Below are 112,722 nucleotides of genomic sequence, written 5' to 3' on the forward strand. Positions count from 1 at the left end.
CTACGTCCTCGACGGAGCACTCATGCCAGGCAACACCGCCGCATGCAACCCCTCGATGACCATCGCCGCCATCGCCGAACGCGCACTCGACAACATCGTCACCCACGACATCGACACCCTGATCTGACTCGCGCAATTCCGTCGACGGAGAGGTGATAATTGTGAAGCCTTCTGCAATGGCTCCTGAGAGTTCTGTCCTTGTAGTCTCCCGCAAGCGAATTCGGCGGCGTGCTCGTCGTCGCGGGGCAGCGTTGGCCGCCGCCCTCGTACTCGCGGCCGGCTCTGCCGCGGTCGTGGGCCCGGGAGATACCGCGGTGGCTCGGGCGCAGCCTTCCGGGTGCGGCGGGGAACATTTCGTGGCGTCGTGGACGGCGAGCCCGACCGATTCGGTGACTCCCGTCGATGCGGCCGGAGGGCCGATTCCACTCGCGGTCGACGACCAGACTTTTCGGATGGTCATCACTCCGCATCTGGGTGGGTCGCGACTGCGCCTGCATCTGACCAACCGGTTCGGGCTGACGCCGGTCACATTCGCACAGGTGAGCATCGCCAACCAATTATCGGGCGCGGCGGTGGCGGATGCGGCGCCGGTGCTGTTCGGCGGGCAGGCAGCCGTCACCCTGCCCGCCGGAGCCGATGTCGTCAGCGATCCGGTGCCGTTCACTGTCGCCGCATTCGCCCCGGTGGCGGTCAGTATTCACGTTCCCGATCCGGCGGGGCCGCCGACCAAACACTGGAATGCCAACGCCACCTCGTTCTACTCTCCTGCCGGTAGCGGTGATCTCACCGGGCAGCCAGGCGCCGACGGATTCTCCTCCACGACCGGTTCCTGGTTGTATGTCACCGCTCTGGACGTGCTCGCACCCGCCGAAACCCGTGCGGTGGTGGCGTTCGGGGACTCCATCACCGATGGTTTCGTGGGCGCCAACGCGTTGAGCGTGCCGGTCGATCGTGGCGTCGCCGACACCAATGGACGCTATCCCGACGTTCTGCAGCGGCGGCTGGACAACGCGGGCATTCCGGTCTCGGTGGTCAACGCCGGAATCGGCAGCAATCGCGTGCTCACCAGTGGCGAGCCGCTTCTTCTCGGTCCGAGCGGGCTGTCGCGCTTCGAACGCGACGCACTCGGACAAGCCGGTGTCGGTGGAGTTCTGGTGCAGGAGGGAATCAACGATCTCGGACTTCCGCCGCCCGCCGATGCCGCGTCGATGATTGCGGGATACGAGAAACTCATCACCACAGCGCACCGGCACGGCAAGAAGATCTGGCTGGGAACACTGCTTCCCGCCTCCGACGCCCTCGTCGACGGCGAACTCCTGGCGCCCCGCAGCGAGACCGCCCGGCAGCAGATCAACGCCTGGATACGCAACCAGAACCTCGCCGACGGCATCGTCGACTTCGATGCCGCCCTGCGCGATCCTGCCGACCCGTCCGTGCTCCGAGCGGTCTATTCGAGCCCGGATCGCCTGCACCCCAGCCTCGCGGGATACCGGGCGATGGCCGAGACGATCGACCTCGCCCTGCTCGGCGCCTCCCCATCACCCGCCTGCTGACGATCCCCGCAGTGCCGGCGGGACGCGCGGTTGTCAGTCGTCGCGAGGGGCGAATTCGAGTTCGGCGGGCAACGATTCGGCACCCGGGTCCGGCTGCAGATCGGCGCTGTTGAACACCATGGCCAGGCACAGATAGGAGCCGGTGACGAACATGAGCTCCATGAGCTGCCGGGTATCGAGGTGCGCGCCGAGTTCGGTCCAGGTGTCGCCGTCGATGCGGTGCCGGTCCATCAGCTGGTCGGCGGCGGTCAGTAACAGCCGTTCCAGCCGCGTCCAGAGATCGGCGCTCGGGTCTTGCCGGACCGCGGCGATCTGCGCGGGGGACAGGCCCGCTCGCAGACCGATGCGCACGTGCTGTTCCCATTCGTAGCGCGAGCCGCTGCGCCAAGCCACGCGCAGGATGACCAGTTCACGACACCGTGGGTCCAGGGTCGCGCGCTCGAGGAGCAGGCCGTTGTAGGTGAGCCACGCGGCGGCGAGCTCGGGATGGTGTCCGAGCAGTCCCAGCACATTGGGCAGGGGAGGGGCGTCGGGTTCGCCGGACAGGTAACGGTCGGCCATGGTCAGCCGTCCGCGCAGCATCTCACGCGCCTGCTCGTCCCACTGGTCGATCGGCAGCGGTGGTAACCGCGGCTCGGACTCCGTCATATCGTCGGCCCCTACCGGCAGAGGCGAACGATCGTAATGCTGTGCACCCGCACAGAATAGGCTTGTTCGCAGTTCGCGACCAAGGTCAGGATCGGCCGCGCCCCGCGGCGCGGACCCTTCCGGGGCTGCGTTCGCCTTCCACGCTGCGCAGGAATTCTTCGATCAAAGCGATCGTCTCGGTGTGGCCGGTATCGATGTCGAAGGACTCCTCCATGCGCAGGAAACGCGAGATGCTGGACATCAGCATGACGACGGTGGTCGGTGTCCACATGGCCGCGACGGCCGGGTAACCGCGAAGGATATTCCCGACGGCCTCGAGTTGCAGGAGGCGGAATCGTCGTGAGGACTGGGCGATCTCGGCCCTGATCGTCTTGCGGTGGTTGGCCATGGAGACGAATTCCATGGTGAGCGCGGTTTGCGACTGGTCGTGGATGGCCTCCCACAGCGCCCACAGCGGCTGCGCGGCTTCGAGGGCCTCGCGCTGGCGCTGGTAGCTGCGCTCGGCGCCGCGGCGGAAAAGCTCGACGAACAGGTTGTCCATGGTGTCGTAGTAGTAGTACACCAGCCCGGGGTTGACCCCTGCCCTGGCCGCGAGGCGCCGTGAGCTGACGGCGGCGTAGCCCTCTTCGAGCATGATCTGCTCGGCCGCGTCCAGCAGTGCGACGCGGGTGGCCGCACTGTGGGCACGGCTCGCCCGTTCCACCTTCATCGCCTGCCGCCTCCCTCCGCTTTCGCTGCCCGGCACCACGGATGAGTGCCCGGTCCGCGGCCCGGCTCGCGCCGCCGCTCGATCATAGGGCTGCCATGGCCGTTTCCGGGCTCACGGTCGCGGGCCCATGGTCGAAGGGACGCGCTTTCCACTCTGTCAAGCCTTGACATTGTGCTCCGACCAGCCCTATAACCTTAACCAGTCGATCAAATTAACCACTTGATCAAACTTCTCGGGCCGGCCCTTCCGGCGAACCGAATGGAGAGCGCGGTGCCGATTCCAGCGGAGGAAGCCACGCTCCGGCGTGGCACCCGGACGCACGCGGTGCGCGTGGCCGAGGTGCGCGCCGAGACCGCCGATGCCCGCTCGTTCGTCCTCGACATCCCACCGCGACTCGCGGCCGAGTACACGTATCGGGCGGGGCAGTTCCTCACGCTGCGGGTGCGGATCGGTGCGGAGGTCCATCACCGGTCCTACTCGATGTCCTCCTCACCGGTGACCGATCCGCACCCGCAGATCACCGTCAAGCGAATACCGCAGGGGCTGGTGTCGACCTGGCTCACCGAACAGGTGCGTCCCGGCGACACCGTGGAAGTCACTGTCCCGATGGGCACGTTCGTCTTGCCCGACTCCGAGCGCGACATCGTCACCTTCGCGGCGGGAAGCGGTGTCACTCCGGTGTTCTCGATCGTCAAGACGGCGCTGGCCACCACCACGCGCCGGGTGCGCCTGTGCTACGCCAACCGCGACCGCGACTCGATCATCTTCGGAACCGGCCTGGCCGAACTCGCCGCGCGTCACCCCCGTCGGCTGACCGTCGTGCACCACATCGACGCCGAATCCGGTCTGCTGACCGCCGAACGGATCAGCGAAATATTCCCTGGCACCGGCGACCACGAGCACTTCCTGTGCGGCCCGGCGCCTTTTATGGACGTCGTGCGCGCGGGCCTGTCGGAGGGCGGTGTTCCGGACGAGCGCGTGCACGTCGAACGCTTCACCACCGGCGAAGCAGATGCTCCCGAGGAGCCTGCCGACGGCGAGCCCGCGCAGGTCACCATCCGCTGCGGACGCCGGACCGCCACCGGCGAGCACCGCGGCGGCACCACCGTCCTGCAGGTGGCGCGAGCCCTGGGCCTGCGCCCGCCCTCCTCCTGCGAGACGGGCAACTGCGCGACCTGCATCGCACGCGTGGTCGAAGGCAGTGCGGTGATGCGCAACAACGAGGTGCTCACCGCGGAGGAAATCGCCGACGGCTGGGTGCTCACCTGCCAGGCCGTCCCGACCGGCCCGCTGCTGCGGGTCGACTACGACTAGGAGCGCCACCGATGTCACTGCCGCACACCTCCGAGCGACCGGCCGGGCGGACCGCCGTCGTCACCGGCGGAGCCTCCGGTATGGGACTGGCCATCTGCCGGCGCCTCGCCGAACGTGGCGACCGGGTGGCAATCCTGGATCTCGACGGCGACGGCGCCGAGCGGGCCGCCGCGGAGATCCGCGACGGCGGCGCCGCCGCAGCGGGTTTCGCGGTCGACGTCACCGACCGCGCGGCCGTCGACGATGCGCTGGCCGCGACCCGCGCGGCCTACGGTCCGGTGGACATCCTGGTCACCAGCGCCGGGCTGGTCGCGTTCGAGCCGTTCACCGACATCTCCCTGGAATCATGGAATCGCGTCGTGGAGGTCAATCTCACCGGCACGTTCCAGTGCGTGCAGGCCGTCGTGCCCGACATGCTGGCCCGGCAGTGGGGCCGGATCGTCACCATCTCCTCGTCGAGCGCGCAGCGCGGCTCGCCGGGGATGGTGCACTACACGGCCTCCAAAGGCGCAGTGATCGCGATGACCAAGGGGCTCGCCCGCGAGTACGCCTCCCGCGGCATCACGGTGAACACGATCCCGCCGTCGGGTATCGACACCCCGATGTCGCGTGGTTCGCAGGCGGCCGGACATCTGCCGGACAACGCGACCATGGCGAACGCGATCCCGGTCGGTTTCCTCGGCACCGGTGACGACATCGCCGCCGCCTGCGCGTTCTTGTGCTCCGAGGACGCCCGATACATCACCGGACAGGTGGTCGGCGTCAACGGCGGCACCGTCATCTGACCCGTCCCTCACCGCAGAAGTGGAGTACCACGATGACCGACTGGCTCAAGCCGACCGCGGGTAGCTGGACCCAGCACTACCCCGACCTGGGCACCGGACCGATCTCGTTCGAGGATTCGGTGTCTCCGGAGTTCTTCGAGTTGGAGCGGGAGGCGATTTTCAAGCGTGCCTGGCTGAATGTGGGCCGGGTCGAGCAGGTTCCGAAGGTGGGTAGTTATTTCACGAAAGAGATCGATGCCGCGCGTACCTCGGTGATCGTGGTGCGTGACCGGGAGCGGCAGGTGCGGGCGTTTCACAATATCTGCCGTCATCGGGGCAACAAACTGGTCTGGAACGATTTTCCGAAGGAAGAGACCTCCGGGACGTGTCGGCAGTTCACGTGTAAGTATCACGGCTGGCGCTATGGGCTCGATGGTGCGTTGTCGTTCGTGCAGCAGGAGAGTGAGTTCTTCGATCTCGACAAGGATCAGTACGGGCTGGCTCCGGTGCACTGCGAGGTGTGGGCGGGATTCATCTTCGTCAACCTCGCCGCCCAGCCACCACAAACACTGCGAGAATTCCTCGGCCCCATGGTCACCGCCCTGGAAGGCTACCCCTTCGACCGCATGACGGAGTGGTACGAGTTCCGGGCCGAGAACCAGAGCAACTGGAAACTCTTCGCCGATGCCTTCCAGGAGTACTACCACGTGCCGGGTCTGCACTCGCAGCAGGTTCCCGGCGCGGTGCGCAAGCCGGATGCCGGCTTCACCTGCGCGCATTTCCAGCTCGATGGTCCGCACCGCATGGTCAGCACCGGTGGCGCTCGGCGCTGGACGCTGCCCGCCGAGTACATGTACCCGATCGAGCGGGTCACCCACAGCGGGCTGGTGGGCCCGTGGGAGTCCCCGGACATCGGTGAGCTGCCGGCGGGGATCAATCCCGGCCGGGTGGAGCCCTGGGGGATCGACAACTTCCAGATCTTCCCCAATATCGAGATCCTGTTCTACCGCGGCTGGTACCTGCTCTATCGCTACTGGCCCACCTCGTACAACACCCACCTGTTCGAGGGCATGCTGTGCTTCCAGCCGGCCGACACCGTGCGCAAACGCGTCGAGCACGAGGTGGCCTCGGTCGTGTTCAAGGAGTTCGCGTTGCAGGACGCGGGCATGCTGACCGGTACCCAGACCGCGCTGGAGCAGGCATACCGCACCGCGAACGTCACCGACTACCCGGTCAACGACCAGGAGATCCTGGTGCGGCACTTCCACAAGGTCGTGGCCGACTGGGTGAACGACTACCGCGGCGAGCGCGTGGGGGCCCGGTGATGAGCGGACCCATGCTGCCACCGGCCTTCGCCGAGTTCGAGAAGTTCGCGCCCACCTGGTGCCTGGAGTCCGAGACGGCCCGATGGGCCCAGCGGCAGGCCAGCACGATGGAGGAGCTCAACGCCTTCTACGACGCGTTCTTCCCCCGCTTGGACGAGGCCATCGTCTATTGCGACAAGTTCCCCCTCGACGAACTGCCCGACGACGCCCTCAATCTGCTCCACCTCATCTACTCGCTGGTCATGGTGGCGATGGCGGTGGAGATCTTCCAGCAGCCCGCACCGGTCGACAGCGCCGACGCCTGGCTGGAGCGGGTCGGCGAGCCCACGCCCTGACCGGGCCGAATCCGAAGGACACGATCATGACAACACTCACCGTGGAGAAGCTGGGCCACGACGTCGGCGCCGAGATCGTCGGCCTCACACCCGACCGGCTCGTGGGAGACCCCGCCGTGCCCGGCGCGATCAAGCAGGCACTCGAGGACAACGGCGTCCTCGTCTTCCGGGGCCTGCACCTGGACCCCGAAACCCAGGTCGCGTTCTGCCGCACCCTCGGACCGATCGACACCTCCCCGGGCCACCACCCGGTCGAGGGAATCTACCGGGTCAGTCTCGACACCTCGAAGAACTCCTCGGCGAGCTACCTGCGCGCCACCTTCGACTGGCACATCGACGGGTGCACACCGGAGGACGACGCCTACCCGCAGATGGCCACGATGCTGTCCGCGAAGGCCGTGGCCGCCACGGGCGGGGAGACCGAATTCGCCAGCACCTACAAGGCTTACGACGATCTGAGCGAGACCGAGCAGAACTATCTGGCGGGGCTGCGGGTGGTGCACTCGCTGGAGGCGTCGCAGCGGCGGATCACGCCGAACCCGACGCCCGAGCAGCTCGCGGCGTGGCGGCGGCGGCCGGTCCGCGAACACCCGATCGTGTGGACGCACCGGTCCGGACGCCGCTCGCTGGTGCTGGGCGCCTCCGCCGGGGAGGTGGTGGGCCTGGATGCCGATCGGAGCCGGGCCCTGCTCGACGACCTGCTCGCCCGCAGCACCGCACCGGAGCGGGTGTACCGGCACGAGTGGTCCGTCGGCGACACCGTGATCTGGGACAACCGCGGCGTGATCCACCGCGCCGCTCCCTATGAGCCCGATTCGCCGCGAGAAATGCTGCGCACCACCGTGCTCGGCGACGAACCGATCCAGTGACCCTGCCCGACCACAGCACAGGAGAACGACCATGCCTCGTTGGCCCAAACCCCCCGAAGGCAGTTGGACCCAGCACTACCCGGACTTGGGCACTGCCCCGGTGTCCTATGAGGACTCCATCTCTCCGGAGTTCTTCGAGTTGGAGCGGGAGGCGATTTTCAAGCGTGCCTGGCTGAATGTGGGCCGGGTCGAACAGCTTCCGAAGGTGGGCAGCTATTTCACGAAAGAGATCGATGCCGCGCGTACCTCGGTGATCGTGGTGCGTGACCGGGAGCGGCAGGTGCGGGCGTTTCACAATATCTGCCGTCATCGGGGCAACAAACTGGTCTGGAACGATTTTCCGAAGGAAGAGACCTCCGGGACGTGTCGGCAGTTCACGTGTAAGTATCACGGCTGGCGCTATGGGCTCGATGGTGCGTTGTCGTTCGTGCAGCAGGAGAGTGAGTTCTTCGATCTCGACAAGGATCAGTACGGGCTGGCTCCGGTGCACTGCGAGGTGTGGGCGGGATTCATCTTCGTCAACCTCGCCGCCCAGCCACCACAAACACTGCGAGAATTCCTCGGCCCCATGGTCACCGCGCTGGAGGGCTACCCCTTCGACCGCATGACCGACCGCTACTACTATCGGGCCGAGGTCGGCGCCAACTGGAAGCTGTACATGGACGCCTTCCAGGAGTTCTACCATGCGCCGGTGCTGCACGCGAAGCAGACGCCGGACAACTACTCCACCGCCGCCCAGCAGGCCGGATTCGAAGCGCCGCACTATCAGCTCGACGGCCCGCACCGGCTGGTCAGCACCTCCGGTGTGGTCGCATGGGAACTCGACCCCACCATGCGCAAGCCCATGGAGGACATCACCCGCAGCGGGTTGTTCGGGCCATGGGAGAAGCCCGAACTGGGCCCGATGCCGCCGGGGCTGAACCCGGCGAAATGTGACCCGTGGGGGCTGGACTCCTTCCAGCTGTGGCCCAACTTCGTGATCCTCATCTGGTCCGGCGGCTGGTACCTGACCTACCACTACTGGCCGACCAGCCACAATCGTCACATCTTCGAGGGCAACCTGTACTTCGTGCCCGCGCGCACCCCCCGCGAACGAGTCGCCCACGAGATGGCGGCGGTCACCTTCAAGGAGTACGCCCTGCAGGACGGCAACACCCTCGAAGCCACGCAGACCATGCTCGAATCGCGCGCGGTCACCACGTTCCCGCTCAACGACCAGGAGATCCTGCTGCGTCACCTGCACAAGGTCGCCGGCGAGTGGGTCCAGTCCTACCAGGACGAGCACACCGAGGTGGGCACCCGATGAGCGCCCTGCTGCCGGCGGAATTCGCCGACCTGGAACCCTTCGCCGAAATCTGGTGCCTGGAAACCGAACCCGAACGCTACGCCCGGCGTCTGGCCAGCTCGATGGAGGACATGCAGCGCTTCTACGACGCGATCACCCCACGCGCCGAAGCGGCGCTGAAATACCTCGACGAGTTCGCGCTCGACGAGCTGCCCGACGACGCCCGGCGCCTGCTGTGGCTGCTGCACTCGATGGTGATGGTCTCGTTCCCGGTGGAGGTGTGGAGCCAGCCTCGCGTCCCCGACTCCGGCGCGGCGACGCTCGACTGCCTGATCGAACCACGGCCATGAGCACCGAGACCATCGTGCTGCGGGCCGCCCGCTGGGTCGACGTGGCGACCGGCGAGGTACACACGCCCGCCGTGATCGTGGTGCGCGGCGAATACATCGAGGCGGTGGACCTCACCGTGGAACCCGCCGACGCCACGGTGCTCGACCTGGGCGACACCACCTTGCTGCCCGGTCTGATGGACATGGAGATCAACCTGCTCATCGGCGGCCCGGAGAATCCTTCCGGGTTGCCCAGCCCGATGCACGGGGTGCAGGACGATCCCGTCTATCGCACGCTGCGTGCCACGATCAATGCCCGCACGACACTGCTGGCCGGTTTCACCACCGTCCGCAACCTCGGGCTGATGGTGAAGACCGGCGGATACCTGCTCGATGTCGACCTGCACCGCGCGATCGAGCAGGGCTGGTTTCCCGGCCCGCGGATCGTGTCGGCGGGCCATGCCATCACCCCGACCGGGGGGCATCTGGATCCCACCATGTTCCAGCGCTTGGCCCCGCACATCATGCCGCTGTCGGTGGAGGAGGGCTTGGCCAACGGCGTCGACCAGGTGCGGCACGCGGTGCGGTATCAGATCAAGTACGGCGCGGGAGTCATCAAGATCTCGGCGTCGGGCGGGGTCATGTCGCACAGCACCGCTCCGGGCACCCAGCAGTACTCCGACGAAGAACTGCGCGCCATCGTCGACGAAGCCCATCGCGCCGGGCTGAAGGTGGCCGCCCACGCGCACGGCGACGCCGGCATCCGCGCCTGCATCCAGGCCGGCGTCGATTGCATCGAACACGGTTCGCTGGCCACCGACGACACCATCGCCATGATGGTGGAACACGGCACCTTCCTGGTCCCGACCAGTTATCTGTCCGAGGGCCTGGACGTGTCCAAGGCGCCGCCCGCCCTGCGGGAAAAGGCCGCGACCGTGTTCCCCAAGGCGCGGCGCATGCTCGGCAAGGCCATCGAGGCCGGAGTCAAGATCGCCTGCGGCACCGACGCTCCCGCCGTTCCGCACGGCGACAACGCCAAGGAGCTGTGGGCGATGGTCGACCGCGGGATGACCCCCGCCCAAGCGCTGCGCGCCGCCACCGTCACCAGCGCCGAACTCGTCGGCGCCGAGGACCGGGGCAGGCTCGCCCCCGGCCTGCTCGCCGACATCATCGCCGTTCCCGGCGATCCCACCCGCGACATCACCGTCACCGAACACGTGCGGTTCGTGATGAAAGGCGGTGTCGTGCACAAGAACACGACCGCCGACATCGCCGCCGCCGTGCCCGTCCGATAATCCCTCACCGCCAGGAGAAGGCAGATGCCCACCGGAATTCTCTTCGTCGAATCGCGCCCGAACTCCGCCGAGGAGGCCGCCGCCTACCACGACTGGTACGAGAACACCCACCTCGCCGAGATGTGCAAGCTCGACGGCGTCGTCGCCGCCCGCCGCCTCGCCACCGTCGACGGCGACCCCAGCTACATCGCCCTCTACGAGATCGAGGCCGACGACCTCGAGGCCGTGCGCGCGGCACTGGGACAGAAGTCCCGTTCCGGGGAGATGTCCGCGCCGGTGGGCTTGCAAGTGGATCCGCCACCGGTCGTGCGGTTGCTGCGCGACATCGCCGCCTACCGGCCCTGACCCCGGACGTCCGATGCGCGAACACACCAGCCTGTTCATCGGCGGCGAATGGCGGGCGCCCAGCACCGACCGCACCCTCGAGGTGATCTCACCGCACACCGAAACGGTGATCGCGCGGCTCGCGGCGCCGGACGTCCGCGATGTCGACCTTGCCGTGGCCGCGGCCAGGGAAGCCTTCGACCACGGTCCGTGGCGGGGCTTCGGCGCTGAGGAGCGCATCGGCATCGTCCGCGGCCTCGTCGACCGCTACACCCAGCGCGAGGACGAACTCGCGCGGCTGATCACCGCGGAAATGGGCGCACCGCTCCAATTCTCGCGCTCCGCGCACGCCCGGCTCCCCGGCGTCATGATGCGCTCGCTCGTCGATATCGCGGCGAACTATCCGTGGGAGGAGACCCGGCCCGGATACTTCGGCGCCGACATCCTGGTCTGTCACGAGCCCGTCGGCGTTGTCGCGGCGATCGTGCCGTGGAACATGCCGATGTTCCTCACGGTCGCCAAGCTGATCCCGGCGCTGCTGGCCGGATGCACCGTGGTGCTGAAACCCTCCCCGGAAACACCCCTGGACGCCTACCTCATGGCCGATTTGTTGCGGCACAGCGGTATCCCGCCGGGAGTTGTCAGCATCCTGCCCGGCGACCGCGCCATCGGTGCTCATCTCGTCGCCCATTCCGGTGTGGACAAAGTGTCGTTCACCGGCTCCACCGCCGCGGGCCGCCAGGTCGCCGCCGCGTGTGCGCCCGCGCTGCGCCGGGTGAGCCTCGAACTGGGCGGCAAATCGGCGGCGGTGGTGCTCGACGACGCCGACCCGGACCATGTCGCCGAGGGGATGAAGGAGGCCGCGCTCATGAACGGTGGGCAGGCCTGCGTCGTGCAGACCCGGATACTGCTGCCCCGCAGCCGGTATCACGAGTATGTCGAGGCACTGAGCGAGATGGTGTGGGCGCTGCGCGTGGGTGACCCCTTCGACGAGACGACCGACATCGGTCCGCTGGTGTCCCGAAGCCAGCAGGCCCGGGTGCGTGGCTACATCGACACCGGAATCCGCGAGGGCGCGCATCCGGCTGTCGGCGGCGCCGACATGCCGACCGGCTGTGACCGGGGATGGTACGTCCGCCCCACCCTCTTCACCGATGTCGACCCCCGGATGCGCATCGCCCGCGAGGAGATCTTCGGGCCTGTCCTGACCGCCATCCCCTACGCCGATGACGAGGAGGCGATCGCGATCGCCGACGACACCGACTACGGGTTGTCGGGCTCGGTCTGGTCGAGTGAACCGGCCCGGGCCCTCGCGGTCGCGCGCCGAATCCGCAGCGGAAGCTTCGGCATCAATCAGGCCTACAGCATGGACCCCGTCGCGCCCTTCGGCGGAGTCAAGGCCAGCGGCATCGGCCGCGAGTTCGGCCGCGAGGGGCTGGCCGGATACCTGACCACCAAATCCGTGTCCGGCATCTGATCGTCATGAGTGCTTCGATGACATCGCCACGCAGGTGGGTCAGGACGGCTGTGTCTTCGTGGTGCTGCCCGGCATAGACCCGTTCGAGCGTGGATGTTCACGTGCGAGTTCGACCGGCCGGCGTGGTCTTCGACTGCACGGCCACCGCTGCGGCCGTGCGCAACTTGATCCATGGTTGATGGCAAAAGCATTGGTGCACAATTGGATTGGAACGTTCCACCATAGACGGCTGTCAGTTGCGGCCACGCCTGCCACGCTGACGCCTGTCCCTCGGCCCGTGACCAGCGACACCAGGGTGACAGCACTGCATCCGAATAGCGAGGCCTTGCCAAGCCGATGGAAGCTTCGCCGCTGAAGCATGTCGCAACAGGGAGGCCGGCCCGCCTCGCTGCGGGCCCGAGACCTGCCCGGTGGAGCGGCGGCGGAAAGTCGTGCGCTCGCCGGTCTCGGGCGGCAGCGACGTCGCGGGAGCCCATTGACGGACCCAACTATAACGGCGACACTGTAACCATTATGGGTGGACGAGCTGCTGCTGGTGAACAGATCGACCCGGGCTCAGTCCTTCGTGGCCGGCCCCGCGACGGGATTACGAGCACGTCGCTGCCGCAGACCTCCGATCGATCGAGCGCGCGGGCGCGCAGTGCCCTTCGGACACGCGCGGCACTGATGCGTTCGGGACGGTGGGCGCTGGGTAGCGATCCAGCCGGAAGGATCGGCATCGCCGATCTGGCACGGGATGCCGGCGTCGCCACCGGGTCCTTCTACAACCACTTCGGTAGCAAAGACGAATTCTTCGACACCGTCATCATCGAGGTGATCGAGGACCTCGGGTGGATCCTCGACAGCGCCACTGCGGGTATCGATGACCCTGTCGGCATTGTCGTCGCGCACTTGCGTGCGCTCGGCGCGATCGGCGTCGGCCACCCTGATATCGGCGCAATTGTCCTTGCGATGGGGTACCGAATCCTGGAACAACCCCGCATCAGATCGCGCCTGGCCGCTGGCATTCGTGCCGGTATGTCGGCGGAGTGCTTCCACGTCAACGACCTGAGCGCCGCTCTCGATCTGGTCAACGGAGTCGTCCTGGCGATTCTGCGAACATCACAGCGCGATCCGGCCACAGTGACAGTGGCGTGGGTGGATACCCTCACCCAGCAGGCTCTCACCGTGCTGGGGCACCGTTGAGGCGGCGCAGCGAGCAGTGTGCGTCGGTATGCCGAATCAGGTGGAATCCGAATCGGTCGCCGCGGCATGCAGCGGTGCGAGGCCTGCGACGAGGAGGCCGAGTCCGAAGTGGAATTCGCTTTCCAGGGTTTGTGCGGGTAGGCAGTCGGCGACGGTGATGGTGGCGGGGAAGTGTGCCGGGTCGAGTTGGCGGAACAGGGTGGTGATCGAGGTGGGGTCGATATTGATCTCGGTGTCGTGGCCTTGTAGTTGCGCGGCGAAGCCGACGACGTAGCGAGCCAGGGTGGCGTAGATCATGGCTGCGGATTGCGGGGGGAATCCGTTGGCGAGCAGCATCGCCAGAACTTGCTCGCGCAGGCGCAGTGCGTTGGGGCCGGTGGGTACCTGTTCGATGAGCAGGGGAGCGACACCCCGGTGACGGTGCAGGGCGGCGAAGATGGCTTCCGCGGCGGCGATGCACGTGCGTTGCCAGTCGCCGTCGGTGGCGTCGTCATCGATCTCGACCTCACCCAGAACCCAGTCGACGACGTGCCCGATGAGTTCGGCGCGGTTGGCCACGGCCCGGTAGAGCACCGCGGTACCGGTTTCGAGGCGTTGGGCCAGAGTGCGCATCGACAGCGCCGCGGCGCCTTCCTCGTCGACCAGGCGTAGCGCGGTGGTCACGATCCGGTCGAAAGGAACGCGAGGGCGGCCGGGGGAGCGCCGGCCGGTGGTCTCGGCGTCGTCGGAGTCGGCGGTGGGCACGCTCGTATTCTCGCGGATCGGCGGGCCGGACATGTGATCAGCATATAACGGTCACGACGTCGCCTTTTTGGTTTGACCATACGGCAAATATTCGGCAACAGTGGGCGGGCGAGCCTCGGCGACGAGCGTCAGGGACAGTACGGTCGCCGTCGGCGTGGTCACGGGAGACGCGCGGGCGGCCCTGACATTCGCCCGGGAGTCGACAGCAAAGCGATCGGCGTGCACTGACAAGGTTGCCCGCCGTTCTTGCCCGCATTTGCTGCCGTACCTCTCAATGCGTGGAGCGCCGACGGTGTTCGGCCAGGCTGTCGAGCCCGAAATCCGAGCGCGGGTTGCGCCAGACCGAGTGGGCATGGTTGGCGTGACGCTGCGTGTTGTCGTATTCGATGAGCAGGTCGGGGCCCTGGATCCGGTAGTAGTGCGGTTCGCCGGACTCGAGGCCGCCTGCCCATCCGAAGTAGACCTCGTCGAGTACGTGGTCGGCTTCGTAGTGCGCAGCGTGGGCATCGGCGAGTGCTCTCGGCGCACGACCGGTGTACAGGCTGATCAGCTGGCGTAATACGTGCCGTTGCTCTGGGTCGAGGTCGCGCGCGGCCAAACCTTTGGGGGGAAAGGAAATCGCCATGGCGGCGTGGTCGGCTGCGGTGTATCCGCTACCGCTTTCGGCGCGCAGGTCGATATCGTCGACCAGCTTTCGCAGCGCCGGATCGGTGAACTTGCCGCGCCAGAGATCCTGCATGTGCATCATCGCGTCGCCGTGGGCGATGGTCGGCCGGTTGCCGGAGACGATGTCGGATATGGCACCGGTGTGCAGTAATGCTGTTCGATATCGGTCTGAGTCCAGCGACCGGGTCAGGTGCCGCGCCGCCTCTTCCGGCCCGCCCAGCGGCCGTAGTGTTCCACCGAGCAAGGCGGCACTGGCTGGATCGGCTCCGATGAAGCACGGTGTCGTCGCGACGACGTGTCCGCCGACGATGAGGTTGTTCAGCGAGATGTGGTGGCCGCCGAAGCGCCATGCCCAGACCGCGTCGCCCGGTCGGCCGAACAACCTCAGCCAGTACAGGCCGGGGTCGCGGCCCCGTTGCCGTCCCCAGTGGACGCGCCATCCTTCGACCTGATCGAGGACGTTCTCCAGGCCCATTACGGTTGCGACGGTCGTGTATCCGGCCTCGGACAGTCCCGATGCGACCAGTCGCATCGCCAAGCCCTGCTGGCGTGCGGTCTGGTCGCGAAGGGCAAGTCCACCGTGGTCGGTCGGGGTGTAGAACCAGCGCAGCCGCTCGGCCTCCGCGTCAGGAGCCAAAGGGGAGTCGAACTGCGCCTGCGCCAGTTGATTCGGGGCGAGTGATTCCAGCCATGCTGCCGCGCTGTCAGCCATGACGGTGGCGACCAGTGCGCGGCCCGGAGCAAGCGTGGCCTCATCCGGTGACATCGAGCATGACCTTGATCGCGTTGTCTCGCCGTTCGGCGTAGGTGTCGAATGCCTCGGCGATGTCTTCGAGCGCGAAATGATGGGTCACCAGGGCGCTGGTGTGCAGTCGTCCCCGCGATGCCAGCGACAGGGCCCTCGCTACCGAGCGTGTGCCTTCGCCGCGGACGGTGTTGATCGAGATCCCATTCATGACAGCGTGATTGAGGTCAGCCGTCACCGGGTGTTCGAAGAACCCCGCCAAAACGATTCTGCCGCCGCGCCTGACCATGTGGATCGCGTCGTCGACGGCACCGGCGGCGCCGGAGCACTCCACGACGATGTCGGGGCCGAGTCCGCCGGTGATCTCCCGGACCGCGGCGACGGTGTCCTCCTCACGGGAGTTCAGCAGGTAGTCGGCGTCGAATTGCTTCCCGATCTCCAGTCGGCTGTTGCGCGTGCCGACGAGCATCACCGGGTCGGCTCCGAGCTCGCGGGCGACCTGGACGGCCATCAATCCGATGGGGCCGGGACCGATCACTGCGACGCCGGCGCCGACCAGCAGCGAGTCGAGCACGTCGAACGCGTGCATCACGGTGCCGACGGTGGTCAGCACGACGGCCGAGTCGAAGTCGATGTCATCGGGAAGCCGGTACAGCGTGGAGACGTGGTTGACGACATACTCGGCGAAGCCGCCGTTGACCGTCATTCCCTGTACCCGATGGCCTTTGGCCTGGTTGCCGTAGTTCAAGCAATCCGTGTAGGAGCCGGACAGGCAGTTGAGGCATCGCATGCAGCCCCGATGCGCCTCGGTGACGACGCGATCGCCGGCGGCGAACTCGTCGACGGCGCTGCCGACCGCGACCACGACGCCCGCGTACTCGTGGCCGGGGATGAAGGTGTCCGGCACCGGGCCGGCTCCGTGGAAGAAGCGACGGCTGCGGACCTTGAGGTCGGTGCCGCACAGCGACGCCCGGTGAACCCGCACGAGAACATCGTCCGGGCCCGGACGGGGCACCGGCATTGTTTTGGTCTTGATAATTCCCGGTTCGCCGATTACCGCCGCGAGCATTGTTTCCGGCAAGGACATCGAATTGCCTTTCATTGTCCCTTTATGGTCACCAGGAGGCTATGTGAGGGAATTCTTTGCTGTCCAACGACACGAGGAAGGTCAGGGTCGGAGAACGCACGCCGATCGTCCGCTGTACTGGGCGTATAAGTTCAGCCTATAGGGTCCGGTGAATATTGGTATTGGGCACACTCGTCGGCGCGCTGTTACGGTGCGAAATATCTGGAAAATGCCGGCTTTATCGGCGTTCGGTCGAGGAGTGGACTTGGATCTCGAGATTGCCGGTCGAACCGCCCTGGTTCTCGGCGCGGGCGGCGGCCTCGGTGGCGCCATCGCGGAAAAATTGGCGGCCGAGGGCGCCGAGGTGGCGGTCGCCGATATCCATCGCGAAGCCGCCCGATCACGCAGCGACGCGATCGTCGCGGCCGGCGGCCGGGCCATACCGGTGGCATGGGACATCGCCGACCTCGACGCCATCGAAGGCAATGTCGCTCTGATCGAACAGACTCTCGGACCGGTCGACATTCTGGTCAACAACACCGGCGGGCCGCCGCCCTCGCCGATCCTGGGCCGGCCTTGCGCGGTATGGCTCGATCATTTCCGTTCCATGGTGCTTTCGGTGATCGCCATCAGCGACGAACTCGTTCCGGGTATGCGGACGCGCGGATGGGGCCGCGTCATCACCAGCGCCAGCTCTGGGGTCGTGGCTCCGATTCCCAACCTGGGCCTGTCGAACAGTCTTCGCGCCGCATTGCTCGGTTGGTCCAAGACGCTGGCGCGGGAAGTCGCCTCGGACGGCGTCACGTGCAACATCGTCGTGCCGGGCCGGATCAGCACCCGTCGCGTCGAGCGTCTCGACCGGATCAAAGCCGAAGCCGAGGGCCGAACCGTCGAACAAGTTGTGGCCGACAGCGTCGCCACCATCCCCGTCGGCCGCTACGGCGACCCCAGCGAATACGCGGCGACAGTGGCGTTCCTGGCGAGCGTTCCGGCGTCGTACATCACCGGCACGGTGGTGCGCGTCGACGGTGGGCTCATCTCCAGCCTCTGACACCCACAGCGACGAAGGATCCAACCATGGCCGTGCTCACCCGTGAGGCGAAGGGCGTCTTCGCCATCGCGCCCACACCCTTCGACGAGGAAGGAGCGGTGGACTTCGACTCTCTGCACCGTTTGGTCGATTTCTACGAATCGGTCGGCGTCACCGGGATCACCTTGCTCGGCCAGATGGGCGAGGCGCCCAAACTGTCCCACGACGAGGCGACACGAATCGTGCTTCACGTGTTGCGCAGGACTCGACTTCCGGTCGTCGTGGGAGTCTCCGCTCCCGGCTACGCGGCGATGCGCGCACTCACCTGTGAGGTCATGTCGGCGGGAGCGGCAGGCGTCATGGTCGCACCGCCCAACACCTTGCGCACCGACGACCAGATCGTGAGCTATTACGAGGGCGTCGCGGGCGTGCTCGGCGACTCGGTTCCCCTCGTGGTGCAGGACTATCCCTTGTCGTTCTCGGTTGTCATGAGCGCCTCGGTCATCGCGCGCATCGCCCGCGCCGTACCCAGCTGCGTCATGCTCAAGCACGAGGACTGGCCGGGGCTGGAGAAGATCAGCGCACTTCGGGGCCTCGAAGCCGAGGACGGAATGCCACGGCTGTCGATCCTGTGCGGCAACGGCGGGCTCTTCCTCGATTTCGAGACCGCGCGGGGAGCCGACGGCGCGATGACCGGATACTGCTTTCCCGAAATGCTGGTCGATGTGGTCGGTCACACCGCAGCGGGCCGCTCGGAGGAAAGCCACGACATCTTCGATGCGCATCTGCCGCTGCTGCGATACGAACAGCAGCCCGGTGCGGGCCTGGCCGTACGCAAGTACGTCATGCGGCGGCGCGGCCTGCTCGCCTCCGATACCCAGCGCACACCCCGAAGCGTGCTGTCGAACCGAGCGCGATCGGAAGTCGACTATTTGCTCGCCCGGCTCGCTCGCCGAGACCGGCGAGCGAACTGGGTCGAGTGACTCGCTCGTTCTACGTCTGCGGCCGACGGGGACGGCGGTAACTTCATCCGATGCGACTGCGCCAGCTGGAGTACTTTCTCGCCGTCTGGGAAAGCGGGTCGTTCAGCGCCGCCGCGGCACGGCTGTATGTCTCGCAGCCGTCGCTGTCGCAGCAGATGCGTTCGCTGGAGAAGGAACTCGGCGCGCAACTGCTCGAACGCGGCCGCCACGGCCTCGCCCTCACGCCCGCGGGACGGATCTTCCTGCCCCACGCCGAGCGTGTGTTGCGGGCTGTCGGAGAAGCTGCGGACGCAGTGCACCAAGTGGTCGAGGGGCGAAGCGGCGACGTGCACGTGCTGACCGTCCGGTCGATTGCCTCCGGCATCCTGCCTCCGAGCGCCGTCCGGTGGCACTCCCTGTTCCCGACCGCTGTCCTTCGGGTGCACGACTTCTCGCACCGCCGTGCTCTCGAGGAGGCGGTTCGCAACGGACAGGGCGACATCGCGGTCGGACCCCGGCCCGAATTGTGGGAGGGACCCGTCGTGTCACTCGGTTACGAGGAGATGGTGCTGGTCGGCCCGTCGGGGCGGGACACGGGTCCCACGGTGGAACATGCCGAACTTGCCGCAGCCGACTGGATCCTCTACGAGCCCGAGCAAGGCATGAGCGAGATAGTGGACCGGACGGCCACCGCCCTCGGATTCACTCCGCACGCCGTCGCGCGTACCGGGCAGGTGGCCGCCGCACTGCTTTTCGCCATGGAGGGCTTGGGAGTAGCCCTGGTGCCCAACAACGCCGTACCCGGCGGCTGGATACGACACGCCAGAAGGATCGGCCCCGGGGTCTACCGCGAGATCGTCGCCTACAGCCGCAGCACGCCGACGCAGCTGGCGCAGCGGTACCGAGACTTGCTCACCTCCCTCGAACTGCCGCTCACCTCGGTGACGGAGCTTCCGCCAGGGGCGTTGCGCTGCTAGTTGGGCCCCGTCATGGGTCATGTCGGCCGTGTCGGTGCCAGTGGTTCCGGGCCGGCTCGGCCGATCCGCGGTGGGGATGCGAGCGCTGGGAGATCGGGTGGCCGAGGATTGTTCGCCGAGCGCAGTGACGAGGTCGCGGTGCTGACATCTGCCGGGTAGCTGGTGCGCACACGGTTCGCTGTCCCATCAGGGCCTCGATACAGCCGAAGCATGATCGAAGCTTGCTGATCTACCTTGTACGCCAACCTTGCGGGCCGCGATCACGGTCCGAGGAATAGTCGTTCGCATGGTAGGCGGGGCAACGTCCGGCGATCATCGACGGGGTCGCGGGTCAGTTCGATTGTGCACCAATGCTTTCGACGCCAGTCGTGGACGAGATTGCGCACCGCTGCTGCGGTGGCCGTGTAGTCGAAGACCGTGTCGGCCAGCCAGATCCGAAGGTGCACATCGCCTTCGGGTGGGAACAATGCCTCGGCGATCACCTCGTCGCCTGCTCGGGCGTCGTAAGCGGCGATGGTCGTCCGGTCACGCTGTGGGGCGAATGTTCTGCGCGGATGTGTCGGGGATGCCGGGCCCGCTCGGAGTCATCGCTTCGATGGCGGCGCGAATGTCGTCGATGTCGTTGACGGTGATGTGACCTATATAGCCGTCGGGGCGCATGAGCAGCAGCGCATCTCTGGTCAGGCCGTACGTGCGGGCGAAGGCACCTGCCGGATCGGTCAATGCGTCGCAGGAGCGGAGTTCTGCGGTGTCGCCGGGGGCGATGACGAGGCGTTGGAGCTGCGCGCCGGTTGTCGGCCACCGCAGGCGGTCGAGTTCGGCTGCGGCCCACGCGCCGTAGGCGATGGCGGTGAAATGCGGTCCTCGGAAGATGTCGAACAGCCGCCGGCGAGTGCCTTCTGCGGAGAGGAGTTCGGCGTCGGGGGCGCGATCGCCCACGCGCAGGGTGGCCGTGCGTTCCTTCTCCGTGGCGGCCAGGGGGCCGCCGTGGTATGTCAGGGAGAGTTGTTTCTCGTCTTTGCCGCGCCGGATGCTCTCGGGGTCCAGCTTGCCGAGTCCTTCGTACTTTCGGGTGGACAGCCCCAGGACACCGGCGGCGATAGGCTGCCGTTCGGCTTCGTAGGTGTCCAGCAGCCGGTCGTCTGCGCCTGCGAGAACCTGGGCGAGCTTCCACCCGAGGTTGTAGGCGTCACCGATGCCGGTGTTGAGTCCTTGCGCGCCTGCGGGTGTGTGCACGTGGGCGGCGTCGCCGGCCAAGAATACCGGTCCCCGGCGGTAGCTCTCGGCGAGACGAATGTTGGGACGAAACTGCGACAGCCACCGAATGTTTCCCAGAGTGATGCGCTTGTCGTGGGTGTGTGAGCGGATCCTGTCGCTGATCTCGTCATGGGATTGCGGCGGTTGTTCGCCGGGGGCGAGCCGGATCATCCACTGGAACAGATCGGAGTGGGGTAGCGGACAGGCGCCGATGAACTGTCGCCGCAGCCCGGGCCACACGTGCCAGTACTTGCGCGACAAGCCGGTCACTGCGGCGTCGATGATGAGCATCCGGTCGGCTTCGTCGGTCGAGCCGCTGAACTCGATATCGAGGTGTTTGCGGACGCGGCTGCTGCCCCCGTCGGCGCCGACCAGGTACCGGGCCGTGACGGTCTCGACCCCGTCTGGCGTAGCCAGGTGGGCGGTGACCAGACCGGATTCGACGGTGAAATCGGTCAATTCCGTGCCGAGTTCGACGCGCCCACCCAGCGTTTCCAGTCGCGCGTGCAGCGCTCGCACGGTGCTGTACTGCGGTATCAGCCATGTGTCCGGGTACGGGACCGCGGCGGTGCGCTCGCCCTTGGCCATCATGCGCCACGGTATCGCCACGGCGCCGAGATGGATTCCCATCGGAGGATACGGACTGCCCTGCTCGAGGATGGCGGGCAGGGCGCCGAGGTCGTCGAGGATTTCCAGGGTCCGAGGCTGTACTCCCTTGGCCCGTGATCCGTCGAAGGAGTGAAGCGCCTTGTCGATGAGCCGAACGGCCACTCCGCGCCGGGCCAGATCGATCGCCAAGGCGGTGCCGGTGGGGCCGGCGCCCGCGATCAGCACGTCGGTTGTCGGCGTGATTGTCATGGCTTGTGCCGCCCTTCGTGAGATGCCAGAAACGACGCCACCGAGTCGGCGACGAGAGTGGGGGCTTCGAAAGGAGCCATGTGTCCGCAGTCCTCGATGACATCGCACCGCGCGGGTTCGAGGAGGTTGACGACCGTGTCGAGATTGCGGATGGGGGTGACGTCGTCATCGCGGCCCCACAGCAGGTTGACAGGCACGCCCAAGGTGCCGGTGTGCGCGTAGAGCGGCCCACGGTCGAAGAGTGGGAAGTGTTGCAACGTGTCGAAGAAGGCATACATCGAGCCCTCGTACCGAAACGCGTCGAGAACGATCGCGGCCAGCTCGCTAGCGCGTGCGGGGTCCCGTACGTTGTGACCGAGGTGCTGGTGCAGGATCCGCCGCCCGAAGTATTTCGCGATCGGACCGGCGCTCCAGTCCTTGCTCAGCGCAAGTCGTTGAATCGCCGGTTGGCGACCGAGGCCGGCCGGACCGACCAACGTCAGCGTGGCAGCGGAGGCGTGGTGGTGCCTGAGGTAGGCCATGGTGACCAGCGCGCCCATCGATGTGCCGACCAAGTGGTGAGGCTTGGGCAGGTGGAGTTGGGTGATGAGTTCGCCGAGTTGCCGCACGAACAGCGCTTCGTCGTAGGGGCCTTGGACGCGGTCGGAGTAGCCGCGTCCGTAACCGCTGTAGGCCAGGGTCCGCAATCCTTGGGCGTGCAGTGCCGCGGCCATCGCGTCCCAATAGAACAACGGGATCATCAGTCCGCCGGTGAGGACCACGATGTCACCGCCCTCAGGGCCGGTCAGTTCGTAGTGTGCGATGCCGTCGGACAACTGGATATAACTGCCGCGCAAACTCCGGCGCGCTGCGGCGTCGAGCCGACGGTCTTCTGTGGCAGCGGAAAAGTACTTCATCGGCTCACCCCGCTCTGCGGCAGGGAAGTCAGGTACTCGCGGATCGCCTCGGCGACCCACTGGGGGTCTTCCTCCGGGAGCAGGTGACCGCCCTCCGGATGAACCTTCTCGATACTGCCTGCGATATCGCGGGTGAAATGCTGCCCGTCCATACCCGCGCTACGCAACACCAACGTCGGCACCGCGATGGCGGGAATCTCGCCGCTGCGGTCGGGCTGGTCGGTGTTGACGAAGTCCACAAACGCTGAACGGTTGCCGCGTCTGTTCCAGAGCCGGTGGGCGCGATCGACCATCGCCTCGTCGACGATCCCGGAATGCGGGCCGACAGCCTGGCGCAGGCTGCGCTCGACCGCGCGGCGCGGCATGACTCGCCGCAGCAGTTGTCCCACGACCGGATTGCGCGCCAGTCGCATCCCTGACGGCAGCTCCTTTTCCGGATAGCCGGTGGCATTGATCAACACCAAGGCGGTGACTCTGTCGGGCCGATCCAGCGCCATATTCCACGCGATGTTCCCCCCGAGGGAGTTTCCGGCCACCGCGCAGCGAGGGACACCGACCGCATCGAGGAACCGCGCGAGCGTGGTGGCGTAAATCCCCACCCGGTAGTCGCGGTCGGGCCGTGGTCCGGTGACGCCGAACCCGGGTAGGTCCGGGCGGATGACATCGAAGGCGTCCTGCAGCCGAAGTGCCACGGCCTCCACTCCGTGCAGGGAGGACGCGCTGCCGTGCAGTAGAAGCACGGTCGGACCTGTTCCGGTGCGCTTGTAGTGCACCTGCATGCCGTCCACCACGACGAATTGCGAGTCGGGCTGGATGTCGCGGTCGAGTTGGTCGCTCATAATGGTTACAGCGTTGCCGATATGTGGATGGGTGTCAAGGGCGACCGGGCAGGCTGCTTGACGCCGCGATGAAATATCGGTCACACTGTATCCGTATTGTTAGCTTGATCGCTCGACCTTCGAGCGTGGGATGGTTCGCCCTTCGCCGGTTGCCGACCCGTGCAGGCCCGAGGCGCGAGCACCTGGTCGAGCCACGAAGGGGGCGTACCGGTGTCTGCGCTGGACGCATCCCGGTTCGGGCTGTCCGCTGATTTGCCCTCGCGGGTGACGGGAGAAACGAATGAGCCGCACACTGTTGCGTGGTGCGCAGGTGATCACCATGGCGCCGGATCGTCCCGACGCCGAGAAGGTCGACATCCTCATCGAGGGCGACCGGATCATCGAGATCGGTGATCGGCTCGATCCTGTGGGTGCTGACGTCGCCGACTTCGCGGGCCGGATCGTCATTCCTGGGCTTGTCAACGCTCACCTGCACTCGTGGCAGACGGCGATGCGCTTCGCGGGCGCGGACTGGTCTCTGCCGGAATATCTTGTCCACGCTCACGGAGTTGCTGCGCGACACTATCGCCCGCAGGACATATATATCGGGACGTTCGCCGGGGCCCTCAACCAGATCGACGGTGGTGTGACGACCATCGGCGATTGGTCCCACAATTGCGTGACACCGGACCACGCGGACGCGGCGATCGACGCGTTGCAGCAAGCGGGCATCCGAGCGGTGTTGCTGCATGGCACTCCGCACGGTCTGCGCGATCGGGTGCACGACACCAGGGAGATCGACCGCCTTCTCGGCGGAGCGATCGCCACGAGCGAGTTGCTCTCACTGGGGATGGCCGTGGAGGGCCCGCAATTGTCGAAACCCGAAGTGGCGGTGACGGATCTACGTGCGGCCGCCGACCGTGGATTGTTGGCGTCGATGCACCAGAGTGCCGGTCCGCCCGGTCCGGGCTGGCAGGCCGTCAGCGCCGCCGGCTTGTGGGGGCCCTTGACCAACATCGTGCATGGCACGGGTTTGACCACTGCTTGGGTGAAGCTGTTGATCGAGGCCGGGGTCAGTTTCACAACGACGCCGGAAAACGAACTGGGCCAGGGTCATTGCGCGCGAGTGACCGATCAGCTGCTGGGCATGGGCGCGGCACCGTCGCTGGGTACCGACACCGAAATCGTCGCGCCGGGGGAAATGTTGGTCGCCGCGCGGCTGGTGTTGGCACGCCAGCGCGGCCTCGCGCATGAGCAGGCGCACGCACAGACCGGCCTGGGTGCGCCGGTGGTCTCGCTCGGTGTGAAGCAGGCGCTGGCGTGGGCGACCGTTGAGGGTGCGCGCGCGCTGGGCATGGCCGACCGGATCGGCCGCATCGAGGTGGGCATGCAGGCCGATCTCGTTGTGATCGACGCACGTGCGCTCAACCTGTGGCCGCTCCACGATCCGATTGCCGCGGCGCTGCATGCCAACGTCGGCAACATCGAAGCGGTCATGATCGCAGGACGCTGGCGCAAACGCCGCCACCAGCTCGTGGACTGTCCTGTGGACGAAATCATGGAGGCATTGCAACGGTCGGGTGAGCGTTTCGTCGACCGGATCAACGCGACGGGCCGTGTCGCGCGCATTCGACGGCGCGTAGTGGGGCACGTGGTGCGTCGGCAGTTGCAGCAGCAAGCGCGTGGATTGGCGCACGATGCGCTGACATCGCAGGAAAGCCCGTCACAGGACCGTTGAGGCTACCTGTCGACCTGGGCGCGTCGAATACCGCGGGGCCGGTGTTCAGTAGCGGGGAACGGCACTGCGCCGCAACAGCTCCACCGCGTCGACGCGTTTCCTTCGATCCATATCCGAGTGCAAGGGTCGAGGTCGCGACGCGTCTATTTCGTCAGTCCGAGCAGTGCGGCGGTGAGACCGTAGTCAGGACCGAAATCCTGCATGTTTCCGGTACGGCAGCCGTCGGCTTTCATCTGGATTCGCTCGCAGAACAGGCTGACTATTTCACCGTTGAGGGCGGTGAAGAGCATCATTTTTACACGGGCATGTCCGTGCTGTCGGTCGATCACGTTGTCGATGTTCTGAAACACCATGGGTGTCAGGTCGACAACCTCGGTGAGGCCGTGGGCATTGGCGCGGAGCTGGTCGGTCACGTTCGTCAGTCCGGCCAAGGTATCCGCCAGCTGGTGCTGGTACTGCCCGAACGTGCCTGAGGTGTTGGCAAGGAAGGCGCTGAGCTGGTCCAGCGTAGCCTGCAGACCGGGTGCCTGCTCGGCGAGCACCCCGTTCATCTGGGTCACTTTGTCACTGAAATCCCGCACCGCGCGGTCGTTTTCCGCGAGCATCGAGGTGAGTTCGTTCAGTCTGATGATGATATTCGAGACCGCGTCCTTGTTGTCGGTGCCGACCTTCAGCGCGCTCGACAGCGCCTGGAGAGTGTCGCGGATCTTCGTGCCGTTTCCCTCGAGGAGCGGGTGCAGCACTCGGCCCGACAGCGGGCCGGACCCTTCCATCTCGTCGTGCGGCTTCAGCGCGGCGGTGAACTGATCAATGGTTTGGATGAGCGTGTCGAGCTCGACAGGAGTCTTGGTCCGCGACTTCGGCAGGTGGGCACCGTCGGCGAGCGTCTCGCCATGGGAATAGACGGGCGAGAGCTCGATGTGGCGGTCGGTGACGATGGACGGCGAGATCAACACAGCCATCGCGTCTTTCGGGATCTTCACTTCGGACTTGATCGACAGATACACCTCGATGAGGGTGCTCTTCACTACGATTCTCTCGACCCTGCCGACCTCGAGCCCCAGCACCGTAACGGGATTGCCTACATAGACGCCGGCGATATTGTCGAAGTCGGCAGTGATGCGCGTTGGTTCATCACCCACGTGCGGCAGCAGCGAGCAGCCGCTCACCGTGAGCGCGGCGACGCCGACGGCGAATGCCTTGACCGCGTTGCACTTTGTCCGGGCAGCGAATGTCAGCATGGATATCCCCTGTGGTCTCGCATGATGCGCGACCTCTCTGTCAGACGAATAACGTGGTTTACGATCGTGGGCTGGGCGGGGTTCGGTTGCGACTCCCGGAAACTGGTCGTCGATACCTATCGCCATGCCGGCCACCCACGGCAACTCATCGCGTCTCAGCGGGCTGCACGACGCTTGGACGGCGCGGGAATCAGACGCGCGTAGGACAACGACTCCATCGGAGACCTTCCTTGCATTGTCGCCACCAGTAGGCGCCGGAAGCCCGGCCGCGCCTACGAACCGTCGGCCGGCGCGGCATTGGCGAAGACGCCGGCCTATCTGGGTGTCGTACGTGCCACTGTACAAGTTTCCGGCAACGATGTGTCCGAAATACGTGAACTGGGTGACAATGCTCGCGTCCCCGATAGACGCGCCGGTCGCGGCGCAGCTCAGAACCCCCGCTCGATCCAGTGAGCCAGTTGGGGTGCTTCGGTGCCTATGGTGGTGCCGTCGCCGTGACCGGTGTACACCTGGGTGTCTTCCGGTAGGGCCAACAGTCGCTGCTGTATCGAACCGATGATGGTGGGGAAATCGGAGAAGGAGCGGCCGGTCGCGCCTGGCCCGCCTGAGAAAAGTGTGTCTCCGGAGAACAGGGCTTTGGCCTCGGGCAGGTGCAGGCAGATGGAGCCTGGTGAGTGTCCGGGAGTGTGGATTACCTCGACGGTGGTCCCAGCGATCGCGATACGTAGCGAGTCGGTGGCAGCCCAGTAGCGCTGTCCCGGGTGGCTCATGTCCCAGAGGGTTTGGTCTGCGGGATGTAACAGCACTGGTGTGTAGAGTTTTTCGCCGAGCTGGGGGGCGAAGGTGATGTGATCGTTGTGGCCGTGGGTGCAGATGACCGCGACGACGTTGCGGTTGCCGACTGTTTGGATGATCGCTTCGGCATCGTGGGCGGCGTCGACGACGATGACCTCTTCGTTGTCGCCGATCACCCACACGTTGTTGTCGACTTCCCACACACCGCCGTCGAGTTCGAAGGTGCCGCTGGTCACCACGCGGTCGATGCGGAGCCCCCCGCTCACAGGATGACCACTGAGCGGAGCACGTCACCGGTGTGCATCCTCTGGAAGGCCGCCTCGACCCGGTCGATCTTGATGCGCTCGGTGACGAACTTTTCCAACGGTAGCCTGCCTTGCTGGTAGAGGTCTACCAGGACCGGAAAGTCTCGTTCGGGTAGGCAGTCGCCGTACCAGGACGACTTCAACGCGCCACCGTGGGAGAACAAGTCCAGCAGCGGCATATCGAGCCGCATGTCGGGGCTCGGTACACCGACGAGTACCACGGTGCCGGCCAAGTCGCGGGCATAGAATGCCTGCTTCCACGTGTCGGGGCGACCGACCGCATCGATGACGACATCGGTGCCGTACCCGTCGGTGAGTTCCTGCACGGCGGCGACTACGTCGACGTGGGAAGCGTCAACGGTGTGTGTGGCGCCCAGATCCCTGGCCCAGGCGAGCTTTTGTCGATCGCGGTCCACGGCGATGATCTTCGATGCGCCGGCCAGACGTGAACCCATGATCGCGGCGTCGCCGACACCGCCGCAACCGATGACTGTGACGGAATCGCCACGGCCTACGTTGCCCGTGTTCACCGCGGCACCCAATCCCGCCATCACGCCGCAACCGAGCAGTCCGACGACGGCAGGTTCGGCGGTGGGGTCGACTTTCGTACATTGCCCGGCGTGTACCAGCGTCTTCTGCGCGAACGCCCCGATACCGAGCGCCGGCGTGAGCTTCGTGCCGTCCTCGAGTGTCATGGGCTGGCTGGCGTTGAATGCGCTGAAGCAGTATTGGGGACGGCCGCGTTTGCAGGCGCGGCATCGACCGCACACTGCCCGCCAGTTCAAGATGACGAAGTCGCCGGGTTTCACCGAATCCACGTCAGCACCGACGGTTTCGACGGTGCCGGCGGCTTCGTGTCCGAGCAGGAACGGGAACTCATCGTTGATCCCGCCCTCCCGGTAGCTCAGATCTGTATGGCACACCCCGCACGCGGCGATCACGACGACGACCTCGTCGGCGCCCGGGTCGGGAATGATGATGTCGGTGAGCTCGACAGGAGCTCCTTTCGCACGAGCGATTACGCCGCGCACCTTCTGGGGCATTTGGTTCCTTTTCTTCACGGAGCTGGTAAGCATGCGCCGGTCGACGAGCCACCGGGACTCATCCGGCACTCATCGGGTGGCGCCGGACAGTGTCATCAGATACGCGAGGACGAGCAGAGCTGTGATGACGGGCGCCCCCGACCCACCGGAAGGCGCTGAGAGACAACCCGGCGTGCGAGGCCAGCTCATGCTGCCCTTCCTGGATGCGCTGCCGCAGGGCTATACGCAGCCGGCCATCTTCCTCAATGCGGCGACGGATTTCCGGATCCCGTAGGCGACAACCGTCGGCCGCCTGTCGGCCTGTTTCCAGGTGAGCAGAGCGGCTCCGTCCGCGATGCTGCCCTCTACACTGGTCGGTTCGCCGACGAGTGGCAGCGGCCCAACGATTTTGATAGAAACCCCCAGGATTTCGGTCCAGAAGTAGTCGTCGGTGGCGTACGTGGAAGCTGCGAGCCCGAGGGCCGAGGCGGCGGCGACCTTGCCTTGTGCGACAGCGTTGGACCAGAACGGGGCCCGTAGGCCGTCGCGGATCGAGTAGGCGACGTCGCCGGCCGCGTAGACCCCGGCGATTGCTGTCGCACACAAGTGATCGATACCGATGCCGCGTTCGTCGGCTACGCCGGAACCATCGAGCCACGACGTATTCGGTACCTCCCCGGCGCAGGTGACCACGAGGTCGGCGGTCGATTCCGATCCATCGCCGAGAATGACACCGCAGACCGGATCGCCTGTGAGCGTGACCAACCGGGGAGTCTGCACTATCCGCACGCCGTGTTGTTCGGCCCGTGCGCATACGGCGTCGGAGAGGAAAGGTCCGAGGATGCGCCGCAACGGAGGGGCGACATCGATCACGGTGACCGCGATGCCGCGAGCGACGCAAGCGCTGGCGACCTCCATTCCCAGGAATCCCGCGCCGACCACGATCGCCGAGGTGGCGGTCGAGAGCCTGGCTCGCAACGTCCGCGCGTCCTCGAGTGTCCGAAGGACCAGTTCGCCGGTCTGTCCACCGGTGGCCAGCCGCCGTGCGTCGGCGCCGGTTGCGGCGATGAGCGCGTCAAATGCGAGGGTGCGGCCGGTTGCTGTGGTGATTGTGCGGGAGTCGAAATCGGTGGTGACGGCGGCTTCGCGGAGGAGATCTACCTTTAGGTCGTCAAGCCGATACGGCAGAGAGCCCTCCGAATCCGGGTCGTGCAGAACCGCCTTCGACAATGGTGGTCGCGAGTAGCCGCCGAGTTCGTCGGCGCCGATGATGGTCAGTCGACCGGTGTGTCCCAGGGTGCGCAATTCACGCGCCGCGGTGACCCCGGCGATGGACTCGCCGACGACGACGATCGAACGGGGGGAGGTCATGACTGCTCTCGCAGGATCGCTACCGGGCAGGAACTGATGGCTGAGCGCGCGGCGGTGACGTGCTCCTCGGGGACGTCCCCGCCCTCGAATCGGTAAGTCAATTCGCCTGCGTCATCGAGCTCGAACACTGCGGGGGCCTGCTCGGCGCACATGCCATGGCCTTCGCAGCGAAGGTAGTCGACGGAGATCTTCATTGCGATTCGTCCTTCAGGCGGGAATGAGTTGCAGGGGAAGGTTTTCGAAGCGGTGGATGATGTTGTTCATCGCCCACTGCGGTCGTCCGGTGATCTCGATGCGTTCCACGCGTTCGAGCAGTGCGGCGAGGATGGCCTGGGTTTCCAGCCGGGCCAGGCCCTGGCCTGCGCAGCCGTGGGTGCCGTGTCCGAAGCCCAGTTGGCGGGATGCGTCGCGGCGGATGTCGAAAGTGTCGGGAGAATCCCACTCGAGTGGATCCCGATTCGCGGAGGAATACATCACCACCACCCGTGCGCCCTCCGGAATGGTGACGCCCGCCAGTGCGACGTCACGAATTGTCCTGCGAGAGAACGCGCGCAGCGGTGATTCGTAACGCACCACTTCATTGACCGCATTGGCGATCATCGTGGGGTCGGACCGCAGTAGCTGCCACTGGTGCGGATGGGCGGCGAACAGGTACAGGGCGCTGGAGATCGCGCTGATCGTGGTGTCCAGTGAGGGTGCGAGAAAGTCGATCATCATGGCCGGGCACTCGTTGTGCGCGATCTTGCCTTCATCGGCGGCTTGGAGGATCTCCGCACCCGCGCTGCCGGGCAGCAGCTGCCGGTCGCGAGCAAGGCGGCGGGTAAACCGCATCATCTCCATGCCGGCCGGAGCGGTTCGGATCGATTGGTTGTTGATCGGCCCGAGGGAGTCGAAAGTGGCTCCAGCCCAACGCAACAAGTTCTCGCGGCCGTGCTGTGGCCATCCGATCAAATCGGGTACGACCGACATCGGCAGCGTGGTAGCCAATTCGACGCCGTCGATCTGGCCACGTGCTACAGCAGCTTCGACGGCCGTGACCGCTTGCCGGTCGACCGTCTCGCGCATCGAGCGCAATGCCTTGGGTGTCAACCGTCGACCCAGTAACGCACGCCGCCGACTGTGGTCTTCGCCATCGCTGTTGAGGGTGGTGCCACGCGAAAGGCGGTTGGCGACAGGATTCAGTCCGACGCCCTCGCCGGAGATGAACGTGTCGTCATCGAGTAGGACAGCCTTGCACTCGGCATAGCGCGGTAGCGCGTACGCCCGCTGCCTTGCCAACCACACGACCGGACCCAACTCGCGCATCCGGGCGTAGTGCGGATACGGGTCCGTGATCGCCTGCCGCGAGTACAGGTCCGGCTGGTAAACGGGGACACCAGCAGTCTTACGCATCGCAACTCCTCAACACCAACGTTCGTCCGTCGTTGGCTCATCACCGGATCGCCCCGGCCGAATGCCGCCTCGAACTGGATTCGAGCTACTGGATCGTCGGGCCGATCTGTGGCCTGCATCTCAGGCTAGCCATTTGATTGACTATGTGTCAATGACATGGGATCAACTTGTATTTACCACGGTGGCGGCCCAGTATCGGAGTAGGCGATCGGCAGGCGACAGGAGGGACACCGATGACCGCGACAACCGGGAAGGGACGGACGACCATGCGTGCTGCGCAGGCCGCCGAGACCCGCCAGCGCCTCATCGACGCCGCAGTCGCAGTGTTCTCCGAACACAGCTACGACGAGGTGGCCGTGGCTGACATCGCAAAAGCCGCCGGGGTGGCCCATGGGCTGCTGTTCCATTACTTCGGCAACAAGCGTGGCATCTATCTGGCGGCCTTGCGGGATGCCTCCGACCGGATCGTGCGAGTTCAGGGGCTCAATCCCGAGCTTCCGGTCGTCCAGCAGATCCGCGCGGGGTTCCGCGCTCACCTCAGCTATCTCGCCGCACACCGTGGGCTGGCGCTGCGGTTGGTTCTTGGCGGAAGAAGCGCTGATGCCGAGGCGTTCGAGGCTTTCGAAGCGGGCCGATGGCAGACGATCCAGGGGTGGACCACCCTGCTGGGACTCGACCCTCAGGTCCCCGCCTTGCGCATGATGATGCGGTCGGCCGCGGGTGCGATCGATGAGGCGACCCTCTACTGGCTGCAGAACGGAGAACCGTTCGATGTCGAATCCATGATCGACGCCCTGATCCCGATGGTGGTCGCCGGGTTGCGTGCCGCCGCCCAACTCGATCCTGCCCTCGATGTGGACACCGCCACGCGAGCATTGCTGGATAGTCGCAGGCGGTGAAGGTGCACCAGTGCGGTGCAGAACCCTTCGTCGGGTATACGGGTTCACGGCGTTTGCGGATTCCTCGGTGACACCTCGGCTACCTATCTCGCCGCTACGCAGAGCCAGCGTTGATACCGTGCGGATTTCCCTGGTGAGATCGATCTGATCGGTGTCGGCCCAGGCCGCTGCCACCCCGAAGCGGCCCCCAACCCATGACGGTTCAGATAACGGCGTCGAGCGTCATTGGGGATGGGCCTTTGCGTGCGTGGTTGTGAGCCTGATCAGAGGATGTCGAGAGCGGCGCGCACAATGCTGTCGGTATCGATGCGGCGATGGTCACTTTGGTGTCGTCGTGATGGATCAGCGGGTACCCTCCCGCGACGACCTGTCGGCGGCAGCGTTCACGCGCTGCGGGGTCGGCCGGAACCGCGGCCAATGTCTGATCGACGGGCCGGGTCGACAGCCGCAGGTAGGCCGACGTGCCGCCGGGACGGCCGAGTCGGCTGAGGCAGGCGAGCAGAGTCCATTCGACATCGAGGGAGAATGCCGGTTCGTAGCTGATACAGCCGGGTTGTTCGAGACCGATCGACGGTGTCTTGATTGATTGGTGGGCTCCGCCTTCGGCAGCCAGAGTGACATCAATGGCGTCAAGCGCACCAACACCGCCCTGGTGATGCGCGAACTTGTCGACTACCGCATCCAACCGCTGGTCGCCGCGCACGAAAACGGCGAAGACGAAAGCCTCGCCCGTCAGCTACGTGGAGACTCTCGGCGAGCAGATTGACGGAATCGTCATAAGCGAGCTTATGTGCACTGATACGTTCGGGGCGGTGTCACATCGGTGGACACCTCGAGGCGATCGCGTGCCGGTTAGCTCGGGGTCGGTCGCCGATCGCGGAGGTAGGTGAGGAGTGGAGATGGGTGTTTCGGGTGGTAACACCGGTCACGTGCGCTTTTTCATCGACAACGTTCTGCCGTCATGACCGCAGAACGTGACAGTGCACCGGCTGGTTGGATCCGGGGCCTTACTCCCCGAGACCCGGCGGTTCTGAATCGCTCGATGCTGCCGTCGGCCAAGGTGCAGGATTTGTGCGGTCGAGTTGGGCCGGGGCCGACGGGATGGGCGGTCGAACTGGGCCAGGCCATGTCACGGCGGATCATCGTGGAGGTTCCCGAACTGGGGATCGACGGAATCACCGAGATGGTGCGTGCGGGATGCGAAGCCGTGGCCCTGGAGGCCGTCGCCGCATTCGCCGACGCACAGGACTTCACCGTTGCAGCTGCCCCGGAAGCCCTGATCGGTCCGGGCGAGGTGGTCAGCCGAGGCGTTGGCGTCGAGCACATGCTGCGCAGCATCCAGGTCGGGCACTCCTTCGCTGCTCAGCAGGCATTCGACGCCGTCGAAAGTTTGGTTCCCGCACGTGACCGAACCGCCGAGATGCGGCGCATCTATGAGTTACTGTTCGCGCTGTCCGATCGCCTCGCCACCGCGATGGCCCGCGAGTACGGCAACGCCCGCGAGGTGTGGTTGGCAAGTTCGGCCGCGATCCGAATGGAGATCGTCCAGGAGATTTTGCACGGCGACCCGGTGCCGGTCGAACGCGCTGTTCGTTTGCTGAGCTACGACCTCACCCGGCACCATCTGGCACTGATCGTATGGACAGACGACTACACCTCGATCGCCACCCAGCGGCTCGAGCAGACGGCCGCCGACGTGCTGCAGGACTGCGGATGCACATCAAGTCTGGTCATGCCGGTCGGCATGCGCCGCGTGTGGGCCTGGGGCTCAACTGTCCGTCGCTCGCCCGCACTACCGGAGGCGACAGGGGCGAGGATCGAACCCGGCATCCATGTAGCCATGGGTCTGCCGGGAAACGGCGTCGCCGGATTCATCAGCAGCCACCGACAGGCGCTCGACGCCGCCCGTGTCGGCACGATCTCGCCGAGTAAGCGGTCGCTTGCCGAATACGGCGAGCTCGACCTGGTCGCGATGCTCAGCTCCGATCTGGACCAGGCAAGAGAGTTCGTCCAACGTGAACTCGGCGCCCTCGTCGATCCTGCGGACGCCACGGCCACCATCCGCACCACTCTCAAGTGCTACCTCGATGTCGAACGCAGCCTCAGCGCGGCTGCCGCACAGCTGCATGTGGCCCGCAATACCGTCGCCTATCGGGTCCAACGTGCCGAACAGCTGCGCGGCCGAAAGATCCAGGATCGACGCATGCAGCTGCAGGCCGCACTCGCACTTGCCGAGGAACTCGGTGCTGTAGTGCTGGACCCGCCGACCTCCTGAACGGCTGCCCCACCCGCGGAGCCAACGGTGAATTGGATTCCGGTCCAAAACCCGGGCGAGCGTTTGGACCGCAGACCAAGCACCGTGCCCGGCACCGGACATTCAATGACAGCGTTCGCATTCAAACCCCCGACGCCGTAGCAGCGGCATCGCGGTAATCGCTGGGAGACACCGATGTCTGCACACCCGTCACCTGTGCCGCCCGAGGTCCTGGAACGCATCGAGCAGCGCGTTCCCTGGCCGGCGGTGGCCCTGATCGACCATGCCGACACCATGCGAGAAGACACCTCCGGTGTGAAGTCGGCGGGCACCAGGCGCCTGGCGCATCGATCCTGACCGCGTTGTGGTTTCGGCAGTTGCGGCCGCAGAACCGGGTTCGGTCGAACCCCATGCGCCGCCTGTTCTGCACGCAATCAACTACCTGCTCGGCGAACTCGACGTCGCCTGCCTCACCACCCTGCGCGCGTTCGGCGGGTTACAGAGCTACTCCGGCCGAATCAAGGAGCCCGACCCGGTGGACCACTCGACCGGGTCGGTCGATATCGCGGCGACCGCACCGATCTGGGGCGCGTCGGCGCGCCGCTGCGTCGATGATGACGCGATCGCCGGCGCGGCACTCGACCTCGTCGACTGAGCGCGTCCGTACAGCTACCAGCAAACCATTCGGAAGGCGACCATCATGGTCACTTATCTAGCTCGCTTCCGCGCCGACAGCGACATCCAGTGGGGAGTCGTCACCGGCGCGGCAATCACCCCGCTGCAGGGGACCTACCGGACAACCGGCGAGCTCATCGAGCACGGCAGACTGGATTGGCAGGCTGCGCGCGAACGGCCGCCCGTTTACCCCGTGGAGAGCGTGGAGCTGCTGTCACCGGTCACCACACCGTGCCGCGTGATCTGTCAAGGCGCCAACTACCGCCAGCATGCCATCGAGTCGGGCATGGATCCAGACGCCCGCGCGTTCAATCTGTTCTTCGACAAAACCGATGCTTCGATCACCGGCCCGCACAACTCGGTCGTGCGCCCCGCACATGTGCAACTGCTCGACTTCGAGATCGAACTCGCCCTCGTCATCGGTAGCAGCATCGAAAAACCGACGACGGTCACCGACGAGAACTTGGACAAGCATGTCTTCGCCATCACGATCGCCAATGATCTGTCCGCCCGTGACGTCCAGCTGCCACAGGGCCAATATTTCAAGGGCAAGAGCTACCGCGGCTTCTGCCCGCTGGGCCCTTTCCTGGCGGTTCCCGGCCTTGCGGATTGGTCCTTGCTCGACAACCTTGACCTGCGGCTGGAGGTCAACGGTCAGCTGCGCCAATACGACAACACGAGCAATATGCTCTACCGGCCGGCCGAGACGCTCACCGAACTCACCGAGTTCTGCAACCTCAGACCTGGCGACGTATTGCTGACCGGAACACCGCATGGCTGCACCGCCACAACTCCGCCGCCACTGCTACGCCGGCTGGCGACCGCGCTGCTGCCGGAGGATCGGCTGTGGGAACTGTTCATTCGCCAGAACCGGCGAAAGCCCTATCTCGCACCGGGCGACGTCGTCACCGCCTCCATCCGCAACAGCTCCGGATCCATCGACCTGGGCACCCAGCGCACAACCATCACCGCACCCCGCACCCATGGAGAGCGCAATGGCATCTGACACCGCACCGACCTCATCCGACGCCGACGCTATCGCACCCGAGCTCCTCGCCCACTGGGTTGTGAAGACAGCGCGCAGCAAGCAGATGATCGCCTGGTACAGCAACGTCTTCGGCGCCCACGTTGTGCACGAGGACCGACGGATCGCGTTCCTGACCTGGGACGCCGAAAGCCACCGCCTCGCGCTGCTCAAAGTCCCCCGGCTATTTCGATACCTACTGCCCTTGGCCAAGTTCCGCCGAAAGTTCTACGGCATCGACCACCTCGCCCTCACATTCGGCACCCTCGAACGGCTACTGACCAGCTACGAGCGGCTGAAGAAGCTCGGTATCACACCCGTGTGGTCGATCAACCACGGCCCGACCACCTCCCTGTACTACGAAGACCCCGACGGCATACGGCTGGAATTCCAGACCGAGAACTTCCCCACCGCGGCGCAGACTTCCGACTACCTGCGCGGCATCGCCTTCGCCACCAACCCGATCGGCGTCGAGATCGACCCTGATTATCTGCTCGAACGACTACGCAACGGCGACGACCCCGCCGCTCTACTCGAACAAGGCGCAGGCACCCGACCTGGTACGACCGCACGCACCAACAAACGCACTATCACCTGGAAGACGCTGTAGCGCATGACTTTACGACCGAACGTGATCGTCGGAGCCGGGGCCACCGGATGCACGCTCGCCCTGCTCTCAGCCACCCTCGGAGTGCCCACCACTGTCATCCAGCGGCGCGCCGAGTCTCAACTCCACCCCGCGGCAAACTCATCGCAACCCAGGCGGAACCGGCGAATCGACCGATGACACCACACGCCACTACGCCATTTGCAGCCCGCCGGTCACCAACCAGGAGGTCAGGCGATGAACACAGGAAACCATCCCGTGTCCCTGTTGGCGGCCTTGTCATCAGCCGACGACCCCGCTCAACTGAGACGCGCCTTCGGATGCTTCCCCAGTGGTGTGGCCGCAGTCTGCGCCGACATAGACCCCCAGCCGACGGGGATACTCGTGAGCTCTTTGACCTCGGTATCACTGGCGCCCCCGCTGTTATCGATATGCATCCAGCATGGCTCCCGGACGTGGGGGAGTCTGCGCACCGCTGATCATCTCGGGATCAGTATTCTCGGCGATACCCACGAAGCGCTGTGCCGGCAGTTCTCGGCTCCCGCGCCGGACCGTTTGGCAGGTGTCGAATTCGCCCGCACGGCCCGCGGCGCGGTGCTGCTCCCAGAAGCCACCGCCTGGTTCGTGTGCTCACCCTACGACGAACTCCCCGCAGGTGACCACACGATCGTGCTCTTGCGCATCGAAAAGCTCCTCGTACAACCAGCTTTCACGCCACTGATCTTTCACGGGTCCCGATTCCACCGATTGACCGCATGACGAGTCCCGCTCACTCGATCACTAGCCCAGGAGAAAAGATGACATCACTGCAGACCGCACCCGCTGATACCGCAGAAGGGGTACTCGCCCGGGTTCGGGGCCTATTGCCGTTGATCAAGGAACACTCGGCGAACAACGAAACTGAGCGGCGCGTCGCGCCCGAGGTCATCGACGCGCTCAAACAAGCAGGGGCGTTCCGCATCGCGTCACCGCGCAGGCATGGGGGTCTGGAAGCCGGCCTGCGGACGATGCTCGACCTGTCGGCGACAATCGCCGAGGCCGATGGTGGAACCTCTTGGGTCACCACGCTGTCCAATATCAACGCGTGGTCGACGTGTCTTTATCCCAGGCGGGTCGCCGACGAGATCTTTGCCAACGGGCCGGATGCCATCCTCAGTGGCGTGACCTCACCTACCGGTACTGCTCGCAAGGTCGCTGGGGGTTATCACATCAGTGGGCGATGGCCTTACGCATCGGCGAGTTTGCATGCCGAGTGGTGTGCGGGTGGTGTGTGGGTCCTCGACGAGGACGGCGAGGAGGAGGACCAGGCGATGGTCATGATGCCCATGTCCGACATCGAGATCGAAGACACCTGGTACGTTGCGGGATTGCGGGCTTCGGGTAGCAATACGGTCGTCGCCGAGGATGTGTTTGTGCCCGATCACCGTCTGATGTCGATGTTGCCTGTTACGTCCGGGACCTACATGGCGGAACACCCCGACTCCTCTTTCTACCGCTCTGCCTTCGGTCCGATGCTGATACTGGTATTGGTCGGGCCTCAACTCGGTTTCGGACGGGCCGCACTGGATCTGACGATCGCCAAAGCTGCCGGTAAGGCGCTCGCCTATACCAACATTGAACGCCAAGCCGAGTCAGTTGCGTTCCAGTTGCTGCTCGCCGACGCCGCGACCAAAATCGACACCGCGCACTTGCACGCCTATCGCGCCGCCGACGACGTGCAACGTTATGCCGAACTAGGCGTGATGCCGGACTTCGAAGCGAGAGCCAGGATGCGCGCCGACTCAGCGGTCGCCCTGCGCAGCGTCAACGAGGCGATCAACGCACTGCTCAACGCCTTCGGGGCCGGAAGCTTCGCCGACATCAACCCTATGCAGCGCATTTGGCGTGACTCCAATGTCGGAGCCCGCCACGCGGTGATGTTGCCTCAGGTCTCGATGGAGACTTACGGTAAGGCGCTTCTGGGGCAGCGCGATCACATCACAGCAATCCTCTGACCCACCGCGTCATCGGATACTGCGTCACAGTCTTCGAGTCGAGGCCTCCCAGGCGCGGCCTCACATCAAATAGGTACAACCGCACTCGCATATGTCCGATTTGTCGGCCGAATAACTGCAGGAAGCTTATCATGCCGGAAATTACCACCGCACTGGACATCGACGCGACCCAGGAGAAAGTGTGGGCCGTCATTTCCGATCTCAGTCGATTCGAGGACTGGAACACGCTGCATACTCGTTGGGAAGACGGCCCGCCGACCGCACTGGAGCAGGGAGTGCGAATCACCGAAGTCGTCACGATCAAGGGCATTGTCGACACCATCGAGTTCAACACCACGGACTTTCGACCGCCACGGTCGATCTCACTGTCAGGCTTGGGAAGCACGGGATCCACAGTGAGTCTCGACTTCTGCGTGGATCCCCGCGGACAGGAGGGCTGCACCGTCACTTTGCATATCGAATTCACCAGTTCGATGCTGTTCGGGCCGATGGGCAAATTGATCGGGCGAGCCTTCCGCAAGCAACTCGACGCGTCCTTGGTCAAGCTTGCCGCGCTGACCAGCTGACCTTCGCCCAGCCCCTGCCCAACCGTGAAATGCGCTCGAGTTCCATTAGGGTGGTTTAATCGTGGAATGAAGTTCCCCCGCTATCTCGGAGGACTTCATACTGCCCCTGTTCTACAGGTTTGGTTTGCTTGACATCCTGGTCATAACGCGCGTTGTGGCGGTCGGCGGGCTGTTCGAAGCGCTCGCCCGGGTGATGACGGCTCGCGCGGAGGGCCTGCGTGGCGTCGACGAGGTGAGCGTGGCCAAACTGCTGGTCCGTGAATTCATCTACTTCTCAGCGGAGCATCCGCAGCTGAATCACATCATCAACCAGGAATGCAAATTCGAGGGCCACGCATGGACCGGCTGGTCGAACGCTTACTACATCCTCACCGGGGGCGGGTCGACAATGTTCGTCCTGGCACCCGAGTGCCGCCGCCTCGCGGTGTCGACCCACCGGCACGCGAGGTGGTCGAGGCCCACGCAGACACCATGATCACGCTCCTTTTCGGGCGCCGACCCCAGACACCGAGCCAGGATTCGCCATGATCGCAACAACCGTCCTCGCAGCATTGCTGGCAATCATTTTCCTAGCGTCCGGCGCAACCATGACCCTGGCCACCAGCTTCCAACGCGGCAATGCCGCACACCTGGGATTCAGCATCGACGCCTTCCGCCGGATCGGCGTCCTGGCGCTACTCGGCGCGATCGGAGTACTCCTCGGGCTGACGATTCCCCTCGTCGGCGTCCTCGCGGCGACCGGCCTGGTGGCACTGATGGTTGGTGCCGTCGTCTGCCATCTGCGCGTCCGCGACCGATTCGGCCAGCTGATCCCACCGATCGCGGTTGCCACCGTCGGCGTCGCGTATCTGATCCTGATTGGGCAGCAGGCAGTTTCGTGAAACGCAACGGGCAACCGTCGAGGACAAGCTGACTTCGAGACCCGTTCTCGGCGGACAGTTGCCTACGCCGTGCGCCGAGTAACGAAGTCGAATTCGAGGTATTGCTCTGCGGCGGAGGGGATATGAGTGAGCGTGAGGTCGGCGAGGTTGCCCTGGTCGGTCTGCACGCAGAGATGACTGCCGGGACGCAGGTGATAGACATCGTCGAGAGTCTGCGTCCAGGCTACCGGCGGGATTTTGGTGCAGCGATCGGGTCCGATGTCCTCGCGTGGCACCGCGAAGCGGGCACGGCCGTGGGTCATCGCGTTGAGCGAGTCGCCGGTCTTCGACGGGCTCATGTCGATGCCGGGTTCGTTCTGATCGCGCACCTGCCCGTTGTCCAAGTCGATGCCCTCGACGTTGATGAGTCTGCCGTGTCCCTGGGCGAGAGGGGCAGCGGTGTTCGGTAACTCGGTCGACGAAGTCGGGCCAGTGGTCGGCACCGGCGGTATGCCCGACGGTTCGGAAGCGGAGTTCGGTCCCGAGCACTGGGTGACGCCGAAGACAACGAGTGCGACCACGACGCTCACTACGCCCGCCGAGCTACCGACCACGGTCCAGAAGTGCGTCGAGCCATACCTGTTGCCCCTGACGGGTGCCGGTGTTGGGTCGTTCTGGGTCATCTGCTGCTTCCCCCTGTTGCCCGGATGCTGTCGAAACCTGGCACAGGCGAACCGCAACCCGCACCGCAGAAGTTGTCCCACGCATCGGGGAGACACGAAAGACTCTACATAGCAACCGCTATCTCGATGCGCGTTCGGCGGACCACACTTTGGCAAACCGCTTCGTTCGGCGGTCCCGCGCTGGTAGGCGTTTGTCGGCGAACTCAGGCTGGCTCCGGGTCACCGCTAGGTCGCCGCATCCGGCTTCGGCGGCGGAGCGACGTCCCGTCTGTTTCGATGGGTTCCACAATCAAATCGAGAGCTGGTTCGTAACCCTCGGGGGGTGACACCCTCTACGGCACATGTGGCGCCGACTCCTACCCCCGATAGGCAGGCGGTACTGGTAAGGGCTCGTATTCGAGTGGCCTGTATTCCCCTGGCGCATCTCGGTGACTCGTGTCCGATGTCCCGGGCGGAGTAGGTTTCTCCAGCTCCCGCCGGCCTCGGCCCGGGCCGGGTCAGATGTGGTGGGCGGAGAATCCGAGAGTGTCGGCGACGACGGCGGCTCGGGCCTGTAGGACGAGCCGGCGAAGGGTCGCCGACTTTGCGGCTTGGGATGGCTGGCCGAGGTCGGTGCGGAGGTGTCCGAGCAGAGTGCTGACGTGCACCGGCTGCCCAGCGCGGCGGCCGCGGAACAGCCAGTGGCTGTCCGGGTTGACGGTTTTCAGGTTCTGGCGGTTGTCGATGAGCTCTACCGTGCGGTCCGGTCCGTCGAGGTCAGAATGCCGACCGGCATTCTGCGAGTTGGACCAGGCCATTCCCGATCCGGTACGTATCTGCTACGACTTGTCAGCGGACAACGACGATCTCTGGATCTGTCAGCTGCTGGTCGATCGGGGTATCGGTGCGGTTGCGCAGGAATTGGTCGAACATGGCCGCCACGTACTTGCGGGTCAGGGTTGTAGCGCGGTCCGCGGCGATGGGTCCGATGTATCTCTCGGCGGCTGGTCGCGCGATCGTGGGCACCAGCGAGGGGAAATCGGTGTAGTCGTAGTGCGCCGAATCCTTCATTGTCAGTTGACGTTTCCAGCCGGTGCCGTGTTGCCAGAACGCGTTCAACGATGGTTTGGCGTCACCGACCTCCTCGCTCCGCTGGCTGGTCATCACCAGCACCGGCCGGTCGACACCCTCGGTCGCCGCCCGCCCGAAGTCTTCGTCGACACCGATCTGCCCGTCGAGATCGACGCTGGCGTCAATGCGACGGTCGTCGTGCATCGATTCGACTGCGGTGTATCCACCGGAGGAGTGTCCCACCATGCCGACGTGTTCGAGGTCGAGGGCGCGGCCGAGCCCGGCAGGCAGGGCGCGATGGTCGGCGTCTGGGTTCTCACCGCGCGTCAGGCGGGCGAGCGAGTCGAGGACAAACCGGACATCGGACAGCCGGGCCGCGATGTATTTCTTCCGGATCTTGGTGTCGAAGCCGTCCGGAGCGGGGGCGGGCGGGACGATTCTGCCGCCGGGGAATTCCACAACGGCCTCGTAGGTGGGGTCAACGGTGACCACCACATAGCCACGACTGGCCAGATCCTCGGCCAAGCCGGTGCCGTACACGCGGGTGTCTCCTGCCCCGGATGAGTAGAGGACCACCGGGAAGGCCGCCCCCGCCAATGCGGGTGCGTCGGTGTAGGAGTTGGTCAACAGACCCGGCAGTCCGACACCCGAGCGCTTCTCCAGATCCGGGATCAGCGTCTTCGATATGTAGTGGGCCCGCGGATATTTGACGACGTCAGTGGTCGGATAGAACACCGACACCATCAGCTCACGCTGGCGGTCGGCATAGAACGGGTCCTGCCTCGACGCATCGACCAAGTGCAGAACGGTTTCACCCACCAGGTACTGACCACCCGGCCGGGGAAGAACGGTCACACCGACAGGCGATGCGTCGGCCACCGTCGCGCTCCCCGCTACCAGCGCGAAAGCAGACAGGCATACCACAGTCATCCGCCGGATCAACGTTCCCCCAAAAAAGTGACTCAACTGACATTCACATGCCGCGCAGACGCTATCAAATGAAACCGCTGCCCCACAACGGAACTCATCGCAGCGATCATTCTGCGCCGGAGATCTGGGCTACGACCATTGTCGATGCTGCACACAGCGGGCCGGGCCGGCGGAGACGAAGCGACCACACGGAGCGGGCTGAGGACTCAGCAGTGATTCTGCAATTCGATGCGCCCGATGTCGTCGAATACCTCTGGGCGGAACGTCGCGTGGAACTCCCAGGGGTATTGTTGGTCCGAGTCGGGCAGATTGATCACGAATCTGGTGTTGTCATCGACCGGTCGCTGCTCGCCTGCGACGAGGTGACCCAAGTGTCGGCCGTTTCCGCTCACCAAGCGTGCGTGCATGAGCCACGCGTCGTTGTCGTCGCCGCTGGTGACCCTCGCGGTGAAATGCGCTGTGCCATCGTACTTCAGCACCCAGTGTGCACCGGCGAACATTGTGCAGTCCCCGGCGTGCATGTCGCGATCCCACCAGAACACCTTGGGCGGCTTGGGGTCTTGTTGGGCGGCGGCGCTGCCGGTGACGGCGGTAACGGCCAGCAGAATGCCGGCCGCGAGTGTGAAAATTCTGCGATGAGTCTGTGTGACCATCGTTTCCCCCTGATCGCAAGAGTTGGTGAGCACGCCATGCTCGTAGAAAGTATCGCAGGCGAATGCTCAGCCGTTGGCGCGATTTCGCGCACTGCTCCTCGACGGACTACGACCCGCGAACCAACAGTCTCCAGTGTGGCTCAGGGCGTCCAGGTGATCCAGCCGCCGCAGAAGTCGCGAGCTTTGCCGTACGGCAGTCAGGTGAGTAGATGGCGTCGTCGTCGGTAGTCGGATAGGGCGGGATTGGTGTTGGCGTCTGCTTCCCCAGTTCGACCAGGCCCATACGGGTCGGGTGCAGCGAGCACTGCCCAGGCTCGGAGCGGTGGTTAGGCACCGGCCCTCTGGAGGCGTGAAGTGCGTGGGCGACTTGGGGACAGTTGCGTGGTGGGTACGGTCACAAGCCCGATTTGCAAGTTCAGCTAGCTGTCCGACCTGGCAGCGCCTTCTCGGCTGGGAGAGTCGGCGAACTCGCGCAGCAGCCGGGTGCCCTCGCTCGGCCCGGGACTGAAGATATTGGTGCCGACACCGCCGATGGCCACCAGCTTGTCGACCCGGGCCGGATGCGCGAGGGCGAACATGGCGCCGACGACGCCGACCATCGAATTGCCCACGAGCGCAGTAGATTCGAGGTCGAGCTCGTCGATACACCGCTGTACCGAATCGACCGCAGCGAGCACCGGGTGCGCTCCCGGTACCGGATCACTCGCCCCGAATCCGGGGAACTCGAGGATGTAGCAGTGGTAGTCGTCCGCGAAGTCCCCCAGATTCTCACCGAAGTTGCGCCAGCCGTTGACGCCGATCCCCGAGCCGTGCAACAGAGGCCACCCGGCATCATCGTCGAATCTCGAGGACGACCCCCGCGCGTTCGGAGGTGTCGAGATAGCTGAAGCCGGTGCGATCCTCGCGCCGGCCCGACATCATGACCGGAATCCCGGCGGCGCGGGCGGTTTCGGCCGAGGCGTCGATATCGTCGACCGCGAAACCGACGTGGAAGACACCGCCGCCTGTGCGCTCGAGAAATCGCCGCTGTGGGGTGTCGCCGGGGCCGGGCTCGACCAATTGGACTGCAGTCCGGCGACGGCATCGGTGTAGACATCGCGCAGCGCGAGAAACGCCTGTCGGTCGGGTACATCGAGTTCATCGTTGTCGTATTGCGAAAGGTCCGGATAGTTCTGCCAGTCGCCTATTCCGAGGCTCTCGTAGTAGGCGATCGCGGCGTCGACATCGGCGACCCCGACACAGATGTGGTGCGCACGGCCGAACAATTCGTTCATCGGTGAAGTCCTCTGATTGCGCAGCATTGCTCATCTCGGAAAGTACTGCCGGAGCAGATCATTCGTGTTCTCGTTCGTGCCGCGTTGCCATGGTGAGTGCGGGTCGCAGAAGTAGATGTCCAGGCCGGTTGCCGCAATGATCCGGAGGTGGTTGGCCATCTCTCGGCCTTTGTCCCATGCCAACGTCCGATGCAGGGGCTGCGGCAGGGTGGACATCGCCGTGGTTATCGCTTCCTGGACGTCGAGGGCCGTGTGGGGGTTCGGTGAGTGCAGCAAGATGACGAATCCGGTCGCTCGTTCGACGAGCGTTCCGATGGCGGAGCCGTTCCCGGCACCGGCGATGAGATCGCCCTCCCAGTGCCCCGGCACTGTCCGGTCCTCGACTTCGACGGGCCGTTGGCTGATCGAGACCGTGCGCTCGATCCAGGCGGGATGAACGGGTTCGACTCGCGTGCGGTCGATATAGGTGCGGCCAGGGCAGATCGGACAGTGACCATGATGTGGTGTGACCAAGGCGTCAGTGGTCGGCAACGAGTCTGCGGCCGGGGCGGGTACGCAGGATCGATGCGCCGGGCATATCCCGCAGTTCCCGGAACACCGCCCCACACGGTGGATTCGGGAAGATAGCCCGCGGCCAGGGACAGGGACCGGCCACCGAACTCGACGACGGGCACACCACGCGCGACCTGGCCGCCTACCGCCGACGCCACGCCAATGCCTGCAACACCGCCGGCACGGTCCACCGCCGCGGGGATCGGGGCCACTGCGTCGACGAACCCGCGCCGGCTGCCGCCAGCGGTAGGCAGTTCCGCGCGCACGTCGAGGTAGGGGCCGACCCACGAGGCGAACTGCTGGGCCAGTGCCACGCTCACCTCTCTTTATCAGTGGCTCCGTGGCCCGCCTACCGCTTGGCGTAGTCGGCGAAGCCCTGCCAGTCGAGCATGACGCAGGGTTCGTCTCCCATGGTCCACGCGTCGTGGCCGGGTGGGATGATCATGAAGTCGCCGGGCCCGTATTCCTGTTGCTCGCCGTTGTCCATGGCGACCACCATCCGGCCGGAGATGCAGTAGCCGGTGTGGGCCGACTGACAACTGTCGGTCTGGGCTATCGGCTTGACATGAAGCGACCACCGCCAACCGGGTTCGAAGATCGCCCGGCCCACCGGGCCATGGTCCAGGTTGACGAGATCAACCCTGCCTTTGTCCTGTTCGAAAGGCCTGCTTTCCTCCGGAGATTCGAAACTCTGGCGTACCAGATCAGGCATGACTGTTCTCCTTTGCAATCTATCCGCCGATGAGTAGTAGGTTGCAGACCCAGAACGGTGATCCTTCGCTGCGGCACCGCGTCCATTTTCAGGACCGCCTGGCTGGCTCATCGTTTGTGGGAGGCTCCGCAAACTGTCGTGGCTGCCCGAGCGGGTGATGGCCGGTTCGGATCGTCAGCAATCAGCGATTGCGGCTACCCCGGATGCCACCGGAGGGATAGCGCAGCGCGTTCATCATCTGCCCACCGACTCGAGGATCACTGGGCCCGTCTCTTGTCGCCGCCAGCTACCGGGTAGCACTCGCGGACGACGGCAAACATCACATTCGCACATACCAGCAGGAGCACGTCGGTTTCAGGCACCTCACTCCTCTCAGCGGTGCCCGGGAAGCGGAGCCGATGACTTCTTCGGACACCTCGACCGCAAGTTGACCAGCACCCTGGCAAGTTCCTGGCAACGAAGAGATTACCTCCATAGATCTCGGATCGCCGCTGGCTTGGCGGAAGCGCCCGATTTCTCACCCGGCGGCACGCCGATTCATCGCGAACGCGGTATGACCACTGGCGGCTATGCCACCTGGGACCTTCGCCACCCACGGCCTTACCCGCAAGATCGTGCAAACCTTTGCCGTCGGTGAGGGTGGGGGATCGTTGCCCGACCCAAGCAAGTCGGGGGTGGCCCATCGTACCGACCATGCTCTTGCGTGCGTGCAGCATCGACTCGAGTCTGTGCAACAACACGCCAAGACTCGACACGGAATTCTACATCGCGACGTCGCCGAACAAGCCGAGCTGCTCGCTGCCGGTGAGCGGCAGGCGGTTACGCGGGCGCCACCGAGCAGCGCGCGGATCCGGTCGCGGTCGGGTGCCTGCTGCCCGAGGCGGGCGGCGACGACCGCGGGTGGGAGGCCTTCGCGCAGCATGCGTTGTTCGGTGGGGCGGCGGTCAGTGCGGGAGTGCGGGCGCGGCGTCACCACCGGGTTGCCCGGCCGGGCTGGGGTTCGGGCTGGTGGTCGGTGGTGTCGGTCATCGGTTCAGGCTCGCTGTCCGGTCGATACGGACAGATGTCCTGACAGGAAGCGCCGCGAGTTCGACGCCATACAACGCGACGGGTCCGCTACCGTGAGCGAAAACGCATGTCGTGGACGGTTTCTCACTCATCCGAGTCGGGTCGAGTCGGGGAGGGAGACATTGCCGGTGGCCGAGGGCGTAACCGAGCAACGAGATTCTGAAGCTGGCCTCCAGTTCTTCGCGCGGGAGTTCGACCAGCGACGTCGCTGATCGTCGGTTTCATCGACGAATATCGCCAGGTCTACGGCGTCGAGTCGATCTGACGTGCGTTATCCGCGCACAGGGTGCAGATCGCGCCCAGGACCTACCGCAAAGCCCGGCACCGGCCACCGGCGGCCCGCGACATCGCCCGACGCCCACCTGGGCCCTGCGCGATCTGCAGGACAAGCCCGAAGCCGATGTACGGGCGCCGGGAGATGACCCGTTACCTGCGCCGCCACGGCCACGATGTCGCGTTCTGCACCGTCGACCGCCTCATGCGGGAGCTGGGCCTGAACCGCGCCGTGCGAGGCCGCAAGCAGCGCACCACGATTCCCGTCAAGGACGGCGTGCGCACCGCGGACAAGTTCAACCGTGACTTCACCGCGACCGAACCGAACCTGGTGTGGGTGGCCGACTTCACCTACGTGTCGATGTGGACCGGTCGCGGTCGGGCTGATGAAGATCTACCTCGATTACACGTCACCGGATTCCACTGCCGACCTCGACCCTGTCGACGAAGTATCCGAAAGCGGTCGCGAAAATCGTCGACGATCTCGACGTGCTGCTCGAATTCTACGAATACCCGGCCGGGCACTGGATCCACCTGCGCACGACGACCCGATCGAATCCACTTTCGCCACAGTCAGGTTGAGGACGAAAGTCACCAAGAGGCCGGGCGCACGCTCGGCGGGAGCCGCCCAGGCCCGCTGGTACAAGGTCAACGCACCCGAACTGGTCGCGCTCGTCCGCAACGGCGCCCTGTTCCACAAGGGCAAATTCCTCGAACGCCCCCACGACATCACACCCGACCATCAACCGACCCGGCCGAAGGCACCGGAGCGGAGGTCGCCTGAAACTCGGGATCCACGTAGTCGACAATTACGGGCACAAGAACCGACAGACAAACGAACAAAGAGTGAGCCGTTATGCTTTACACCTGGGTCGAGTCCGCCGGAGGCCCCCTGCTGATCGCCCCCGAATCAGAACTTGGTCACTGGGGCGGTGCAACCGACTCGGAAGGACCTCTGGAGACCTGGGGGGACTACGGCCGAGCCTGCTCGGTTGAGGGATACATCGGCCTGGTCATGATCGGCTCTCAGCAGGCATTGGTCCTTGGAGACGAACCCGCTCGCACGACATATCTCCCAGCCGAGCGGGTGTTCCTGCGATGGGCAGCGGCAGACTCCGAAGAAGAACTCGTCACCGCAGCGCGGCAAGCATTACAAGAACACATCACATGGGATCAAGACGAAGACCTCATCTGGGAAATACGAGAGCCCATGATGCTTTTCGACTCGGCCTGGCCGGGAGCTGAGATCGAACTCGACAACCAGCTCCGCATCGCCCTTGATCCAGGGCGTTACCGAGTCCGGGCAACCTACATCAAGGCCCCGGACAACTGGATGATCCTCGTTCAGCTCCAGCCAAGCGCCGACAAGCACCTCAACGACACCACCCCGACGGAGGTCGCCTGAAACTCACCGATCCACAGGTGCCCGTACCTCCGTACCGCTGCCGCTGCTTTCGAGCGGGCATCTGCGCAAATTTGCAGATCGATGGGGATCGGCTCGCCGACTCGGCCGACCCTGTGTGCACGCCTTGAACGCATCACCGGGACGGTCGGTGCAGACATCGAGAATCCACAGATCTCGGTGTCCCTTCAACCGGCTTTGTACGCGCACGATGCACTACGCGCGGGGGGGTCAGTGAGCCACGCGGGACAGCGGCGAATCCCTTGCGCGCGTTCCGCTTGCTGCCGTTGATCATGTCGTAGAACCTGTCTGCGGCCCATGCCGCGCGCAGCCCGAAACGCCCCATGATCATCGGGACCGCACGGCCGAACCTCGGTTCATCGACCCAGACGGTGCGCAGATCGTCCGGGGCGATGCCGGTAGCGATCCGATCCGCGATGAGGGACCCGATATACGTGGCCTGGGCGAGCCCGTGGCCGTTGCACGGCAGGGAGTAGTAGACGTCGTCGCCGATCGTCCCGGCCACCGGCAGCCAGGTCGAGGTGATCCCGATCCAGCCGCCCCACGCGCGGTCGATCGCCACGTCCGCCAGCGGCGGGAAGCGCCGCGCGAACGCACACGCGAGGTCGGCGACCACCGCGGGGTCGGGACTGCGCTCGGGAAGCGGGTAGCTCGCGGCACGCTCGATCTGCCGGACACCGAACACGATGGTGTTGCGCGACGTGAGCCGGTAGTTCTCCATGATGTTGTGCTGCGTGATGAGCCCGGATCGGCTGGTCCAACCGAGAGAGGCGAGACGCTCCGGGGCGATCGGCTCGGTCTCGACCTCGGTCACCCACATCGGCGACGACAGGCGTTTCGGCGTGATGTCCCACTCGCCCGCATAGGCGTTCGTGGCCAGCACCACTTTCTCCGCCCGAACCACGCCGCGGGGCGTCTCGACGGTGATGCCGCTGTTGCCGCGGACGATATCGACGACCTTCGACTGCTCGAAGACCCGCACGGTCGAGGCGAGCACCGCGCTCCGCAGGCCGCGCAGGAGCTTCCCGGGGTTCATGATTCCGCCCTGGATCTCGCGCATGCCGCCGAGGAAGCCGTGCGGGATGCCCAGTTCGCGAGCCGTGCCCTCCTCGACGTGGGCACCGGCACGGCGGAGGATCTTCGCGATGCGACGCGTCCGTCCCAGCTGGCCGCGCGAGACGGCGGCGAAGACGTTGCCGGTGGCTTCGTAGTCGCAGTCGATGCCGAGCGTCTCGATCAGGCTCTCGACGTGGTCGGCGGCGTTCTCGGTGAGGCGGATGATCGCCGGCATGCGCTTGTGGTAGAGCAGGTTCAGCAGCTGAATGTCGCCGCCGGGCGCGCTCGCCAGTTGGCCGGCGTTGCGGGAGCCCGAGCCGTGACCGCAGAACTCCGACTCCAGCAGGACGGCGTCGACGCCGTGCTCCGCAAGGCGGAGCGCGGTCGCCATGCCCGCGAGTCCGCCGCCGATGACCGCGACGGAGCAGGTGAGGTTCTCCGTCAGCGGCGGTCGGATGTCGGCAGGTGGATCGACCCACCCGGTGAAGGTGGTGTAGGTCGTGTTCGCGGTGGCGCTCATGCGATTTCAACTCCTTGGATGGGGGAGGCGGCGACCGGATCGAGGCCTGCGTCGACCCGCTTGTTGTGGGCGGCGAAGGCCGCATACGTCCGGTAGATGACGAGCATCGCCAGGCCCCAGGTGAACAGCGCGAGGGTGTAGAAAAGGGTGTGGTCGGCGTCGTCGCCGGGAATTCGCCAGAAGTCGTAGATCGACGCCACGACCACGTTCAGCGCGGTGGCGGCGGCCACCCATCCGGCATGGGCGCGCTCTCCGATCTCCCAGAGGCGCCACGCGAAGTAGCACAGGAAGCCGGAGGTCGCGAGCGCAGTGATCAGGAAGAACACTTTGCCGGGGGTGCCGATCTCCTCCGCGAACTCCGACAGGAGGAACCCGAGAATCGCGGCAACGGCGAAGGCGCCCACCTCGACTCGGGTCGTGGGCTTGTACCCGTGGGTGACGACCAGCAACCCGAGGACCAGGATCAGCGTGAACCCGATCGAGCGCGAGAACGCGTCCAGGAAGTAGGCGATGTGGTACATCGGGGAATCGGGGCCGGCCTTGGTCACCCCGTAGATCAGGAAATTGGTCCCCGATACGGCCATGATGATCCATTCGAGGCCGATCAAATAGTTGTGCTGGCCTCGAATGAACTTCACGCCGCAGATGAGTCCGATGGCGATCATCCAAATGTCCGCCGCGGCGAAGAGTACGTCGCGCATGGCCGCTCCTCCTTGAGTGTGGCCGTGATCTCGTGTGGCTTCTACGGTGGCGTGCTTGCGAGGACGCCCGCTACGTCGACGTGCAACCACGTGTCGCGACGGCCGCAACACACTGCACCACCACGCCGTGTGATCGGCGTCGCAATAGCTCGGGCAGTGCACTGTGCACCACATCACTCCGAAGGACGGGGCACCGCGGCGTAGAGTGCGGGCCGCCGTGGCGGGCACCGTGGAATCACACACCGACGTGATCACCACCGAAAGGCCCCACGATGAACGCACCGAAGCAGCGACCCGAGGAATTCGACATCGTCATCATCGGTGCCGGCATCTCCGGCATCGGCGCCGCGCGCTACATCGTCGAGGCGTTCCCCGGCAAACGTGTCGTCGTGCTCGAAGGGCGCGACAATATCGGCGGCACCTGGGACCTGTTCAAATATCCCGGCATCCGCTCCGATTCCGACCTGCATACCTTCGGCTACGAGTTCAAGCCCTGGAAGGACCGCGCCGCCATCGCGGAAGCCCCCAAGATCCTGAACTACCTGCGCGAGACGATCGAGGAGAACAATCTGGGCGGGCTCATCCGCCTCGGGCACAGCGTGCAGCGCGCCGAATGGTCGAGCGCCGACGCGCGCTGGACGATCGACGTGCACACCGCCGACGGCGACAAGACCGTCACCGCCAACTGGATCTTCGCGGGCACCGGTTACTACCGCTACGACGAGGGCTACACCCCGCACTTCGAGGGCCACGAGGACTTCGCCGGCGACATCATCCACCCGCAGCATTGGCCCCAGGGCTACGACTACGCGGACAAGAAGGTCGTCGTGATCGGGAGCGGCGCGACCGCGGTGACGCTGATCCCGTCGATGCTGACCGGTGAGGGCGCCGCCGCCCACGTGACCATGCTCCAGCGCACCCCCACCTACGTGATGCCCTGGCCGAAGGTCGATTCCCTCGCGCTCCTGCTCACCCGGCTCTTCGGCGAACGCCGCGGCTACGCGATGACCCGGTTCAACAACATCTGGATCGATCGGGGCGTGGTCAAGTCGCTACGCACGTTCCCCCGCCTGGGTCGCGCGCTCATCCGGCGCATCAACAAGAAGTCGCTGCCCGAGGGCTACGACGTGGACACCCACTTCAACCCGCCCTACGACCCGTGGGATCAGCGCCTCTGCCTTTCCCCCGACGGCGACTTCTTCGCCGCACTGCGCGACGGCAGCGCCTCGATCGTCACCGACCGGATCACGCGTTTCACCGAGTCGGGGATCCAGCTCGAGTCTGGCGAGCACCTCGACGCCGACCTGATCGTCACCGCGACCGGCCTCAACGTGCGCCTGCTCGGCGGCATCGACCTCATGGTCGACGGTGTCCCGGTGAACCTCGCCGACTCCGTCGTCTACCGCGGCACCCTGCTCTCGGGGATCCCCAACCTCGCCATCGCCATCGGCTACACGACCTCGTCGTGGACGCTGAAAGTCGGCATCCTGTGCCGCTACTTCTGCAACCTGGTGAAGCACATGGACGCCTTCGGCTACGACAGCGTCGTCGTCGAGGCCGATCCCGCCATGGAGACGCGGCCGGTCATGGACCTCAGCTCGGGCTACGCGCAACGGGCCCGCGAAACCACCCCGAAGCAGGGCACCGGCATGTGGCAGATGTCGATGTCGTACCCGCAGGACGCCAAGTTGCTCCGCGGCCCGCTGCTGGACGACGCGCTGAAGTTCGGCTCCACCACCGACGAAAGCGCACCCTCGACAGCACGGGAGGCGATCCGTGCCTAACGACACCGAGGACCGCTTCTGCACCCTTCCGGGCGGCACGCGTGTCTGCTACCGAATCGACGGCGAGTCCGGCGCCCCGCCGGTCCTGCTCATCGCCGGCCTCGCGGAGGACTTGACGACGTGGTCCGAGCGGTTCGTCTCCGCCCTCGCCGCGACCGGCTTCCAGGTGATCCGGATGGACAACCGGGACTGCGGCCGCTCCATCTACGCGACAACTCCACCACCCAGCACGCTACGGCAACTGCTCGCCCGGCCCCGTCGGGACGCGTACACGCTGGCCGACATGGCGGCCGATGTCGCGCAGCTGATCGAGCACCTCGGTCTGGGACCGGCGCACCTCGTCGGGCGCTCGTTGGGCGGGATGATCGCGCAGACCGTCGCAGCGCGGTACCCCGAACTCACCGCGTCGCTGACCTCTTTGTATTCGACCACGGGCGATCCGAAGGTCGGGCAGCCGGCCGCGTCGACCATGGCGCTGCTCGCCGCCCCGCCGCCGCGGAACCGAGTGCAGGCCGTGCGCGCGCACCTTCGCATGACGGCGCATCTCGCAGGCACCGGGTTCCCGATCGACGAGGTCGAAGAAGCGGGCCACGCCGTGCAGACGTGGAACCGCACGGCCGGCGACGGTGCGGCGGGAACTGCCCGGCAGGTCCAGGCCATCCATGCCTCGGGCGACCGGACGGCGGAGATCGCCCGCATCACGGCTCCCACCCTGGTGATCAACGGCGATCGCGATCTCATCGTCGCGCCGTCCGGGGGCGACGCCACCGCGGCCGCGATTCCGGATGCGCGGCACGTGGTGATTCCCGGGATGGGGCACCACCTCCCCGACGCGCTCGCGCTCCTCGTCGCCGACCACGTCGTCGGACACCTCGAAAGGGCATCAGCATGACCGAGCTACGCACCGCGGACGTCGTCGTCATCGGCGCCGGGGTCTCCGGATTGACCGCGGCGCGGCGGCTGGCACAGGCCGGGCGGTCGGTCGTGGTGACCGAGGCCGGTGACCGGGTCGGCGGCCGCACGATGAACCTCGACGTCGCCGACGGCGTGATCACCGAAGGCGGCGGCCAGTGGGTAGGACCAGGCCAGGACCGGGTCCTCTCGCTGCTGGACGAGCTGGGGCTGGACACCTTCAAGACCCACGTCGACGGCAAGTCGATCTACCACCGGCGCGGCCGCTCGAAGCGGTACGACGGCCTCATTCCGCCGCTGAGCCCGCTCGCTCTCGCCGACTTCGCCCAGTTGCAGCTGCGGCTGGAGCGGATGGCGAGAACCGTGCCGCTCGCCGCCCCGTGGACCGCGCGCCGCGCCCGCTCCTGGGACGCCACGACCTTGGGGCACTGGCTCGATGCGAACGCGACGACCGCGGAGGCCAGGGAGATGTTCACGGTCGGCTTCTCGGTGACCAACGCCGAGGGTCTGCACTCCACGTCGCTGCTGGTGCAGCTGGCGCGGATCCGGGGTTCCGGGGGGATCGACCATGCCCTCAACATCACCGACGGGGCGCAGGAGTCGCGGGTGGTCGGTGGCACGGTCCGGATCGCGGAGCGCCTGGCCGAGGATCTGGGGGACGCCGTGGTGCTCGACTCGCCCGTCATCGAGATCGCGCAGGACGCCGACGGAGTCTCGGTCCGGTCGGCGCGGGTCGACGTCCGCGCGGACCGGGTGATCGTCGCGATGTCGCCGGCCGACGCCGCCCGGATCCGCGTCACGCCCGGCCTGCCCACCCGCCGCGCGATGCTGCAGCGTCGCTGGAGCAGCGGCGCGGAGAGCAAGCTCTTCGCGGTCTACGACCGCCCGTTCTGGCGGGAGCAGGGCCTGAGCGGCCAGGCGGTCACGGACCTGCCGGTGGCCCAGTACGTCGTCGACAACTCTCCGCCGGACGGCAGCGTCGGGATTCTGCTGACCTTCCTCGGCACCGCCGGGGCCGGGAGCGGCCAGCACTGGTCCGACGCGATCCTCGACGACCCCGCGGCGCGGCGCTCCGCCTTCCTGCGCGATCTGACCGTGCTGTTCGGGGCGCAGGCGGCGAACCCGACCGCGTACCTCGAGAAAGACTGGACGCACGAGCCGTGGATCAGCGGCTGCGTCGGCTCCCGCGCCCCGGGCTCGCTGACCCAGTACACGGATGCGGATCGCCGGCCGGTCGGGCGGATCCACTGGGCCGGCACGGAGACCGCGACGGTCAATCAGGGCTACCTCGACGGCGCGGTCCGCGCTGCGGAGCGCGCCGCCCAGGAGGTGCTGAGCTTCGGTCTCGTCAGGGTTCCCAGTCGACCCGCGGGATTGCCGTGACGTCGACTACGCGGACATCGTCCGCCGAGACCTCGCGGCCGTCGCGACGCGCGCGCACCGCCGCAAGGCCGATCCCGACGAATCCGTGAGGAGAGCCGTCGTCTGCGGGCCGGTACCACTCGCTCACGTTCGAGCACATCGACAAGAGCGCGATCCGTGTCAGTCGCTGGTCCGCGATGCGGAACGTTCCGTCGTCCACCCCGTCCCGCAGGGTGTCGCGCCAGTGCGCTTCGTACCTGTCGCGCAGGCCGACGATCTCGGTGTGACGGCGGCTCCCCGGCGCGAGGGCGCGGACTCGCCGTCGGAAACCAGGCCCGTAGAGACACCGGCATCCTCGGAGATTTCTCGATCCCGGTCGCCGCGTACCCCTGGCGGGCGCAGCGCGACGGCGGCCGACCTGATCCGGTCTCGGTGTCCGTAACCGTCCAAGTTACTGATCGTTCGTTTTTGTTCTCAAAGAATTCGCAGGTAGCTACCTTCCGTTCCCTGGATTGCATACCGAACGGTCGGTAAGTGCCGGTGATTCAGGTCGCGGAGCGCCGCGGAATGGAGTGATTGTCATGAGTCAGCAGCGCGAAGAACGCGCTGAGGAGGTCCCGACCGGCCTGGACCGGACACTCGGCGTCCCGCAGATCGTCTTCATGGTCGTGGCGATGGCCGCGCCCCTGACGGTGTTCGCCGGACTCATCCCGTTGATGCTCGGCTCGGGGAACGGCATCGGGACGCCGATCGACTTCGTGATCGTCGGAGTCGTGCTCGTGCTGTTCACCGTCGGGTACTCGGCGATGACCCCCGGGGTACGCAACGCGGGTGCCTTCTACTCCTACGTCCAACGCGGCCTCGGCACCGGCACTGGGCTGGGCGCCGCAACGCTCGCCCTGGTCACGTACTCACTCCTCATGGTCGCCGTCTCGGCCTACCTCGGCGCCGCCGCGCGCAATGTGATCGAGACCTTCTCCGGCGTCTCGGTGCCATGGTGGTGCCTCGCGGCCGCCGGGCTCGGGGCCATCGGTTACCTGGGATACCGCAACGTCGAGGTCAGCGCGCGGGTGCTCGGCGCGCTGCTCATCGCGGAGGTCGGGATCGTCGCCCTCCTCGACCTCGCCATCGTGCTGCGCGGCGGCGACCACGGCCTCTCCGCGCACCCGCTCGTGCTCGATGACGCCGACCTCGACGTGACCGCCGACGGGATCCTCACCGGCATGACGAACCTGAACGGCCAGTGGTGCGAGGGACCGGGAAAGGTACTGGCACCGCACCGGCTGGTGCGGCCACTGCGGGAAGCCCTCGACGAGCGCATCGCGCGGTTACGGATCGGGCACTCGCTCGACGAGGAGTCCGACATCGGCCCGATCTCCAACGAGCCGCACTACCGGAACCTGATCGAGCGGATCGAGGGCCTGCGCGGGCTCGGTGCCGAGATCGACCAGCCCGGGGAGCTGCCCGGCCTGACGGGCTTCTTCCTGTCCCCGACGATCGCCACCGGGTCCGACCCGGATCGCACGACGGCCGAGCTGTTCGGGCCGATCGTCTCCTTGCACGGCGTGGACTCGGACGAGGACGCGCTGCGCGCCGCCAACGCGCACCCGTCGGGCCTGGACGCCTATGTGTTCGGTACCGACACCGACCGCGCGATCGCGATCGGTGCCCGGGTCATGTCCGGCGAGGTGCGAATCAACGGCGCGAAGCTCGCCGATCTCGGCGACAACTCCGCCCAGAGTTTCTGGGGCCCGTCCGGCATCGGCGGGCACGGGCCGGCGGAATCGGTGCGGGTGTTCTGCGGAGATCGGGTCGTCGGGGTCGACTCGCCGGATCTGCCGTTGTGATCGGCGCGGGAGGGAGACCAGATCTATGACGGGCGCCGCCAGAGCCGCCGGAGGTGCTGGGCTTCAGTCCCGCAACTGCACGAGCATGAGCGCTGCGACGACGCTCGCGGCGTTGTCGGCGAGCGGCACCGGCAGCAGTTGATCGGCGCGGGCCAGCCGTCGCTCGATGGTGTTGCGGTGCGTGAACATTCGCTCCGCGGCGGCCGAGCCGTTGAACCGTTCTCGGACATAGGTCAGCACCGTCTGCCGCAGCACCGGCTCGGCAGTCGCGAGGTCGCCCAGAGTGTCGGTGACGAACTGATCGGCCTGCGCCATGTCGGCCGTGAGCACCGACACCAACGCGACGTCCTCGTACCGGACGACGGAGCGCGCCGAGCCCATCCGCGCCAGTAACCGCTGCGCGGCGAAGGCGTCCAGGTGGCTACGGCGAAAACCGTCGAGATCCCGCCCGGAACGTCCGAACGCAACATGGATCCCCGGGAGGGCGGCCAGGGCGGCCTCCGCCGCCTCGGCCGACGGGACCGTGGCCGCCGGGACCCACACCCACAGCGCGGTTGCGCTCGCGTTCAGGGTGAACCGGCGCGGGGCTCCGCATATCCGCATCACCGCCTCGGCGGCCGCGTCGAGACCCGCGGCCTCGTCGGCGGAGTCGCTCCAGATGATCGCGGCGACGTGGCTGCCCGTCAGCGCGTACCCGAGACGCGATTCGGCCAGCGCCCGGCCGATCGGCGCACCTTCGAGCAAGAGTTGGACGGTGGCGTGCCGCTCAGCGCTGGCACCCCGCGCGAGGTCCGCCCGTTCCTGTTCGACGTACTCGTCGAGCGCCGCGATCGAATCGTCGATGAAGGTCGCCATCGACCGCTCGGACACCTTCATCAAGTCGCGGAGTTCGTCGACGACGGCGGTCGCCGCGAAACAGGCGTCGACCCACAACTCCCATGCGCCATGCTGGGCACCCCGCCACGAACCGAGGTCGTGCATGTCCAAACCTCGTCGCACCAGGTCGCGTGCGAACTGCAGGACCTCCGGGTCGACGCAAGGCGCGACTCGCGCCCCGGGGTTCTGCAGAGTGGCCGACAGCCAGTGCCGGAAGTAGGCCTTGCTCATGTGACGGTCGGCCGCCGCGAGTTGCGGGTCATCCAGCAGTGCGCGGTACTCGGCGCCCTGGTGGGCAGCGGCCACCACCTCGTCGACCGCCGCGCTCGTCGAGGCCAGAAGGCGCTCGGCGATGTCCCGCATCAGCTCAGCGGTGCGTCGGCTCGGTCGCGGCCATCGTGAGTCCACTGTCGCACTGTAGCGCCACAGGACACACCGCCTATCCAGCTCGGTCAGCACGACCACGCCGGCCTTCGACGGTGCCTACCGGGGGTCTCCTGTTGCCACTGCTCGCCATCCGCACGCAGCCCGGTGAGGAACAGGTATGAGCTTCTCCTCCCCGTGGAAAGAGGGACAGTTCCGGTGCAGCGCTCTCACCGCGAGAATCCGGTTGTAGCGCACCGACCCCACGGAGCCGCAGACGGCAAGCCTCCGCAGCACGCGCTCCAGACAGCGTCGCCAACGTCCTGGCCTCTTACACCTAAGCTCGTCCTATGGCCCTGATGGTGCATCTGACGCCGGAGAAGAACGCGCGGCGAATCCGCCGTGCGGGCATCGCGGCGAACGGCTTCCGTCGCGGGGTGTTCTGTATGCCGGTGATGCCGTCCTACGTGCTGTCGCATCAATGGTTGCGTGAATTGCGCCGCGGCGGACAGCGGCTGATCGTCGCGGTGGACTTCCGGATTCCCGACAACGAGCCGGTACTCGTCGGACACTACGGCGCAGCGCAGACAGAATTGACTGCTGCTGAGGCTGTTTCAGTCATTCTTCAGGCCGGGGATGCGCGGGGGTATGAGATCCTGGTGCCTCGCGCGATCGCACCTGTCGAACTACGTCGGATCCGGCCTGTGCGTCAGGTAACGGGGTGGCGGTATCACCCGAACGCTCATGGTCAGCGCCCCTGCGCGTGTCCGGCGTGTTTGAGGCGCGGTGAATTCAAGGCCGCTGACCTTCGTCGGCGGTTCGCCACAGACGAGTCGGAGCTGACCAAACCGCAACTGCTGGCCCGATTGCGTGAGGCGGACAACGACGATGATCTGATCGACGCCCTCTACGGGCTGGCCCGAAGGAGTCGCGGCGACGTCGTTGACGTCGCACACCTCATCGATCACCCCAACCCGGAAGTCCGTTGCGCTCTCGCATCGGCCTTACGCCGGTACCGCGGCAGCCAGGCGCGCGGACTGCTGGCGCGGTTGGCCGCAGACCCTGATTCCGAAGTACGCGACGCGGCGACACAGTGACGGCTGCCACCGGCGGACTTGTTCCCTGCCGCAGGATCAGCGAATCGGCAACGGCCGCGCCGCGCCCCTGCGCGACAGCCCACTGCCGAGCACGGCTCACTCACGGGGCTTGTGTTCGCACGGAGTCGGAGAACCACGCGATCTGGTCATAGAAGGAGTGGGCGGTGTTGTCGTCGTCGAAGAATGTTCGGGGGACGGTGTTGAGTTCGGCGGGTGGCCACAGCCCGGTCGAGACGAAGGCTTCGTAGAGAAGATCGCCGACCCGGTCGAGGTTGAAGTCACCGAAGACCAGCAGATCAGCGTTCCAGTCGGATTTGCGGTCGGTCCATGAGCGCATCCGTTGCGCTCCGGCAGCCGTTGCGCCGGATCGTCTCCCGACTCCTCCCTGGCCCTACCGGACCATGCTCAGAGCCCTCCCAGGAAACGGGAGAACCGCAAACTGCGCACGGACGAATACGACGCATGCCCAGTGCATGGATCCACCATGCCCGACACCGACGCCTTCAACCCTGCCGCGTTGCAGCGCCACTGGGACCGACTGCTTCCCCAACTCGATCAAACCCTGGCCGGCCCGGCAGCTGGATCCCGGATCACCACTCCGACGTCGCCTGGACGTCGTCAGTGGGCAGGTGGGCACTGATGTGCCCCAGGCGCATCACCTCACCAGTGCTGTCGTACAGGGCGATGGCGGTGACATCTATTCCGTCCCTGGAAGCTTGCTGGCGGTTGAGTACGACCTTGGCGCCGCCGTCGAGGGCGATGGTCGTGTTGGGCGCCGGCGTCGTGGGCTGTGCCTGGCCATTGATCTGAAGCTCTTGAAATGTCAGGCGCACAGCAGGGGTGACAGTGCCGCCGTGGGCTGCGGTGACGGTGACGTCGAGGTCCATGGCGGTGGCCGCGACCACCAGCGGGGCATTGGTTCCGGCCTGTGCGGTCGCCGCGGTGAGTGTCCCGTGCACGGTGCGGTTGTCGCCGCTGACGGTGCCGGAAAGTTCGCTTGCGCCACTCGATATCTGAACAGACTGATCATGCCCATTGATCAGCTCGCCATGGGCAGCGGTGGTGTGTTGCGAGACCGCGACGGCCGATCGACCGATGTCGGAGGAGACGAGTTCGTGCGGCGCCGTGACCTGCGGCAGGTCTGCCACCGCCGCATGCCCGGACATCACCGGCACCTGTTGAACCAGCGCCAGACTGTGATGCGGTGCGATAGAGACGGCGGTGACACGTTTGCCGCCGGTCTTGGCCACCAGCCTGGAGCCTCGGCCCGCAGCGACGAGATGACCGCCGGCGGTCAGCGCCATGCTCGACCCGTCTCCTGCGGCAATGGCCACAATACGCTTGCCCTTGGTGTTGGTCACGATGCCGGAAACCTCACCGCCCTCGTCTCGGCCCGCGGCGATGACGTCGCCATCGGCCGTCAACGCCAGGCTGTGGTCCGTTCCCGCGGCGATGGCGACGATCCGCTTGCCCTCGGTCTTGGCCACGATGCCGGAAACCTGCTTGTAGTCGTCCTTGCCTGCGGCCACCACCTGGCCGTCGGCGGTCAGCGCCAAATTGGTGATCGGGCCGGCGGCGATGGCGACGATCCGCTTGCCGGCGGTCTTGGCCACGATTCCGGATACATCCTTGTAATAGTCGTCTCCGACTGCGATGACGCTGCCTTCGGCGGTCAGCGCCACGCTTTTTTCGTCTCCCGCGGCGATGGCGACGATGCGCTTGCCTTCGGTCTCGGCCACGATGCCGGAAACTTGCTTGCTCTGGTCGTCGCCAGCGCCGACGACCAGACCGTCGGCGGTCAGCGCCAGATCGTGGCGAAATCCCGCAGAGATGGCGACAATGCGCCTGCCGGCGGTCTTGGTCAGGATTTCGGACACCCTCTTGTCGCCCGCCGCGATGATCTGGCCGTCGGCGGTCAGCGCCAGATCGTGGTCAGTTCCCCCAGCGGAGATGGCGACGACGTCAGCGCCGTCGGTCTTGGTCTCCAATCTGGAACCTGAATCGTCGTTGTAGTCGTCTGATCTGACAACCCGGCCGATGACAGATGTAACCGACTGGTCTTCGCGGTTGTGGGTCGAGTCAGACATCCGAGATGCCCCCTCCGTCGACGGGTTCGTGCGCGAGCACGCTGCGCTGGCGAGCATTTGGCTGATCGCCTTTCAGGCTACGCGGCGCCTCCGGTGCCCGCGGCGATATCGGCGGTCGGCACGATCAGGTTTGCCGTCTCCGACAGGCCAACGCACGGTTGGCATTTCGGTGTGCGCGGGGACGGAAGCGCAACTGCCGGAGCGGGCGCAGGAGTCGTCGGCGCGGCGTCGGACAGCGTGCTGATCGGGCCGCCGCCCGATGCGGTTACGCGTCCCAGGTGACCGGGAGGCTCTTCACCCCGTAGATGTCCGCGGTTTCCGGACGAAGGGCAACCTCTTCGGCCGGTACGGCCAGGCGCAGCGTGGGGAATCGGGTGAGCAGCGCGGGGAACGCGACGCGCATTTCGACGCGGGCGAGTTGGGCGCCCAGGCACAGGTGGGCGCCGTGACCGAAGGCCAGATGCCCGTCGGCGCGCCGGCGGATATCGAGCGTGTGGGGATCGGCGAAGCGCTCGGGGTCGCGATTGGCGGTGTGGTAGGACGCGATGACTACCTGTCCGGCCTTGATCGTCTGGCCGGCGATCTCGACGTCTTCCAGCGCTGTTCTCATGAACGTCTTTGCCACGCTCAGATAGCGCAGCAACTCCTCTACGGCTTGGTCGGTGAGACCGGGGTCGGCGCGCAGCGCGGCGAGCTGATCCGGGTGGCGCAGGAGCGCGAAGGTGCCCAGCGCCAGCATGTTCGCGGTGGTGTCGAAGCCGGCCGCCAGCAGGACCAGGGCCATCCCCCGCAGTTCCTCATCGGTCAGATCGGTGTCGGTGAGGTCGCTGAGCACGTCGTCGGTGGGGTTCGCGCGCTTGTCGGCAACCAACGCCGTGAGGTAGTCGTAGGTCGCGGTCACTGCCGCTATCAGGTCTTCGTCGCTGGTCTCGCCGTTCATGAACGATTCCACGTTTTCCTGGAAGGAGCCCCGGTCCGCGTAGGGCACGCCCAGCAGTTCACAGATCATGATGGCGGGGATGGGCCTGGCGAAAGCCGTCACCAAATCCGTTGGCGGTCCGGCCTTCTCCATCGCGTCGAGATGGTCGGAGGTGACCTGCTCGACGCGCTCGGTGAGCAGCCGCATGCGCCGCGCGGTGAATCTGCTCGCCAGCGGCTTCCGGTAGCGGCCGTGCTGCGGCTCGTCCATGAGAAGGAACTCGCCGGGCGGCGCGGGCGGGATCTCGACGCCCGGGTAGTCGATGGTGGGGTGAAGCAGGAGCTCTTTGCGCGAGCTGAACCGCTTGTCGGCCAGGATCGATTTGGTCAGGTCATATCCGGTGATCAGCCAGCCGGGTTTGCCGCCGGGGAAGGTGTAATGGCTGATCGGGCCGTGTCGGCGGGCCTCGATCAGCTCGGCCGGTGGGTCGAACGGACACCCGGGTTGGCGCTCCGTCGGTAGCGTCGTGACGGTATGGAGGGATTCACTCATAACCATTTCCCTTGCGGTAGTAGGTGTTCGGAGCAGTGCGCCCGCTGCGGTGACCTTTATGATCATATGTATACGTATACAGGATGACAAGAGCTTGCCTCGGATCACCGGAGGCCGAGTTCGGTTGGCGTCGCGGACCGCCGAAGTCGGTACCCCACGAAGGGCACTCCCTAGGTTCATTAGCGCTAATGTATTCTCGGCCTGTGATCGTGAGACCCGCGCCCGGACTCGGTGAACTCTTGCGCTACGTCGGCGAATTGGTCGACAGAGGCGCCGGAGAGGTCTATGACTCGCTGGGGATGTCGTATCGGCCCCGGTACACCCCGGTCTTGCGGGCGATGAGTCTCGGCGCGAAGACAGTTACGGAGATCACCGCGTTCAGCAATGTCACGCAGGGGGCTATCAGTCAGACAATCGGGCTGATGGTGGCCGACGGGCTGGTGGTGCGCGTGCAACTCCCGGACGCCCGCAAGAGTGGCATACAGCTGACCACCGGTGGCCGCGAGCTGGTGGAACAGCTGAAGCCGCACTGGGAGAACACTTTTGCCGCAATAACCGAACTGGAGTCCGAAATCGGATTCCCGCTGCGGCAGGTCCTCGGGGACGCTGCGGCCGCGCTCGAACGCACAGGTTTCGCGGCCAGGCTCGAGCGGGCGCGGCGGCGGCGCACCGAGCGGGACGATCCGCTCTCGACGGGTGCGACGCCGGGACGGAATTGGTTCGATCGTGACGGCCGGGCCTACGCGCAGTTTCGCCCCGAGTACCCCGCTCGGCTGTCGATGTTTCTCGCCTCGCTGGCGCCGTCCACGGCTCTCGCCGTCGACGTCGGTTGCGGCAGTGGACAATTGACCTCGCAGCTTGCCCCCTACTTCGCCACCACGATCGGGGTCGACCCCAGCGCCGAACAAATCGAGCACGCGCCTTCGCGGGAACGAGTTCGCTATCTCCACGCCTCCGCAGAGCGCCTACCGATCCCCGGTCGCAGCGCGTCCCTGGTCACCGCAGCCCAAGCGGCGCACTGGTTCGACCGGCCGACGTTCTACGCCGAAGTCCGGCGCATCGCGGTCGAAGGTGCGGTGATCGCGTTGATCAGCTACGGGGTGGTGCGGCTCGAGCCCGAGCTCGAGGAACGGTTCACGCGCTTCTACCACAAGGAGATCGGGCCGTTCTGGCCACCGGAACGCGCACTCGTCGACAGCGGGTACGCCGATATCGACTTCCCCTTCGACGAGTATCCCGCGCCGGCCGTGCGGATCGAAAAGCATTGGACCCTCGATGAGTTCATGGGCTACCTGTCGACCTGGTCGGCGGTCCGCCGGGCCCAGGACGCCGATAGATCCGAAGTCCTGCACACGTTCGCGGCCGATCTGGCCGAGCTGTGGGGCGAACCCACGACAACACGACGAATCACCTGGCCGCTCAACATCCGAGTAGGAATTCTATGACAACATCACAGCGGCAACCTTGTTCGCAGCCTGGGCTGACCCACCGCGAAAGCATGGTCGTCACCGCACAGCACACCGTCCCCGGCGTAGCGCCCGACTGGCCCGGCTTCGCCGACATGCCACCGGTTTTCGCGCAGCGGTCACCCTGATAGGGATCTCCGGCCGAAGCCCCAGCTTCGAGGTGTCCTGTCATAACGAATCGGCCGTCGAGGACCGAACAGCGCTGGTGCAGAGAAAGCTGTCGTTGTGCCGACTGCCCGCTGCGATCGCCACCATCGGTTGTTTTGTAAACCTTGTGCCGGGCTTCGGGTCTGTGGTGAGGTCGACGTGAGTTCCAGTGCGGCCCTGCGGTTTTCGAAAGGAAGTGTCCGATCATGTCCGTTCCGACCGTCGTCCAGCAGAGCCTGACGATCAGCGAGGTTGCGGCGGCCGTGAACCTGCCTACTTCGACCCTGCGGTTCTACGAGCGGGAAGGACTGATCGAGCCCTCGGCCCGCAGCGGTGGGAAGCGGGTCTATGCCGCCGATATCCTTGCCCGGCTGGCCCTGATCGACATGGCGAAGCAGGCGGGGTTCACCATTACCGAAGTGGCCGCCTTGTTGGACAGCGGCACAGGGACGCCTCGTCCGGAGTGGCGAGAACTGGCCGAACCGAAAATGGCCGAACTCGACGAGCAGATCGCCTTCGCCGAGCGAGCCAAAGAGATCATTCAGCATGGGTTGCAATGCCCCAGGCCCTCGTTCGTGGACTGCCCGGTCTTCGATGAGCTGATTCAACGCCATATCGAGGCCATGGTCGCGCGGACACCGCGAGCCAGGGCGGCGAGACGGGCCGAACGGCGAATGCGCCGGGCACGATGAGGTTGACTTGAAGTTGGGTTCAACCGCAATGCTCGGTTCATGAACGACATCAGCGCCGAAGCAGTGGCAGGCACTTTGGGAAAGCTGCTCGACCCGGCCAATCGGCACGACCCCTACCCGCTCTACGCCAGCATCCAGCAGTCTGGGCCGGCCTGGCTGGAGCCCTTGTCCGCCTTCGTTGTCGCCGGTTTCTCTGATTGCGAGGCGTTGCTGCGTGATCCGCGGCTGAGCGCCGAGCGTGAAGGCGACGACAGGAAGCGATGGGAACAGCTGCTGGCGCCGGACGTGCCGTCGTCGGTATTGCAGCCCTGGTTCCTGTCTCTGGACCCACCGGATCACACGCGCCTGCGCCGGCTGGTCGCCAAATCCTTCACAGCGAGGTCGGTGGCCCGGCTCGAGTCCTATGTTTTCGAGCTCGCCGACAACCTGCTCGACGCTGTAGCCGAGCGGGGCACGACGAGCATGGACGTGGTGGCCGAGTTGGCCCGACCGCTGCCGACCACGGTGATCTGTCACATGCTAGGTGTCCCTCTCGCCGACGAGCCGCTGTTCCGCGGTTGGTCCGACCGCTTGATCGTGCTCGTCGACGGGTTCGACATGGAGCCGCCCCCAGCAGACCGCCTGCCGGACTGGTTGTCCGCCCTCACCGAATTGCATCGCTATATCGATGACTTGATCACGACGCGACGCCGCAGCTCAGGCGACGACTTGATCTCCGACCTCTTGGCAGCCGAGGAGGAGGGCGATGTGCTCGGCCATGATGAGCTCATCTCCACCGTGGTGCTGCTGCTGGTAGCCGGGCACGAGACCACGGTAAACCTTATTGCCAATGGAATTCTCGCCGTGCTGCGGCAACCCGAGCTGCTCAACGATCTGCGTGAGCGTCCCGAACTTGCCCCTGCCGTTGTGGAGGAGACCCTGCGCCACGATCCTCCAGTGCAGTTGACAGCTCGGTTGTTGAAGGAGGACACCGAACTTTGTGGCCACACAGTCCCTCGAGGCGCCATGGTCAACCTGCTACTGGCCGCGGCCCAGCGTGATCCGGCGGTGTTCATCGAACCGAACCTTTTCGATCCCGGACGCCCGGATTCGCGCCACCTGGCTTTCGGCAGCGGTCCACACTTTTGCCTTGGCGCGCCACTGGCGCGCTTGGAAGGGGCCGCGGCGTTCCAGCGCTTCGCCGAGCGAGTCGTGAACCCGATCCTGGTCCAAGACCCACCGCCCTACCGTCCCCACGTAAACCTGCGCGGCCCGGAAGCGCTCGTCGTCCGTTTCACCAAGATTTTGCCTCGGCTCGCCACCCGCGGTTACTGACGCAGGAGGGGCGCGGATTACGGGCCCTGGACTAGTAGTGCCTTGTTGGATGTGGGGAGGCCGGTGGCGCTGAGATTTCAGCGGTCGGCAGGTCAGGAGGCGAGGCAGGCAGGGATCTCTTGGTCAGGTGGCGCCCGCCGCACGCGGGTTGTTGAAAGCGCCCGAGGCTGCGGCGAGTGCGGCAGTGACGGCCGCGTGGTCGGGTAGGTCTGGGTCGGGTGGCGTGCGTAGCAGCACTAAGTGGTGGTAAACCGGTGCGGTAGCGGCGATCAGCAGGGCGCGTGCGTCGACATCGGGCGGTAGTTCGCCGCGCTGGATCGCTCGTTGAATGATGATCTCCGACTGCGTGTATCGGTCCTCCCACAATCGTCGAAGGGCTCGGGCAGCTTCGTCGGATCGGAACGAGACCGCGATCAGCGCCCTCGCGATCGAGGACTCCTCGCTCAGCGAATCCTGGATCTCGTGGTTGAGCGCCGCCAAATCCCCACGCAGGCAGCCGGTGTCGCGGGGTTGCCACGGCTGCTGGCTCGCCGCGTCGAAGACGTCGGCGAGCAACCCGCCGACGTCGTGCCAGCGGCGATACACCGTGGCGCGGTGCACGCCCGAGCGGGTGGCGACGGCTTCGATGCTCAGCGCGTCGTAACCGTGTTCGGTCAGCTCCGCGCTGACCGCTTCGAGCACCTGGGCTCGGATGCGGGCGGTTCGCCCACCCGGGCGACGGGCTCCCGGTGCGGGCTCGGAAGCCGGAGGAGGTGCGGAACTCATGGTGGGTCGTCCGATTGCTTGACGGGATGGAGTCGCCACGATACCTTAGTGCGACAGTCGTCGTATTAATTGAGGTGCCGATGTTCTTCCGAAGCGTTCCCCCGGCCCTGCGGTCCCCGCTGACCGCGTCGTCCTCGAATGCTTCGGAGTGTGCATATGCCAACCCAGATCACCGCGCTCGCGGTCAGCAAGTCCTTCGACGGCAAACCGGTTCTCGATGAGGTGACGTGTTCGCTCGCCGCGGGTGAGTGCACCGGGATCATCGGCGAGAACGGATCCGGCAAGTCCACCCTGCTGCGCCTGTTCGCCGGGCGAGAGCAGCCCGATCATGGCGAAATCGTCGTCCAAGCCGACGGCGACATCGGTTACCTCGCTCAGGACGAGCAACTCGCGCCACACCTGACTGCGCAGGAGATCATCGACCGGGCCCTGACCGAACTACGGGCGATCGAACAGCGGATGCGCCGCCTCGAGGTCGCGATGACTGACGGCGACGAGTCCGGGATGGCCGAATACGATGATCTGACAACCATTTTCGAGCTCCGCGGCGGATACGACGCCGACGCTCGGGTGGAACGGGCTCTGCACGGCCTCGGTTTGAGCCTGGTGGACCGCGACCGCGCGGTTGCCGGGCTGTCCGGCGGCGAGCAGGTCCGGCTGCGCCTGGCCGCGGTGCTGGCAGCGGGCACCGAGGTGCTGTTGCTGGACGAGCCGACCGATCATCTCGATGAGGCCGCCCTGACCTGGCTGGAAGATCATCTGCGTACCCGCCGCGGCACGACGGTGACGGTCTCACACGACCGGGCATTCCTCGAGCGGGTCGCGACCAGCCTGCTGGAGGTCGACGCGGACCGGCGGCGGGTCATCCGCTACGGCAACGGCTACTCGGGGTTTCTGGCCGAGAAGGCGGCAGCGCGACAGCGGTGGACGCAGGCGCACGCGCACTGGCAGAGCGACACCGTCCGGCTCCGCGAGGTAGCCGCCACCAGTGCCCGCCACGTCGCACCGGGCCGGGCGATGAAGGACAACAACAAAATGGCCTACGACCGGGCTGGCGGGCGGGTACAGCAGTCATCGGCCAGCCGGATTCGCAATGCCGAGGAACGGCTGCGCCGCCTACTCGCGGACCCGGTGCCACCGCCGCCGCAACCGTTGCGTTTCGTTCCCACCCTGCTGGCCGGCGGTGTGCAAGGCACCGTGCTCGACGCCACCGACATCGCTGTCTCGGGCAGGCTCGACCGGACCAGCGTCACGGTCCATGCGGGTGACCGGCTGCTGATCACCGGACCGAACGGTGCGGGCAAGACCACCCTGCTGCGGGTACTGGCAGGTCGCCTCGCGCCGGACAACGGCACTGCCACACGCTACGGCAGGGTCGGCTACCTCGCCCAGGAGCCGCCTCCCGCCGAGCCCGGGCAAACGCTGCTGGCAGCCTTCGCTCGCGGTCGCCCCGGAGAAACCGACGAGCACGCCGAACGATTGCTGTCACTCGGCCTGTTCCACCGTGCCCAGCTCACGTCGCGCGTCGAGAATCTGTCCACCGGGCAGCGGCAGCGCCTCGCCTTGGCGCGGCTGGTCACCGAGTCCGTCGATGTGCTGCTGCCGACGAGCCCACCAACCATCTGTCACCGGGTCTGGTCGAAGAGTTGGAAACCGCTCTGGCCGAGTACCGTGGCGCGCTCGTGATCGTCAGCCACGACCGCCGGCTGCGCGCCCGCTGGCGCGGTGCTCATCTCCACCTGCGCCCGTCGGCATCCGTCTGACCTCGCCGTCACCCGATCGCCCACGCACCGAAGGGGTTTCGCCGTGCCCGACAGTCCCGATCCAATTCCCGCCGACCCGACCGTGCTGCACCCCATGCCGGGACAGCCGCGAGTGGTGCTGCTGAAGTCGCTGGTCGCCTCGCCTCTGATCGAGGTCGGGGAGTTCTCCTACTACGACGATCCGGACGATCCGACCGCGTTCGAAACCCGCAACGTGCTCTACCACTACGGGCCGGAGAAGCTGATCATCGGGAAGTTCTGCGCCCTGGGCACCGGAGCGCGGTTCATCATGAACGGCGCCAACCACCGCATGGACGGCCCCTCCACCTTCCCCTTCCCCATCATGGGTGGCTCGTGGTCGAACCACTTCGACCTGCTCGCCGGCTTACCGAGCCGAGGGGACACCGTCGTCGGCAACGACGCCTGGCTCGGCAACGGCGCGACAGTGATGCCCGGCGTGCGGATCGGGCACGGCGCGATCATCAGCACCGGCTCCGTGGTGACCAACGACGTACCCGACTACGGCATCGTCGGCGGCAACCCCGCCCGCCTCATCCGAACCCGCTACAACGACGAGGACATCGCCCGGCTGCTGGCGGTGGCGTGGTGGGACTGGCCCGTGGAACACATCACCGAACACGTGCGGACGATCATGTCGGGCAGCATCGCCGACCTCGAAGCCGCCGCCGGCGATCTGAAATGAGTGAAATGCCCTCTCGCCCTGCCCATATCGCGATGGTCGGCGTCCCCATCGTCAGCCATGTGCTGCCGAGCCTGGGGATCATCCGTGAGCTGGTGGCTCGTGGCCATCGCGTGACCTATGCCAATGACCCTGCCGTAGCCGACCTGATCACCGACACCGGCGCCGACCTGATCCCGTGCACCTCCACCCTGCCGGTCGCCGACAACAACTGGCCCGACGATCCCATCACCGCGATGGACCTGTTCCTCGACAACGCCGTTCAAGCGCTCCCGCAACTGCGCGCGGCCTACGAGCACGACCCCGCGGATCTCTACCTCTACGACATCGGCGCCTACGCCGCAAGGGCCCTCGCCGAGGCGCAGAGCCGCCCGCTGGTTCAACTGTCGCCCACGTTCGTGGCATGGAAAGGCTACGAAAGAGATGTGGCAGCACAACTCCGGCAACTGCCGGGCGCCGACGCCTACCGGGCGAAGTTCGCGCAGTGGCTTGCCGACTGCGGCGCGGCCACCACCGATGTCGATGTCTTCTCCGGCTTGCCCGACCGTGCCCTTGCGTTGATACCCCGGGCGATGCAACCGCAGGCCGACCGAGTCGACACCGGCACAGTGACATTCGTCGGCCCCTGCTTCGACACCCGTAAGGAAGACGAGACTTGGATCCGCCCCGCCGATGCGGAGAAGGTTCTGCTGATCTCCCTGGGCTCGGCCTACACCCGCCAGCCGGAGTTCTATCGCCAGTGCCTGCGGGCCTACGGCAACCTGCCCGGCTGGCACGTTGTACTGCAAATCGGGAAGCACACCGACTTACAGGAACTCGGCGTCATCCCCTCCAATATCGAAGTGCACTCCTGGGTCCCCCAGCGTGCGATCCTGGAGCAGGCGGATGCCTTCGTCACCCACGCCGGTATGGGCGGGTGCGGGGAAGGACTGTTGACCGGTGTCCCGATGATCGCCGTGCCGCAGGCCGCCGAGCAGTTCATGAACGCGGACCGGCTCGTCGAACTGGGTGTGGCCCGCCGCATCGACACCCAGGAAGCCACCGCCCAGAACCTACGGGAGGCTCTGAACGACCTGGTCACCGATCCGGAAGTGGCGCGCCGCTCAGCGCAGCTGCGCGCCGCCGCCAGAGCCGAAGGTGGCACCATGAGGGCCGCCGACCTCATCGAATACATCTCGGTTTTCCGGTCGAGTACTGGGGATTCCCCGGCACGGCAGCGTTTTCCGCGAGGGTCCTGTTCAGAATCGGCCATCGGCCTGGATAGCCTGACAGGCGTGCAACTCGGTGTGAATGTTCCCAACTTCGGTCCAGGCGTGACCCCCGACCGGCTGCTCGCGTGGGCTCGTACGGTCGAAGGTCTCGGCTACGACCTGCTGTTGACGTCGGATCATGTCACAATCACGCCCGACGTGGCTGCGCAGTACCCGGCGCCGTTCTACGAACCGTTCACGATGCTCAGCTGGCTGGCCGGCCAGACCGGCACGATCAAGCTCGGTACCACCGTGCTGATCGCACCGTACCGGCATCCGCTGCTGGTCGCCCGGATGGCGGCCAACCTGCACCAGCTCAGCAGGGGACGGTTCGTGCTCGGCGTCGGGGTCGGCTGGGCGCAGCAGGAGTTCGATGCCCTTGGGCTGGACTTCCGCCGCCGCGGTAAACAGACCGACGAGCTGCTGGACGTCCTCACCGCCGCCTGGCAGAACACCGACGATTACGGGGCCTGCGACATCCCGATCTGGGTCGGCGGCCTCACCGATGCCGCCCAGCGCCGCGCGATCCGGTACGGTGCAGCCTGGCACCCCCTGCGTCAGTCGATGCCGTGGATGCGCGACGCCGTCGAGCGCCTCCGGCGGACCGCCGACGAGCAGGGCCGACCGGTCCCGGACTTCGTGCCGCGGATCCTGCTCCGGTGCACCCGTGAGCCGCTGCCGGACGAGACCCGCCACGCCGGCGAAGGATCGATCGACCAGATCCTCGCCGACCTCGCCGAGCTGCGCCTACTCGGCGCGCACACCATCGTGCTCGACCCGTTCGCGGGCGACCCGGCCGAGACCGAACACCCCGAGATCGCCTGGCATGCGCTGGCCGCGGTCAGGGCAGAAATGGAGAATTGAGCGATCGGCGGCGATGACGGTCGTCGCTCTTGATGTGGATCAGCAGCGACTGGGCAGGGGAGGCGGCGAGCACCTCGTCGGCTGCGATTCTCACCGTAGGTGGGAGCGTGGGTTCGCGCGGAGCCGGAGAGACGGATTCGAAAGTCCGCTGGCTCGTTGCGCTGGCAGGTTCCGGCCAAGGAACCCCTATCGCGTGACAGGGATCCTTGGCCGATTACTGCCTCAGGGCTGGCGAGGGCGGGTTCCGGTGGTGGGGCTTGTGCGGTTGTCTCTGCGGCGAGCGAGTCCGGCGAGGCCGGCGAGGCCGAGGAGACCGAGTAGGCCCCACAGGCCGGTCTTGTCACTGTGGTCGTCGTCGACGCGGGTTTCTTGGGCTGTCTGTGTGGTCGCAGCAGCAGGGGTCGCTTCGACTATTCCGACTCCGCCGAATGTGAGGATCAGGGCTGTCAAGGGGATCGCGATGGTCTTGCGCATATGCATCACTCCCTTTCGCTCGTTGACCCCCCGGCGGTACCCGGCGGGAAAGATCGGAAACACGACATGATCGTTTCCGGGGCAGGCATGGAACAACAGGCCGATGAGTGCGCGGCGGAACTGCTGATGCCTGAACCGTCACGGGTTCGGGACCGGCTTCGGTTTCAGACCCGCGCCGGTCGGCGTGGTGGTTGCCGAGCGTAGTAGGCGCTCTCGTAGATGTGTATCGACTGCCGGCATCGGAATGATGAATCAGCCTGGGCTCGATCGGGTGCCCGTGACGATGGCGTCGCCAGACCGCCATGTTGAGCGCCTTGGATACCAGCGCGGTCGTGGTCGAACCGGACGCGGTCCAGCCCACGATCGCCCTGGAGTAGGCGTCGAATACAAATACCACATATGCCCATCCCGACCAGGTCGACACATACGAGAAGTCCGCGACCCAGACCCGATCCGGGGCGTCTGCGGTGAAATCCCGGTCAAGCTTGTGACCGGCCCGCACACCGTCCTTGCTGGGGATTGTGGTGCGACGTCTTCGACCTCGCACAGCGCGGTTCATGCTCCAACTCGCACGTGACCCGGTCAACCGTGCAGAACGCCACCTCGTGGCCTTGCCAGCGCAGATATCGGGTCATCTTCCGGCGGCCATACATTTCTTCCGGCTTGCCTTGCAGATCACGCAGCGAGTTCTCCAGGCAGGCGTCGGCGATATCGCGGCCCGATGGTGGCCGCCCCTGGGCCTTGCGATTGCTCCGTGGCGCGATCTGCACCCCCATGCGCGGCCAGCGCACGGCAGACGACTCGACGCCATAGACCTTGCGATACTCATCGATGAACCCGAAGATCAACGGTGTCGCGGGTCGAGTTCCCGCGCGAAGAAAGCCGATGCCAACTTCAAAACCTCGTTGGCCTGCTTCAGATCTCGATTCTCCTACGCAGCTGATCCAGTTCTGCCCGCTCCGCCGTCGACGATCCTTCCGCAGTGGTCGGCTGGCGCCAGCCCGGCTCAGCCTGCGCCTTGACGATCCACACCCGCAGCGTCTCAGGATGCCCGTCGGCCATCGGGCCGATCGCCTGAGCCGCGGCATACATCGCCTGAGCCGCGGCATACGTGGACGGATACTCATCGAGGTAATCGAGAGCCAGACGCAGGAACTTCTCCCGTACCTCGGGCGGGTAACGCTTCGGCATGATGACCATCTTCCTCAAGAAAGGAAGCGGCGCCCCACCCGTGACGGTTCATTTTGAGGCCATCACGTTTGTGACACCGGCGCGGCGCGGTCGTCAGTCGGCATGCAGGACGAAGAACAGGAAGCACAAGAACCTCATGCCGGTGGTCTCGTCGAATACTTCGGGGGGCCAGATCTTGGGCGGAGGGCAGGGCAGGTGCTTCGCTGATGACGCTGATGCGGAAACCGGCCGCGGTGAAGGCGTCGATCATCGCGTGCAAGGGCCGGTCCCAGAAGCTGAGCCGGGCGGTCTGCCCACCCATGGTCCATTCCGCGATGCGGTGACGGGTCTGGAAATAGTTGGTCTCCTCCCTGGTCAAGCGCTGATGGAGGAAGGTGGCGAAGGGATGCTCGACCGAGGCGATGAGTCGGCCGCCGGGGGCCAGCCCCCGTCGCAGTTCGGCCAGTGTCGGTCCCCAGTCCTGTAAGTAATGCAGCACCAGGGACGCGACGACGTCATCGAACGTGTCGTCGGCAAAGGGCAGCGTGTCGGCCAGATCGGCGACCTGCAGGTCCGCGTCGTCGCCGAGGCGCAGCCGGGCTTGGTCCAGCATTCCGGCGCTCGCGTCGATCCCGGTCACGACCGCGCCGCGATCTCGTAGGTCGGCGAATAGTGGGCCTGAGCCGCATTCGGCGTCGTGGATCCGCCGCCCGGTCACGTCTCCAGCGAGTTCGAGCATCGCGGGCCGCTCGTAGTGGGCCTTGAGCAGGCTGGTCTCGTTTTCTGCGGTGTATCCCTCGGCGATGCTGTCGTAGGCGTTTGCCCGGTCCGGATCAGCCGGGAGTACACGACCTCGGTTCTCTTCGAAAACGAGTAGCTGGGTACTCGCGCCAACCGGGAAAGGCCCAAGAACGCTAGTGGGCGACTGCATAGCCCCACATGAAAGGAAGACAGTGATGGTTCAGGTCAACACCATATTCGTCGTCCACACAACGAAGAACGAACGGACCGCTGACACGGACGCGAACTTCGACCTCCAAATCGAACGGCCGGGGGAAGATCTCGTCCTACGCTTCCCCGAGCTCCCACACGACGAGAGAGCACGAGGCCGAACCGACAGCTACAGGTTCGACGTATCCGGAGCGAACATTGACCACGCGAATCTGCGCATCCACATGAAGATGATCGACACCTCGGATGGTTGGCTTCCCGAGTCCATATTTGTCATCGGCATAACACCGTCTGCCGCGCACGTTCTTCTCGGGTCTCATCCGAACTGGCCGGCCACGGGCTGGTTCGATCGAGGGGACAATCCCGCGGGTCCGTCCAAACACCTCATCAGCGGATTCAGCGGCGCACGCTGATACCGCATCGCTCATCACCTCGGGCAAATCCCCGCCCCAGACCTATATAACGCTACTGCGCCGATATGCGCACCCGCCGACTGCACGGCCCCGAGGACTACATCGACATCGACCCGGTGGGCGCAACCACCACGGCACCGGGCGGTGTTCGTCTATCACCCAAGCGACTACGTGTGGTGATGGAGGCCATTACGCGGCGAGGGCCTGTTCCAGTGCGCGCGCCGACGGGTTCGGCGAGGCGGGCATTCCGCCCCACGGGGCCGACGACTTCCGCGCCAGCCGGCGCAGCGTGTCGATCTGGTGGACGGGGTTCTGGTCGGCGGTCGAGGCCCGGCCCGTAGCCGATCAACCAATGTCGCAAATTGCCGCAGCTCAGACATTTTCGAGGTCTATTTCCGGCACGGGTTCAGGCATTCGCCTCCTGGCGCTTCCCGGACAGGCCTACCGGTGTCGGCAAACGTTTGCTGACAACGACGAATGTGCCGACATTGCAATGGAATCAGATTCGAATCAGGTCCGCAGCTAACGAGGTACACACAGGCGAAGACTTCTACCGGCGGACACAACCAAATGCCGGGGGCATGAGCCGATACGTCCACACGCACCTGCTGCGCGATGGGCGATCGAGCTACCACATAGGAGAGGACATTGGCTGTACCTGGCCGATTGTGCCCGACCCCGCCTATATGAACCGGGTTCTGGACAGTTGAATACGCGATCTCACCAGTCCGGAATCCCAAAGAATCGAAGCGGCACGGTGCACAAGCCGACTCGCACTGTGCCACTTCGATTCACGCCACCTGTCTAGAGGGAACTTACGTTGTTCACTTGGTTCGGGGTCATGGTGCCGCCGGCGTTGTAGTGGATGGTCATGTCTGGATTCCAGGTGATCATTGTCGACGCGCCGGACTCGGCCCATCGAAGGCGCACGACCTCCGCGTCCTCGTACTGGTCGCTGGTGGCGCCGGGGGCCAATACGAACTGTTCCATGACCGTCCAAGAGTCGTTTCGGCGGACGACCGAGACGTGGTCATCGGTGTCGTTGTAAAGCTTGTACCAACCGGACCAGCTGCGTCCATCTGCCTTCTGGGTCATTGCAGACGAAGGCTTGGTCTCCTGCTTGGTCTGCATGGTCTTGCCGCTCATGTGACTCCTTCAGTCGGTGCGTTCGGCGTGCAGAGGATCGACGGTTCAGTTCGTCGAATCGATGACCACACCAGGCTCCCAACCGCAGGCCAGTCGTCGATTCACTCGTTTCGGATGATCTTTTCTCGGAACCCACGGACCGCGTCGGGCTCGCCGACGGGTGGAAGCGACCCGTCGGCGGCCAGTCACCCCCCGGGACCAGTTCGGGCACGTCTTGTAGATCGCGACACTGCCGGTAACCAAGCGACCGAGGAAACGATTTCCTCCGGCCGGGTGAGGATGGCGCGGACCTGCCGGATCTGTTCCGGTCGATGCTGCTGCCCAACTGGGTACGCCCTAACCAGACATGGGCGATGGCGGGGTCCGGCGGGATCCCGCGCCGGGTGGCGGGTAGCCGCGTCGTGCTGGCCGGTGACATCTGGGACTTCAACTGGACACGGCCTTCGTCTCATCGGAGGTAGGCGTCGGTTCCGTGGGGGACCGGGGGTGAGGGCTGCGCACTACCGAACAAGGCGTAGATGGTGACCGCGGCGACCTATCACCAGGTGTGGTGGCCACGGTTCGACGCCGAGAACGAGGTGTACTCCGGCGAGACGATGCCGGTGTGGGATCACGCGGTCGGCAACAAACTTCCCGCGAAGGGAACAGCAGCAGTGAAAGCGCCCCTTCCCCGGGAAGGGTCATCGATGATCGGTTCGGTCGCGCGTGGACGCTTCGCGTGACGGCGTCTGGCGGGGTTCGGATTCTTCTCGCGTGTCGCGTGTCTGGGAGTCCGGGTCGATCTTGTCCGCGCGTTCGAACTCCTGCTCCAGCTCGTCGCGGGAGGTGACGGCTTCGCCGCGATGAGCCGCTGCTTGTTCTTGCAGGCCCGCCGCCTGCGCTGCCCTGACATCGGCCTCGGCCCGAGCTGCTCGGGCCTTGGCCGCGCTCTCGTCGGCGAGCGCTTCACGCTGGCCGACCTCGTGGGACTGTTCGGTTGCCTTCTCGCGGATGCCCGCGGCTTCGACGCGGCGGTGTTCCTTACGTTTGTTCAAGACCAGCCAGGTGAGCGCTGCGACGATCAGAATTGCCGCAATCACGACAACAACGATGACGACGATCGCGGTGGTGGTCATGTCGGTCTCCTCAAAGGTTGAGCGTGGTCCCATGTGGTTGGCACCGGTGCCGGGAATGAGGTCGGTCGATCGCGACCGCGTGCCCGGGCACCGATGTTGTCAGCGGCTGGGTTGGGGCACATGGCAGTTGGTCACCTTGGGATCGACCCCGGCTTAGTTCAGTGGCCCCGCCAACACGGTCACCACGATGGTCCCGACCCCCGCGCAGTTCTGTTCGGCGTGGGAGATGTATCCACGTTGCCGCGGCGGCGATCGCGCCGATGATCAGCCATACCAGCACCAGCAGTGTCAGCCACCGCATCACTCGCCTCCTGGAGTCGGCGGATGAACCAAGACCGGGCGTCAGAAGTAGTGGCGTCGCCCGCCGACGGCGCGGCCCATCGACCCCAAGGCCAGGAGCACCAGACCGATGATGAGGACCACGATCCCAATGACCCAGAGGATCTGGATTTTCAGCAAGAAACCGACGACGAGAAGAATGATTCCGAGAATGATCATGGTCGATACCTGGTTTCGGTGGGAGAGTGACGGGGGCGCGGGGCTGTGCGGTGAGCCACCCCGTTGGTTGCGTGGGAATCAGTGTTTGAAGGCGTCCTTCATCTTTGCTCCGGCCTGCTTGGTATCGCCCTTGGCCTGACCGATACGACCCTCGGTCCGCAGGCGAGTGTTGCCGGTGCCCCGGCCGACCAGTTTCTTGGCGACGCCCTTGGCGGCTTCGGCCTTGTGCGCGATCTTCTTACTTATGCTCATGATGGTGGTCCCTTTCGCGTGTGCTGTTGTCGCGGATGCGGCGAACATCTATTCCGGGTGGCGTCAGCCGCGCCCCGAGTGCGGGTTGCCGGCGGCGTGGCGGTCCCTGGATCGGTTGCGTAATCCGGAAAGGTGGACTCGGTCGCGACGCGCAGCACCGTCGGCTCCGGTATTTCGGGTATCTCGAGTGTCGTCGGGGGCGGGGGATGCAGTGGCGCGCCGCCGTTGCTCGTCTAGGTGGCGCTGCCGGTCGGCGAGGTCGGCGGTCCCGGCTCACCGCGGTGGTCTCGCGGCGCGATACCTCGAGTTGGCCGCGCGCGGTGCGGTCGCGGCGAGCGGTGCGCCGAGCACCCGCCAACAGCAAACTCAGCCCGACCAGTCCGACCGCGATGCCGTAGAGAAACAACAGGCCGGTCGAGCCGGTCACGTGGTGGCCGAACACGGCGAAATTGTCGGTCGATGCGTAGTTGACACTCCCGTTGGCCAACACCCCCGCGAACCCGACCATGACGGCCGCGACCAGAACGACCAATCCGATGATGACGACCATTGCGCTACCCACCAGATCCACGCTGTATTACTCACTCAACCACCGCACACCCACTGAGTCAACAAACGTAGAGCTACACTTTATGGTCGCCCGATTCGCACCGACGTGAGCGCCAACTCCGCACCGAAGCAGGGATGCACTGGACACGACTTCGAGGAATCACCGAAGGCGGCTTCGAAAGCTGACACATCCCCGAACTGGGAAAATGAGCGATCAGACACCCGAGCCGACCCGGCCCCGTATCTACCGCCAGCAGGGAAGGCGGGGCTAGGATGACAGCACGGCACAGCCGCGCAACGGACACCTTTCGGACCCTTCGACAACCCCCGCCATCGGGTGGGTTCTCGGGATAACGGCCCCGGCCCGACAGTAGCCAGCCTCGGGACCGTGCTGCGCACCCCCGGCGGAGCTTTTCACCACCACGGATACGGGGCGAGCACCATGCCTGACAACAATCCGTCCTCAACGTCGGCCGGCGCATCGCCGTCGGCATCGTCTGGCAACTCGTCCTCGATAGCGGGCCGAGTGGCCCAGAACAGCATCTTCGAACGCTTCGCCCGCGCCGGCTTCGTTGTCAGTGGCATCGTGCACCTGATCATCGGCTACATCGCCATCCGGATCGCCCTCGGCGGCGCAACCGGCACCGCCGACCAATCCGGAGCCATGACCGAACTCGCCTCCAAGCCCGGCGGCGTCCTCGCCCTGTGGGTGGGCGTCGTCACGTTCGTACTGATGGCGCTGTGGCGGCTCGCCGAAGCCGCACTCGGCAGCGCGTCCAAACCCCAAGCCGATAACAAGAAATCCGAAATGATCGATCGCGTCAAGGCGTTCTCACTGGCAGTGGTCTACTTCGCATTCGCATTCTCCGCGTTCGGATTTGCCCGCGGCAGCGGCAAGTCCAGCAGCGGCCAGAGCGCAGGAATCACCGCCCGCATGATGCAAACCACCGCCGGCACGATCGCCCTCATCGCAGGCGCGCTGATCATCATCGCGATCGGCGGCTACCACATCTACAAAGGAGCCAGCCAGAACTTCCTCCGAGACCTCAAAGGCACCACCAGTGACCTGGTACGACGGCTGGGCACGGTCGGATACATCGCGAAGGGGCTGGCCATCGCCGCCATCGGATTGCTGGTAATACTCGCCGTCAACCAATCCGAGCCCGACAAAGCCGCAGGCCTCGACGGCGCCTTCAAGACTCTCGGGGCCCAACCCTACGGAGCAGCGCTCCTCATCGCGGCCGGCCTGGGCATCATCACCTACGGCCTCTACAGCTTCGCCATGGCCCGATACACCAAGATGTAGTCCCGGAGCAATCTTGCGAAAAACAACGACAATGGCTTGACCAGTGGTGACTCCCGCCGGGTTTGGTGCTCACCTTCTTCGTTGGGAATCGCCCTCGAGCAGGCGGTTGATGAACAGCGAAATAATCTTTTCCGAGTGCTGGCCCGGACCGAAGTTGTTGCTGGAGCGAGTGATACACACCGGGACACCGAAGGTGCGGAAGTACGACATCGCTACCAGGTCCGACGCCGCCTTCGACGCGGCATAGGGGACTGTCGGCTGCAGCGGGTACTGCTCGCTCGTGGCACCGGAGGCCAGCGGCCCGTACACCTCATCGGTGGAGACGTGCACGAACTTGCCGATCTCGTGCCGCATCGCGGCCTCCAGCAGCACCTGCGTGCCCGACACGTTGGTGGTCAGGAAGTTGCCTGCTTGATAGAAGCTGTGTCGTCATCACGGCACCTTCCCGCTGACCATCCAGTCAGCGAATCAGGCCGGAAACACCCTTAAATCCACAGTCCCGTACTGACCGAGATCGGTCCGGTCGAGATCGAAGTGCCCAGGGACACGAACTCGTCGTTCGACCCGCAGATCCTCGAAGGCCCATGTAACGCAGGGTTGTCATGGTTCGTCAGGCGTCGTGGATTATCGAGCCGGAGAACTGCATGGTGATCGAGGTGGCGTTTGTTAGGTCGATTGTTGACGGGTCGATCATGATGTTCCATCCGGCGAATGGGGTTGGTTCGAAGTAGGCGTAGCTCACTTCGTGGTCGAGAGCGCCGTCGACTTCGACGTAGCCGTAGGCGCCGTCGTCGAAGGTCCAGTCGGGCGGTCCGTTTTTCTTGGGAGACACCCGGTATTCGAAGTCGAGGTCCAGCGGTTTGGAGGTGAACTGGTAGGTATTTCGCCGGTAGCGGTCGAGGTAGTTGCCCTGGGTGCTGATCTGCAGGTTGACCGAGGCGCCGTTGCGCGGTGTCGCGTTTTCCACCCATACGCGCACGCGGTTGAGCCGGACTCGGCCGAAACCGGCGAACTCGTCGGTGTCCAGCGGTACCACGAAGCGGGCGGTCCCTGATTTCTTGAATTGGGTGAGAACGTCGGGGGCGTTTGTGCTGTCGATGGTGTATCTCTTGTCGGCCAGGATCTGCGGCGGCGGCGAGAAGTGTTCCAGGGCCGTCGCGGAGTCCATGGTGATGCTTGTCAGGTTCGTCAGTCCGGCGTCGAGTTCGCCGATGTTGTCGAGGATGCGTGGGCGCACTACCGAGGGTGCCAGTGCCCAGTAGAAGTACGACGCGCGGTAGCCCTGTAGGGCGGTGAACAGCGAGCTCTTGGTGTCGAGGTAGCGCAGGTACAGCTGCTGCATCAGCGCTGCGAGGGGCGCCTTGCCGTGGACCAGGGAGTCCAAGTACTGCTGCAGTTGCTGCTGTTCCTGTTCGGCCAATTGTTTTTGCAGGCTGACCGCGGCGTACTGCTGACCGGCCGCGACCGCGGCCGCTTGAGCGGCGGCCAATTCCTGCCCGTGGATGGCGACGGCGTCGACGGCTAGTTTGAGCTCGCGTGCGTAGCGGATGCCTTTCTGGATCGGGTCGGCGAGCATGGCGTCGGTGTTCTGCTGGTAGATCCGCCACTGGTAGGTCGCGGTGAGATCCGCCCCGCCGGTGTCGAGGTTCATGTCTTTCAGCTTGGCGGCGTATTCCTCGGCGTTGTGGAAGTTCTCGACGGCGTCGATGATCTCCTTCGACAGGTCGTATACCTTTTTCAGTGCCTCCGCGATCTTTTTGAGCTGGTCCATGCAGTTTTTGAGGCTCGCGGCCAGGTTCGCGATGTCACTGCCGGCCTGGGCGGCGGCTTCCACCGCCTCCGCTCCCTTGATCGCGCTGCCCGCGGCGGCGGCGCCTGCGGCGGGGTCACCGACGAACATGGCGCCGATACCGACGCCGAAGGTGATGACCGCGGTGCTGAGGTCGATGATCGCCTTGCGGATCTGTTGATTCTTCCATTCGGGTACGCCGATCTGCTCGAAGTCGATCTGGGTCTCCTGGGCAGTGTCTTGGGCCGCCGTCAGCCGTTGCTGTGCGGCGGTGACCGCGGCGCTGGCGTTGTCGAAGTTGTTTTTCGCCTGGGCCAGTAGTTGAGTGGTGTACTGCGTTTCGTAGGTCTTGTTCGCCAGCAGGTTCTTGGCGAGCTGGATGAAGTTGTCGGTGACGACCGTCTGGGTGCTGAGGGCCTGGTAGTCGGCCTCGTACTGTTTGGCTTCGGCGACGAAAGCCTTCGCGAGCTCGGTGTAGACCTGCCGGCTCAGATACGGGACGAAGACCGTTCCATCGGATTCGGCGTTCATCTGCGCGGTGAGCAGCGTCAGCAGCGACGAGCTGCGCAGGAGCACGCCCAGTAGCTCGACGTTATAGCCCGACCAGTTCTTCAGCCATGTCAGTTGGCGTAGCGCCAGGTCCGGATGGGTGTCGTAGAGCAGTGAGGCGAACAGGAACTCGGTGCGCAGCGCCTGTTGGAAGTAGTCCGGGGCTGACAGGGCCGCGACCCCCTGGGCCCGGTCCAGAGGGCTTTGGACCGGGCCACTGCCCTCGACATACTTGATCAGCACGCCGCCGGACGGCGGTGGAGCGTCGATGACGGGTAGAGCGATCGTCTGCTGAGGGGCGAGCACGGCCTGACCCTGCACGCTGCCTGCCAGCTCGTCGCAGAAAAGCACGAATCGAGCACCGTGGTCGTTTCGGTAGTCGAGGGTCACGGTGAACGGCTCGTCGCTCTGCAGCCGTCGCGCCTGGATCCACAGAACAGTTTCCTGGAGCCGCCATGAGATCCCGGCGGGCACGTTCACGACGTCGGCTACCAGCGTCACCAGCACAGGATCGAAACCCGAGTTGTGCAACGTGGTCTGTACCTCGCCCAGGTCGAGGTACATGGCCCGGAACACCGCGTGGGTGGCGTCGATCACGGTGGCCGAGGCGCAGGGCACGTTGCCCTGCTGTTCGATCTCACCGTAGAGCGTGCGCCAATCGTAGGACTGTGCCGCAATGACTTTCATGGCGCGGTCCTACACGCCCGCGAGGACGCAGTTCGGCGTGAGGAGGGTGTCCAGCCGCCATGCCTCCACCGTCCACTGATCCAAACTGGTGCGCTGCTGTTCGGTGACGTAGGCGTTCATGCGATAGCTGTCGGCCTCGTTGGCCACGGCGGCCCACTTACGGATGGCCGCGTCGACGCCCATATCCATGATGATCGGCGGGACCTGCTCGATGTTCGTGTCGATCATCGTCCGGATCGTCTCGAGGTCGTCGGAGATGGCCCCCCACACGCCTTCGATCTTCTGGATTACCGGGAGCACCGCGGTGAGGTCCTGCCCGATCGTCGTGGAGCTGTCCTTAGCGGATTCGACGGCGTGCATCAGGTTCGCGTAGGCGGCGTACTTGGCCTCCAGCGAATTGATCAGTTCCTTGGCGGCGTTGATCCTGTGGAGGGCCTCGATGGCGCGACTGCCGTAGACGCCGGCCACGACTGATGCGGCGATGAAGCCGGGCAGTCCCAGCCACGCGTACGTCGGCGTTGTCGCGGCCACCACGACATCGTGGTTGTACTCGTCGTTCGCCGCCTTCAGCACGGCCTTCGCATCGGCGATCTGCTTCGTGACATCAGCGACATCCTTGCTGGATTCACCGTACTTCTCGTTGTAGTACGCAACGAGGCCACCGTCACCGCCGGTCCCCACCATCGTCGTCTTGTCCGTTTCGGTGTCCTTCGCGAACTGATGGATTTGTGCGGTGACTGCGGTCGCTTTCTGCACCCGCGTGTCGGCGTCTTTCTTCAACACGTCCAGAATCGCTTTGAGCTTGTCTTTCGCCTGCTGGTCGTTCGGGTTGTCCGTCAGCCGTTGCGCCAGGTCCTTGATGGGCGGGTAATAGATGGGCGCTTTGTTCGAACCGTAATCGTTGATGTCGCTGGCCAGGCTGATCGTGGCAGGATAGATCGTCTCGCGCCACGTCGTGCCGTGCTTGTTGATCTCCTGGTAGGCATCGATCAGCTTGGTGAAGTCCGACAGGTCACTCGGCGCGCCCGAACCCAAGTTGTTCCGGAACTGAGCCTCGGTTGTCGGGAGGACAAGGGCCTCCTGAACGTAGGCCTGGATTCTGATCCACTCGGCCCGGCTCAAGGTAAACGCCGGCCCGCCCTGCTCGCCCGGTTCTGCCAGTTCCCGGGGCCCGATATTCAACTCGGTCATCGGAGAATCTCCTTCCAGGTGGATGCAGTGACAGTCACCGGACGGCGCCTGTGAGGACGCGGTTCGGCGTGATGAGGGTCGCCAGCCGCCATCCCTCCACGGTCCACTGCTCCGAACCGTAGGATTGCTCGCTGACGTGGGCGTTCGTGAGGAAGTTGTCGGCCTCCTTGGCCACGGCGGCCCACTTGGCGATGGCCGCGTCGACGCCCAGGTCCATGATGATCGGTGGGACCTGCGCGATGTTGTGGTCGATCAAGTCGAGGATGTACCCGAGGTCGTCGAACAAAGCCCCCCAGATGCCCTCGACCTTCTGGATCACCGGGAGGGCTGCTGTGATGTCCTGCGTGATCGTTGAGGAGCTCTGCTGAGCGGAGCGAGCGGCGTTCATCAGATTCGCGTCGGCGGCCAACTCGGCTTCCAGCTTGTTGATTTGTGCCTTGGCGGCATTCACTCGTTTCAGGGCCTCGACAGCACGAGCGCCGTATTCACCGGCCACGACTGCTCCGGCGATGAACCCGGGCAATCCCAGCCACGCGTAGGCCGGCGTTGTCGAAGCCACCACCACATCGTGGTTGTACTCGTCGTTCGCCGCCTTCAGTACAGTCTTCTCGTCGGCGATCTGCTTCGTGACCTCGGCGACGGCCTGGCTTGCTTGACCGTATTTCTTGTCGTAGTACGCAACCAGGCCACCATTGCCATCCGTCCCCGCCAACGTCGTTTTGTCGGTCTCGATGTCATACGCGAACTGGAAGGTCGTTGCCGAGACCAAGCGCGCCCACTGCACCTGCTTGTCGGCCTCGCCCCGCAACGTCTTGAGAATCGACTTCAAGTCATTCTTGGCCTGCTGATCGTTCGGATTGTTCGTCAGCCGTTGCGCCAGGTCCTTGATGGGCGGGTAGTAGACCGGGACCTTATCCCTGCCGTACTGGAGAATGTTGCTTGCCAGGCTGATCGTCTTGGGATAGATCGAGTCACGCCAATTCTTGCCGTCATCATTGATCAGCCGATAGACATTGATCAGCTTGGTGAAGTCGGACAGGTCACTGGGCGCGCCCGGGCCCAAGGAGTTCCGGAACTCGGTCTGCGTCGTCGGAAGGACGAGCGCGTCCTGGACGAAGACCTGGATCTTGATCCACTCAGCCCGGCTGAGCAGGAAACCCGGCCCGCCCTGCTCGCCGGGCTCGGACAACTCTCGGGGGCCGATATCCAAGCGAGTCATCAGGGACCTCCTTATTGTCGGAAAACGGCCGGATCGCACAGGGGAAGCGCTGTCGCGCTGGGGGCCTCAGTCGCACTGCTGCTATCGAGATAGCGGCAAATACACACCAGACAGCAGATGAACAGCTCCTTTCGGCCGACAGCACTGATTCGGAGACGAGCAGGGTCTAGGCTTTCGTAGCCTCACCAGGTTTGTCAGTCGCAAATCTCAGCACCGCTATGTGCGGGTGCGTCGGTACGCGAATGGTCTGCCGATTCGCCCCGTGCCACGTACTGAAGGAGAAATGCGATTCGCGTTACTTCGTATCCGGTCGAAGATCTCGCTGGGATGTCTCCGCACCCCCTGAATCTCTGATTGCGGATGAGTTCAGTATGCGTCGAAACTGCACATATTTCGCATGATCAGTACTAACAAATCAGCTACCGTTTCCCGGTCCGAACTTGCTTCGATACCCAACTCGCGGTCTACTCTGCGGAAACTTTCGAATAATTCGTTTCTTTCACCGACAAGATTGACGAAACCTATCCCTGTACGGCTGCCGAGATGCTTCCCCCGGCAGGTTTCATGCCCCAAGGAGTGCGATGCAAGTGCAGATGCACCACCAACGGGCAGCACATGCGGCGGCTAATCATCAGCGGTGTGCCGCCAAGGCCGACAGCCCGTTCGATCGCCCCGCACCGTCATAGCGGGGGCCGCGGCGCGCTGGATGAAGCCGCAGCTGGCGGGAATCGTCGGGTATCGAAAGTTCGTCGGCGCGGTGCGGCATCCGAGCCTCGCCCGCGCTGTCCGGCCTGATCGGTGAGCTGCCCTGTATCGAGCCAGCGGAGTCGACGCCGCGTTGGCTGCAACGGCAGCCCCACGCGGTGCTGCAGGCACTCGCCCACCACGGCGCGGAGCTGACCCTAGGGATGGATTGCCGCACCGCGGCACGGCCGACTCGTGCGGGTGCTCCTGGTGCAGGCGGGGTCCCCTGCCTACACGCAATGAACCGCTCATCCGCGTCGAGGCATGGCTGCGTACGACCAAGCTGTTCGGTGAAGGCTTCGGCGGGTGTCTTCCAGCCGAGGGTCTTGAGGGGCCTGTGATGGGAAAGGAGTTCGCGATGTCGAAGTCCAGCGGGAAAGGTCACGGCGGCAAGATGACCACCGCGGCGGCGTCCCGAGTCCAGTCGGCGGCCGCCAGGAACCCGGGCAGCAGCTCGGCGAGGTCCGGATTCGCTTCCCGTGGTCGGGCAACTTGACGTTGTTGTACATCGATGAGTCGGCGAGCCAGGGGAACTGGGCGAGGCTCAATTGCACGGCGTGCTGGATCTCGTCGGCATCGGTGACCAGCGTGGCGCGGCCCCGCATTTGCAACGAGCGGGTCAGGCGGCGCCCGGCGTATCCGTCATCCGGCAAATCGCTACGACGTAGCTGACGTTCGGATTGGCCTGCAGATAGGCGTGCTTGCGGTTGTACTGGAATGTGTGAATGTAGGCAATGGGCGATGCGCAAGGCCGCTGCCGACGGGAAGCCGTCGGCAGCGATCGTGGCCAGGGTTGTGAGCTCCTCTGTACGCAGCAGCTCGGCGATCGTGTCCCGGATCTGTTCGAGGGTGGGTTCGGCTTTCATGCGACGCGAACCTCCGTCGCGGCGGGACCGATCAACCGGGTTCTCGGGTCGAAGTCATGCAGCGCGATCATCCAGGTCTCCTCTTCGAAGGGGTGACTAATTCCGCCCACCGTAGAAATTCCTTCCTCGATATCGGTAACCACGTCCTGATATTCAAGAGTCGCGAAGTTCGAGCTGGCGTGAGATCGCCGCGGCCGCGTCTTTCACTGCCGACTGGACATCGCGGAGCCGGGTGCGGGGCACGCGGGCGGCGAGGGCGGCGACGCTGACCGCGGCGCAGACCGAACCGGCGGAATTTCGTACTGGTGCGGCCACGCCGAGGATGTGGGGGTCGAGTTCGCCCTGCGACACCGCGATTCCGGCTTCGCGGATGCGAGACAATCGTGTGCGCAATGCTGCGGGGTCGGTGAGAGTCTTGGCGGTAAAACGTTCGAGCGGGGCTTGTTCCAGTACCGAGGTGACCTCGTCGGGGTCGGCCCAGGCCAGCAGGACTTCGGCCGCCGCGCCCGCGTTGATCGGCAGGACCTGGCCGCGCTCATAGGAGAGTCGAACCGCGTGCTGGGCTTCGACGAGATCGAGGCAGACCACCGAGCGACCGGAGCGGCGGGTCAGTAGCACCGTTTCGTCGACGTGTGCGGCCAGCGTCCGCATCACCGGCAACGCGGCCTCGGATAGCCCGAGGCCGGCACGGGCGAGGCGAGCGAGTTGAAAGATCCTGGGCCCGAGGCGAAATCCGCCGGGGGTTTCCTCTACGAACCCATTGCTGGACAGGCTCTGCAGGTACCGATAGCCGGTCGAGCGGGCGACGCCGAGTCCGGCGGCGACTTCGGCGCCAGTCCATACCGGCTTTTCGGCCGAGAACAGGAGCAGGATGTCGAGCGCGCGATCGGCCGTGGAATTGCGTTCCCGGTAGGTGCTCGGTGCGGCGTTTCGTTCGGTCATGTACACACGCTAGTCACCCGAATGGTGTCCTGTAAAGCAGGATGCATGTGCCGCTATGTAGGATGTCGAACCTACGGTGGGTTGTGTAGCAGCAGCGATAGATCTCCCATACGCTCGGCATGGTCGAAGGAGGCCCATGGAAGACCCTAGGTACGCGGTGGTCCAAGCCAGTCACGCGTTGGCCGCCGCGGGGCTCGGCGACATGGTCTGGGGGCATGCCTCGGTGCGTGACCCAGGCGGTGACGGGGTGTGGATGAAGGCATCCGGGTGGGGGTTCGAGGAGATCGATCTCGATACGGTCGTCCTGGTCTCGCCGACCGGTGAGGTGCTGGCGGGGGCGGGGCGGCGGCATCTGGAGTTCCCGATCCATACCGAGATCATGGCTGCCCGGTCAGATGTCGGCGCGGTGGTGCACACGCACGCACCCGCACTTGCGGCCTTCGCTTCTTTGGGGTGTGAGCTGTTGCCGATTTCGCACGACGCGGTGCCCTTCGCGTGCCCGCAGGTGCCCCGATTCGAGGAAACCGGGGCGCTGATCGCGACGACGGAGTTGGGGCGCGCACTTGCTCGCGGGCTGTCCGGTGCCAACGCGATCCTGATACCCAACCACGGCGCGGTGACGGTGGGTTCCGACATCGGTACCGCCGTCATGTACGCCGTGCTGCTCGAACGCGCCTGCCGGACACAGCTTCTCGCCGTGTCGGCGGGTGGTCCGGCGGCGTGGTCCGACCAAGCGGAGACGGAGTTCAAACGCGAGCAGGTCTGGAACCATGCTCAACTCGATGCTGGATGGCGATACCTGATCAGGCGGAGCAAGGCGGGGCGGCCGGATTCAGGGCTGTGAGCCGAGCGCTTCGGCGAGCGCGCGCAGGTCCGGCAGTGCCGCCGCGATGCGGGCGCGGGACTGCTCGCTCAGCGTCGCCAGCGCATCGGAGACCCCGGCGTCGAGACGATCGGCGAGTTCGGTGCTCGCGGCTCGCATCTTGGCGGTGGGATGGAGTTGAATCACCCGGCCGTCCGCAGGGTCGGCGCGGCGGTCGAGGAATCCGTCCTTGGTCAGGTTCGAGACCAGTGTGCTGACATTATTGGCCTGCATGCGCAGTGCCTCGGCGATCTCGCGGACGGTGATGCCGGGGCGGCTATCGACCAGTTTGAGGACCTCTACCTGGGCGAGCGGTCGTGGATTTTCACCGCGGGGCGTTCCCTGACTCTGTCGGAGTGCTCGATGCAGCGTCCAGCTCGTTCGGGTGATCTCGGCCGGCAGGTCGCCGTGGTCAGCGGGAGGCACACCCCAGTTTACCTCTAGTGGTAGATCATTCCTCCTCTTTGATGTGTCCTGCGTTACAGGATGCTACTTTTGTTATGCAGGACACCATCGTAGCGTGGCGTTCATGCCGATAGATTCCATTGCCGCTGTCGCCCGTGCAGCAGCGGACAATTTCTGCCGGGAGACCGTCCTCGTCGAGGACCCCGGTCCCGGTGAGGTGCTGCTCCGCCTGGTCGCCACCGGGGTCTGTCACACCGATCTGTCGGTCCTGGCGGGCCGGCTGCCGACGCCCCTGCCCGCCGTTCTCGGACACGAGGGCGCCGGTGTGGTCGAAGCAGTGGAAGCTTGCCGATGCCGCCATGGAGGTCGACGGCACCATCCCCAAGCTGCGATACAACGCCGCCCTCGCCCTGACCGACAGCGGCCGGGCCGCGCAGCTGGCGCCGGGGATCTTCGGGCCCGTAGCGACTTTCGAGATCTTCGATACCGAGCTCGACGCGATCGAGCGCGCCAACGCCACCCGATACGGGCTGGGCCGCCTCGATCTGGACTCGGGATGTCGATCGCCCGATGCGGGTCGGACGCCGGATCGACGCGGGCACCGTGTGGACCAATACCTGGGGCGTCATCCACGACCAGATGGAGGAAGGCGGCTTCAAGCACAGCGGTGTCGGCAGGCTCAACGGCCACCGAGCGATCGAGGAGTTCCAAGAGATCAAGCACATTGTCCACCAGGGCAACTGAGAACCGTTCAAGCGAGGATCAATGCTCAATCCAGATCACGACGTGGTGATCGTCGGCGCGGGACCGGTCGGGCTGGCCACCGCGCGAATGCTCGCGCTCCGCGGCCATGATGTCGTCATCGTGGAACGCTGGCCGCAGCCATATCCGCTGCCACGCGCAGTGCATTTCGATGACGAGATCGGCCGGGTATTCGGATCAATGGACCTGACCCAACAGGTCCAGGCCATCTCGGACCCAGTTCCCGACCATTACGAATGGCGAAACGCAAACGGCGAGGCGCTGCTACGCATCGACTGGTCGGGCATCGGGCCCAACGGCTGGCCCACAGCCAACTTCTTCTCTCAGCCGCAACTCGAACAGGTACTGGCCGACGCTGTCGAGACTATGCCCAACGTCACGCTGATTCGGGGCGCTGAGGTCCTCACCGTCGACGAGCATCCCGGCCGGGTCGTCGTCGGTGTCGCCGACACCGTGCCGGCCTCGGAACATCCCGTGCCCAGGTCGACCATCTCCCGGACACTGACTGCTCGCTATGTCGTCGGCTGCGACGGAGCCAATAGTTTGGTGCGCAAGCGTATGGGCGCGACAATGCACGATCAGGGCTTCTTCTTCGATTGGCTGATCGTTGACACGATCCCGACCGACGACATCGTCTGGTCGCCGCAGAACTGGCAACTGTGCGATCCGGCACGCCCGACCACGATAGTTTCCGGTGGGCAGGGTCGGCGCCGCTGGGAATTCATGCGGTTACCCGGCGAGGATCCCGCCGAACTCGGCACCGTCGATCGGGCCTGGGAGCTGTTGTCTTCGTGGGGCCGGACTCCGGCCAACACTCGACTGGAACGGCACGCGATCTACACCTTCGCCGCCCGCTGGGCCGATCGCTGGCGCAACGGACGAATGATGATCGCCGGCGATGCAGCCCACCAGATGCCACCGTTTGCCGGCCAAGGCATGTGCTCGGGGCTGCGCGACGCAGCCAACTTGGCGTGGAAACTGGATCGAGTCCTGCGCCGGGTATCGCCGCCGGATCTGCTCGACACCTACACCAGTGAACGAAGCGTGCATCTGCAGCACGCGATCGCGATGTCGGTGGAGCTCGGAAAAGTGATCTGCGTGCTCGATCCGGAACAGGCGGCGCAGCGCGACGCCCGCATGATCGCCGGAAACGCCGATCCCGCAGTGGTATTACCCGTCACGGCTCGTCCCGTGCTCGGGGCGGGAGCGGTACGAGCGAGCGGGGAACTCTCGGGGACGATGACCCCACAGTTCCCCGTCGCTGTCGACGACGCCGCGGTCCTGCTGGATGCTGCCACCGGCTACGGCGCGCTGTTGATCCTCGCCGCAGAACGACCAGCCGCCGACCTGCTCGACGAGCCACTGCGCGCTTCGCTGGCCACGGCAGAGGTGACCGCACTATCACTGGCAGCCAGCGGCAACCCCGACCTGCGCGATTGCGACGGAGTCTGGACGGCATGGCTGGCTGACAATTCCATTGCCGCCGTTTTGATCAGGCCTGACCACTACGTGTTCGGCACGGCCGAGGCCATCGAGGGGGCCGCAACCCTGGCGGCCGACTACATCGCCTGCCTGACGACCAGCGTCTCCTGACGCACAAACATCACACAGAGGAGAACAACTGTCATGCGTATTGCGAACTTGCGGGGCCGCGGAGCCCTTGTCCACGGCGAGCGGGGCCAGGAGCGCACCGTGGAGATCGCCGCGGCGTCGGGTGGTCGGTTCAGTGGCGACTTCGCTGAGCTGTATGCCAACTGGGACACCGTGCGGGAATGGGCGGCTGCTCTGACATCCGAAGAGATCGACGGCCACTCGGTCGCGCTGGACCGCTCCGAGTTGGGCGCACCATCACCTGCCCCGCGGCAGGTCTTCGCGGTCGGACTGAACTACCGGGCACACGCGGCGGAATCCGGATTCGATGCGCCCGAGCATCTGCCGCCGGTCTTCACCAAATACGTTTCCAGCTTCAGCGGCCCCGACACCACGGTGACCATCCCCGAAGAGGGAAGTGTGGACTGGGAAGTCGAACTCGTGGTGGTCATCGGACAGACACTGCGGTGCGTCGAGCCGTCGCAGGTGTGGGCTGCGGTAGCAGGGTTGACTGTCGGTCAGGATATCTCCGAGCGGACTTCCCAGTTGCGCGGTCCGGCTCCGCAGTTCGGGCTTGCCAAGTCCTTTCCCGGGTTCTCGCCCCAAGGTCCGTGGCTGGTGACACCGGATGAGTTCGCCGATCCCGACGATCTCGAGCTCGGGTGCTCCATCGATGGTGAAGAAGTGCAGAAGGGCCGCACCAGGGACCTGATCTTCCCGATCCCGTCCCTGATCGCTGCCTTGTCACAGACGGTCACGTTGTTCCCCGGCGATGTGATCTTCACCGGCACACCGGCCGGAGTTGGTGTCGGCCGCGAGCCGAAACGGTTTCTGCAGCCTGGTGAACGTCTCGATTCCTGGATCGAAGGAATCGGTGCATTGCAGCAAACCTTCGTCGCGACGCGGTAGGAGCCGACATGGCACTGCACGGACTGGGCAAAGTCACCATCGGAGTCCCCAACCCTGCCGACACCATCAGCTACTACACCGATTTCGGGCTCGATCATCTCGGTGAGGGACGATTCGCAACCCGCGACGGCGGTGAACAACTCGAGGTAGTACACGCACCGCTGCGTAAGCTGCTCGACCTCACCGTCGCCGCCGACGACAGCGATGACATCGCCTCGGTGGCCGGCAAGCTCGCTGCGATCGGGGTCTCGAGCGACAGCAATCCGCTGTCGGTGCGTGCCGTCGAACCGGTCACCGGCACCGTGGTGCGCGTGCTGGTGCGACCGCGAATCATCACCGAGCCAGCCGTAGCGCCGACACCGTACAACGGCCCCGGCCGCATCGACCGGTGGGGCCGGGCACCGTTTCTGTCGCGAACCGAGCCGGTCCGGCCCCGGAAGCTCGGGCACGCGGTGCTGGGGAGCACCGACCTCGCCACGACCATGCGCTTTTTCGTCGACGGACTGGGTTTCAAGGTCAGCGACTACATGGGCGACAAAGCCGCGTTCTTGCGTTGCTCGGTCGAGCACCACAATGTGCTGGTGCTGGCCGCGCCGGTCAACTTCATGCATCACACGAGTTGGCAGGTCGACGACATCGACGAGGTGGGCCGGGGCGCGCAGTCGATGCTCGAAGGCCATCCCGAACGTCACATCTGGGGTCTGGGCCGCCATTTCGCCGGCGCCAACTTCTTCTGGTATCTCAAGGACCCGGCGGGCAACTTCTCGGAGTACTACTCCGATATGGACACAGTGCCCGAGGACGAGCTCTGGAGCCCTGCGGTACTCGAAGGTTTGCAAGGCCTGTACGCCTGGGGTCCACCGCCCCCACCGTCGTTCCTGGAACCTGACGACCTGGCCGCACTGATGAGCGGCGCGCACTCCACCCGAGGGTGACATCCAGTGAATCTGGGCCATTGCCAATGGATCTGAGCCATGGTCAGCGATGCGGGACCGGACGCGCGTCCAACACATGACGAGCGGCTGGCCTACTGACACGGCGTCCGTCGCGACATGTCGATGTGACCCCTACGGCTTTGCCGACGAGGTGGTCGGCGGTCCGACCGGGACCGCGGAGCCCGGTACCTCTGCGTGGTCGGGCAACTCGATACCGTTGATCGCGCGTTCGATCAGCAGCCCGTCGCCATTGGGCGACCGGGTTTCGAGGTAGAGGTCGGGGGTGTCGTTCAGGCGGGCGAGGATTGCGCAGGGCCGACCGGCCAATTCCGCCATCCGCTCGCTGTCCGAGGGAGTGCGGGCCGAGTGCGGGACCTCCTCGAACAGGGGCCGGAGGCGGCATCGACTCTCCCTGACCTGCCCGCCCGGCAACTCGGACGGGCAGGTATCAGGTCGGCGTGCTCTTCGCCGGGCGGCCACCGCGCCACCGATACCGACGCGCTGGCTGAACGCGCCGAGGACCGCTTGGTCGCGCGGGGTGAACGACTCCGCGACCTGCTCGACTGCGGCGGGCTGACCAGGTCGGTGGCCGCGGTCATCGGGGTCGCCCTCGCGGTGAGAGTCCGCGGCAGCAGCGCGACAGTGGCTGATGCCGCGACCGCAGGGACGGTGAACGCGATGAATCCTGCGCGAGGCGAGGCGAACACTGCTGCCACGACGGACAGGTAGCTGGGCCCGGCCATCGCGTGGTCGCCGTTGACCTGTGTCCGCCGCTGATATACGTCGCCGAGCCCTTCGAAGTGACGGGCTCGGCGACGGGTCAAGAAGCTGGGGTCGTGGAGGGCGGGCCGCCCGCCGCTGGGATCGACCAGCCGATGAAAAAGACCATGCTCACCACGATGCCGATCGGGCCCAACGAGGTGACCACAGCGAGCGTGCCCGCCCCGATCGCGTTGATCGCGAGCAGGCTGAACAGCCACAGCAGCCCGCAGTGCGGCAGATCCAGATCGACCACGAACACGCTCGCGGCCAGAACCGCGGTCGCTGCCGGTACCGAAGCGACCGCCAAGGTGAGGCATTTGGCCGAGTAGGTGCCTACGCGGGTGATCCGGCGCGGCGGCAACATGCGCCGCTTGGGTCCCATCTCGGTCGGGCCGAAGCCCAGTTTGGCATCGACGAGGCCGTTGACCACAGTGGCGCCGAGGAAACCGACCATCATCAGGAGCAGGGCATAGACGAGCTTGGCGGAGTAGTCCTCGGGAAGGATGATCGCCGCGAACAGCTGGTTGTCCGCGATCGCCGTGGTGGCTGCTTCGACGGAGTCGAATTGCTGCCAACGCACCGCCTCACTCGGCTGCTGTGGCTGGATCACGATGCCAGCCACCACTTGCTCGCCGATGTTCATCGGGCCGTCGGGGACGCCTTTGTCCAGTTTGACCACGCCCGATCGGTGCGTGGTGCAGATCGGCCGTCGGGTTGGCGACGCTACCGGTGAAGATCACGGTGGACGAACAAGGCGGTGGTGAGGACGACGCTGGGAATCAGCCAGTTCTTGGGGTGGCGGAAGTAGCTCAGCACCGACATCGGGGGCGCGTGGCCAGGGGGACTCGAGACACCATTTAAGTCTAACACTATAGCTATAATGTTAGAGTGTTATCGCCAGTGTGAGGTGGCTCGCGCACAAGCGGACCAGGCCAGAAGTGTCCTGTTTTACAGGACCGATCTTTTGTAATGCAGGACACCATGCATAGGGTTGGCCATCGAGTTCGTCCGACAGCGGGAGAAGGTGAGGTGATGGCGCCGGTGAAGTCGCCAGACGAAACCGAGGTGGTGATCTGCGGTGCCGGTCCGGTCGGTCTGACGGCTGCGGCCCTGCTCGCCGCACGGGGCGTCGACGTGGTCGTGGTCGAACAGAATCAATCGACCAGCGACGAGCCCAAGGCGATCAGCATCGACGACGAGTCTCTGCGGGTGTACCAGCGCGCGGGCATCGTCGAGCAGGTGCTGCCGATCGTGGTTCCGGGCACGGGCACTCGCTACTACGACCGCCACGGGATGCCGCTGTTTCAAGCGCGCGGTCCTCGACCGTTCCGTTTGGGGTACCCGTTCAAAAACCCCTTTGCTCAACCCGATCTCGAGCGCGTATTGGTCAAAGCGCTGGCACAGATGCCCAATGTGTCGTTGCGATTCGGTGTCGAAGTGACCGGATTCGACCAGCTGGCCGACTCGGTGCGAGTCCACGCTCGCTCCGACAGCGGCCCGGTGACCCTCGACGCTGCCTACGTCCTCGGCTGTGACGGCGGTCGATCGGTGACCCGGCTCAGCCAGGGCATCGAGATGACCGGGCGTAGTTACCCTGATGTGTGGTTGGTCGCCGACACCCTCGACGATCCGCACACCGAACGCTTCGCGATGCATCACGGAGATCCGGCCCGGCCGCACGTCATCGTGCCCGGGCTAGACGGCCGCTGCCGTTACGAATTCCGGCTCTTCGACGGTGAGGGGACACCCGCCGAGGCGCCGTCATTCGAGCTGATCCGCGCGTTGGTCGCGCCCTATCGTGACTTGACACCGACGCAGATCGAACGCGCGGTGAACTACCGGTTCAACGCGGTCATCGCCGACGAGTGGATGGTCGGGCGTTCCTTCCTGCTCGGCGACGCGGCGCACATGATGCCGCCTTTCGCCGGACAGGGACTCAACTCCGGCATTCGTGACGCGGCAAACCTGACCTGGAAGATCGCTGACGTGCTCGCCGGCAGACTTGCCCCGTCGGTGCTGGCCAGCTACCAGAGCGAACGCGCTGCCCATGTACAGGCAACGGTGCGGATGTCGGAGCGCATGGGGCGTGTCGTGATGACCACATCGGCACGATTCGCAGACCGGCGCGACGCATTGATCGAGCAAGCACTGGGTACCGAGGAAGGCCGCGCCTACCTCGAGGAGATGCGGTACCGACCCTCGCAGCGCTTCACCGAAGGTTTGGTCCTCGGCGCCGATCGACATGCCGGTGTCGGTGTCGCGGTGGGGCAACCCCTGGTCTTCGACACCGCCGACCACAGTGTCGCCCGGCTCGACGACGTGCTCGGCATGGATTGGGCGCTGATCGGCGTCGACGTCGACGAGCAGGATTGGGCAGCGGTCGAGCCGGTAGTCCGTCAGCTCGGAACGACTACGGCGCTGCTTGCGCTGGGGGAGTACCTCCCACGGACCCGACGTCGGGTCCTGATCGATGTCGACGGGGCAGCCGCCCGCGAATTCGAACCTTATTCCCATCAATTCGTGCTTCTCCGACCAGACCGGGTGGTCGCGGCCGCCTGGCATCCCGCCCGGACCACCGACACGGTGACCGCCATCTCGACCTGGACAGAAAGGGCTTTGAGCCATGGATAAACCACAACGGATCGTCTTACAGGAACGCGAGGCAGCAGGCACTCTGACCCGTACCACCGTGTCCCACATCGGATTCCGCGTGCCCGATGTCGCGACGTCGGCAGCGTTCTACGGCCGGGTGCTCGGATTGCAGGTGCACGAGCAGCTGCCTGAGGGTGGACTTCGCTTGGGCTGGGGCGCCGGACATCACGTCATCGATCTCATCGAAGGCGAGAAGGGGCTGCACCACTACGGTTTCGAGGTCCGCGACCTCGACGGCGTCGAGGGCATCGCCAAGCGGCTGGCCGCCGCCGGGCACACCGTCTCTCCACTGGACCCGACCTATCTCGACGCGGGACTGGGCGAGGCCACCGGCGTCGTGATCACCGACCCCCACGGCACACCCGTCCACTTCCACACCGCGGTGGCACGCGAGGGCGAGAATGCCGCCGACACCGGTCGCCGACCGATCAAATACCAGCACATCACCCTGGCCACCGACGATGTGGTGCCGATGGTGGAATTCTTTGTCGACACCGTCGGATTCCGCATCTCCGATCAGCTCGAGGACGGCCGATTCGCATGGCTGCGCAGTGACCGCGACCACCACACCCTGGCTGTGGTCAACGTCGGTGCAGGCGGCGACATCGACCACTACTCCTTCGACCTGGCCGAATGGGAGGACTTCAAGGCGTGGTGTGACCGGCTGACAGACGAGAACGTCGATGTCAGCTGGGGTCCCGGTCGCCACGGCCCGGGCAACAATCTGTTCATCTTCTTCGACGACCCGGCGGGCAACCACATCGAACTGTCCGCCGAGATGGAGAAGTTCCACGACGACCGCGTGACCTATGTGCCGCGCCGGTGGAAGCCGATCCCCAATTCCGTGAACCTGTGGGGCGGCCAGCTCGCCTCCTGGCGCAAGACCAGCGAAGGACACTGATATGGCGTACGTAACCTACGAATATCGCGGCGAACGCCGCGTCGGCGAAGTGCAGGGTTCGGCCCTGGTCCCGTTGGACGGCCTCACCGAGATCGGCTCCGAGACCACCTCGGAAGCGCTGGCCGACGCCGAACGTGATACGCGTGGCCGAGTCGAGATCGATGCGGTCCGGCTGCTGCCGGTGGTGCCCAACCCGTCGAAGGTGTTCTGCGTCGGGCTGAACTATCGCGAGCACGTCACCGAGACCAAACGTGAACTGCCGACCTATCCGGTGCTGTTCCCCAAATTCGCCGACAGTCTCATCGGTGCCTACGACGACATCGTGCTGCCGCCGGAGTCGACCCAGGTGGACTACGAGGGTGAACTGGCGGTCATCATCGGCAGGCCCGGCCGTCGCATCGCCGAAGCCGACGCAGCCGAGCATGTTCTCGGGTACAGCACGGCCAACGACATCACCATGCGTGACTTCCAGTACAAGACCCACCAGTGGATGCAGGGGAAGGCTTGGCAGGCGAGCACGCCGCTGGGCCCCTCGTTGGTGACGCCGGCCGAGGTCGACCTGTCGACGGCGGGTATCCGCACCGTGCTCAACGGTGAAAAGGTCCAGGAGTCGGATCTGTCGATGCTGATCTTCTCCATCCCCCGGCTCATCGCCGAGATCTCGACCTTCACCACCCTCGCCTCCGGCGACGTGATCTTGACCGGCACCCCCGGGGGCGTCGGCTATCGCCGCGACCCGCAGTTGTTCCTGCGCGACGGTGACCAGGTCAGTGTCGAGATCGACGGCGTCGGATCGGTCCGGAACCTGGTTCGCAGCGAGGCGGTTCCGGCATGAGCACTCGGCCCGCCGAACCCCGGATCGACCGATCGCTGCGACTGCAACTGCAAGGTGATTGGGGTAATGCCAATCTGCACCGGGTCTGTGGCTGGATCTCTCAGGAACTGACCGACCGGGCAGGCCCACATACTCGGGTCGGCATCTGGAACGGCCGCGGATTTTCCGACAACGTGCGTGCGGTAGGGCGCGGTGAAGTCGACATCGCACTGACCACACCTGCCGCGTTCACCGCTGTCGCGCTCGACGGCCGCGGCACCTACCGTGACGAGCACTATCCCGATTTGCGCGCGCTCGGCGTTGTGCCCCAACGTGATCGACTGGTCTTTGCCGTGCACGGCGATCTCGGGGTCACCTCGTTCGCCGAGCTGCGCGAGCTGAAACCGGCGCTGCGAGTGGCGACCTCTGTCAACGACGGGGTCAACGCCGTGGGCCTGGCGGCACACGAACTGCTGGTCCGGTCGGGCGTCGATGTCGAAGGCTGGGGCGGGCAGTTCCTCGGCGACGAACGGCCCTTCGAATCACTCGATCATGTCCTTGCCGGCCGCGCCAACGCGATCGTGCACGAAGCCGTCATGTTGCCGCACTGGCAGCAGTTCGGCGCCGACTACCGCTTCCTCGAAGTCGAACCCGAGGTACTCGCCTCATTCGACCGGGACTTCGGGTGGCCCTCCGCCACGGTCGCCGACGAATTCTTCCCCGGCCGCAGCGCGTTCCAGACCTTGGACTTCTCCGATTTCCTGGTCGTGACCCGCGCGGATATGGCCGAGGACCTCGCCTATGCCGTCGCGTGGATTCTGGGTGAGACCCGCCACCTCATCGAGGCGCAGTACCGGCACCTACCGCCCGAGCGCAGCCCTATCACCTACCCGCTCGACCCACCGACCATGGGCATCACCCCGATTCCGCTGCACCCCGGCGCGGCGGTCTACTACCAGGCACTGCCTGTCGCCGAAGTCGTTTCCTGACGAGACAAAGAGGTCTTTTCATGAGTGTTGTCATCGAAGACATCGTGACCATGACGTCCGGAGTTCCCCTGCGCAGCATCGACCGCGACGAACGGAACTTGCTCTCCCCACCGCACGTGGGCAAGATGCCTTTAAAGCTGTGGCGCGATCATCCGCCGCTGACGGTCGTCCACTTCCCCCAGCAATACCAGGCACAGCCGTTCGCCCCACCGCGCGGGGTCTACGAGAACGACCAGATCCGCATCGAGTGGCAGACGATGGACAATCGCCAGCCCTTTTATCACCGCAATTGCGATGTCGACGAGATCTCCTACCAGATCGACGGCGAACGTACCCTGATGACCGAGCTCGGCACCATCGAACACCGACCCGGCGAGTTCTCCCGCATCCCCCGCGGTGTCGCCCACGACAACTACGGACGCACCGAAAGCCATCTGCTGTTCTACATTCCGGCACCGGTCACCGAAACAGGCAGTGCCGTGCGCACATCGACGGCAGCGCTGCCACCGTTTCCCGGATGGCAGCCAGGACCGCTCAACGAGGCCGTCACCCAGTGCATGGGATCACTGGGCCACGACATCACCGTTTTTCCCATCGACGAGCACGCGCTGCTCGACCGCGTCAACGACGAACACAACCGGATGTCGGTATTCGCTGTCGGCCCGGGGTCGAATCCACTCTTCGCGACCGACCAATTCAAATTAGGCACAGAAACGTTCACGTCCGAGCAAGGCAACGTGCGGCGCTACAAACGTACCCTCGACGCCGACGAGATCCAGTACCAGATCAGCGGTGTACGCACACTGGTGACCCAACGCGGGATCATCGAACTCGGTCCGGGCGACTTCGTCCGAATCCCGCTCGGCATCGCCCACACCAGCGTCGGTCATGAAGACGGCGCCTACCTCAGCGTGCTCTCCCATCGCGAACTACCCCAAGTTGCCGAGACCTCGCGCACCGCACAGCCCTGCACACCCGAATACCTCGACGCCCTCGCCGGGGAAAGTAGCTCGCGATGACCATGCTCGCCGCACGTGCCACCCAAGGCGCGCACACCCTGACCCTCGAACAGATCCCGATTCCCCAGCCGGGACCACTCGACGTCGTAGTCAAGGTCGTCTCGGCCGGGCTGGCGCCTGGCATGATCGCCCTGCTGAAAATGGGCGCGTTCAAACACCTTCCGACGACTCTGGGCCACGAAGCGGCCGGCACAGTAGCCGCGGTGGGCGAGCATGTCACCGAAATCACGGTCGGCGATCGAGTACGGGTGCACCCCAACCTCAACTGCCGCAGCTGCGACTACTGCCGCACCGACCGCGACATGATGTGCCCGCAACAGGCGATGATCGGGCACGCGGGCTTCGGCGCGGTGCCGATGCCGCTCTATGAGCGCTACCACGACGGTGGCCTCGCCGAATACGTCCGAGTACCTCACTGGCTGATCGACCAGCTCCCGAGCAATGTGAGCTTCGACGTGGCCGCCAAGGTGCACGATCTGGCAAATGTCGTGCGGATTTTGAAGTGCGCGCAGTTGCCGCTGGGTTCGACGGTTGTCACCACCGCCGCCACCGGGACGATGGGCACCGCGACGATCAAACTGGCCGAGCATTTCGGCATCGCCCGGTTGCTGCTGGTCGGCCGCTCCGCCGAACGGCTCGCCGCGGTCACGCCGCTGGCGGGCAACGTCGAGGTCGACTCCATCGCCCTGGATGAGTTGCCGACCGATTGGGAGAGTACCGGCGGTCTCACCCGCCGACTGCGCGAGCTGGCCCCGGCCGGTGTGCACGCCGTCGCCGACTACATCCCGGCAGGCGCGGCCACCAGCCAGGCGATGGCTGCCCTGCGCACCGGCGGCACCATCGCCCACATGGGTGGCAACACCACGCCGTTGTCGCTGCCGCCCCTGGCATTGATGGTGAACTGCTGGCGCTTCGTCGGCACCCGCGCCTGCACGCGGTCCGACGCCGAACAGGTCCTCGCCCTCCTCGGATCCGGCGCACTGAACGTGGACGAACTGATCACCCAGCGCTTCCCCCTATCCGATGCCGACACAGCGGTCGAAGCGATGGTGAACCGCAAAGAGCCGATGTGGATGACCGTGGTCAACCCCTGAAAACCAAGTCTCCTACGGAAGGCGAAAAGCTATGAATATCACCCACTTCGGGCATGCCTGCGTTCTCGTGGAGATCCCGCGCGCGGCCGCCTCGACGCGAATCCTGTTCGATCCGGGTACTTATTCGCAGGATTTCGAGGACTTGGCCGACCTCGACCTGATCCTGATCACCCACGCTCACCCCGACCACCTCGACGTACCCCGGCTCGCGGCGCTGCTGGCGGCCAACCCTGCCGCCCAGTTGATCGTCGGCGAGGACACACTCGCGGTACTGGACAACCCGGACTATCCCGAACACATGCGTCGGCCCGCGCACGTGGCGCAGCCCGGCCAGAAGCTATCGGTGCTCGGCCATGACATCGTGGTCACCGGTGGTGAGCACGCCTGCGTCCATTCGGCGTTGCCCACATCGGAGAACGTCGGCTATCTGATCGACGACGCCGTCTTCCACCCGGGTGACGCTTTCGACGAGATCCCTGTCGCGGTCGATGTGCTGTTGCTGCCGATCGGCGGGCCGTGGATGAAGATCGGCGAGGGTATCGACTATCTGCGGTCGATCGCTCCGCGCGTCGTAGTGCCGATTCACCAGGCCGGTTTGGCGACCGCACATCAGAACATGCATTGCCAGCTGCTGAAAAATCTCGCGCCCGAGACCACCGAAGTACGGGTTCTCGACCACGCGACCTCGCATCCGATCTCGCCCTAGCGGTGCCCTGACTTGCGGTCGGCTCGCCAACATCGACGCCGGCCGCGAGCCGAAGCCAGGCCCCTCTCGAGTTAGCGACCGTGTTGCGGTCCCCGCCCGGCGGCAGCGGCTGCGTGACGAAAGCTCGGGCCTGGCTCGGCCGTCGGCGAGTTGTTGACCCTCCTCGCTTGGCCGCCGACCTTCCATGACCGCGGCCGGTCATGGAAGGTCATCCGGCCATGCCTTCTCATCAGGAGGGGTTCGTGCCTCGTAGCCTGGCTTGCCCATGCTCTCGAACGGGTCGGACCCCGGCGAGGGCAGATGCAACCGGTAGGCCTCGTTGTTCAGTGTCATTCCGGGCCCGCCGTGACGCAGAACGTCGAGCGTCGTTTCGTCGAAGCCGTCATTACCCATCGCGTTCATGAGCAGCTTCCGGATCGCCTCGATGTTCTCCGGGGACGCCGGCGGGGTCGGCTCGGCGCATTCGGCCTGCTGTTTGGCTTCGATGTGCTCACCGAGGCGCAGTTGCCAACCGATTTGATGAACACGACCGATGATGTCCCGCAGGCCTTGCTCGTCCACCTCGTCGGAGGGCGACACGATCACGCCTTCCTCGACATCGACGTAGAAACCTTTCTGCTTCACCACGTTCTGGTTCTTCGACCATTCTTCGATAGTTCCGAGGATCGCAAGGTTGGCATCAGGGTCGGGAGGTGCGACATCGAACCAGTAGTCCTCCTGGACCAGGAGCCTGTGCACGCGGCGCAACTTCTCCTCGCGCCGTCCCCACAACTGTCGAAGAGGCTGGTTCACGAAGGGTGTGCCCTCCGGTTCGTAGGCCATTTCGACGCGCCGCTGGTGTATCGCGATCGCCTTACCGGACTCCTCCAGGGCGAGAATGGCCAGCGATCGGGCCAAACCAGCGTTGCCCAGCTCGAGCACGGCGATGGCCGAGTTCAGTAGGTTGTCGGCGTTCCGCAGCAGGGCATCCTGCACCTGCACCACCTGCGTGGGAGTGAGGTCCGATAGACGGGGCGTGGGCATCGGACCAGTGTGAGGCCACGCACCGACCACGTCATCCGGTTTCCGTACCGCTGGCCGACCACCGTGATCCCGCCTCGGACGGGGTGTCACAACCGGTCGCCGACCGGCATTCACCAGATGTTCGCTTGGCCACTGATTCCATATCTGTCAATATCGATGCATGTCTAAGTCTCAGTTGCCGTTGACGCCGGTCCAGGCGTGCACTGCCGCGCCGTTGGTGCGAGAGCCACTGACCGCGCAGGCCGCCGCCGATCTGGCGGGCGTGTTCAAGGCGCTGTCGGATCCGGTGCGGCTGCGGCTGCTGAGCGTGGTCGCTTCCCGCGCCAACCAGGAAGCCTGCGTGTGTGACCTGTCCGAAGGCATCGATGTTTCTCAGCCGACAATCTCCCATCACTTGAAAGTGCTGCGTGAGGCCGGGCTGTTGACCAGCGAGCGCCGGGCCTCATGGGTGTACTACCGCGTGGTTCCCGAAGCGTTGCAGCGCCTTTCGCATGTGCTGCTGGTCAACAGCGGCGGCGCGTTGGCGGTGGGCGCGTGAGCGTGCGGACCGAACCCGAGACTGCTGTCGTCGGCAAGCTGTCGACCCTGGATCGGTTCCTGCCGGTGTGGATCGGTGTCGCCATGGCCGCTGGCCTGCTGCTCGGCCGGGTCGTTCCCGGTCTCGGGGATGCGGTGAGCGCGGTGGAGATCGACGGCATCTCGCTGCCGATCGCGATCGGCTTGTTGATCATGATGTATCCGGTGCTGGCGAAGGTCCGCTACGACCGCCTCGACTCCGTCACCGGCGACCGCGGCCTGCTGCTCGGCTCCCTCGTCCTGAACTGGGTGCTGGGCCCGGCGTTGATGTTCGCGCTGGCGTGGTTGCTGCTGCCGGATCTGCCGGAGTACCGCACCGGGTTGATCATCGTCGGGTTGGCGCGCTGCATCGCGATGGTCATCATCTGGAACGATCTGGCCTGCGGAGACCGTGAGGCCGCCGCCGTGCTGGTGGCACTGAATTCGGTGTTCCAGGTGCTCATGTTCGCGGTGTTGGGCTGGTTCTATCTGTCGGTGCTGCCCGGCTGGCTCGGTCTGGAGCAGACCACGATCGATACCTCGCCGTGGCAGATCGCGAAGTCGGTGCTGATCTTCCTCGGTATCCCGCTGCTGGCGGGCTATTTAACCCGCCGCCTCGGCGAACGCGCCAAGGGCCGCGACTGGTATGAATCCACGCTGCTGCCGCGGATCGGGCCGTGGGCGCTGTACGGGCTGCTGTTCACCATCGTGATCCTGTTCGCGCTGCAGGGTAAGCAGATCACCTCTCAGCCGCTGGATGTGGTGCGGATCGCGGTCCCGTTGCTGGTCTACTTCGCGATCATGTGGGGCGGCGGCTACCTCCTGGGCGCGGCCCTCGGCCTCGGCTACGCCCGCACCACCACCCTCGCTTTCACCGCCGCGGGCAACAACTTCGAACTCGCCATCGCCGTCGCCATCGCCACCTACGGCGCCACCTCCGGCCAAGCACTCGCCGGAGTCGTCGGCCCCCTCATCGAAGTCCCCGTCCTCGTGGGCCTGGTGTACGTCTCACTGGCGCTGCGCACACGCTTCCGCACCACCAGCCCCGCCACGCCGACACCGGCCGACCAAGCGACGGAAAAGGCGCTGGAGCGGTGAGCACGAGACCTGCGGTGCTGTTCGTGTGCGTCAAGAACGGCGGTGAGTCCCAGATGGCCGCCGGACTGATGCGCCACGCCGCCGAAGGACGCATCGAGGTGTACTCCGCGGGCACCGCCCCCGGCAACAGCCTCAACGCGTTATCGGTGCAGTCGCTGCTGGAGGTCGGCGTCGACATCCGCGAGGAAACCCCGAAACCGATCGACCCGCGACTGCTGCGCGCGGTCGACCTCGTCGTCACCTTGGGCCGCGAAGCGCACGTCGATCCCGTCGACGGGGTACCGATCGTGAACTGGGACACCGACGAACCCTCCGAACGCGGCATCGACGGCCTCGAACGCATGCGCCTGATCCGTGACGACATCGACACCCGTGTGCAGCACCTGCTCACCGAGCTCCAGCCCTCCGTCTGACCCTGTCAAACCACTCAGCATCGGAACACCGCTATGAGCGACAGCCCCCTCGCCCACGCCACCTACGTTCGTGACGACCTGACCATCGACCAGCAACTCGCCCTCAAAACCGCCGCCTCCCGCCTGCAGCGAGAATTCGACGGCACCTTCGGCGTCGAGACCATCGAACGGTTCCTGCACTCCTCCTACGACCAATTCGCCGGCCGCGCCACCGTCATGAACTTCCTACCGCTACTGGCCGAACGCTTCGCCCGCCAACGCCTCAACGCCCTCGCCAAGGTCGAAGGCAAAGCCCACACCGGCAAACCCACCGTGCTGTTCCTGTGCACCCACAACGCCGGACGCTCGCAGATGGCGCTGGGATTCTTCACCCACCTCGCCGCAGACAACGCCGTCGCCTGGTCCGGCGGCAGCGAACCCGGCGAGCAGATCAACCCCGCCGCTGTCGAAGCCATGGCCGAGGTCGGCATCGACATCACCACCGAATTCCCGAAGCCATGGACCGAGGAAATCTTGCAGGCAGCCGACGTGATCATCACCATGGGCTGCGGGGATGCCTGCCCCCTCTACCCGGGCCGCCGGTATGAGGAATGGGACCTCGACGACCCCGCCGGACTCGACGTCGCCGCCATCCGCCCCATCCGCGAGGAAATCGAAACCCGCGTCCGCCACCTGCTTGCCGAACTCGACATCTCCACCAGCTGAAAGGCCAACTCGCTCATGGCATCCAAGCCCAGCGTCTTGTTCGTCTGCGTCCACAACGCCGGACGCTCCCAGATGGCCGCCGGATTCCTCACCCACCTCGCCGGAGACGCCATCGAAGTCCGCTCCGCAGGCAGCGCGCCCGCCGAGTCCATCAACGCCGCCGCGGTCGAAGCCATGCGCGAGGTCGGCATCGACATCTCCGACCAGTCACCCAAAATCCTCACCTTCGACGCCGTCGAAGCCTCCGACGTCGTCATCACCATGGGCTGCGGCGACACCTGCCCAGTCTTCCCCGGAGTCAGCTACCGCGACTGGGTACTCGAGGACCCCGCAGGCAAAGGCGTCGAGTCGGTGCGCCCGATACGCGACGAGATCAAGGTCCGTGTCGAGGAACTCGTCGCCGAACTGCTGCCTGCGCGCGCTTGAACTGAGGACATCGACACGATCAGTGCATCTGGCGTCTACGAGAGCGCGCCCGAGGCAACGGCGGCGGAGCCGTCGTTCCGGTAACCTGGGTGCGGGAGAATCGGCGGACAGGTCGTCAGGAGACTGTCATGTCCGTTCCTGGTTCATCGCTTCCCTCGCGCGTGCTGCCGAGCTGGTGTTATTTCTTTCCGACCAAGCGAGTTCCGAGTACGACCATGGGGTCACGGGCGGCGGTTTACCGAATCGCAAGCCTTCCTAGGTTCAAGAGGTCAACGCAACACCCTTCATGACGTGGGGGTTCATGTTGGGACGTCCCGCGATATCGGTCGAGGTTCAGCGTTCGTTCTGGGCATGGATCCGTGAGGGCGAGATCATCGACACCGCGGCCGCGTCGGTTGGTGTGTCGAAGACGGTCGGCTGGCGGTGGTTCCGCGAGGCTGGCGGAGTGATGCCGCCACAATGGTGTGAGCAATCGACTCGCCCGGCCCGACTGTCGTTCGCCGAGCGGCCGGCGAGAGCGTGCGAGCGATCGCCAGGTCCATCGGAAGGTCTGCCTCGACCGTCAGCCGCGAGCTCGCCCGTGGCACTCGACGACCGAAGACCGGTTACCGGGCGACTGTTGCTCAGGCACTCGCCGACAAGCGCGCCCGCCGTCCCAAGGTCGCGTTGCTTCGCCGCGATTCTCTGCTGGGTGCCTATGTCGAGCGGCAGTTGCTGTTGAAGCACAGCCCCGAGCAGATCAGCCGTCGACTGCTGATCGATTTCCCCGACGATCCACGTATGCGGGTGTCCCACGAGACGATCTATCAGTCGCTCTACGTTCGGAAACGTGAGGCGCTCCAACGTGAACTGGCACAGTGCTTGCGAACCGGACGTGCGCTGCGCAGGCCGCACCGGAAGCCCGACGAGCGTCGAAGTCGGCATGCAGGCGCGGTCTCGATCAGTCAACGGCCCGCCGAAGTCGAGGACCGGACAGTGCCGGGGCACTGGGAGGGCGATCTCATTACCGGGGCCGGGAACGGCTCCGCCATCGGCACGCTCGTCGAGCGCGCGACCGGATTCGTCGTGTTGTTGCATTTACCGAACACCCACAAGGCCCTCGACGTCCAGGAAGCGATAACGACGACGATGTCGACGCTGCCGCGGACTTTGCGTCGGACGTTGACCTGGGACCAAGGCCAACAGATGGGCCAATCACATCCAGATCGCCGCCGCGACCGGTCTCGACATCTACTTCTGCGACCCGCACTCACCGTGGCAGCGCGGCTTGAACGAGAACACGAACGGTCTGCTCCGGCAGTATTTTCCGAAGTTCACCGACCTGTCCGGCTACCACCCGGACTACCTCGAGTTTGTCGCCGCCGAACTCAACAACCGGCCCCGCAAACGTCTCGGCTGGCGCAGCCCTGCCGAAACACTCGAGCAGCTACTCTCAGAACCAGACAGCAATCCACCCGGTGTTGCGTTGGCCAGTTGAATCCACCCCGCTCTGAAGTGCCTGTATCTGGTGACCCGATCCCTGGACCCCACCGGATGCGGCAACGCACGATGGGCGATGAGGTGGAAGCCCGCACTCAACGCGTTCGCTATCACCTTCGAAGGCCGGATCACCCCGACCGGAAACTAACCCACACCGGGGTCAGATCCGCCGTTTACCCGATACTCCCCTGATGGGGTAATCGTCGGCTGGCTGTCGTGGTCGATGGTGCGGAGTTCGGCCTTGTGGACCTTTCCGGAGGGGGTGGTGGGAAGTTCTCTTCGGAGGATGATCTGCTCGGGGGCACCTTGTAGTCGGCGATCTTGCCGGCGTAGTAGCGCTTCAGATCGTCTGCGATGGTGTCGGTGTTCGGGGTGAGTACGACGTAGTGGCGGCCGATCTCGCCGAGGACGGGTCGGGTATCCCGATGCCTGCGGCCATGGCGACACCGGCGTGGGAGACGAGGATGTTCTCGACTTCGATCGGGTAGATGTTGGATCCGCCCTGGACGAACATCTCGGTGGCCCGGCCACGCAGGAAGATCGAGCCTCGGTGTCGACCCGGGTCATGTCGTTGGTGTGCAGCCAGCCGTCGCTGTTGAGGACACTAGCCGTGTCGGCGGGCTTGTCGTGGTAGCCGGCCATGGTCGACCGCCGCGAAGCAGGGAACTCGGTTGTCGATCGGTCATGGGAGCGTGTCGCCGGGCGGCACGTCGATCGCGGACCGGTAGACCATCGGCCGCGCGACGACGTCCAGGTCGGGGTCGTCGATCATCCGCCGGATCGATTGCTGCCACTGCGGGTCGGTGCGCACCGCGTCCAGCGCGGTGCCGGTTTCCCATTCTGCCACGTTGACGAAGGTCAGTTCCGCCTTGTCGCTGACGGCTTGGAGCATGCGGGCCTGGATGAACCCCGGCGCTGACGCCATGCACCGCGCATTGTCCTTCCAGCGGTCGAGGAATCGGTCTTTCTGCGACATCGGCACTGAGAAGGCGTTGATCAGAGTCACGGGCTGGTCGGTGCCGGCTGCGGCATGTCCGGTAGGCAAGGTCATATTGTCATCTTAGAAGACAGTCTTCTTAAATTGCTATACTTCGTGCGTGTTGAATCAACCATTGGACGATCGCGGCGCCTTCCTGCTGTCCCAGATCGGCCATCATGTCTCGCGCAGATTCACCGAGCGGCTCGCCCCGCTCGGGGTCGAGCCGGCCCATTTCGGGATCCTGACGCACCTTGCGGGCGGTGACGGGCGCAGTCAGCAGGAACTCGCCGACCTGCTGAAAGTGCACCGCAACGCGATGGTCGGCCTCATCGACGAGCTCGAAGGGAGGGGCCTGATACAGCGGCGCCCGCACCCGGCCGATCGTCGTGCCCATGCGGTCCACCTAACCGAGCAGGCGCACGTGCTGCTGGCGGCGGCGACGGCCGAGGCCGAGGCCCTCGAGGGGGAAATCCTCGCACCCCTCGACGGCGCCGAGCGTGCGCAGTTGATCCAGCTCCTTCGTCGTACCTCCGCGCAGGCAGGGTTACCGCGGGGGGCGCATCCCGGTCTGCAGCGTCGGCGACGTGCCGCTCGCAGCGCTCCTGCACCTAGCTCCAGATAGAGATATGTGATAGATATTATATGAACTAGATACATTATCCGGCTGTGGCCGAGCGTCGGACGTGGAGAACACCGTCCCGCGACCGGCTCCCCGCTGTGTCGACCACGCGCGCGGATTCCTGCTGTCGGATCAACCGAGGAGATTGTCATGGCACACACCGACCGAGTCGCCGTCATCACCGGCAGCGGGCGCAGCATCGGCCGCGCGATCGCGCTGCGCCTGGCCGCCGACGGGGTGAAGGTGGTGATCAATTACCGCACCAATGCCGCGGCCGCCGAAGACGTGGCCGCCACGGTCGAGGCGGCCGGTGGGCAGGCGCTCGTCGTGCCCGCGGACGTCACCGACCCCGGCCAGCTCGAGTCGCTGTTCGACACCGCCGAACGGTGGCGCGGCGGGCTGGATGTCTTCGTGCACAACGCGTATGGGTATGCGGCGGGGCCGATCGCGACGGCGGCCGACGAGGACTACGCGCGGACGTTCGCCGCCAACTCACAGGCGGCGTTCTCCGGTTTCCGGCATGCTGCCCGCCGGATACGCGACGGCGGCCGTATCGTGTACATCTCCTCCTCGGCCACCCGCGCCAGCGATCCGTTCATGCCTCTGTATGCGGCGAGCAAGGCGGCAGGCGAACAGCTGGTCCGCGCGTTCGCCCGCGAGGTCGGACCGCGTCAGATCACCGTCAACAGTGTTCTGCCGGGACCGACCAATACCGATGCCACGCAAGGCATTCGGGACGTGCTGGCAGAACGCGTCGCCCGTACGCCCCTAGGCCGGCTGGGCGAGCCGGACGATATCGCCGAGGTTGTCGGGTTCCTGGCCTCTCCTGCTGCACGCTGGGTCACCGGCCAGAGCATCGCCGCGGACGGCGGGCTCACCGCCTGAGTCCGCGGCGCCCGGGGAGAGGTTCTCGCGGCCCGTTCGGCGTCCGGGGAGACCTGGGCGCTGTCGGCGGAAGGGGGAAATGCTCGCCTCATCGGCGGACCGCCAATTTCTCCCGGCCACTTCGAGCACCAGATGGCTCGACGTCAGTTGTCCAGTGCCAGTTCTTCGGCGGATTGCTGCCCTGCGTTGCCGGTGCGCCGCAGGAAATCGGCGATCACTTCGAGTTCGGCGTCGGAATAGCTGCGGCACAGCTCGTCCATGCGCTTGTTCATGCCGGAGAAGATGTCGAACAGGACGGAATTGCGTTCGCGGACGGCCCGTAACGTGACCGCGCGGCGATCGTCGGCGTCCGGGTCACGCTCCCGCACAACCCAGCCCCCTTTTTGCAGGCGGTCCAGGATGCCGGTCAAGGTGGCCGGGTGCAGGCCGGCGCGGCGCGACAGCTCCGTGGGGGACATCGGCCCGTGCCGGTTGATCAGGTCGAGGCAGGTCATGTCCACGTCGCGTAACTCTGCCCGCCCGCTGAATCGCCGGTTGAGCAACGCCATCTGGATGTTCAAGTCCCGCAAGGCATCCTTGACCTCCACGGTCAGCTTCCGGTGACCCCGCGACCTCGCCCGGTCCATCGCCATCCTCGCCCTTTCTCCAGCGCCCGAAATACGATATGAGTCTCGTATTATACGAACGGCTGGCATCGGCCGGTCGATGCCGTACCGGTGCGCGACGGTTTCGGCGGTGCGCCGGGCCGCCCGGTCGGATCGGGCGGACCGTGGCTTTCCATCGTCGTCTGACGGCCTCGGGTGTCACCATTCGCTCGCACTGCACGCCACCTGTTTCGGGAGGTGGCGTGCAGTGCTGCCGCAGTGCGACGGCTTATCGACTTGACATGCACTTCTGGTAGTCGGCCTGTGCCCACTTGTAGCACTGTGCTCGTTGGTCGTTGCTCTTGTGGTTGAGGTCGCACAGCGCGATGGCCTTCTGATACATGTCGGCACAATTGCCGCCGACGGCGTGGTAATCAGCGTGGCGGTCGGGCGAGGTGATCGTCGCGGCGGCCGAACCGGCGCCGAGGCCGGACAGGGCGGCCGACGCCGCTGCCGCTGCGATCACCAGAGAGAACTTTCGCATGTCAAACTCCATTCAATGGTCACGCCCGCCGGTCCTGACACGGCCCGCGAGCCGGATTCGGGCACATGAGTGGCCCGTTCGGATGTGTTTCGAGTCCCGCGCGTTTCTCTCAGCGGCGAGACCGTGGTTCCGTCACCACCTCCCTCGGTCGGGTCCCGAGTTCGCCGTCGGCTTCGTCGCGGCGGGTCGGCAACCCGGTGCCGCTGGTCGCGCGGATGAACTCGTCGATCAGCCTCGCGAGTTCGGGGCCCCGGTCCTCTTGTAGGAAGTGACCGGCACCGGTGATCGTGGTGTGCGGCTGCCCGGCTGCACCGGGAATGTGGTTGCGCAACAGCACATCTCCGTTTCCGACGCCATAATCGCGGTCGCTGAACGCGCACAGCACCGGCAACTGCAATGTCGCGAGTGCGGCCCACGCGTCGCGGTTGGCCGGGGCGGCGTCGTCGAGACGCGAGATCGGTACCAGCAGCGGAAGCTGTCGCGGTCCGGCGAGATACGACTCGTCGGGGAACGGGGCGTTGTAGGCCGCGCGCACCTGCGGATCGAGGTCGGTGACCGTGCCACGATCGACCACCTGCCCGATATCGAACGGGTGGGCTCGCTGGCTGAGCTGCAGCCAGACCGCGTACGAATGGCCGAGGTCCTGGTCGCCGGTGGGGAAGAAGGTATTCGTCGCAACCACCCGCCGGAACCGGTCGGGCTGCTCGGCCACCAACCGAAATCCCAGCAGGCCGCCCCAGTCCTGGCACACGAGGGTGATATCCCGTAGCTCCAGGCGGGCCATCGCCTCGCTCAACCAGTCTACCTGCGCCTGATAGGTGTGCGCGAAACGGTCGGCGGGTTTGTCCGACCTGCCGAAGCCGATCAGGTCCGGCGCGACACAGCGATGCCCGGCCCGCACCAGGGGCGGAACCACATGCCGGTACAGGAAGCTCCACGACGGCTCGCCGTGCAACAGCAGCACCGTCTCACCGGAGTCCTCCGCCGCATCGCCCGGTCGTTCGTCGACATAGTGCAGCCGCAGCCGGGTACCGGCCCCGTCGCCCGCGGCGACCTCCGTGTAGCGCGGCGGGAACGGGTAACCGGGCAGATCGTCGAATCGCGCCTCCGGCGTGCGCAGCACGGTCATCGCACGGTCGGTGCCGATGCCCATCGTGTCTCCTCTCGATCGGGCGGGGGAGCGGCCGGGCCGAGACCCGGCCAACTATGGTTCCAATAATGTATTGATATCATATAATCGTGCTGTCGTAGTAGTGGTCTTCGGGAGTCGGGCACCACTCACTTCCGAAGAAAGTGGCGAAAGGATCAGTCGCACATGGCAA

General features: G+C 65.5%; 108 protein-coding genes, 14 pseudogenes and 1 other annotated feature. Of the genes and pseudogenes, 68 read left to right on the plus strand and 54 right to left on the minus strand.

The window, feature by feature from the left end:
• Positions 1-452: 452 nt before the first annotated feature.
• The gene (locus tag IU450_RS34970) at positions 453-1,553 is read left to right on the plus strand and encodes a GDSL-type esterase/lipase family protein (protein WP_228835571.1); all 1,101 of its coding nucleotides are present in this window, start codon (positions 453-455) and stop codon (positions 1,551-1,553) included.
• A 33-nt stretch (positions 1,554-1,586) separates the two neighbouring features.
• On the opposite strand, the gene IU450_RS34975 is transcribed toward IU450_RS34970, so the two are convergent.
• Complete coding sequence (locus IU450_RS34975) at positions 1,587-2,201, minus strand: carboxymuconolactone decarboxylase family protein (protein ID WP_195154003.1); 615 nt, start codon at positions 2,199-2,201, stop codon at positions 1,587-1,589.
• 85 nt (positions 2,202-2,286) lie between these two features.
• Positions 2,287-2,910: a TetR/AcrR family transcriptional regulator gene (locus IU450_RS34980; protein ID WP_195154004.1), complete on the minus strand. Its 624-nt coding sequence runs from the start codon at positions 2,908-2,910 to the stop codon at positions 2,287-2,289.
• Between the two features lie 270 nt (positions 2,911-3,180).
• On the opposite strand from IU450_RS34980, the gene IU450_RS34985 reads away from it, so the two are divergent.
• From IU450_RS34985 to IU450_RS35035, 11 genes are all read left to right on the plus strand, one after another.
• Positions 3,181-4,224 (plus strand): ferredoxin--NADP reductase, encoded by a 1,044-nt coding sequence (locus tag IU450_RS34985; RefSeq protein WP_324197937.1) that lies wholly within the window; start codon positions 3,181-3,183, stop codon positions 4,222-4,224.
• 11 nt (positions 4,225-4,235) lie between these two features.
• Positions 4,236-5,009 (plus strand): SDR family NAD(P)-dependent oxidoreductase, encoded by a 774-nt coding sequence (locus IU450_RS34990; protein ID WP_195154005.1) that lies wholly within the window; start codon positions 4,236-4,238, stop codon positions 5,007-5,009.
• Between the two features lie 32 nt (positions 5,010-5,041).
• Positions 5,042-6,313: an aromatic ring-hydroxylating oxygenase subunit alpha gene (locus tag IU450_RS34995; RefSeq protein ID WP_195154006.1), complete on the plus strand. Its 1,272-nt coding sequence runs from the start codon at positions 5,042-5,044 to the stop codon at positions 6,311-6,313.
• On the plus strand, positions 6,313-6,648 hold the full coding sequence (locus IU450_RS35000; protein ID WP_220135134.1) for a hypothetical protein: 336 nt from the start codon (positions 6,313-6,315) through the stop codon (positions 6,646-6,648). The genes IU450_RS34995 and IU450_RS35000 overlap by 1 nt, the downstream gene beginning before the upstream one ends.
• 26 nt (positions 6,649-6,674) lie before the next feature.
• Positions 6,675-7,517: a TauD/TfdA dioxygenase family protein gene (locus tag IU450_RS35005; RefSeq protein WP_195154007.1), complete on the plus strand. Its 843-nt coding sequence runs from the start codon at positions 6,675-6,677 to the stop codon at positions 7,515-7,517.
• Positions 7,518-7,548: 31 nt separating this feature from the next.
• Entirely contained in the window at positions 7,549-8,823 is a 1,275-nt protein-coding gene (locus tag IU450_RS35010) for an aromatic ring-hydroxylating oxygenase subunit alpha (RefSeq protein WP_195154008.1), read from the plus strand.
• A complete protein-coding gene (locus tag IU450_RS35015) occupies positions 8,820-9,152 on the plus strand; it encodes a hypothetical protein (RefSeq protein WP_195154009.1) in 333 nt (110 codons plus the stop codon). The genes IU450_RS35010 and IU450_RS35015 overlap by 4 nt, the downstream gene beginning before the upstream one ends.
• Positions 9,149-10,426: a metal-dependent hydrolase family protein gene (locus tag IU450_RS35020; protein WP_195154010.1), complete on the plus strand. Its 1,278-nt coding sequence runs from the start codon at positions 9,149-9,151 to the stop codon at positions 10,424-10,426. The genes IU450_RS35015 and IU450_RS35020 overlap by 4 nt, the downstream gene beginning before the upstream one ends.
• 24 nt (positions 10,427-10,450) lie before the next feature.
• A complete protein-coding gene (locus IU450_RS35025; RefSeq protein WP_043690801.1) occupies positions 10,451-10,771 on the plus strand; it encodes a DUF4286 family protein in 321 nt (106 codons plus the stop codon).
• A 13-nt stretch (positions 10,772-10,784) separates the two neighbouring features.
• Positions 10,785-12,227: an aldehyde dehydrogenase gene (locus tag IU450_RS35030; RefSeq protein WP_195154011.1), complete on the plus strand. Its 1,443-nt coding sequence runs from the start codon at positions 10,785-10,787 to the stop codon at positions 12,225-12,227.
• Between the two features lie 666 nt (positions 12,228-12,893).
• Positions 12,894-13,412: a TetR/AcrR family transcriptional regulator gene (locus IU450_RS35035; protein WP_195154012.1), complete on the plus strand. Its 519-nt coding sequence runs from the start codon at positions 12,894-12,896 to the stop codon at positions 13,410-13,412.
• Positions 13,413-13,448: 36 nt separating this feature from the next.
• On the opposite strand, the gene IU450_RS35040 is transcribed toward IU450_RS35035, so the two are convergent.
• The 3 genes from IU450_RS35040 to IU450_RS35050 form a co-directional block, all read right to left on the minus strand.
• Entirely contained in the window at positions 13,449-14,189 is a 741-nt protein-coding gene (locus IU450_RS35040; protein WP_195154013.1) for a TetR/AcrR family transcriptional regulator, read from the minus strand.
• A 238-nt stretch (positions 14,190-14,427) separates the two neighbouring features.
• Positions 14,428-15,588 carry a DUF3500 domain-containing protein gene (locus IU450_RS35045; protein ID WP_195154014.1) on the minus strand — a complete coding sequence of 387 codons (1,161 nt, stop codon included), beginning with the start codon at positions 15,586-15,588 and terminating at the stop codon, positions 14,428-14,430.
• Positions 15,575-16,669, minus strand: coding sequence for a zinc-dependent alcohol dehydrogenase (locus tag IU450_RS35050; RefSeq protein WP_324197938.1), 1,095 nt, complete (start codon positions 16,667-16,669; stop codon positions 15,575-15,577). The genes IU450_RS35045 and IU450_RS35050 overlap by 14 nt, the downstream gene beginning before the upstream one ends.
• A 229-nt stretch (positions 16,670-16,898) precedes the next feature.
• On the opposite strand from IU450_RS35050, the gene IU450_RS35055 reads away from it, so the two are divergent.
• From IU450_RS35055 to IU450_RS35065, 3 genes are read left to right on the plus strand one after another with little or no spacing between them, the layout of a single operon-like run.
• A complete protein-coding gene (locus IU450_RS35055; protein WP_195154016.1) occupies positions 16,899-17,684 on the plus strand; it encodes an SDR family oxidoreductase in 786 nt (261 codons plus the stop codon).
• A 26-nt stretch (positions 17,685-17,710) separates the two neighbouring features.
• On the plus strand, positions 17,711-18,646 hold the full coding sequence (locus IU450_RS35060; protein WP_195154017.1) for a dihydrodipicolinate synthase family protein: 936 nt from the start codon (positions 17,711-17,713) through the stop codon (positions 18,644-18,646).
• Between the two features lie 50 nt (positions 18,647-18,696).
• Positions 18,697-19,602 (plus strand): LysR family transcriptional regulator, encoded by a 906-nt coding sequence (locus tag IU450_RS35065; protein ID WP_195154018.1) that lies wholly within the window; start codon positions 18,697-18,699, stop codon positions 19,600-19,602.
• Positions 19,603-20,127: 525 nt separating this feature from the next.
• Here IU450_RS35065 and IU450_RS35070 read toward each other — a convergent pair.
• The 3 genes from IU450_RS35070 to IU450_RS35080 are packed head-to-tail and all read right to left on the minus strand — an operon-like array spanning position 20,128 to position 23,452.
• On the minus strand, positions 20,128-21,717 hold the full coding sequence (locus IU450_RS35070) for an FAD-dependent monooxygenase (RefSeq protein ID WP_195154019.1): 1,590 nt from the start codon (positions 21,715-21,717) through the stop codon (positions 20,128-20,130).
• On the minus strand, positions 21,714-22,613 hold the full coding sequence (locus IU450_RS35075; RefSeq protein ID WP_195154020.1) for an alpha/beta fold hydrolase: 900 nt from the start codon (positions 22,611-22,613) through the stop codon (positions 21,714-21,716). Before IU450_RS35075 ends, IU450_RS35070 begins: the two co-directional genes overlap by 4 nt.
• A complete protein-coding gene (locus tag IU450_RS35080; RefSeq protein WP_228835572.1) occupies positions 22,610-23,452 on the minus strand; it encodes an alpha/beta fold hydrolase in 843 nt (280 codons plus the stop codon). The genes IU450_RS35075 and IU450_RS35080 overlap by 4 nt, the downstream gene beginning before the upstream one ends.
• A gap of 280 nt (positions 23,453-23,732) precedes the next feature.
• Here IU450_RS35080 and IU450_RS35085 point away from each other — a divergent pair, with 280 nt between their 5' ends.
• Positions 23,733-25,169: an amidohydrolase family protein gene (locus tag IU450_RS35085; protein WP_195154021.1), complete on the plus strand. Its 1,437-nt coding sequence runs from the start codon at positions 23,733-23,735 to the stop codon at positions 25,167-25,169.
• Between the two features lie 143 nt (positions 25,170-25,312).
• Here IU450_RS35085 and IU450_RS35090 read toward each other — a convergent pair whose 3' ends face one another.
• From IU450_RS35090 to IU450_RS35115, 6 genes are all read right to left on the minus strand, one after another.
• Entirely contained in the window at positions 25,313-26,410 is a 1,098-nt protein-coding gene (locus IU450_RS35090) for an MlaD family protein (protein ID WP_195154022.1), read from the minus strand.
• Between the two features lie 428 nt (positions 26,411-26,838).
• Complete coding sequence (locus IU450_RS35095; RefSeq protein ID WP_195154023.1) at positions 26,839-27,471, minus strand: MBL fold metallo-hydrolase; 633 nt, start codon at positions 27,469-27,471, stop codon at positions 26,839-26,841.
• Positions 27,468-28,553 (minus strand): S-(hydroxymethyl)mycothiol dehydrogenase, encoded by a 1,086-nt coding sequence (locus tag IU450_RS35100; protein ID WP_195154098.1) that lies wholly within the window; start codon positions 28,551-28,553, stop codon positions 27,468-27,470. The genes IU450_RS35095 and IU450_RS35100 overlap by 4 nt, the downstream gene beginning before the upstream one ends.
• A gap of 219 nt (positions 28,554-28,772) precedes the next feature.
• Positions 28,773-29,903 carry an NAD(P)/FAD-dependent oxidoreductase gene (locus IU450_RS35105; RefSeq protein WP_195154024.1) on the minus strand — a complete coding sequence of 377 codons (1,131 nt, stop codon included), beginning with the start codon at positions 29,901-29,903 and terminating at the stop codon, positions 28,773-28,775.
• Positions 29,900-30,097, minus strand: a complete 198-nt coding sequence (locus tag IU450_RS35110) for a ferredoxin (protein WP_195105313.1) — start codon at positions 30,095-30,097, stop codon at positions 29,900-29,902. Before IU450_RS35110 ends, IU450_RS35105 begins: the two co-directional genes overlap by 4 nt.
• Positions 30,098-30,110: 13 nt before the next feature.
• A complete protein-coding gene (locus IU450_RS35115; RefSeq protein WP_195154025.1) occupies positions 30,111-31,295 on the minus strand; it encodes a cytochrome P450 in 1,185 nt (394 codons plus the stop codon).
• Positions 31,296-31,528: 233 nt separating this feature from the next.
• Between IU450_RS35115 and IU450_RS35120 the strand changes: the two genes are divergently transcribed.
• Positions 31,529-32,194 carry a TetR/AcrR family transcriptional regulator gene (locus IU450_RS35120; RefSeq protein WP_195154026.1) on the plus strand — a complete coding sequence of 222 codons (666 nt, stop codon included), beginning with the start codon at positions 31,529-31,531 and terminating at the stop codon, positions 32,192-32,194.
• Between the two features lie 307 nt (positions 32,195-32,501).
• Here IU450_RS35120 and IU450_RS35125 read toward each other — a convergent pair.
• A pseudogene (locus IU450_RS35125) lies at positions 32,502-32,813 on the minus strand (pyruvate dehydrogenase); the annotation flags it as partial.
• A 441-nt stretch (positions 32,814-33,254) separates the two neighbouring features.
• Between IU450_RS35125 and IU450_RS35130 the strand changes: the two are divergent.
• The 10 genes and pseudogenes from IU450_RS35130 to IU450_RS35180 all read left to right on the plus strand — a co-directional run bounded on the left by IU450_RS35130 (position 33,255) and on the right by IU450_RS35180 (position 40,195).
• The gene (locus tag IU450_RS35130) at positions 33,255-34,469 is read left to right on the plus strand and encodes a PucR family transcriptional regulator (RefSeq protein WP_324197946.1); all 1,215 of its coding nucleotides are present in this window, start codon (positions 33,255-33,257) and stop codon (positions 34,467-34,469) included.
• Between the two features lie 174 nt (positions 34,470-34,643).
• Positions 34,644-35,061: pseudogene (locus tag IU450_RS40315) on the plus strand (pyruvate dehydrogenase); the annotation flags it as partial.
• An 87-nt stretch (positions 35,062-35,148) separates the two neighbouring features.
• Positions 35,149-36,129: a fumarylacetoacetate hydrolase family protein gene (locus tag IU450_RS35145; protein WP_195154030.1), complete on the plus strand. Its 981-nt coding sequence runs from the start codon at positions 35,149-35,151 to the stop codon at positions 36,127-36,129.
• Positions 36,119-36,757, plus strand: a complete 639-nt coding sequence (locus IU450_RS35150) for a VOC family protein (protein ID WP_195154031.1) — start codon at positions 36,119-36,121, stop codon at positions 36,755-36,757. The genes IU450_RS35145 and IU450_RS35150 overlap by 11 nt, the downstream gene beginning before the upstream one ends.
• Before the next feature lie 3 nt (positions 36,758-36,760).
• Positions 36,761-36,934: an FAD-dependent monooxygenase gene (locus IU450_RS35155; protein ID WP_195154032.1), complete on the plus strand. Its 174-nt coding sequence runs from the start codon at positions 36,761-36,763 to the stop codon at positions 36,932-36,934.
• Positions 36,935-36,991: 57 nt separating this feature from the next.
• Positions 36,992-37,513, plus strand: a complete 522-nt coding sequence (locus tag IU450_RS35160) for a flavin reductase family protein (RefSeq protein ID WP_195154033.1) — start codon at positions 36,992-36,994, stop codon at positions 37,511-37,513.
• 38 nt (positions 37,514-37,551) lie between these two features.
• Complete coding sequence (locus IU450_RS35165; protein WP_195154034.1) at positions 37,552-38,748, plus strand: oxidoreductase; 1,197 nt, start codon at positions 37,552-37,554, stop codon at positions 38,746-38,748.
• A 131-nt stretch (positions 38,749-38,879) separates the two neighbouring features.
• Positions 38,880-39,314 (plus strand): SRPBCC family protein, encoded by a 435-nt coding sequence (locus tag IU450_RS35170; protein WP_195154035.1) that lies wholly within the window; start codon positions 38,880-38,882, stop codon positions 39,312-39,314.
• A gap of 124 nt (positions 39,315-39,438) precedes the next feature.
• Positions 39,439-39,789, plus strand: coding sequence for a hypothetical protein (locus IU450_RS35175; RefSeq protein ID WP_195154036.1), 351 nt, complete (start codon positions 39,439-39,441; stop codon positions 39,787-39,789).
• A gap of 49 nt (positions 39,790-39,838) precedes the next feature.
• Positions 39,839-40,195, plus strand: coding sequence for a DoxX family protein (locus tag IU450_RS35180; RefSeq protein ID WP_195154037.1), 357 nt, complete (start codon positions 39,839-39,841; stop codon positions 40,193-40,195).
• A 62-nt stretch (positions 40,196-40,257) separates the two neighbouring features.
• On the opposite strand, the gene IU450_RS35185 is transcribed toward IU450_RS35180, so the two are convergent.
• The 8 genes and pseudogenes from IU450_RS35185 to IU450_RS35220 all read right to left on the minus strand — a co-directional run bounded on the left by IU450_RS35185 (position 40,258) and on the right by IU450_RS35220 (position 46,028).
• On the minus strand, positions 40,258-40,857 hold the full coding sequence (locus IU450_RS35185) for a hypothetical protein (RefSeq protein WP_195154038.1): 600 nt from the start codon (positions 40,855-40,857) through the stop codon (positions 40,258-40,260).
• A 497-nt stretch (positions 40,858-41,354) separates the two neighbouring features.
• Entirely contained in the window at positions 41,355-41,654 is a 300-nt protein-coding gene (locus IU450_RS35190) for a hypothetical protein (RefSeq protein ID WP_195154039.1), read from the minus strand.
• Between the two features lie 31 nt (positions 41,655-41,685).
• Positions 41,686-42,762, minus strand: a complete 1,077-nt coding sequence (locus IU450_RS35195) for an alpha/beta hydrolase family protein (protein WP_195154040.1) — start codon at positions 42,760-42,762, stop codon at positions 41,686-41,688.
• A gap of 281 nt (positions 42,763-43,043) precedes the next feature.
• Positions 43,044-43,490, minus strand: coding sequence for a DUF6294 family protein (locus IU450_RS35200; RefSeq protein WP_195154041.1), 447 nt, complete (start codon positions 43,488-43,490; stop codon positions 43,044-43,046).
• Between the two features lie 431 nt (positions 43,491-43,921).
• A pseudogene (locus IU450_RS35205) lies at positions 43,922-44,308 on the minus strand (alpha/beta fold hydrolase); the annotation flags it as partial.
• A gap of 13 nt (positions 44,309-44,321) precedes the next feature.
• The gene (locus IU450_RS41470; protein WP_195154042.1) at positions 44,322-44,549 is read right to left on the minus strand and encodes a VOC family protein; all 228 of its coding nucleotides are present in this window, start codon (positions 44,547-44,549) and stop codon (positions 44,322-44,324) included.
• Positions 44,550-44,797: 248 nt separating this feature from the next.
• Positions 44,798-45,193, minus strand: a pseudogene (locus tag IU450_RS35215) (IS30 family transposase); the annotation flags it as partial.
• Positions 45,194-45,665: 472 nt separating this feature from the next.
• Positions 45,666-46,028, minus strand: a complete 363-nt coding sequence (locus tag IU450_RS35220; protein WP_195154044.1) for a cupin domain-containing protein — start codon at positions 46,026-46,028, stop codon at positions 45,666-45,668.
• Positions 46,029-47,496: 1,468 nt separating this feature from the next.
• Between IU450_RS35220 and IU450_RS41475 the strand changes: the two are divergent.
• The 3 genes and pseudogenes from IU450_RS41475 to IU450_RS35235 form a co-directional block, all read left to right on the plus strand.
• Positions 47,497-47,604: pseudogene (locus tag IU450_RS41475) on the plus strand (IS3 family transposase); the annotation flags it as partial.
• 212 nt (positions 47,605-47,816) lie between these two features.
• Positions 47,817-48,153, plus strand: a pseudogene (locus IU450_RS35230) (IS256 family transposase); the annotation flags it as partial.
• Between the two features lie 72 nt (positions 48,154-48,225).
• Positions 48,226-48,774: an Imm21 family immunity protein gene (locus tag IU450_RS35235; protein ID WP_195154045.1), complete on the plus strand. Its 549-nt coding sequence runs from the start codon at positions 48,226-48,228 to the stop codon at positions 48,772-48,774.
• Positions 48,775-48,907: 133 nt separating this feature from the next.
• Here IU450_RS35235 and IU450_RS35240 read toward each other — a convergent pair whose 3' ends face one another.
• The gene (locus IU450_RS35240; protein ID WP_228835575.1) at positions 48,908-50,368 is read right to left on the minus strand and encodes an NAD(P)/FAD-dependent oxidoreductase; all 1,461 of its coding nucleotides are present in this window, start codon (positions 50,366-50,368) and stop codon (positions 48,908-48,910) included.
• Positions 50,365-51,069 (minus strand): transporter, encoded by a 705-nt coding sequence (locus tag IU450_RS35245; protein WP_195154046.1) that lies wholly within the window; start codon positions 51,067-51,069, stop codon positions 50,365-50,367. Before IU450_RS35245 ends, IU450_RS35240 begins: the two co-directional genes overlap by 4 nt.
• A 272-nt stretch (positions 51,070-51,341) precedes the next feature.
• On the opposite strand from IU450_RS35245, the gene IU450_RS35250 reads away from it, so the two are divergent.
• From IU450_RS35250 to IU450_RS35260, 3 genes are read left to right on the plus strand one after another with little or no spacing between them, the layout of a single operon-like run.
• Complete coding sequence (locus tag IU450_RS35250; protein WP_195154047.1) at positions 51,342-52,853, plus strand: flavin-containing monooxygenase; 1,512 nt, start codon at positions 51,342-51,344, stop codon at positions 52,851-52,853.
• A complete protein-coding gene (locus tag IU450_RS35255) occupies positions 52,846-53,745 on the plus strand; it encodes an alpha/beta fold hydrolase (protein WP_195154048.1) in 900 nt (299 codons plus the stop codon). The genes IU450_RS35250 and IU450_RS35255 overlap by 8 nt, the downstream gene beginning before the upstream one ends.
• Entirely contained in the window at positions 53,742-55,148 is a 1,407-nt protein-coding gene (locus IU450_RS35260) for a flavin monoamine oxidase family protein (protein WP_195154049.1), read from the plus strand. Before IU450_RS35255 ends, IU450_RS35260 begins: the two co-directional genes overlap by 4 nt.
• Here IU450_RS35260 and IU450_RS41480 read toward each other — a convergent pair.
• Positions 55,114-55,431, minus strand: a pseudogene (locus IU450_RS41480) (hypothetical protein); the annotation flags it as partial. The gene IU450_RS35260 and the pseudogene IU450_RS41480 overlap by 35 nt on opposite strands.
• A 277-nt stretch (positions 55,432-55,708) precedes the next feature.
• Here IU450_RS41480 and IU450_RS40325 point away from each other — a divergent pair.
• A complete protein-coding gene (locus tag IU450_RS40325) occupies positions 55,709-56,974 on the plus strand; it encodes an aldehyde dehydrogenase family protein (RefSeq protein WP_228835576.1) in 1,266 nt (421 codons plus the stop codon).
• A gap of 63 nt (positions 56,975-57,037) precedes the next feature.
• Here the strand turns inward: IU450_RS40325 and IU450_RS35280 are convergent, their stop codons facing one another.
• Entirely contained in the window at positions 57,038-58,258 is a 1,221-nt protein-coding gene (locus IU450_RS35280; RefSeq protein WP_324197939.1) for a helix-turn-helix domain-containing protein, read from the minus strand.
• Between the two features lie 305 nt (positions 58,259-58,563).
• Here IU450_RS35280 and IU450_RS35285 point away from each other — a divergent pair, with 305 nt between their 5' ends.
• Positions 58,564-59,310, plus strand: coding sequence for a HEAT repeat domain-containing protein (locus tag IU450_RS35285; RefSeq protein WP_195154050.1), 747 nt, complete (start codon positions 58,564-58,566; stop codon positions 59,308-59,310).
• A gap of 100 nt (positions 59,311-59,410) precedes the next feature.
• On the opposite strand, the gene IU450_RS35290 is transcribed toward IU450_RS35285, so the two are convergent.
• From IU450_RS35290 to IU450_RS35300, 3 genes are all read right to left on the minus strand, one after another.
• Positions 59,411-59,647 (minus strand): hypothetical protein, encoded by a 237-nt coding sequence (locus IU450_RS35290; protein ID WP_195154051.1) that lies wholly within the window; start codon positions 59,645-59,647, stop codon positions 59,411-59,413.
• 253 nt (positions 59,648-59,900) lie between these two features.
• The gene (locus IU450_RS35295) at positions 59,901-61,397 is read right to left on the minus strand and encodes a choice-of-anchor P family protein (RefSeq protein WP_195154052.1); all 1,497 of its coding nucleotides are present in this window, start codon (positions 61,395-61,397) and stop codon (positions 59,901-59,903) included.
• Positions 61,398-61,662: 265 nt separating this feature from the next.
• Positions 61,663-62,868 (minus strand): cytochrome P450, encoded by a 1,206-nt coding sequence (locus tag IU450_RS35300; protein ID WP_195154053.1) that lies wholly within the window; start codon positions 62,866-62,868, stop codon positions 61,663-61,665.
• A gap of 203 nt (positions 62,869-63,071) precedes the next feature.
• Between IU450_RS35300 and IU450_RS35305 the strand changes: the two genes are divergently transcribed.
• From IU450_RS35305 to IU450_RS35320, 4 genes are all read left to right on the plus strand, one after another.
• The gene (locus IU450_RS35305) at positions 63,072-64,313 is read left to right on the plus strand and encodes a methyltransferase domain-containing protein (RefSeq protein WP_324197940.1); all 1,242 of its coding nucleotides are present in this window, start codon (positions 63,072-63,074) and stop codon (positions 64,311-64,313) included.
• Positions 64,310-64,462: a hypothetical protein gene (locus tag IU450_RS35310; protein WP_195154054.1), complete on the plus strand. Its 153-nt coding sequence runs from the start codon at positions 64,310-64,312 to the stop codon at positions 64,460-64,462. The genes IU450_RS35305 and IU450_RS35310 overlap by 4 nt, the downstream gene beginning before the upstream one ends.
• 225 nt (positions 64,463-64,687) lie before the next feature.
• Entirely contained in the window at positions 64,688-65,173 is a 486-nt protein-coding gene (locus IU450_RS35315; protein WP_195154055.1) for a MerR family transcriptional regulator, read from the plus strand.
• Positions 65,174-65,212: 39 nt separating this feature from the next.
• A complete protein-coding gene (locus IU450_RS35320) occupies positions 65,213-66,487 on the plus strand; it encodes a cytochrome P450 (protein ID WP_195154056.1) in 1,275 nt (424 codons plus the stop codon).
• Between the two features lie 123 nt (positions 66,488-66,610).
• Here IU450_RS35320 and IU450_RS35325 read toward each other — a convergent pair whose 3' ends face one another.
• Complete coding sequence (locus IU450_RS35325; protein WP_195154057.1) at positions 66,611-67,252, minus strand: TetR/AcrR family transcriptional regulator; 642 nt, start codon at positions 67,250-67,252, stop codon at positions 66,611-66,613.
• 156 nt (positions 67,253-67,408) lie between these two features.
• Between IU450_RS35325 and abc-f the strand changes: the two are divergent.
• The 4 genes and pseudogenes from abc-f to IU450_RS41490 all read left to right on the plus strand — a co-directional run bounded on the left by abc-f (position 67,409) and on the right by IU450_RS41490 (position 71,829).
• Positions 67,409-69,015, plus strand: a pseudogene (gene abc-f / locus IU450_RS35330) (ribosomal protection-like ABC-F family protein).
• Positions 69,016-69,109: 94 nt separating this feature from the next.
• On the plus strand, positions 69,110-69,718 hold the full coding sequence (locus IU450_RS35335; protein ID WP_195154103.1) for a CatB-related O-acetyltransferase: 609 nt from the start codon (positions 69,110-69,112) through the stop codon (positions 69,716-69,718).
• Positions 69,715-70,884, plus strand: a pseudogene (locus tag IU450_RS41485) (macrolide family glycosyltransferase); the annotation flags it as partial. The gene IU450_RS35335 and the pseudogene IU450_RS41485, both read left to right, overlap by 4 nt.
• Positions 70,861-71,829: an LLM class flavin-dependent oxidoreductase gene (locus IU450_RS41490; protein ID WP_416382935.1), complete on the plus strand. Its 969-nt coding sequence runs from the start codon at positions 70,861-70,863 to the stop codon at positions 71,827-71,829. The pseudogene IU450_RS41485 and the gene IU450_RS41490, both read left to right, overlap by 24 nt.
• A 222-nt stretch (positions 71,830-72,051) precedes the next feature.
• Here the strand turns inward: IU450_RS41490 and IU450_RS41095 are convergent, their stop codons facing one another.
• The 5 genes and pseudogenes from IU450_RS41095 to IU450_RS35360 form a co-directional block, all read right to left on the minus strand.
• Positions 72,052-72,309, minus strand: coding sequence for a WGxxGxxG family protein (locus IU450_RS41095; RefSeq protein WP_324197941.1), 258 nt, complete (start codon positions 72,307-72,309; stop codon positions 72,052-72,054).
• Positions 72,310-72,520: 211 nt separating this feature from the next.
• Positions 72,521-72,862: pseudogene (locus tag IU450_RS41495) on the minus strand (DDE-type integrase/transposase/recombinase); the annotation flags it as partial.
• Positions 72,783-73,151, minus strand: coding sequence for a hypothetical protein (locus IU450_RS35350; protein WP_195154060.1), 369 nt, complete (start codon positions 73,149-73,151; stop codon positions 72,783-72,785). The gene IU450_RS35350 and the pseudogene IU450_RS41495, both read right to left, overlap by 80 nt.
• Positions 73,059-73,187: a sequence feature (AL1L pseudoknot), on the minus strand. (Overlaps the previous gene by 93 nt.)
• 31 nt (positions 73,188-73,218) lie before the next feature.
• Complete coding sequence (locus IU450_RS35355; protein WP_195154061.1) at positions 73,219-73,503, minus strand: hypothetical protein; 285 nt, start codon at positions 73,501-73,503, stop codon at positions 73,219-73,221.
• Positions 73,427-74,404, minus strand: coding sequence for a class I SAM-dependent methyltransferase (locus IU450_RS35360; protein WP_228835578.1), 978 nt, complete (start codon positions 74,402-74,404; stop codon positions 73,427-73,429). Before IU450_RS35360 ends, IU450_RS35355 begins: the two co-directional genes overlap by 77 nt.
• A gap of 25 nt (positions 74,405-74,429) precedes the next feature.
• Between IU450_RS35360 and IU450_RS35365 the strand changes: the two genes are divergently transcribed.
• Entirely contained in the window at positions 74,430-74,837 is a 408-nt protein-coding gene (locus tag IU450_RS35365; protein WP_195154062.1) for a hypothetical protein, read from the plus strand.
• Positions 74,838-75,641: 804 nt separating this feature from the next.
• On the opposite strand, the gene IU450_RS35370 is transcribed toward IU450_RS35365, so the two are convergent.
• From IU450_RS35370 to IU450_RS35385, 4 genes are all read right to left on the minus strand, one after another.
• Complete coding sequence (locus IU450_RS35370; RefSeq protein ID WP_195154063.1) at positions 75,642-75,983, minus strand: hypothetical protein; 342 nt, start codon at positions 75,981-75,983, stop codon at positions 75,642-75,644.
• A gap of 680 nt (positions 75,984-76,663) precedes the next feature.
• Complete coding sequence (locus tag IU450_RS35375) at positions 76,664-77,098, minus strand: hypothetical protein (protein ID WP_228835579.1); 435 nt, start codon at positions 77,096-77,098, stop codon at positions 76,664-76,666.
• A gap of 342 nt (positions 77,099-77,440) precedes the next feature.
• Entirely contained in the window at positions 77,441-77,596 is a 156-nt protein-coding gene (locus tag IU450_RS35380) for a DUF6131 family protein (protein WP_195154064.1), read from the minus strand.
• 78 nt (positions 77,597-77,674) lie between these two features.
• Entirely contained in the window at positions 77,675-77,848 is a 174-nt protein-coding gene (locus IU450_RS35385; RefSeq protein WP_195154065.1) for a CsbD family protein, read from the minus strand.
• A 991-nt stretch (positions 77,849-78,839) separates the two neighbouring features.
• Between IU450_RS35385 and IU450_RS35390 the strand changes: the two genes are divergently transcribed.
• Positions 78,840-79,703: a DUF1206 domain-containing protein gene (locus tag IU450_RS35390; protein WP_195154104.1), complete on the plus strand. Its 864-nt coding sequence runs from the start codon at positions 78,840-78,842 to the stop codon at positions 79,701-79,703.
• Between the two features lie 69 nt (positions 79,704-79,772).
• On the opposite strand, the pseudogene IU450_RS35395 reads toward IU450_RS35390, so the two are convergent.
• The 6 genes and pseudogenes from IU450_RS35395 to IU450_RS35420 form a co-directional block, all read right to left on the minus strand.
• Positions 79,773-80,117: pseudogene (locus IU450_RS35395) on the minus strand (GDP-mannose 4,6-dehydratase); the annotation flags it as partial.
• Positions 80,118-80,313: 196 nt separating this feature from the next.
• Entirely contained in the window at positions 80,314-82,728 is a 2,415-nt protein-coding gene (locus tag IU450_RS35400; protein WP_195154066.1) for a hypothetical protein, read from the minus strand.
• A 9-nt stretch (positions 82,729-82,737) separates the two neighbouring features.
• Positions 82,738-83,919: an alpha-xenorhabdolysin family binary toxin subunit A gene (locus IU450_RS35405; protein WP_195154067.1), complete on the minus strand. Its 1,182-nt coding sequence runs from the start codon at positions 83,917-83,919 to the stop codon at positions 82,738-82,740.
• A gap of 34 nt (positions 83,920-83,953) precedes the next feature.
• A complete protein-coding gene (locus IU450_RS35410; RefSeq protein WP_195154068.1) occupies positions 83,954-85,138 on the minus strand; it encodes an alpha-xenorhabdolysin family binary toxin subunit A in 1,185 nt (394 codons plus the stop codon).
• A gap of 1,606 nt (positions 85,139-86,744) precedes the next feature.
• Entirely contained in the window at positions 86,745-86,891 is a 147-nt protein-coding gene (locus IU450_RS35415; RefSeq protein ID WP_195154069.1) for a hypothetical protein, read from the minus strand.
• A gap of 10 nt (positions 86,892-86,901) precedes the next feature.
• Entirely contained in the window at positions 86,902-87,690 is a 789-nt protein-coding gene (locus IU450_RS35420; protein WP_195154070.1) for an IclR family transcriptional regulator, read from the minus strand.
• 136 nt (positions 87,691-87,826) lie between these two features.
• On the opposite strand from IU450_RS35420, the gene IU450_RS35425 reads away from it, so the two are divergent.
• A complete protein-coding gene (locus IU450_RS35425) occupies positions 87,827-88,534 on the plus strand; it encodes a class II aldolase/adducin family protein (protein ID WP_195154071.1) in 708 nt (235 codons plus the stop codon).
• Here IU450_RS35425 and IU450_RS35430 read toward each other — a convergent pair.
• Positions 88,523-88,978, minus strand: a complete 456-nt coding sequence (locus IU450_RS35430; protein WP_195154072.1) for a MarR family winged helix-turn-helix transcriptional regulator — start codon at positions 88,976-88,978, stop codon at positions 88,523-88,525. The two genes, IU450_RS35425 and IU450_RS35430, sit on opposite strands and share 12 nt — an antisense overlap.
• Before the next feature lie 103 nt (positions 88,979-89,081).
• On the opposite strand from IU450_RS35430, the pseudogene IU450_RS35435 reads away from it, so the two are divergent.
• The 5 genes and pseudogenes from IU450_RS35435 to IU450_RS35455 form a co-directional block, all read left to right on the plus strand.
• Positions 89,082-89,243 (plus strand): annotated as a pseudogene (locus tag IU450_RS35435) (NAD(P)-dependent alcohol dehydrogenase); the annotation flags it as partial.
• 284 nt (positions 89,244-89,527) lie between these two features.
• The gene (locus IU450_RS40330) at positions 89,528-89,701 is read left to right on the plus strand and encodes an aldehyde dehydrogenase family protein (RefSeq protein ID WP_228835580.1); all 174 of its coding nucleotides are present in this window, start codon (positions 89,528-89,530) and stop codon (positions 89,699-89,701) included.
• A gap of 21 nt (positions 89,702-89,722) precedes the next feature.
• Positions 89,723-91,312 carry a bifunctional 3-(3-hydroxy-phenyl)propionate/3-hydroxycinnamic acid hydroxylase gene (locus IU450_RS35445; RefSeq protein WP_195154073.1) on the plus strand — a complete coding sequence of 530 codons (1,590 nt, stop codon included), beginning with the start codon at positions 89,723-89,725 and terminating at the stop codon, positions 91,310-91,312.
• 33 nt (positions 91,313-91,345) lie between these two features.
• Positions 91,346-92,218 (plus strand): fumarylacetoacetate hydrolase family protein, encoded by an 873-nt coding sequence (locus IU450_RS35450; RefSeq protein WP_195154074.1) that lies wholly within the window; start codon positions 91,346-91,348, stop codon positions 92,216-92,218.
• A gap of 8 nt (positions 92,219-92,226) precedes the next feature.
• Positions 92,227-93,153, plus strand: coding sequence for a VOC family protein (locus IU450_RS35455; protein ID WP_195154075.1), 927 nt, complete (start codon positions 92,227-92,229; stop codon positions 93,151-93,153).
• A 132-nt stretch (positions 93,154-93,285) separates the two neighbouring features.
• Here the strand turns inward: IU450_RS35455 and IU450_RS35460 are convergent, their stop codons facing one another.
• On the minus strand, positions 93,286-93,489 hold the full coding sequence (locus tag IU450_RS35460; protein ID WP_195154076.1) for a hypothetical protein: 204 nt from the start codon (positions 93,487-93,489) through the stop codon (positions 93,286-93,288).
• A 30-nt stretch (positions 93,490-93,519) separates the two neighbouring features.
• Between IU450_RS35460 and IU450_RS35465 the strand changes: the two genes are divergently transcribed.
• Positions 93,520-93,882 carry a hypothetical protein gene (locus IU450_RS35465; protein WP_195154077.1) on the plus strand — a complete coding sequence of 121 codons (363 nt, stop codon included), beginning with the start codon at positions 93,520-93,522 and terminating at the stop codon, positions 93,880-93,882.
• A 91-nt stretch (positions 93,883-93,973) separates the two neighbouring features.
• Here IU450_RS35465 and IU450_RS35470 read toward each other — a convergent pair whose 3' ends face one another.
• Positions 93,974-94,594 (minus strand): hypothetical protein, encoded by a 621-nt coding sequence (locus IU450_RS35470; RefSeq protein WP_195154078.1) that lies wholly within the window; start codon positions 94,592-94,594, stop codon positions 93,974-93,976.
• A gap of 353 nt (positions 94,595-94,947) precedes the next feature.
• Between IU450_RS35470 and IU450_RS35475 the strand changes: the two genes are divergently transcribed.
• Genes IU450_RS35475 through IU450_RS35505 form a run of 7 tightly spaced genes read left to right on the plus strand, consistent with a single transcriptional unit; the run spans position 94,948 to position 102,090 of the window.
• Entirely contained in the window at positions 94,948-96,546 is a 1,599-nt protein-coding gene (locus tag IU450_RS35475) for a bifunctional 3-(3-hydroxy-phenyl)propionate/3-hydroxycinnamic acid hydroxylase (RefSeq protein ID WP_195154079.1), read from the plus strand.
• A complete protein-coding gene (locus tag IU450_RS35480; RefSeq protein WP_195154080.1) occupies positions 96,539-97,468 on the plus strand; it encodes a VOC family protein in 930 nt (309 codons plus the stop codon). Before IU450_RS35475 ends, IU450_RS35480 begins: the two co-directional genes overlap by 8 nt.
• A gap of 1 nt (position 97,469) precedes the next feature.
• On the plus strand, positions 97,470-98,303 hold the full coding sequence (locus IU450_RS35485; protein WP_195154081.1) for a fumarylacetoacetate hydrolase family protein: 834 nt from the start codon (positions 97,470-97,472) through the stop codon (positions 98,301-98,303).
• Positions 98,300-99,271 carry a TAXI family TRAP transporter solute-binding subunit gene (locus IU450_RS35490; protein WP_195154082.1) on the plus strand — a complete coding sequence of 324 codons (972 nt, stop codon included), beginning with the start codon at positions 98,300-98,302 and terminating at the stop codon, positions 99,269-99,271. Before IU450_RS35485 ends, IU450_RS35490 begins: the two co-directional genes overlap by 4 nt.
• Positions 99,272-99,291: 20 nt before the next feature.
• The gene (locus IU450_RS35495; RefSeq protein ID WP_195154083.1) at positions 99,292-100,290 is read left to right on the plus strand and encodes a hypothetical protein; all 999 of its coding nucleotides are present in this window, start codon (positions 99,292-99,294) and stop codon (positions 100,288-100,290) included.
• Positions 100,287-101,384 (plus strand): alcohol dehydrogenase catalytic domain-containing protein, encoded by a 1,098-nt coding sequence (locus IU450_RS35500; RefSeq protein ID WP_195154084.1) that lies wholly within the window; start codon positions 100,287-100,289, stop codon positions 101,382-101,384. Before IU450_RS35495 ends, IU450_RS35500 begins: the two co-directional genes overlap by 4 nt.
• Positions 101,385-101,415: 31 nt before the next feature.
• Positions 101,416-102,090, plus strand: a complete 675-nt coding sequence (locus IU450_RS35505) for an MBL fold metallo-hydrolase (protein ID WP_195154085.1) — start codon at positions 101,416-101,418, stop codon at positions 102,088-102,090.
• Between the two features lie 198 nt (positions 102,091-102,288).
• Here the strand turns inward: IU450_RS35505 and IU450_RS35510 are convergent, their stop codons facing one another.
• Positions 102,289-103,113: an AbiV family abortive infection protein gene (locus IU450_RS35510; protein ID WP_195154086.1), complete on the minus strand. Its 825-nt coding sequence runs from the start codon at positions 103,111-103,113 to the stop codon at positions 102,289-102,291.
• 160 nt (positions 103,114-103,273) lie between these two features.
• Between IU450_RS35510 and IU450_RS35515 the strand changes: the two genes are divergently transcribed.
• The 7 genes and pseudogenes from IU450_RS35515 to IU450_RS35545 form a co-directional block, all read left to right on the plus strand.
• Positions 103,274-103,651 (plus strand): ArsR/SmtB family transcription factor, encoded by a 378-nt coding sequence (locus IU450_RS35515; RefSeq protein ID WP_195104329.1) that lies wholly within the window; start codon positions 103,274-103,276, stop codon positions 103,649-103,651.
• Complete coding sequence (arsB, locus tag IU450_RS35520) at positions 103,648-104,766, plus strand: ACR3 family arsenite efflux transporter (protein ID WP_195154087.1); 1,119 nt, start codon at positions 103,648-103,650, stop codon at positions 104,764-104,766. The genes IU450_RS35515 and arsB overlap by 4 nt, the downstream gene beginning before the upstream one ends.
• A 53-nt stretch (positions 104,767-104,819) precedes the next feature.
• Positions 104,820-105,179 carry a low molecular weight phosphatase family protein gene (locus tag IU450_RS35525; RefSeq protein WP_228835592.1) on the plus strand — a complete coding sequence of 120 codons (360 nt, stop codon included), beginning with the start codon at positions 104,820-104,822 and terminating at the stop codon, positions 105,177-105,179.
• Between the two features lie 33 nt (positions 105,180-105,212).
• On the plus strand, positions 105,213-105,884 hold the full coding sequence (locus IU450_RS35530) for an arsenate reductase ArsC (RefSeq protein WP_195154088.1): 672 nt from the start codon (positions 105,213-105,215) through the stop codon (positions 105,882-105,884).
• A 15-nt stretch (positions 105,885-105,899) separates the two neighbouring features.
• A complete protein-coding gene (locus tag IU450_RS35535; RefSeq protein WP_195154089.1) occupies positions 105,900-106,310 on the plus strand; it encodes an arsenate reductase ArsC in 411 nt (136 codons plus the stop codon).
• Between the two features lie 286 nt (positions 106,311-106,596).
• Positions 106,597-107,787: pseudogene (locus IU450_RS35540) on the plus strand (IS30 family transposase).
• A 9-nt stretch (positions 107,788-107,796) separates the two neighbouring features.
• Positions 107,797-107,937: pseudogene (locus IU450_RS35545) on the plus strand (IS256 family transposase); the annotation flags it as partial.
• Positions 107,938-108,471: 534 nt separating this feature from the next.
• Here IU450_RS35545 and IU450_RS35550 read toward each other — a convergent pair.
• Complete coding sequence (locus IU450_RS35550) at positions 108,472-108,840, minus strand: antibiotic biosynthesis monooxygenase family protein (protein ID WP_195154090.1); 369 nt, start codon at positions 108,838-108,840, stop codon at positions 108,472-108,474.
• A 46-nt stretch (positions 108,841-108,886) separates the two neighbouring features.
• On the opposite strand from IU450_RS35550, the gene IU450_RS35555 reads away from it, so the two are divergent.
• The gene (locus tag IU450_RS35555; RefSeq protein WP_083889934.1) at positions 108,887-109,390 is read left to right on the plus strand and encodes a MarR family winged helix-turn-helix transcriptional regulator; all 504 of its coding nucleotides are present in this window, start codon (positions 108,887-108,889) and stop codon (positions 109,388-109,390) included.
• Between the two features lie 147 nt (positions 109,391-109,537).
• The gene (locus tag IU450_RS35560) at positions 109,538-110,272 is read left to right on the plus strand and encodes an SDR family oxidoreductase (RefSeq protein WP_195154091.1); all 735 of its coding nucleotides are present in this window, start codon (positions 109,538-109,540) and stop codon (positions 110,270-110,272) included.
• A 143-nt stretch (positions 110,273-110,415) separates the two neighbouring features.
• Here the strand turns inward: IU450_RS35560 and IU450_RS35565 are convergent, their stop codons facing one another.
• The 3 genes from IU450_RS35565 to IU450_RS35575 all read right to left on the minus strand — a co-directional run bounded on the left by IU450_RS35565 (position 110,416) and on the right by IU450_RS35575 (position 112,529).
• Positions 110,416-110,898 (minus strand): MarR family transcriptional regulator, encoded by a 483-nt coding sequence (locus IU450_RS35565; RefSeq protein WP_228835582.1) that lies wholly within the window; start codon positions 110,896-110,898, stop codon positions 110,416-110,418.
• 247 nt (positions 110,899-111,145) lie between these two features.
• Complete coding sequence (locus IU450_RS35570) at positions 111,146-111,400, minus strand: hypothetical protein (protein WP_195154093.1); 255 nt, start codon at positions 111,398-111,400, stop codon at positions 111,146-111,148.
• Between the two features lie 109 nt (positions 111,401-111,509).
• Entirely contained in the window at positions 111,510-112,529 is a 1,020-nt protein-coding gene (locus tag IU450_RS35575; protein WP_195154107.1) for a haloalkane dehalogenase, read from the minus strand.
• Positions 112,530-112,722 lie beyond the last annotated feature (193 nt).

This window comes from Nocardia abscessus (assembly GCF_015477775.1).
GTDB classification, from domain to species: domain Bacteria; phylum Actinomycetota; class Actinomycetes; order Mycobacteriales; family Mycobacteriaceae; genus Nocardia; species Nocardia abscessus_A.

Bases quoted from the DNA above. Each gene is read 5' to 3' on its own strand.
- IU450_RS35190 (WP_195154039.1), bottom strand. From the start codon at position 41,654: ATGGCCTGGTCCAACTCGCAGAATGCCGGTCGGCATTCTGACCTCGAC.
- IU450_RS35170 (WP_195154035.1), top strand. From the start codon at position 38,880: ATGCCGGAAATTACCACCGCACTGGACATCGACGCGACCCAGGAGAAA.
- IU450_RS35115 (WP_195154025.1), bottom strand. From the start codon at position 31,295: ATGCGTAAGACTGCTGGTGTCCCCGTTTACCAGCCGGACCTGTACTCG.
- IU450_RS35420 (WP_195154070.1), bottom strand. From the start codon at position 87,690: ATGACCGAACGAAACGCCGCACCGAGCACCTACCGGGAACGCAATTCC.
- IU450_RS35030 (WP_195154011.1), top strand. From the start codon at position 10,785: ATGCGCGAACACACCAGCCTGTTCATCGGCGGCGAATGGCGGGCGCCC.
- IU450_RS34995 (WP_195154006.1), top strand. From the start codon at position 5,042: ATGACCGACTGGCTCAAGCCGACCGCGGGTAGCTGGACCCAGCACTAC.
- IU450_RS35250 (WP_195154047.1), top strand. From the start codon at position 51,342: ATGAACGCACCGAAGCAGCGACCCGAGGAATTCGACATCGTCATCATC.
- IU450_RS35390 (WP_195154104.1), top strand. From the start codon at position 78,840: ATGCCTGACAACAATCCGTCCTCAACGTCGGCCGGCGCATCGCCGTCG.
- IU450_RS35575 (WP_195154107.1), bottom strand. From the start codon at position 112,529: ATGACCGTGCTGCGCACGCCGGAGGCGCGATTCGACGATCTGCCCGGT.
- IU450_RS35045 (WP_195154014.1), bottom strand. From the start codon at position 15,588: ATGTCACCGGATGAGGCCACGCTTGCTCCGGGCCGCGCACTGGTCGCC.
- IU450_RS35015 (WP_195154009.1), top strand. From the start codon at position 8,820: ATGAGCGCCCTGCTGCCGGCGGAATTCGCCGACCTGGAACCCTTCGCC.
- IU450_RS34975 (WP_195154003.1), bottom strand. From the start codon at position 2,201: ATGACGGAGTCCGAGCCGCGGTTACCACCGCTGCCGATCGACCAGTGG.
- IU450_RS35460 (WP_195154076.1), bottom strand. From the start codon at position 93,489: ATGGCGGAATTGGCCGGTCGGCCCTGCGCAATCCTCGCCCGCCTGAAC.
- IU450_RS35380 (WP_195154064.1), bottom strand. From the start codon at position 77,596: ATGATCATTCTCGGAATCATTCTTCTCGTCGTCGGTTTCTTGCTGAAA.
- IU450_RS41490 (WP_416382935.1), top strand. From the start codon at position 70,861: ATGAGGGCCGCCGACCTCATCGAATACATCTCGGTTTTCCGGTCGAGT.
- IU450_RS35185 (WP_195154038.1), bottom strand. From the start codon at position 40,857: ATGACCCAGAACGACCCAACACCGGCACCCGTCAGGGGCAACAGGTAT.
- IU450_RS35450 (WP_195154074.1), top strand. From the start codon at position 91,346: ATGCGTATTGCGAACTTGCGGGGCCGCGGAGCCCTTGTCCACGGCGAG.
- IU450_RS35510 (WP_195154086.1), bottom strand. From the start codon at position 103,113: ATGCCCACGCCCCGTCTATCGGACCTCACTCCCACGCAGGTGGTGCAG.
- IU450_RS35080 (WP_228835572.1), bottom strand. From the start codon at position 23,452: ATGAGCGACCAACTCGACCGCGACATCCAGCCCGACTCGCAATTCGTC.
- IU450_RS35370 (WP_195154063.1), bottom strand. From the start codon at position 75,983: ATGAGCGGCAAGACCATGCAGACCAAGCAGGAGACCAAGCCTTCGTCT.
- IU450_RS34970 (WP_228835571.1), top strand. From the start codon at position 453: ATGGTCATCACTCCGCATCTGGGTGGGTCGCGACTGCGCCTGCATCTG.
- IU450_RS35245 (WP_195154046.1), bottom strand. From the start codon at position 51,069: ATGCGCGACGTACTCTTCGCCGCGGCGGACATTTGGATGATCGCCATC.
- IU450_RS35200 (WP_195154041.1), bottom strand. From the start codon at position 43,490: ATGGTCACACAGACTCATCGCAGAATTTTCACACTCGCGGCCGGCATT.
- IU450_RS35455 (WP_195154075.1), top strand. From the start codon at position 92,227: ATGGCACTGCACGGACTGGGCAAAGTCACCATCGGAGTCCCCAACCCT.
- IU450_RS35320 (WP_195154056.1), top strand. From the start codon at position 65,213: ATGAACGACATCAGCGCCGAAGCAGTGGCAGGCACTTTGGGAAAGCTG.
- IU450_RS35410 (WP_195154068.1), bottom strand. From the start codon at position 85,138: ATGACTCGCTTGGATATCGGCCCCCGAGAGTTGTCCGAGCCCGGCGAG.
- IU450_RS35285 (WP_195154050.1), top strand. From the start codon at position 58,564: ATGGCCCTGATGGTGCATCTGACGCCGGAGAAGAACGCGCGGCGAATC.
- IU450_RS35105 (WP_195154024.1), bottom strand. From the start codon at position 29,903: ATGACCTCCCCCCGTTCGATCGTCGTCGTCGGCGAGTCCATCGCCGGG.
- IU450_RS35530 (WP_195154088.1), top strand. From the start codon at position 105,213: ATGAGCGACAGCCCCCTCGCCCACGCCACCTACGTTCGTGACGACCTG.
- IU450_RS35085 (WP_195154021.1), top strand. From the start codon at position 23,733: ATGAGCCGCACACTGTTGCGTGGTGCGCAGGTGATCACCATGGCGCCG.
- IU450_RS35525 (WP_228835592.1), top strand. From the start codon at position 104,820: ATGGCCGCCGGACTGATGCGCCACGCCGCCGAAGGACGCATCGAGGTG.
- IU450_RS35310 (WP_195154054.1), top strand. From the start codon at position 64,310: ATGACAACATCACAGCGGCAACCTTGTTCGCAGCCTGGGCTGACCCAC.
- IU450_RS35040 (WP_195154013.1), bottom strand. From the start codon at position 14,189: ATGTCCGGCCCGCCGATCCGCGAGAATACGAGCGTGCCCACCGCCGAC.
- IU450_RS35110 (WP_195105313.1), bottom strand. From the start codon at position 30,097: ATGAAGATCTCCGTCGACTACCTTCGCTGCGAAGGCCATGGCATGTGC.
- IU450_RS35295 (WP_195154052.1), bottom strand. From the start codon at position 61,397: ATGTCTGACTCGACCCACAACCGCGAAGACCAGTCGGTTACATCTGTC.
- IU450_RS35565 (WP_228835582.1), bottom strand. From the start codon at position 110,898: ATGGACCGGGCGAGGTCGCGGGGTCACCGGAAGCTGACCGTGGAGGTC.
- IU450_RS35490 (WP_195154082.1), top strand. From the start codon at position 98,300: ATGAGCACTCGGCCCGCCGAACCCCGGATCGACCGATCGCTGCGACTG.
- IU450_RS35500 (WP_195154084.1), top strand. From the start codon at position 100,287: ATGACCATGCTCGCCGCACGTGCCACCCAAGGCGCGCACACCCTGACC.
- IU450_RS35180 (WP_195154037.1), top strand. From the start codon at position 39,839: ATGATCGCAACAACCGTCCTCGCAGCATTGCTGGCAATCATTTTCCTA.
- IU450_RS35445 (WP_195154073.1), top strand. From the start codon at position 89,723: ATGCTCAATCCAGATCACGACGTGGTGATCGTCGGCGCGGGACCGGTC.
- IU450_RS35315 (WP_195154055.1), top strand. From the start codon at position 64,688: ATGTCCGTTCCGACCGTCGTCCAGCAGAGCCTGACGATCAGCGAGGTT.
- IU450_RS35300 (WP_195154053.1), bottom strand. From the start codon at position 62,868: ATGAGTGAATCCCTCCATACCGTCACGACGCTACCGACGGAGCGCCAA.
- IU450_RS35385 (WP_195154065.1), bottom strand. From the start codon at position 77,848: ATGAGCATAAGTAAGAAGATCGCGCACAAGGCCGAAGCCGCCAAGGGC.
- IU450_RS35065 (WP_195154018.1), top strand. From the start codon at position 18,697: ATGCGACTGCGCCAGCTGGAGTACTTTCTCGCCGTCTGGGAAAGCGGG.
- IU450_RS35150 (WP_195154031.1), top strand. From the start codon at position 36,119: ATGGCATCTGACACCGCACCGACCTCATCCGACGCCGACGCTATCGCA.
- IU450_RS35240 (WP_228835575.1), bottom strand. From the start codon at position 50,368: ATGAGCGCCACCGCGAACACGACCTACACCACCTTCACCGGGTGGGTC.
- IU450_RS35365 (WP_195154062.1), top strand. From the start codon at position 74,430: ATGGTTCAGGTCAACACCATATTCGTCGTCCACACAACGAAGAACGAA.
- IU450_RS35425 (WP_195154071.1), top strand. From the start codon at position 87,827: ATGGAAGACCCTAGGTACGCGGTGGTCCAAGCCAGTCACGCGTTGGCC.
- IU450_RS35000 (WP_220135134.1), top strand. From the start codon at position 6,313: ATGAGCGGACCCATGCTGCCACCGGCCTTCGCCGAGTTCGAGAAGTTC.
- IU450_RS35480 (WP_195154080.1), top strand. From the start codon at position 96,539: ATGGATAAACCACAACGGATCGTCTTACAGGAACGCGAGGCAGCAGGC.
- IU450_RS40325 (WP_228835576.1), top strand. From the start codon at position 55,709: ATGAGTCAGCAGCGCGAAGAACGCGCTGAGGAGGTCCCGACCGGCCTG.
- IU450_RS35485 (WP_195154081.1), top strand. From the start codon at position 97,470: ATGGCGTACGTAACCTACGAATATCGCGGCGAACGCCGCGTCGGCGAA.
- IU450_RS35375 (WP_228835579.1), bottom strand. From the start codon at position 77,098: ATGACCACCACCGCGATCGTCGTCATCGTTGTTGTCGTGATTGCGGCA.
- IU450_RS35025 (WP_043690801.1), top strand. From the start codon at position 10,451: ATGCCCACCGGAATTCTCTTCGTCGAATCGCGCCCGAACTCCGCCGAG.
- IU450_RS35335 (WP_195154103.1), top strand. From the start codon at position 69,110: ATGCCGGGACAGCCGCGAGTGGTGCTGCTGAAGTCGCTGGTCGCCTCG.
- IU450_RS35290 (WP_195154051.1), bottom strand. From the start codon at position 59,647: ATGCGCTCATGGACCGACCGCAAATCCGACTGGAACGCTGATCTGCTG.
- IU450_RS35325 (WP_195154057.1), bottom strand. From the start codon at position 67,252: ATGAGTTCCGCACCTCCTCCGGCTTCCGAGCCCGCACCGGGAGCCCGT.
- IU450_RS34980 (WP_195154004.1), bottom strand. From the start codon at position 2,910: ATGAAGGTGGAACGGGCGAGCCGTGCCCACAGTGCGGCCACCCGCGTC.
- IU450_RS35165 (WP_195154034.1), top strand. From the start codon at position 37,552: ATGACATCACTGCAGACCGCACCCGCTGATACCGCAGAAGGGGTACTC.
- IU450_RS35570 (WP_195154093.1), bottom strand. From the start codon at position 111,400: ATGCGAAAGTTCTCTCTGGTGATCGCAGCGGCAGCGGCGTCGGCCGCC.
- IU450_RS35495 (WP_195154083.1), top strand. From the start codon at position 99,292: ATGAGTGTTGTCATCGAAGACATCGTGACCATGACGTCCGGAGTTCCC.
- IU450_RS35050 (WP_324197938.1), bottom strand. From the start codon at position 16,669: ATGAAAGGCAATTCGATGTCCTTGCCGGAAACAATGCTCGCGGCGGTA.
- IU450_RS35160 (WP_195154033.1), top strand. From the start codon at position 36,992: ATGAACACAGGAAACCATCCCGTGTCCCTGTTGGCGGCCTTGTCATCA.
- IU450_RS35220 (WP_195154044.1), bottom strand. From the start codon at position 46,028: ATGCCTGATCTGGTACGCCAGAGTTTCGAATCTCCGGAGGAAAGCAGG.
- IU450_RS35405 (WP_195154067.1), bottom strand. From the start codon at position 83,919: ATGACCGAGTTGAATATCGGGCCCCGGGAACTGGCAGAACCGGGCGAG.
- IU450_RS40330 (WP_228835580.1), top strand. From the start codon at position 89,528: ATGCGGGTCGGACGCCGGATCGACGCGGGCACCGTGTGGACCAATACC.
- IU450_RS35120 (WP_195154026.1), top strand. From the start codon at position 31,529: ATGACCGCGACAACCGGGAAGGGACGGACGACCATGCGTGCTGCGCAG.
- IU450_RS35060 (WP_195154017.1), top strand. From the start codon at position 17,711: ATGGCCGTGCTCACCCGTGAGGCGAAGGGCGTCTTCGCCATCGCGCCC.
- IU450_RS35535 (WP_195154089.1), top strand. From the start codon at position 105,900: ATGGCATCCAAGCCCAGCGTCTTGTTCGTCTGCGTCCACAACGCCGGA.
- IU450_RS35505 (WP_195154085.1), top strand. From the start codon at position 101,416: ATGAATATCACCCACTTCGGGCATGCCTGCGTTCTCGTGGAGATCCCG.
- IU450_RS35400 (WP_195154066.1), bottom strand. From the start codon at position 82,728: ATGAAAGTCATTGCGGCACAGTCCTACGATTGGCGCACGCTCTACGGT.
- IU450_RS35070 (WP_195154019.1), bottom strand. From the start codon at position 21,717: ATGACAATCACGCCGACAACCGACGTGCTGATCGCGGGCGCCGGCCCC.
- IU450_RS35235 (WP_195154045.1), top strand. From the start codon at position 48,226: ATGCTTTACACCTGGGTCGAGTCCGCCGGAGGCCCCCTGCTGATCGCC.
- IU450_RS35020 (WP_195154010.1), top strand. From the start codon at position 9,149: ATGAGCACCGAGACCATCGTGCTGCGGGCCGCCCGCTGGGTCGACGTG.
- IU450_RS35010 (WP_195154008.1), top strand. From the start codon at position 7,549: ATGCCTCGTTGGCCCAAACCCCCCGAAGGCAGTTGGACCCAGCACTAC.
- IU450_RS35560 (WP_195154091.1), top strand. From the start codon at position 109,538: ATGGCACACACCGACCGAGTCGCCGTCATCACCGGCAGCGGGCGCAGC.
- IU450_RS35550 (WP_195154090.1), bottom strand. From the start codon at position 108,840: ATGACCTTGCCTACCGGACATGCCGCAGCCGGCACCGACCAGCCCGTG.
- IU450_RS35360 (WP_228835578.1), bottom strand. From the start codon at position 74,404: ATGCAGTCGCCCACTAGCGTTCTTGGGCCTTTCCCGGTTGGCGCGAGT.
- IU450_RS35515 (WP_195104329.1), top strand. From the start codon at position 103,274: ATGTCTAAGTCTCAGTTGCCGTTGACGCCGGTCCAGGCGTGCACTGCC.
- IU450_RS35075 (WP_195154020.1), bottom strand. From the start codon at position 22,613: ATGAAGTACTTTTCCGCTGCCACAGAAGACCGTCGGCTCGACGCCGCA.
- IU450_RS35100 (WP_195154098.1), bottom strand. From the start codon at position 28,553: ATGCCCCAGAAGGTGCGCGGCGTAATCGCTCGTGCGAAAGGAGCTCCT.
- IU450_RS41095 (WP_324197941.1), bottom strand. From the start codon at position 72,309: ATGCATATGCGCAAGACCATCGCGATCCCCTTGACAGCCCTGATCCTC.
- IU450_RS35475 (WP_195154079.1), top strand. From the start codon at position 94,948: ATGGCGCCGGTGAAGTCGCCAGACGAAACCGAGGTGGTGATCTGCGGT.
- IU450_RS35260 (WP_195154049.1), top strand. From the start codon at position 53,742: ATGACCGAGCTACGCACCGCGGACGTCGTCGTCATCGGCGCCGGGGTC.
- IU450_RS35155 (WP_195154032.1), top strand. From the start codon at position 36,761: ATGACTTTACGACCGAACGTGATCGTCGGAGCCGGGGCCACCGGATGC.
- IU450_RS35145 (WP_195154030.1), top strand. From the start codon at position 35,149: ATGGTCACTTATCTAGCTCGCTTCCGCGCCGACAGCGACATCCAGTGG.
- IU450_RS35355 (WP_195154061.1), bottom strand. From the start codon at position 73,503: ATGGTCATCATGCCGAAGCGTTACCCGCCCGAGGTACGGGAGAAGTTC.
- IU450_RS35005 (WP_195154007.1), top strand. From the start codon at position 6,675: ATGACAACACTCACCGTGGAGAAGCTGGGCCACGACGTCGGCGCCGAG.
- IU450_RS35035 (WP_195154012.1), top strand. From the start codon at position 12,894: ATGCGTTCGGGACGGTGGGCGCTGGGTAGCGATCCAGCCGGAAGGATC.
- IU450_RS35090 (WP_195154022.1), bottom strand. From the start codon at position 26,410: ATGCTGACATTCGCTGCCCGGACAAAGTGCAACGCGGTCAAGGCATTC.
- IU450_RS34990 (WP_195154005.1), top strand. From the start codon at position 4,236: ATGTCACTGCCGCACACCTCCGAGCGACCGGCCGGGCGGACCGCCGTC.